115 protein-coding genes and 1 pseudogene (1 of these 116 cut by a window edge) are annotated in these 115,343 nt (G+C 45.5%); 115 read left to right on the top strand and 1 reads right to left on the bottom strand.

Annotation, left to right across the window (positions count from 1 at the left end; translation table 11 throughout):
- The first annotated feature begins 20 nt into the window (after nt 1-20).
- The 16 genes and pseudogenes from rpsP to ACXHJ1_RS22160 all read left to right on the top strand — a co-directional run bounded on the left by rpsP (nt 21) and on the right by ACXHJ1_RS22160 (nt 12,517).
- On the top strand, nt 21-293 hold the full coding sequence (gene rpsP / locus ACXHJ1_RS22235) for a 30S ribosomal protein S16 (protein ID WP_013370647.1): 273 nt from the start codon (nt 21-23) through the stop codon (nt 291-293).
- A 23-nt stretch (nt 294-316) separates the two neighbouring features.
- Entirely contained in the window at nt 317-547 is a 231-nt protein-coding gene (locus ACXHJ1_RS22230; RefSeq protein ID WP_013370648.1) for a KH domain-containing protein, read from the top strand.
- A gap of 97 nt (nt 548-644) precedes the next feature.
- A complete protein-coding gene (rimM, locus tag ACXHJ1_RS22225; protein ID WP_045243861.1) occupies nt 645-1,160 on the top strand; it encodes a ribosome maturation factor RimM in 516 nt (171 codons plus the stop codon).
- Nucleotides 1,160-1,975 carry a tRNA (guanosine(37)-N1)-methyltransferase TrmD gene (trmD, locus tag ACXHJ1_RS22220; protein ID WP_025364640.1) on the top strand — a complete coding sequence of 272 codons (816 nt, stop codon included), beginning with the start codon at nt 1,160-1,162 and terminating at the stop codon, nt 1,973-1,975. Before rimM ends, trmD begins: the two co-directional genes overlap by 1 nt.
- Nucleotides 1,976-2,202: 227 nt before the next feature.
- Nucleotides 2,203-2,547 (top strand): 50S ribosomal protein L19, encoded by a 345-nt coding sequence (rplS, locus tag ACXHJ1_RS22215; RefSeq protein WP_007429998.1) that lies wholly within the window; start codon nt 2,203-2,205, stop codon nt 2,545-2,547.
- 101 nt (nt 2,548-2,648) lie between these two features.
- Nucleotides 2,649-3,275, top strand: a complete 627-nt coding sequence (gene lepB / locus ACXHJ1_RS22210) for a signal peptidase I (RefSeq protein ID WP_016819281.1) — start codon at nt 2,649-2,651, stop codon at nt 3,273-3,275.
- An 87-nt stretch (nt 3,276-3,362) separates the two neighbouring features.
- Entirely contained in the window at nt 3,363-4,223 is an 861-nt protein-coding gene (ylqF, locus tag ACXHJ1_RS22205; protein WP_044785701.1) for a ribosome biogenesis GTPase YlqF, read from the top strand.
- 208 nt (nt 4,224-4,431) lie between these two features.
- Nucleotides 4,432-5,079, top strand: coding sequence for a ribonuclease HII (locus ACXHJ1_RS22200; RefSeq protein WP_457906195.1), 648 nt, complete (start codon nt 4,432-4,434; stop codon nt 5,077-5,079).
- Nucleotides 5,080-5,169: 90 nt separating this feature from the next.
- Nucleotides 5,170-7,287: a DNA ligase gene (locus ACXHJ1_RS22195; RefSeq protein ID WP_457905227.1), complete on the top strand. Its 2,118-nt coding sequence runs from the start codon at nt 5,170-5,172 to the stop codon at nt 7,285-7,287.
- On the top strand, nt 7,284-7,583 hold the full coding sequence (locus ACXHJ1_RS22190; protein ID WP_016819285.1) for an EscU/YscU/HrcU family type III secretion system export apparatus switch protein: 300 nt from the start codon (nt 7,284-7,286) through the stop codon (nt 7,581-7,583). Before ACXHJ1_RS22195 ends, ACXHJ1_RS22190 begins: the two co-directional genes overlap by 4 nt.
- A complete protein-coding gene (locus tag ACXHJ1_RS22185) occupies nt 7,583-7,966 on the top strand; it encodes a YraN family protein (protein WP_017427917.1) in 384 nt (127 codons plus the stop codon). Before ACXHJ1_RS22190 ends, ACXHJ1_RS22185 begins: the two co-directional genes overlap by 1 nt.
- A gap of 155 nt (nt 7,967-8,121) precedes the next feature.
- The gene (locus ACXHJ1_RS22180; RefSeq protein ID WP_103042382.1) at nt 8,122-8,673 is read left to right on the top strand and encodes a nitroreductase family protein; all 552 of its coding nucleotides are present in this window, start codon (nt 8,122-8,124) and stop codon (nt 8,671-8,673) included.
- 163 nt (nt 8,674-8,836) lie between these two features.
- On the top strand, nt 8,837-9,079 hold the full coding sequence (locus ACXHJ1_RS22175; RefSeq protein WP_260846455.1) for a magnesium chelatase domain-containing protein: 243 nt from the start codon (nt 8,837-8,839) through the stop codon (nt 9,077-9,079).
- A gap of 40 nt (nt 9,080-9,119) precedes the next feature.
- Nucleotides 9,120-9,398, top strand: a complete 279-nt coding sequence (locus ACXHJ1_RS22170) for a hypothetical protein (RefSeq protein WP_260846456.1) — start codon at nt 9,120-9,122, stop codon at nt 9,396-9,398.
- A gap of 1,117 nt (nt 9,399-10,515) precedes the next feature.
- Nucleotides 10,516-10,678, top strand: a pseudogene (locus tag ACXHJ1_RS22165) (EscU/YscU/HrcU family type III secretion system export apparatus switch protein); the annotation flags it as partial.
- Nucleotides 10,679-10,897: 219 nt separating this feature from the next.
- Nucleotides 10,898-12,517: a YifB family Mg chelatase-like AAA ATPase gene (locus tag ACXHJ1_RS22160; RefSeq protein ID WP_457905226.1), complete on the top strand. Its 1,620-nt coding sequence runs from the start codon at nt 10,898-10,900 to the stop codon at nt 12,515-12,517.
- Nucleotides 12,518-12,795: 278 nt separating this feature from the next.
- Here the strand turns inward: ACXHJ1_RS22160 and ACXHJ1_RS22155 are convergent, their stop codons facing one another.
- A complete protein-coding gene (locus ACXHJ1_RS22155; RefSeq protein ID WP_457905225.1) occupies nt 12,796-13,224 on the bottom strand; it encodes an organic hydroperoxide resistance protein in 429 nt (142 codons plus the stop codon).
- Between the two features lie 147 nt (nt 13,225-13,371).
- On the opposite strand from ACXHJ1_RS22155, the gene ACXHJ1_RS22150 reads away from it, so the two are divergent.
- The 99 genes from ACXHJ1_RS22150 to miaB form a co-directional block, all read left to right on the top strand.
- Nucleotides 13,372-13,842 (top strand): MarR family winged helix-turn-helix transcriptional regulator, encoded by a 471-nt coding sequence (locus tag ACXHJ1_RS22150; protein WP_016820941.1) that lies wholly within the window; start codon nt 13,372-13,374, stop codon nt 13,840-13,842.
- Nucleotides 13,843-14,182: 340 nt separating this feature from the next.
- Nucleotides 14,183-15,343: an ADP-forming succinate--CoA ligase subunit beta gene (gene sucC / locus ACXHJ1_RS22145; protein ID WP_016820942.1), complete on the top strand. Its 1,161-nt coding sequence runs from the start codon at nt 14,183-14,185 to the stop codon at nt 15,341-15,343.
- A gap of 49 nt (nt 15,344-15,392) precedes the next feature.
- Nucleotides 15,393-16,322, top strand: coding sequence for a succinate--CoA ligase subunit alpha (sucD, locus tag ACXHJ1_RS22140; RefSeq protein WP_013370665.1), 930 nt, complete (start codon nt 15,393-15,395; stop codon nt 16,320-16,322).
- A gap of 228 nt (nt 16,323-16,550) precedes the next feature.
- Nucleotides 16,551-17,669: a DNA-processing protein DprA gene (dprA, locus tag ACXHJ1_RS22135; RefSeq protein ID WP_457905224.1), complete on the top strand. Its 1,119-nt coding sequence runs from the start codon at nt 16,551-16,553 to the stop codon at nt 17,667-17,669.
- Between the two features lie 215 nt (nt 17,670-17,884).
- Entirely contained in the window at nt 17,885-19,987 is a 2,103-nt protein-coding gene (gene topA, locus ACXHJ1_RS22130; RefSeq protein WP_016820944.1) for a type I DNA topoisomerase, read from the top strand.
- A gap of 27 nt (nt 19,988-20,014) precedes the next feature.
- Nucleotides 20,015-21,355: an FADH(2)-oxidizing methylenetetrahydrofolate--tRNA-(uracil(54)-C(5))-methyltransferase TrmFO gene (gene trmFO, locus ACXHJ1_RS22125; RefSeq protein WP_016820945.1), complete on the top strand. Its 1,341-nt coding sequence runs from the start codon at nt 20,015-20,017 to the stop codon at nt 21,353-21,355.
- 26 nt (nt 21,356-21,381) lie between these two features.
- Nucleotides 21,382-21,924, top strand: a complete 543-nt coding sequence (gene hslV / locus ACXHJ1_RS22120; RefSeq protein WP_013370669.1) for an ATP-dependent protease subunit HslV — start codon at nt 21,382-21,384, stop codon at nt 21,922-21,924.
- Nucleotides 21,925-21,960: 36 nt separating this feature from the next.
- Nucleotides 21,961-23,361 carry an ATP-dependent protease ATPase subunit HslU gene (gene hslU / locus ACXHJ1_RS22115; protein WP_457905223.1) on the top strand — a complete coding sequence of 467 codons (1,401 nt, stop codon included), beginning with the start codon at nt 21,961-21,963 and terminating at the stop codon, nt 23,359-23,361.
- 407 nt (nt 23,362-23,768) lie between these two features.
- Nucleotides 23,769-24,176, top strand: coding sequence for a flagellar basal body rod protein FlgB (gene flgB, locus ACXHJ1_RS22110; protein WP_017427923.1), 408 nt, complete (start codon nt 23,769-23,771; stop codon nt 24,174-24,176).
- Between the two features lie 6 nt (nt 24,177-24,182).
- On the top strand, nt 24,183-24,635 hold the full coding sequence (gene flgC / locus ACXHJ1_RS22105; RefSeq protein WP_013370672.1) for a flagellar basal body rod protein FlgC: 453 nt from the start codon (nt 24,183-24,185) through the stop codon (nt 24,633-24,635).
- 39 nt (nt 24,636-24,674) lie between these two features.
- The gene (fliE, locus tag ACXHJ1_RS22100; protein ID WP_007430020.1) at nt 24,675-24,989 is read left to right on the top strand and encodes a flagellar hook-basal body complex protein FliE; all 315 of its coding nucleotides are present in this window, start codon (nt 24,675-24,677) and stop codon (nt 24,987-24,989) included.
- 37 nt (nt 24,990-25,026) lie between these two features.
- Complete coding sequence (gene fliF / locus ACXHJ1_RS22095; RefSeq protein WP_016820948.1) at nt 25,027-26,610, top strand: flagellar basal-body MS-ring/collar protein FliF; 1,584 nt, start codon at nt 25,027-25,029, stop codon at nt 26,608-26,610.
- Nucleotides 26,611-26,684: 74 nt separating this feature from the next.
- Complete coding sequence (gene fliG / locus ACXHJ1_RS22090) at nt 26,685-27,638, top strand: flagellar motor switch protein FliG (protein WP_457906194.1); 954 nt, start codon at nt 26,685-26,687, stop codon at nt 27,636-27,638.
- Nucleotides 27,631-28,467 carry a FliH/SctL family protein gene (locus tag ACXHJ1_RS22085; RefSeq protein WP_107734244.1) on the top strand — a complete coding sequence of 279 codons (837 nt, stop codon included), beginning with the start codon at nt 27,631-27,633 and terminating at the stop codon, nt 28,465-28,467. Before fliG ends, ACXHJ1_RS22085 begins: the two co-directional genes overlap by 8 nt.
- Entirely contained in the window at nt 28,454-29,773 is a 1,320-nt protein-coding gene (gene fliI, locus ACXHJ1_RS22080) for a flagellar protein export ATPase FliI (RefSeq protein ID WP_016820950.1), read from the top strand. The genes ACXHJ1_RS22085 and fliI overlap by 14 nt, the downstream gene beginning before the upstream one ends.
- A gap of 10 nt (nt 29,774-29,783) precedes the next feature.
- Nucleotides 29,784-30,227 (top strand): flagellar export protein FliJ, encoded by a 444-nt coding sequence (gene fliJ, locus ACXHJ1_RS22075; RefSeq protein ID WP_013370677.1) that lies wholly within the window; start codon nt 29,784-29,786, stop codon nt 30,225-30,227.
- Nucleotides 30,228-30,274: 47 nt separating this feature from the next.
- A complete protein-coding gene (locus ACXHJ1_RS22070; RefSeq protein ID WP_107734243.1) occupies nt 30,275-31,276 on the top strand; it encodes a magnesium transporter MgtE N-terminal domain-containing protein in 1,002 nt (333 codons plus the stop codon).
- Between the two features lie 28 nt (nt 31,277-31,304).
- Entirely contained in the window at nt 31,305-32,759 is a 1,455-nt protein-coding gene (locus tag ACXHJ1_RS22065; protein ID WP_457905222.1) for a flagellar hook-length control protein FliK, read from the top strand.
- Nucleotides 32,760-32,778: 19 nt separating this feature from the next.
- On the top strand, nt 32,779-33,312 hold the full coding sequence (locus ACXHJ1_RS22060; RefSeq protein ID WP_017427927.1) for a flagellar hook capping FlgD N-terminal domain-containing protein: 534 nt from the start codon (nt 32,779-32,781) through the stop codon (nt 33,310-33,312).
- Nucleotides 33,309-33,689 carry a TIGR02530 family flagellar biosynthesis protein gene (locus tag ACXHJ1_RS22055; RefSeq protein ID WP_019686990.1) on the top strand — a complete coding sequence of 127 codons (381 nt, stop codon included), beginning with the start codon at nt 33,309-33,311 and terminating at the stop codon, nt 33,687-33,689. Before ACXHJ1_RS22060 ends, ACXHJ1_RS22055 begins: the two co-directional genes overlap by 4 nt.
- Before the next feature lie 93 nt (nt 33,690-33,782).
- Nucleotides 33,783-34,592 carry a flagellar basal-body rod protein FlgF gene (gene flgF / locus ACXHJ1_RS22050; protein ID WP_016820955.1) on the top strand — a complete coding sequence of 270 codons (810 nt, stop codon included), beginning with the start codon at nt 33,783-33,785 and terminating at the stop codon, nt 34,590-34,592.
- A 60-nt stretch (nt 34,593-34,652) separates the two neighbouring features.
- Nucleotides 34,653-34,877: a flagellar FlbD family protein gene (locus ACXHJ1_RS22045; protein ID WP_013370683.1), complete on the top strand. Its 225-nt coding sequence runs from the start codon at nt 34,653-34,655 to the stop codon at nt 34,875-34,877.
- Complete coding sequence (locus ACXHJ1_RS22040) at nt 34,874-35,347, top strand: flagellar basal body-associated FliL family protein (RefSeq protein WP_013370684.1); 474 nt, start codon at nt 34,874-34,876, stop codon at nt 35,345-35,347. Before ACXHJ1_RS22045 ends, ACXHJ1_RS22040 begins: the two co-directional genes overlap by 4 nt.
- A gap of 43 nt (nt 35,348-35,390) precedes the next feature.
- The gene (gene fliM / locus ACXHJ1_RS22035; protein WP_016820956.1) at nt 35,391-36,389 is read left to right on the top strand and encodes a flagellar motor switch protein FliM; all 999 of its coding nucleotides are present in this window, start codon (nt 35,391-35,393) and stop codon (nt 36,387-36,389) included.
- A complete protein-coding gene (gene fliY / locus ACXHJ1_RS22030) occupies nt 36,379-37,692 on the top strand; it encodes a flagellar motor switch phosphatase FliY (RefSeq protein ID WP_457905221.1) in 1,314 nt (437 codons plus the stop codon). The genes fliM and fliY overlap by 11 nt, the downstream gene beginning before the upstream one ends.
- Nucleotides 37,693-37,721: 29 nt before the next feature.
- Complete coding sequence (locus tag ACXHJ1_RS22025; RefSeq protein WP_013370687.1) at nt 37,722-38,087, top strand: response regulator; 366 nt, start codon at nt 37,722-37,724, stop codon at nt 38,085-38,087.
- Nucleotides 38,088-38,099: 12 nt separating this feature from the next.
- Nucleotides 38,100-38,636: a flagellar biosynthetic protein FliO gene (locus ACXHJ1_RS22020; RefSeq protein ID WP_107734241.1), complete on the top strand. Its 537-nt coding sequence runs from the start codon at nt 38,100-38,102 to the stop codon at nt 38,634-38,636.
- Nucleotides 38,633-39,388 carry a flagellar type III secretion system pore protein FliP gene (fliP, locus tag ACXHJ1_RS22015; protein ID WP_013309901.1) on the top strand — a complete coding sequence of 252 codons (756 nt, stop codon included), beginning with the start codon at nt 38,633-38,635 and terminating at the stop codon, nt 39,386-39,388. The genes ACXHJ1_RS22020 and fliP overlap by 4 nt, the downstream gene beginning before the upstream one ends.
- Nucleotides 39,389-39,425: 37 nt before the next feature.
- The gene (fliQ, locus tag ACXHJ1_RS22010) at nt 39,426-39,695 is read left to right on the top strand and encodes a flagellar biosynthesis protein FliQ (protein WP_007430038.1); all 270 of its coding nucleotides are present in this window, start codon (nt 39,426-39,428) and stop codon (nt 39,693-39,695) included.
- A gap of 10 nt (nt 39,696-39,705) precedes the next feature.
- Nucleotides 39,706-40,491 carry a flagellar biosynthetic protein FliR gene (gene fliR / locus ACXHJ1_RS22005; RefSeq protein ID WP_029514992.1) on the top strand — a complete coding sequence of 262 codons (786 nt, stop codon included), beginning with the start codon at nt 39,706-39,708 and terminating at the stop codon, nt 40,489-40,491.
- A complete protein-coding gene (gene flhB, locus ACXHJ1_RS22000; protein WP_019686992.1) occupies nt 40,491-41,603 on the top strand; it encodes a flagellar biosynthesis protein FlhB in 1,113 nt (370 codons plus the stop codon). Before fliR ends, flhB begins: the two co-directional genes overlap by 1 nt.
- Nucleotides 41,604-41,626: 23 nt before the next feature.
- A complete protein-coding gene (gene flhA, locus ACXHJ1_RS21995) occupies nt 41,627-43,660 on the top strand; it encodes a flagellar biosynthesis protein FlhA (protein ID WP_016820963.1) in 2,034 nt (677 codons plus the stop codon).
- On the top strand, nt 43,657-45,102 hold the full coding sequence (flhF, locus tag ACXHJ1_RS21990) for a flagellar biosynthesis protein FlhF (protein ID WP_257126941.1): 1,446 nt from the start codon (nt 43,657-43,659) through the stop codon (nt 45,100-45,102). The genes flhA and flhF overlap by 4 nt, the downstream gene beginning before the upstream one ends.
- Entirely contained in the window at nt 45,099-45,986 is an 888-nt protein-coding gene (locus tag ACXHJ1_RS21985) for a MinD/ParA family protein (RefSeq protein ID WP_044785607.1), read from the top strand. Before flhF ends, ACXHJ1_RS21985 begins: the two co-directional genes overlap by 4 nt.
- A gap of 31 nt (nt 45,987-46,017) precedes the next feature.
- On the top strand, nt 46,018-47,562 hold the full coding sequence (locus tag ACXHJ1_RS21980; protein ID WP_457905220.1) for a chemotaxis protein CheB: 1,545 nt from the start codon (nt 46,018-46,020) through the stop codon (nt 47,560-47,562).
- A gap of 33 nt (nt 47,563-47,595) precedes the next feature.
- Nucleotides 47,596-49,692, top strand: a complete 2,097-nt coding sequence (locus ACXHJ1_RS21975) for a chemotaxis protein CheA (protein WP_016820967.1) — start codon at nt 47,596-47,598, stop codon at nt 49,690-49,692.
- A gap of 62 nt (nt 49,693-49,754) precedes the next feature.
- Nucleotides 49,755-50,216: a chemotaxis protein CheW gene (locus ACXHJ1_RS21970; protein WP_013370696.1), complete on the top strand. Its 462-nt coding sequence runs from the start codon at nt 49,755-49,757 to the stop codon at nt 50,214-50,216.
- Nucleotides 50,217-50,219: 3 nt separating this feature from the next.
- The gene (locus ACXHJ1_RS21965; protein ID WP_013309909.1) at nt 50,220-50,846 is read left to right on the top strand and encodes a chemotaxis protein CheC; all 627 of its coding nucleotides are present in this window, start codon (nt 50,220-50,222) and stop codon (nt 50,844-50,846) included.
- Nucleotides 50,839-51,336 carry a chemotaxis protein CheD gene (locus ACXHJ1_RS21960; protein WP_010346358.1) on the top strand — a complete coding sequence of 166 codons (498 nt, stop codon included), beginning with the start codon at nt 50,839-50,841 and terminating at the stop codon, nt 51,334-51,336. The genes ACXHJ1_RS21965 and ACXHJ1_RS21960 overlap by 8 nt, the downstream gene beginning before the upstream one ends.
- Before the next feature lie 2 nt (nt 51,337-51,338).
- The gene (locus ACXHJ1_RS21955) at nt 51,339-51,752 is read left to right on the top strand and encodes a hypothetical protein (protein ID WP_013370699.1); all 414 of its coding nucleotides are present in this window, start codon (nt 51,339-51,341) and stop codon (nt 51,750-51,752) included.
- 14 nt (nt 51,753-51,766) lie between these two features.
- On the top strand, nt 51,767-52,555 hold the full coding sequence (locus ACXHJ1_RS21950; RefSeq protein WP_016820968.1) for a FliA/WhiG family RNA polymerase sigma factor: 789 nt from the start codon (nt 51,767-51,769) through the stop codon (nt 52,553-52,555).
- A 44-nt stretch (nt 52,556-52,599) separates the two neighbouring features.
- Complete coding sequence (locus ACXHJ1_RS21945; RefSeq protein ID WP_107734236.1) at nt 52,600-54,009, top strand: DUF342 domain-containing protein; 1,410 nt, start codon at nt 52,600-52,602, stop codon at nt 54,007-54,009.
- An 81-nt stretch (nt 54,010-54,090) separates the two neighbouring features.
- A complete protein-coding gene (locus ACXHJ1_RS21940; protein WP_031463324.1) occupies nt 54,091-54,411 on the top strand; it encodes a hypothetical protein in 321 nt (106 codons plus the stop codon).
- Nucleotides 54,412-54,452: 41 nt separating this feature from the next.
- Complete coding sequence (locus tag ACXHJ1_RS21935) at nt 54,453-54,977, top strand: DUF6115 domain-containing protein (protein WP_107734235.1); 525 nt, start codon at nt 54,453-54,455, stop codon at nt 54,975-54,977.
- A complete protein-coding gene (locus ACXHJ1_RS21930) occupies nt 54,974-55,621 on the top strand; it encodes an endolytic transglycosylase MltG (RefSeq protein ID WP_107734234.1) in 648 nt (215 codons plus the stop codon). The genes ACXHJ1_RS21935 and ACXHJ1_RS21930 overlap by 4 nt, the downstream gene beginning before the upstream one ends.
- Before the next feature lie 432 nt (nt 55,622-56,053).
- Nucleotides 56,054-56,371 (top strand): MFS transporter, encoded by a 318-nt coding sequence (locus ACXHJ1_RS21925; protein WP_243236336.1) that lies wholly within the window; start codon nt 56,054-56,056, stop codon nt 56,369-56,371.
- Nucleotides 56,372-56,816: 445 nt separating this feature from the next.
- On the top strand, nt 56,817-57,515 hold the full coding sequence (gene rpsB / locus ACXHJ1_RS21920) for a 30S ribosomal protein S2 (RefSeq protein WP_013309916.1): 699 nt from the start codon (nt 56,817-56,819) through the stop codon (nt 57,513-57,515).
- A 131-nt stretch (nt 57,516-57,646) separates the two neighbouring features.
- Nucleotides 57,647-58,297, top strand: coding sequence for a translation elongation factor Ts (tsf, locus tag ACXHJ1_RS21915; RefSeq protein WP_013370709.1), 651 nt, complete (start codon nt 57,647-57,649; stop codon nt 58,295-58,297).
- 120 nt (nt 58,298-58,417) lie between these two features.
- Entirely contained in the window at nt 58,418-59,146 is a 729-nt protein-coding gene (gene pyrH, locus ACXHJ1_RS21910; protein WP_013309918.1) for a UMP kinase, read from the top strand.
- Complete coding sequence (gene frr, locus ACXHJ1_RS21905) at nt 59,146-59,700, top strand: ribosome recycling factor (RefSeq protein ID WP_014599669.1); 555 nt, start codon at nt 59,146-59,148, stop codon at nt 59,698-59,700. Before pyrH ends, frr begins: the two co-directional genes overlap by 1 nt.
- Nucleotides 59,701-59,785: 85 nt before the next feature.
- Entirely contained in the window at nt 59,786-60,553 is a 768-nt protein-coding gene (locus ACXHJ1_RS21900) for an isoprenyl transferase (protein WP_107734232.1), read from the top strand.
- A 17-nt stretch (nt 60,554-60,570) separates the two neighbouring features.
- A complete protein-coding gene (locus ACXHJ1_RS21895) occupies nt 60,571-61,362 on the top strand; it encodes a phosphatidate cytidylyltransferase (RefSeq protein ID WP_107734231.1) in 792 nt (263 codons plus the stop codon).
- A 145-nt stretch (nt 61,363-61,507) separates the two neighbouring features.
- Entirely contained in the window at nt 61,508-62,647 is a 1,140-nt protein-coding gene (locus tag ACXHJ1_RS21890) for a 1-deoxy-D-xylulose-5-phosphate reductoisomerase (RefSeq protein ID WP_107734230.1), read from the top strand.
- Between the two features lie 108 nt (nt 62,648-62,755).
- Nucleotides 62,756-64,027: an RIP metalloprotease RseP gene (gene rseP / locus ACXHJ1_RS21885; RefSeq protein ID WP_017427940.1), complete on the top strand. Its 1,272-nt coding sequence runs from the start codon at nt 62,756-62,758 to the stop codon at nt 64,025-64,027.
- Nucleotides 64,028-64,077: 50 nt separating this feature from the next.
- On the top strand, nt 64,078-65,526 hold the full coding sequence (gene proS / locus ACXHJ1_RS21880; RefSeq protein WP_016820978.1) for a proline--tRNA ligase: 1,449 nt from the start codon (nt 64,078-64,080) through the stop codon (nt 65,524-65,526).
- Nucleotides 65,527-65,723: 197 nt separating this feature from the next.
- Nucleotides 65,724-70,040 (top strand): PolC-type DNA polymerase III, encoded by a 4,317-nt coding sequence (locus ACXHJ1_RS21875; protein ID WP_025364654.1) that lies wholly within the window; start codon nt 65,724-65,726, stop codon nt 70,038-70,040.
- Between the two features lie 314 nt (nt 70,041-70,354).
- Nucleotides 70,355-70,816 carry a ribosome maturation factor RimP gene (rimP, locus tag ACXHJ1_RS21870; RefSeq protein WP_107734228.1) on the top strand — a complete coding sequence of 154 codons (462 nt, stop codon included), beginning with the start codon at nt 70,355-70,357 and terminating at the stop codon, nt 70,814-70,816.
- Nucleotides 70,817-70,917: 101 nt separating this feature from the next.
- Nucleotides 70,918-72,015: a transcription termination factor NusA gene (gene nusA / locus ACXHJ1_RS21865; protein ID WP_016820980.1), complete on the top strand. Its 1,098-nt coding sequence runs from the start codon at nt 70,918-70,920 to the stop codon at nt 72,013-72,015.
- Between the two features lie 23 nt (nt 72,016-72,038).
- The gene (gene rnpM, locus ACXHJ1_RS21860; protein ID WP_007430067.1) at nt 72,039-72,347 is read left to right on the top strand and encodes an RNase P modulator RnpM; all 309 of its coding nucleotides are present in this window, start codon (nt 72,039-72,041) and stop codon (nt 72,345-72,347) included.
- On the top strand, nt 72,340-72,663 hold the full coding sequence (locus tag ACXHJ1_RS21855; RefSeq protein ID WP_007430068.1) for a L7Ae/L30e/S12e/Gadd45 family ribosomal protein: 324 nt from the start codon (nt 72,340-72,342) through the stop codon (nt 72,661-72,663). Before rnpM ends, ACXHJ1_RS21855 begins: the two co-directional genes overlap by 8 nt.
- Nucleotides 72,656-75,184, top strand: a complete 2,529-nt coding sequence (gene infB, locus ACXHJ1_RS21850; protein WP_016820981.1) for a translation initiation factor IF-2 — start codon at nt 72,656-72,658, stop codon at nt 75,182-75,184. Before ACXHJ1_RS21855 ends, infB begins: the two co-directional genes overlap by 8 nt.
- Nucleotides 75,185-75,204: 20 nt before the next feature.
- Nucleotides 75,205-75,555 carry a 30S ribosome-binding factor RbfA gene (gene rbfA / locus ACXHJ1_RS21845; protein ID WP_013370723.1) on the top strand — a complete coding sequence of 117 codons (351 nt, stop codon included), beginning with the start codon at nt 75,205-75,207 and terminating at the stop codon, nt 75,553-75,555.
- Nucleotides 75,556-75,605: 50 nt separating this feature from the next.
- Nucleotides 75,606-76,583, top strand: coding sequence for a DHH family phosphoesterase (locus ACXHJ1_RS21840; RefSeq protein WP_016820982.1), 978 nt, complete (start codon nt 75,606-75,608; stop codon nt 76,581-76,583).
- Nucleotides 76,580-77,518, top strand: coding sequence for a tRNA pseudouridine(55) synthase TruB (truB, locus tag ACXHJ1_RS21835; protein ID WP_045243850.1), 939 nt, complete (start codon nt 76,580-76,582; stop codon nt 77,516-77,518). The genes ACXHJ1_RS21840 and truB overlap by 4 nt, the downstream gene beginning before the upstream one ends.
- A gap of 167 nt (nt 77,519-77,685) precedes the next feature.
- Entirely contained in the window at nt 77,686-78,624 is a 939-nt protein-coding gene (locus ACXHJ1_RS21830; protein ID WP_025364657.1) for a bifunctional riboflavin kinase/FAD synthetase, read from the top strand.
- Nucleotides 78,625-78,756: 132 nt separating this feature from the next.
- On the top strand, nt 78,757-79,026 hold the full coding sequence (rpsO, locus tag ACXHJ1_RS21825) for a 30S ribosomal protein S15 (protein ID WP_007430074.1): 270 nt from the start codon (nt 78,757-78,759) through the stop codon (nt 79,024-79,026).
- Nucleotides 79,027-79,240: 214 nt separating this feature from the next.
- On the top strand, nt 79,241-81,343 hold the full coding sequence (pnp, locus tag ACXHJ1_RS21820; RefSeq protein WP_016820985.1) for a polyribonucleotide nucleotidyltransferase: 2,103 nt from the start codon (nt 79,241-79,243) through the stop codon (nt 81,341-81,343).
- A gap of 224 nt (nt 81,344-81,567) precedes the next feature.
- A complete protein-coding gene (locus ACXHJ1_RS21815) occupies nt 81,568-82,575 on the top strand; it encodes a polysaccharide deacetylase family protein (protein WP_107734225.1) in 1,008 nt (335 codons plus the stop codon).
- Between the two features lie 66 nt (nt 82,576-82,641).
- Complete coding sequence (locus ACXHJ1_RS21810) at nt 82,642-83,901, top strand: M16 family metallopeptidase (RefSeq protein ID WP_107734224.1); 1,260 nt, start codon at nt 82,642-82,644, stop codon at nt 83,899-83,901.
- Nucleotides 83,885-84,331, top strand: coding sequence for a dUTP diphosphatase (gene dut, locus ACXHJ1_RS21805; RefSeq protein ID WP_016820988.1), 447 nt, complete (start codon nt 83,885-83,887; stop codon nt 84,329-84,331). The genes ACXHJ1_RS21810 and dut overlap by 17 nt, the downstream gene beginning before the upstream one ends.
- A gap of 192 nt (nt 84,332-84,523) precedes the next feature.
- Nucleotides 84,524-85,423 carry a dipicolinate synthase subunit DpsA gene (gene dpsA, locus ACXHJ1_RS21800; RefSeq protein WP_107734223.1) on the top strand — a complete coding sequence of 300 codons (900 nt, stop codon included), beginning with the start codon at nt 84,524-84,526 and terminating at the stop codon, nt 85,421-85,423.
- A complete protein-coding gene (locus ACXHJ1_RS21795) occupies nt 85,420-86,013 on the top strand; it encodes a dipicolinate synthase subunit B (protein WP_016820990.1) in 594 nt (197 codons plus the stop codon). The genes dpsA and ACXHJ1_RS21795 overlap by 4 nt, the downstream gene beginning before the upstream one ends.
- A gap of 134 nt (nt 86,014-86,147) precedes the next feature.
- Nucleotides 86,148-87,185: an aspartate-semialdehyde dehydrogenase gene (locus tag ACXHJ1_RS21790; RefSeq protein ID WP_016820991.1), complete on the top strand. Its 1,038-nt coding sequence runs from the start codon at nt 86,148-86,150 to the stop codon at nt 87,183-87,185.
- Between the two features lie 36 nt (nt 87,186-87,221).
- Nucleotides 87,222-88,439 carry an aspartate kinase gene (gene dapG, locus ACXHJ1_RS21785; protein WP_016820992.1) on the top strand — a complete coding sequence of 406 codons (1,218 nt, stop codon included), beginning with the start codon at nt 87,222-87,224 and terminating at the stop codon, nt 88,437-88,439.
- A 41-nt stretch (nt 88,440-88,480) separates the two neighbouring features.
- On the top strand, nt 88,481-89,362 hold the full coding sequence (gene dapA / locus ACXHJ1_RS21780; protein WP_016820993.1) for a 4-hydroxy-tetrahydrodipicolinate synthase: 882 nt from the start codon (nt 88,481-88,483) through the stop codon (nt 89,360-89,362).
- 345 nt (nt 89,363-89,707) lie between these two features.
- Entirely contained in the window at nt 89,708-91,387 is a 1,680-nt protein-coding gene (locus ACXHJ1_RS21775; protein ID WP_013370737.1) for a ribonuclease J, read from the top strand.
- Nucleotides 91,388-91,616: 229 nt separating this feature from the next.
- A complete protein-coding gene (locus ACXHJ1_RS21770; RefSeq protein ID WP_017427948.1) occupies nt 91,617-92,465 on the top strand; it encodes a ClpP family protease in 849 nt (282 codons plus the stop codon).
- Complete coding sequence (locus tag ACXHJ1_RS21765; protein WP_019687008.1) at nt 92,462-92,674, top strand: YlzJ-like family protein; 213 nt, start codon at nt 92,462-92,464, stop codon at nt 92,672-92,674. The genes ACXHJ1_RS21770 and ACXHJ1_RS21765 overlap by 4 nt, the downstream gene beginning before the upstream one ends.
- A gap of 103 nt (nt 92,675-92,777) precedes the next feature.
- The gene (locus tag ACXHJ1_RS21760) at nt 92,778-95,459 is read left to right on the top strand and encodes an FtsK/SpoIIIE family DNA translocase (RefSeq protein WP_167438448.1); all 2,682 of its coding nucleotides are present in this window, start codon (nt 92,778-92,780) and stop codon (nt 95,457-95,459) included.
- A 225-nt stretch (nt 95,460-95,684) separates the two neighbouring features.
- A complete protein-coding gene (sleB, locus tag ACXHJ1_RS21755; RefSeq protein WP_107734221.1) occupies nt 95,685-96,536 on the top strand; it encodes a spore cortex-lytic enzyme in 852 nt (283 codons plus the stop codon).
- A gap of 160 nt (nt 96,537-96,696) precedes the next feature.
- Nucleotides 96,697-97,977 (top strand): EF-P 5-aminopentanol modification-associated protein YfmF, encoded by a 1,281-nt coding sequence (gene yfmF / locus ACXHJ1_RS21750; protein WP_167438447.1) that lies wholly within the window; start codon nt 96,697-96,699, stop codon nt 97,975-97,977.
- Nucleotides 97,978-97,979: 2 nt separating this feature from the next.
- Complete coding sequence (gene yfmH, locus ACXHJ1_RS21745; protein ID WP_107734219.1) at nt 97,980-99,260, top strand: EF-P 5-aminopentanol modification-associated protein YfmH; 1,281 nt, start codon at nt 97,980-97,982, stop codon at nt 99,258-99,260.
- A gap of 20 nt (nt 99,261-99,280) precedes the next feature.
- A complete protein-coding gene (ymfI, locus tag ACXHJ1_RS21740; protein WP_016821000.1) occupies nt 99,281-100,048 on the top strand; it encodes an elongation factor P 5-aminopentanone reductase in 768 nt (255 codons plus the stop codon).
- Nucleotides 100,049-100,150: 102 nt separating this feature from the next.
- A complete protein-coding gene (locus ACXHJ1_RS21735; RefSeq protein WP_016821001.1) occupies nt 100,151-100,405 on the top strand; it encodes a DUF3243 domain-containing protein in 255 nt (84 codons plus the stop codon).
- Nucleotides 100,406-100,634: 229 nt separating this feature from the next.
- Nucleotides 100,635-101,408, top strand: a complete 774-nt coding sequence (locus tag ACXHJ1_RS21730; protein WP_013370747.1) for a DUF3388 domain-containing protein — start codon at nt 100,635-100,637, stop codon at nt 101,406-101,408.
- A gap of 30 nt (nt 101,409-101,438) precedes the next feature.
- Nucleotides 101,439-102,533, top strand: coding sequence for a helix-turn-helix domain-containing protein (locus ACXHJ1_RS21725; protein WP_107734218.1), 1,095 nt, complete (start codon nt 101,439-101,441; stop codon nt 102,531-102,533).
- An 84-nt stretch (nt 102,534-102,617) separates the two neighbouring features.
- The gene (locus ACXHJ1_RS21720) at nt 102,618-102,782 is read left to right on the top strand and encodes a hypothetical protein (protein ID WP_013370749.1); all 165 of its coding nucleotides are present in this window, start codon (nt 102,618-102,620) and stop codon (nt 102,780-102,782) included.
- 145 nt (nt 102,783-102,927) lie between these two features.
- Nucleotides 102,928-103,419: a YajQ family cyclic di-GMP-binding protein gene (locus ACXHJ1_RS21715; protein ID WP_013370750.1), complete on the top strand. Its 492-nt coding sequence runs from the start codon at nt 102,928-102,930 to the stop codon at nt 103,417-103,419.
- Nucleotides 103,420-103,628: 209 nt separating this feature from the next.
- Nucleotides 103,629-104,216, top strand: a complete 588-nt coding sequence (gene pgsA, locus ACXHJ1_RS21710; protein WP_016821003.1) for a CDP-diacylglycerol--glycerol-3-phosphate 3-phosphatidyltransferase — start codon at nt 103,629-103,631, stop codon at nt 104,214-104,216.
- Nucleotides 104,217-104,311: 95 nt separating this feature from the next.
- Complete coding sequence (locus tag ACXHJ1_RS21705; RefSeq protein WP_016821004.1) at nt 104,312-105,580, top strand: competence/damage-inducible protein A; 1,269 nt, start codon at nt 104,312-104,314, stop codon at nt 105,578-105,580.
- Nucleotides 105,581-105,805: 225 nt separating this feature from the next.
- Nucleotides 105,806-106,867 (top strand): recombinase RecA, encoded by a 1,062-nt coding sequence (recA, locus tag ACXHJ1_RS21700; RefSeq protein WP_025364668.1) that lies wholly within the window; start codon nt 105,806-105,808, stop codon nt 106,865-106,867.
- Between the two features lie 210 nt (nt 106,868-107,077).
- Complete coding sequence (locus ACXHJ1_RS21695; protein ID WP_107734217.1) at nt 107,078-107,827, top strand: regulatory protein RecX; 750 nt, start codon at nt 107,078-107,080, stop codon at nt 107,825-107,827.
- 361 nt (nt 107,828-108,188) lie between these two features.
- Nucleotides 108,189-109,733, top strand: coding sequence for a ribonuclease Y (gene rny, locus ACXHJ1_RS21690; RefSeq protein WP_013309958.1), 1,545 nt, complete (start codon nt 108,189-108,191; stop codon nt 109,731-109,733).
- Nucleotides 109,734-109,809: 76 nt separating this feature from the next.
- Nucleotides 109,810-110,604: a TIGR00282 family metallophosphoesterase gene (locus ACXHJ1_RS21685; protein ID WP_025364670.1), complete on the top strand. Its 795-nt coding sequence runs from the start codon at nt 109,810-109,812 to the stop codon at nt 110,602-110,604.
- Between the two features lie 129 nt (nt 110,605-110,733).
- Complete coding sequence (locus ACXHJ1_RS21680) at nt 110,734-110,994, top strand: stage V sporulation protein S (protein WP_007430104.1); 261 nt, start codon at nt 110,734-110,736, stop codon at nt 110,992-110,994.
- A gap of 117 nt (nt 110,995-111,111) precedes the next feature.
- Complete coding sequence (locus tag ACXHJ1_RS21675) at nt 111,112-112,179, top strand: dipeptidase (RefSeq protein ID WP_153794865.1); 1,068 nt, start codon at nt 111,112-111,114, stop codon at nt 112,177-112,179.
- Between the two features lie 187 nt (nt 112,180-112,366).
- Nucleotides 112,367-113,452 carry a low temperature requirement protein A gene (locus ACXHJ1_RS21670; protein ID WP_107734215.1) on the top strand — a complete coding sequence of 362 codons (1,086 nt, stop codon included), beginning with the start codon at nt 112,367-112,369 and terminating at the stop codon, nt 113,450-113,452.
- Between the two features lie 144 nt (nt 113,453-113,596).
- Nucleotides 113,597-114,169, top strand: coding sequence for a phosphate propanoyltransferase (gene pduL / locus ACXHJ1_RS21665; protein WP_016821010.1), 573 nt, complete (start codon nt 113,597-113,599; stop codon nt 114,167-114,169).
- 297 nt (nt 114,170-114,466) lie between these two features.
- Nucleotides 114,467-115,343, top strand: the 5' portion of a protein-coding gene (miaB, locus tag ACXHJ1_RS21660; protein ID WP_019687016.1) for a tRNA (N6-isopentenyl adenosine(37)-C2)-methylthiotransferase MiaB. It continues 677 nt past the right edge of the window; only the first 877 of its 1,554 coding nucleotides appear in the window; its start codon is at nt 114,467-114,469; its stop codon lies beyond the right edge, outside the window.

Here is a 115,343-nt window from a genome sequence, read left to right as displayed (position 1 = left end):
TTTGAAGGAGGTGAATTTTCGTGGCAGTTCGTATTCGTCTGAAACGTATGGGTGCACATAAAGCTCCTTTCTATCGCGTCGTGGTATCTGATTCTCGTTCCCCGCGTGACGGTCGTTTTATCGAAGAAATCGGTTACTACAACCCTATTACAGTACCAGCGGTTGTAAAAATTGATGAAGATAAAGCGCTGAAATGGTTGCAAGATGGTGCACAAGCATCCGACACTGTTCGCAACTTGCTTAGCAAAGCGGGCGTGTTGAAAAAGTTTCATGAGCTTAAAACACAGAAATAAGGTGCTGATACGGAGGGTCAACCATGGAAGAATTAGTGATAATCATTGCTAAGGCTTTAGTCGATCATCCGGATGATGTGACCGTGAAGACCTTGGAGAAGGATCGACTTGTAGTGTATGAGCTTAGTGTACATCCTGAGGATGTGGGCAAGATCATTGGCAAGCAGGGACGTATCGCCAAGGCGCTTCGCACTGTGGTTGCATCAGCAGCCGTTAAGATGGATAAACGGGTTACCGTAGACATCATATCTTAAAGATATACGAAAGTGGGTTAGGATGTATGTCCTAACCCTTTTTCGTACATGATGAAGATGATATGGAGCGGAACCGATCACATGCAGGAGGAACACGATGCAGCAAATGTTTAATGTCGGGAAAATTGTGAATACACATGGAATTCGCGGCGAGCTAAAAATACTAACGACAAGTGATTTTCTTGAGGATCGTTTTGCCAAGGGCAGCGAGCTATTGATTGTTCCTGCTGATGGTAAAGCACCGATTCCTGTAACTGTCGAAACAGCGCGTTTTCAAAAAAATATGGTTATCGTGAAATTTAAGGAATATCACAACATCAATGATGTTGAAAAATATAAAGGTACTTTGTTAAAGGTCTCTGCTGAGCGGCTAGGGGAATTGGAAGAAAACGAGTTCTATTTTCATGAAGTAGTTGGTATGGAAGTAGTAACGGAAGACGGAGCTGAGCTCGGTGTGGTAAAAGAAATTTTGACACCGGGAGCCAATGATGTATGGGTAGTCCAAATGCCTAAAGGTAAAGAACTGCTATTGCCGTATATAGAGGATGTTATTTTGGATGTAAATGTGCGTGAAAAACGGGTTACAGTACGGTTAATGGAAGGTCTGCTGTAATGCGGGTGGATGTATTGACCCTGTTTCCAGAGATGTTTGATGGAGTTTTTAATGCAAGCATTCTGGGAAAAGCAAGGGATAAGGGGATTGTATCACTGCAAGCGGTTAATTTTCGCCAGTATGCCGGTAACAAGCATGGGCAAGTGGATGATACCCCCTATGGTGGTGGGGGCGGCATGGTTTTGAAGCCTGACCCTATTTTTGCTGCCGTGGAAGAGCTGTTGGATAAATCAGAGCAAACCACATTTGAAACTGCCGTTGAAGGTATTCGACATGAAGATGCCGAACATAACGCAGACATAAAAACTCCGCGTATTATTTTGATGTGTCCACAAGGGGAGACTTTTACGCAAAAAAAAGCGGAAGAGCTGGCCAAAGAGGACCATCTTATTTTTATATGTGGACATTATGAGGGTTATGATGAGCGTATTCGAGAGCATTTGGTGACGGATGAGCTTTCGATCGGAGATTATGTATTGACTGGTGGCGAGTTGCCAGCCATGGTTGTCATCGATAGTGTGACACGGTTGTTACCAGGAGTACTAGGTAATGAAACGAGTGCGGTAACAGATTCGTTTAGTACAGGGCTGTTGGAATACCCCCATTATACTCGGCCTGCTGAGTTTCGGGGCTGGAAAGTGCCAGATGTACTCTTATCAGGGCATCATGTCAATATTGACTCTTGGAGACGACAAGAGGCGTTACGTCGGACGATGGAACGTCGACCGGACTTGCTGGAACAGGCTGAACTGACAAGCAAGGAGCGCGCGTGGATTGAGGAGCAGCACCAATCGGACCGTTCGGGGGACAAGTGATAAAGCACTATTAACATGAGTGGATTTGAAAGCAGGCGGTGACCTGTTTTATAATGAAGTCAATTAAATAATGTTTGGTCAAATCCCTTTTTGTTGTTGCAATGCGGTAACCTCCATGATACAATACATCTGTTGTGTGTAATACGGTGGTCCTCTGTGGATGATGAAGGAAACGGAAGAGTTTCCAGAAGAAACATGAACACCTGTACGGAAGGAGGGAGTCATAGATGAATATCGTCCAAGCGATTACTGAAGAACAACTGCGTAAAGATTTGCCTAACTTTCGTCCTGGTGACACTTTGAAAGTGCACGTGAAAGTTATCGAGGGAACTCGTGAGCGTATCCAGTTGTTTGAAGGTGTAGTAATTAAACGCCGTGGTGGTGGAATCAGTGAGACTTTTACAGTTCGTAAAATTTCTTACGGTGTAGGTGTGGAAAGAACTTTCCCGCTTCATTCCCCAAAAATCGATAAAATCGAAGTGGCTCGCCGTGGTAAAGTGCGTCGTGCGAAGCTTTATTATCTTCGTGAACTGCGCGGTAAAGCAGCGAGAATTAAAGAAATTCGTCGTTAATACAACGAATAACGAAAGGGGCTTGGTTACAAGCTCCTTTCGTTTTTTCTACGTACATAGGGAACTGTGGATTATTGACCGTAAAGAGAGGACAGTGAGCTATGGAACAAGAAGTAGGACAAGGAGCTGTACAGCAGCCAACTGATCAGGATGGTACGCCCAAGCGTAAACCAAAAAATGAGATTTTTGAGTGGCTCAAGGCCATCATTATTGCGTTAGTGCTTGTCTTTTTAATCCGCTGGCTTCTCTTTAAGCCTTTTATTGTGGATGGCCCGTCGATGCAGCCTAACTTTCATACCGGAGAACGCGTCATTGTAAATGAGATTTTGTATGATTTTCGTGCTCCTAAACCGGGTGAAGTAATTGTGTTCCATGTCCCGGAAGAAAAAAGAGACTTCATCAAGCGCGTCATCGCCGTTGCGGGTGATACGGTCAAAGTAGAAGGTGACACGATTACAGTAAATGGTAAGCCGATTCAAGAACCTTATCTCAAGACTTCTTTGGAAGAAGCACATCAAAATGGCGAGCTTTACAACAAGTTTACCAATTTTCCAAATGAGAAATTTAAGGATGGAAAAGTGCCAGAAGGGCATATTTTTGTTATGGGCGATAACCGTTCCAATAGTACAGATAGCCGGATGATTGGATACATTGATTTGAAGGAAGTCGTTGGCCGGGCTGATGTCATTTTTTGGCCGGTGAAAGATATGCAGTGGATTAACCACTAGAAATAACTAATAAGCAGCATAGCTGCCGTAACCATAACTAGGAGCCTAAGGGTAAATGTAGGGGTTACGCTCAATGGGGTGATGACGGTGACGATTCAATGGTTTCCTGGTCACATGACCAGAGCGCGCCGCCAAATTGAAGCAAAATTAAAGCTGATTGATTTGGTTATTGAGCTGATTGATGCTCGGTTGCCGCTTTCCAGCCGAAATCCGATGATTGATGATATTTTGCAAGGCAAGCCGCGAATGATTATTTTGAACAAGGCAGATTTGGCGGACCCTGTAGTATCACAGCAATGGATTGCCTACTTTAAGAAGCAGGGGCATGTAGCCTTTCCGGTGGATGCCACGACAGGGACGGGGCTTAAAGAAATTCCGGTTCAGGCCAAGCTGTTACTTAAGGAAAAAATAGACCGGCAGATTTCGAAGGGAATGAATCCGCGTCCTATACGTGCTTTGATTGTCGGAATTCCAAATGTCGGCAAATCGACATTGATCAACCGAATGGCAGGACGTAATATTGCAGCTACAGGCGATCGCCCAGGAGTAACGAAGGCACAACAGTGGATCAAGACCGGTGAAATTGAGTTGTTGGATACACCAGGTATTTTGTGGCCTAAATTTGAGGATCAGAACGTCGGCTATCGTCTGGCAGTTACAGGCGCGATCAAGGAAGAAATTCTAAATGTAGAGGACATTGCCTTTTTCGCGACAAAATATTTTGTCCAATATTATTGGGATACCATGGCAGAGCGTTTTGAGCTTACCGAACGTCCTGAGGATACAGAAAATCCAGATGATGTTGTGAGCGTTATGGAGGCTATCGGACGTAAACGTGGCTGTATTGTGAGTGGCGGGCGTGTAGATCTCGAAAAGGCGTCAAAAATTATTTTGCGTGAGCTGCGTGCAGGCAAGCTGGGACGATTCAGTTTAGAAGCACCATACTGATAATCCTAGTACACCCGATACAGAAGATTGCATTTTGTGGCAAGGAAGAACCTTCCTCATCTCTCCGGAGAGGAGGAAGGTTTTTTGGTATGTAAAGGTAGATAGAAAAGGGTTTTGAACGGTAGAGGTATGTGGTAAGCTGAATTCAATCGCTAGAGCTACGGCATGAGTGAAGCTTAAACTACGTAAAGATGGGCAGGTATTGAATATGGAAGCTAAAGAGAATGCAGTAAAGGACATGCTACACTATGAAAAAAAATGCTGGGAGCAATCTTGTGAGCGGATTGCAGGTATTGACGAGGTGGGGCGTGGATGTCTGTTTGGAGATGTTGTGGCGGCAGCAGTCATTCTGCCAGTAGGTGAGCTATTGGAGGGTGTAGACGATTCCAAAAAATTGACGGACAAGAAAAGAGAAGCCTACTACGAACTGATTATGGAGAAGGCAATCGCTGTAGGAATTGGTCATGTAGACGCGCGGATGATTGATGATATCAATATTAAACAAGCGGCTCGTTTAGCTATGAAAAAGGCTATTGAGGCTTTGCATGTGTCTCCCGATTATTTACTTGTGGATGCAGAAAAGGTAGATGTGCCTATTCCCCAGCTATCCATCATTAAGGGGGATGCGAACAGTCAGTCTATTGCAGCAGCTTCTATCATTGCCAAGGTGACCCGTGATCGGCTATGCAAAGGTGAATGGGATGCGAAATATCCGGAATATGGGATTGATATACATAAAGGTTATGCTACCAAGTTGCATAGAGAACAAATTTTGGCGCTAGGGCCTACAGAAATGCATAGACGCAGCTTTCTAGGCAATTTGTTAACCGAGCAACCGACGTTGTTTGATCTGTAGGTACTTATTATGAATCAGGACAATACCGATATAAAATATATCTAATATTACAGGCCCCTTTGATAGGGGAAGAGCGAGGGGAGGGGCGATATGAACATCGGATCTGTATTCCGTGGATTACTTGGAGATGTGAAGGCGGGAGAGGCGAAAAAACTTGATATGCAGCCAGGCCAGGTCGTAAGAGGAGTCGTATTAAAGGTGTCTGAGGACGGCGACGAGGCAGTGTTGCAAATACAGGGTTCTCAGGTTAGGGCAAAGCTGGAGACCCCTCTTCAACCTGGACAGACTGCAACGTTTCAGGTACAGCCGGCTTCTTCCAGTGGAATGACTGTGCTTAAGCCTCTGAATGATGCTGCCAATATGCCACAGCAAACCGTAGCGCTGACAGATGTATTGGAATCGGTGGGACTGCCGGATACAGCTCAGAACAGAGAGCTTATACAGGCAATGCAAAAGAATGGTGTGCCGTTGACATCTGAAAATGCGGCTTCTTTACAAGAAGCCTTGTCGAAGCAAAGCGGAAATGTGCAATTGGGCACATTTGTACAGGCAGCGGCAGTTGCCTTTCAGCGGGGACTCCCATTAACAGCCGAAAGCATAAATGGATTGCGCCAAACGATGTTTGGGCCTCCTTTAAATGATCTGTTGTCATCGTTGGAGCAAGAACTTGAAGCGGTGTTAAAGCAGCAAGGGCAGGGAACGCTCACTGACCGTTCAGTTGGGGAAGCAACAATAAAAAGCGCTGACCGAACGTCAGCTAGTCCAACAGGCACTTCTTCTGTGATGATTGCAGATGGACAGGAAGGCCAAACTCTTACATTGTCCAAGGAGCCCTCTGGCACTGCCGCTGCAAAACAGGCAGAAACGGGACAACAAGCCACAGGCGGCAAGAAATTGTTAAAAGGGACTCAGGCAGCCAATCTTGCTGCTACAGTGAGCGAAGCGAGTGTTTTGGCTACCGATTCGGGTACTCCGGCGGGATCTACTGCATTTGCAGCCAACGGGACTGCCTCAAAAGAGCCGGAAGCAGTTAACGGACGAGGAGCGACAGTGGTATTGGACGCTGGTGCAAATGCGCCTGAATCGGACGCTGCTGACGCATTAAACGGCTCCCGTACTAAAGTGGAGCAACCACAGCAAGCTACTGCGGCAGGTACGCAGCTTAAGGATGCCGATGGTGCTCCAACTCCGGCCACGGCAGAGCCTGCGGGGGCGAAGTCTGCCTTAAACGTAGTCATGGCAGACCGTCCTTCTGCACAGTCAGCAGCTGGCTCTGCGCCGCCCTCCGCGGCGGGCAGCGCTGCTACGCTAGAGGCTCCGATCCAGCGGCTGCGTCTCCTTCTGCAAGAGCTGCGTGCAGCAGTGCCACCCGAACTGAGCACGGCTGCGCCAGATCAGTCCAAGGGAGAGGTAGCGCAGCCAGCGGCTGGCGCTTCGCGTACGGCAGATGCTGCCGCTTCACAGCCTACGGCGACGAGCACGAAGATCAGCCCTATGGAGGATCCGTGGGTAGGCCGCGTGCTGAAGCTACTCGGTGCTGAGCACGAGCAGCAGGTACACCGCTCGACTGCACAGCTCGCGCAAGGGGCGGCGGCACGTACGGAGCCGCCCGAGGGAGTGCCGCAGACGCTGCCGGGATTAGCGGCAGACGACTCCGTGTCAGCGGCCGCAGACACCGTAAAAGGGGCACTACTCCAGCTAATGAGCAGTGACGACCTGCCGCCTGCTTTGAAAGAGGCGGCACAGCAGGTTGTACAGCACCTGACAGGCCAGCAGCTGCTGCTCAATACAGACCGAACGGCGCCTTTTGCACAAGTGCATATGTTTATACCGTTTATTGGACCGGACGGTCGTGAAACAGCTACAATCCAGATTCAGTCCCGCCGTGGCAAACGCGGAGAACTGGATGCCTCCAACTGTCGACTTTGGTTTGATTTGGACATGAAAGGGCTTGGTCCGACGCTGGTGGATGTGCAGGTTGTAGATCGGATTGTAAGTCTCAAGCTTCATAATGATCAGGATTGGGCGGCTTCGCTGCTAACCAGTGGACGTGAGTCCATTCGCACCGCGCTGGAGTCGCTAGGCTACCAACTTCTAACGTTGCGAACCGAGCCTATGCCCGTAAGGACTGAACAGAGTAGCCCTGCCTCTTCCGAGGTACAAAGCTATGTGCCTCAGCCGTACAAAGGAGTCGATCTTAAAATATGAAAGAGCCCTTGGAACCTCCTTCACCTTCCATGAAGAAGGCGGTCGCCCTTAAATATACGCCCGGTGAGAGCGAAGCGCCGATTGTCGTTGCCAAGGGGAGCGGCCGCATTGCGGACAGTATTTTAGAAAAAGCCAAAGAGCATGGCGTTCCTGTTCAGGAGGATGCTGCGCTGGTTGAAGTACTGTCCAAACTTGATTTGGACGAGCAAATCCCAGCTGAACTCTATCAGTTGGTAGCAGAGGTGCTAACCTATATTTATCAAATGGATCGGCTTGCTCCAAGAGATGACTGGTGATGGGGTATGACATGAAGACGAGAGGTAAGGATCAACGGAAAGCCAAAGGAGCAATGGGAGAAGAGGCTGCAGCTTTGTTTTTAGAAACCCTGGGTTATCGTATCCTAGACCGCAATTGGCGATGCCGCAGCGGGGAAATAGATCTGATTGCCAGGCAGGAGCATATACTCGTGTTTATTGAAGTACGTAGCCGAAGTAGCTCCAAATATGGAACACCAGCAGAATCAGTTACTCCGCGTAAAATCACCCAGGTTCGTCAAACAGCCGCAGTATACTTGCATATGAACGGAATTGGAGATGCTCCAATTCGTTTTGATATGATTTCTGTACGATTATCTGATGAAACGGCTGTGGTTACGGACCATTTTATAGATGCATTTTAAAAGAGTAAGAACTTTTACGAAGGTTGGAGCGCAGGACTGAATTCATATGTACAGGTTGACAGAAAGGAAAGCTGCAGGTATATTTTATTGAGAATAGTTATCATTTTCATTCTATAATGAATATCTAGTCGTTGTACCTGTGAAGGAGGATTTACGTGACAAAGCATACCTTTAGTGAACATGTCATAGATGTAATTCAGGAACGCCGGACGATTAAACGATTCAAATCTGACTCTATCCCGGTAGATACGATTAAAGAACTACTGGACGTCGCGGTATGGGCTCCTAATCATAAAATGCGTGAACCGTGGCGCTTTCTGTTGTTTGCTGGTGAGGGACGGAGAAAGCTTGCAGAGGCAATTGCCGCCGATATCGGTAAGGATAACAAGTTTGAAAATGGGATTCTACACAACCCGATACAGCTTTTAGTGGTGATGGAAGAAGACCCGCGTCAAGCGGTTTGGGATGAAGATTTTGCAGCGGTCAGCGCGCTTGTACAGAACTTTATGCTTGCTGCATGGAGCAAAGGAATCGGAACGTTTTGGGTGACAAAACCATTTTTGTATTCGCCTAAGTTCCGTGATTGCTTGGGAATTCAACCAGGTGAGAAGGTAATTGGAATGATATATGCAGGCTATCCTGATGTTATCCCGGAATCAAGATCCCGTACTCCAGTAGCTGATAAGTTAACCTTAATTGACAAATAATCTGTCGTCAGATAAGCTTAGTTGAGGATTTGAAATTAGGGTTGAGAGCTAAATTTAGAACATTATATTTTTTTCAATGAATGAAAATTTGGAAGCACCTTTTTTCATATAGGCAATGATTCCCCAGAGGAACATTTCAATATGATGAGAGGTGCTTTTTGATATGTTTGGAAAATTACATGGAGCGTGTCTATATGGGATAGATGGCGTTCTGATCGAAGTTGAGACTGATTTGTCCAATGGCTTGCCTCAAACCGCGATTATCGGATTGCCGGATTCAGCGATTCGAGAGGCAGTAGAGCGTGTGAGAGCAGCAATCAAAAACTGCGGATTCAAATATCCATCCCAGCGTATCACGATTAACTTAGCTCCTGCTGATTTGCGTAAGGAAAGGCTCATCTTTTGATCTTGCCATCGCTTTAGGCTTGTTGACAACCAGTGAGCAGGTGTTTTACCGGTGGGGGAACGAACGCTGTTTATTGGCGAGCTGGCGCTTGATGGCAGCATTCGCCCTGTGTGATAGGGTGTTGTCCATGGTTGATCTGGCCAAGCGAGAGGGATTCGATTCCGTGCTGCTTCCTCAAGAAAACGCAAGCGAGGCACGTCTAATTACGGATATACGTATTTACGCTATACACCATCTGGCGGATCTTATCCCAGTTAATGATCATGCACAAGGCACCCCAGACGGCCAAGTGATGGAGTTCCTTGATCTTCATTTGTAGCGTGGCAATCCGCTTGAGCAGCTCTCCGTCGTTTTTCGTTCGCTCACTTCAATCAAGTTTACGAGCATAGCCCTGACATCGCGGGGCTTTTTTTATTGCCTACTGATAAAGATGGTCATTTTTTCCAATCTGTTTGTCTGTTTCGATTCTATAAAAACTAGCATATTCTATATTATTACAAAAGAAGGGAAGTTGATTCGAATGGGAAAAGTAAATTCTTCTAGAAAAATTCTGAAACCTACGCGTCGCCTAAGAACTAAAGCAGGTACCGCATTCATTTTTAGTATCAACAATGTAGGTCCGAATTTGTTCCAAAGTCGCTTGAACCTGGCTGGGTTTGTTAATTCCTCAAGTAGGGTACTTGTCTCGATCACGGAAATTGGTATTTTTGGCGGTCAAGTTAAGCCGTTTCAAGGAGCTGCTACCATGACGATCCATAACGTCGTTCCGCATGACGACGGTATAGTAATTGTACGTGGGAATACTGGCTGGGGTAGTCCCCTCAATATACGACTTTCAGTCGTGGTTTTCTAATCGTTAGACCTGCTGAACGCACTTCTCACGGGTGAAAACTGAAAACTCCCGCCACTACGTGGAAATAAAATGTCGAATTCGCGGCAGCGCACAGAGCAAAAAGTCCTGACCTCTCAGGTTTTTTTGTTCCTTCAATTTCTCATCAGACTTATCTATCGGAGAACGCAGTTATCCATGATGATCCATCCTTTAGTTAGGGTAAAGAAAATCAATAAAGAATGGAAATCGCACTCCCGCGTACGGCAATAGGACACGCTCGTCAAGCCTTCGGCTTCTCCTCTTCGCGCCGACCCAAAGGTAGACGGCTTACTTGTCTTCTTTTTAGAGTTACATCATCGTGGAAAGTAAACTCGACAATACATCATCCCTGATAAATTTTAAATTAATAGTATTTATGAAATTATAAGAAAATCACAAATGTGTTTAATAGAGCCTAAAAGAAAAAAGCGATCTCCCACCGAAAGGAAAACCGCTTAGTATCGTCAAACCCTTGATATTACTTGGTTTTTCAATGCGTGAAAATGTATCATAATATCCTTCTTATGGGACGGCCGGGTGCTAGAAAAACGATGCTCATCCGCAGGTCGCCCTTAAATATACACCCGGTGAGAGCGAAGCGCCGATTGTCGTTGCCAAGGGGAGCGGTCGCATTGCGGATAGCATTTTAGAAAAAGCCAAAGGACGTGGTTCCTGTTCAGGAGGACTCTGCGCTGGTTGAAGTGCTGTTCAAACTTGGTTTGGACGAAACCCGGAATCAAGATCACGTACTCCAGCAGCCGATAAGCTAACCTTGATTGACAAATAATCTGTCGTCAGATAAGCTTAGTTGAGGGTTTGAAATTAGGATTGAGAGCTAAATGTAAAACATTATATTTGCAATGAATGAAAATTTGGAAGCACCTTTTTTCATATAGGCAATGATTCCCCAGAGGAACATTTCAATATGAGGAGAGGTGCTTTTTGATATGTATGGAAAATTACATGGAGCGTGTCTATATGGGATAGATGGCGTTCTGATCGAAGTTGAGACTGATTTGTCCAATGGCTTGCCTCAAACCGCGATAATCGGATTGCCGGATTCAGCGATTCGAGAGGCAGTAGAGCGTGTGAGAGCAGCAATCAAAAACTGCGGATTCAAATATCCATCCCAGCGTATCACGATTAACTTAGCTCCTGCTGATTTGCGTAAGGAAGGCTCATCTTTTGATCTTGCCATCGCTTTAGGCTTGCTGACAACCAGTGAACAGATTGTTTTGCCAGTGGGGGAACGAACGCTGTTTATTGGCGAACTGGCGCTGGATGGCAGCATTCGTTCTGTAAATGGGGTGTTGTCCATGGTTGATCTGGCCAAGCGAGAGGGATTCGATTCCGTGCTGCTTCCTCAGGAAAACGCAAGCGAGGCACGTCTAATTACGGATATACGTATTTACGCTATACACCATCTGGCGGATCTTATCCCAGTTAATGATCATGCACAAGGCATCCCAGACGGCCAAGTGATCGATCAAAATTGTACTGCCAGTAAGCAAGTTATAATCCATTCCTATGACCATTTACCTCAAGCAGAGCATATACCGTTGTGCGAGCAAGAAGAACTAGCCAGTAATATGGAGGATTACAGCGATGTGCTGGGTCAGCTACACGCCAAACGTGCATTAGTTATCGCTGCAGCAGGAATGCACAATATTCTTCTTATGGGACCACCGGGTGCTGGAAAAACGATGCTCATCCGCAGGTTGCCCTCTATCCTACCGCCTTTGACTGAAAAGGAGTCGCTAGAAGTGACCAAGGTATACAGCGCAGCAGGAAAATGGAAGGAGTCCTCGCCTCATCTCATGCATGTTCGTCCCTTCCGTGCACCTCATCATACAATCTCTGCTGCTGGATTGGTGGGCGGAGGAGGCATACCCAAACCAGGAGAAATCAGTCTTGCACACCGAGGGATTTTATTTCTAGATGAGTTGCCAGAGTTTAGCCGCCATGTGCTAGAAGTGCTGCGGCAGCCCCTGGAAGACCACCATGTGACAATCAGTCGTTCACGTGCTGTATTTAAGTATCCGGCGCATTTTTTACTTGCAGCTTCTTTGAATCCGTGTCACTGTGGCTTTTTCGGCAATAACACGGAACATCAGCGCTGTACCTGTTCACCTACAGCAGTAGCTCGATACCGTTCACGTATTTCCGGTCCATTGCTGGATCGAATTGATCTTCAGCTTGAGGTATCACAACCAAAGGACTGGCGGGAGGAAAAAGAATCCCTGTCGTCTGCTGACATGAGAAAGCAGGTGTTGGTTGCTCGAGCAATACAAATCCGCAGATACAGTAAGCTTCCTTTTTCATGGAATAGTGAGCTGTCCGGTCAGATGCTGCGTAAATATGCAGTATTAGATCAAAATGCAGCGGAGCTGCTTGATCAGACGATGGATGCACTTGGTTTAAGCATGCGTGCGTATGATCGAATTCTCAAGCTGTCCCGCACCATTGCAGACTTACATGAGTCAGAGAAAATTACGACTTCACATGTGGCTGAAGCTATTCAATACCGCCATATGGATAAAGCAAGCGCCAATTTATCCGAAATGTAAAAAGGCGATAAAATTAGCAGATACAGTACGATCATTTTTACGGAAAAGTTTTCCAAAGGATATGTGTACGAGAGAAAACGGAAAAAAGGACAAAAAAAGCTCCAGGCAAAAAGACCTGGAGAAGAAAAAAAGATTATGACAATAGTGATTATACTATGAGTATATCAATTTCGTATATACGATTATGCATCATCTCCCATGTTACTTGATGGAAAAACAACAAGCCCCTTGACCAATACGATTGAGGGGCTTGTTGTGAATTTCATTCTAACTCTAAGTTACAAAACGTTCAGTTTCACTTCAATATTACCGCGGGTAGCGCGGGAGTATGGGCATTGTTCATGTGCGCCTTTCACCAGTTTTACCGCAGTTTCATGATCTACGCCTTTGACCAGAACGTCGAGGTTTACTCCGATTCCGAAGCCGCCGTCTTCGACTTTGCCAAAATGGACCGTAGCTGTGACTTCGGTACCTTCATGTTTTACACGCTGCATGCGAGCCACCATATTTAAAGCACTGTCAAAGCAAGCAGAATAGCCTGCGGCGAACAGCTGCTCTGGATTTGTACCTGCGCCACCAGCGCCACCCATTTCTTTTGGAGTATCAATATCTAAACGAAGTTCAGGGGAAGAAGACTCGATATAACCGTTACGCCCACCAACTGCTTTTACTGTTGTTTCATACATTTTTTGTTGAATGGTCATCATAATCCAATCACTGCCTCTCGCTCAATTTATATTTTACACAATTTAATTTATCAAAATAATTATCGTTTGTAAAGTATTTTAGGCAATTAGAATGTATTTTGTTATATAATGTGCTAAAATAATGACGAAAGCAGGTGACTAGACAGCATGGAAAACAATTTTAATAAAGATGCAGCGTTGAAACTTGATAATCAGTTATGCTTTGCCATATATGCATGCTCCAGAGAGATTACAAAGCTGTACCAGCCTTATCTGGAAAAGCTTGGTGTAACGTACTCGCAATATTTGGTGCTCATCGTGCTTTGGGAGCGTGAAGAGTGTACAGTGAAGGAATTGGGTGAGGCGTTATATTTGGATTCTGGCACACTAACTCCACTATTAAAGAGGTTACAGAATGCCGGGTTGATCGATCGAAAGCGTTCCACTCAAGATGAGCGTAAGGTGCTGATTTCTTTGACGACAGAGGGAAGAGCGTTGCGGGATAAAGCCCTGTCTGTACCAGGATGTATACAGGAAAAAACAAGTATGACTCATGATCAATTTGGGTCGCTTTTGCTTCAGTTTAATGATCTGCTTGATCGTGTTCATCAAGCGAATGTACAGATTGAAAAATCATAATAGATACTTTCAGTTGCTCTTGCGAATTCTTACGACATGAGTTGTTGTTAACTGAAAGAAAAATGCCCTTAAATTCTAATGAAATAAAGTACCTCTCATTGCGGATTAGGTAATCCCATTTTGCGGAGGTGCTTTTTTTGTGTGAATTTGTATTAAAAAATAAAATCCAATAATATCCAAACATTCGATTTTGGGAATGATAATGATATCAAAATACTGTAATTCATGAGGTTAAATTATAAGGAAAGCGTTTTAAAAACATGTTACAATGATGTAGGTTTAGTATAGATTTCCTTGTGAACCGCCCTTGTTGCAGTCATGTTGATAGGAGGATTCCAGAATGAATATCCATGAATATCAGGGTAAAGAAGTATTAAAGCAGTACGGAGTGGCTGTACCGAACGGCAAGGTTGCCTACACGGTGGAAGAAGCCGTTGCTGCGGCAGAAACGCTTGGAAGCGCTGTTACGGTCGTAAAAGCACAAATTCATGCTGGTGGACGCGGTAAAGCGGGTGGCGTAAAAGTTGCCAAAGGTTTGGATGAGGTGCGTACTTTCGCTTCTGAAATTTTGGGTAAGGTGCTTGTGACACATCAGACCGGACCTGAAGGTAAAGAAGTCAAACGCCTTTTGATTGAGGAAGGCTGTGATATTCGCAAAGAATATTACGTAGGCGTTGTCGTGGATCGCGCGACTGGACGCATCGTATTGATGGCCTCCGAAGAAGGCGGTACGGAAATCGAAGAGGTGGCTGCGGCTACTCCGGAGAAGATTTTTAAAGCAGTTGTTGATCCAGCAATTGGGCTTCAGGTGTATCAAGCTCGTAAACTGGCGTATGAGATTAATATTCCCAATGAGCTGGTAAATAAAGCGGTTAAGTTTATGCTGGCGCTTTACGAAGCATTTGTGGACAAGGACTGTTCGATTGCAGAAATTAATCCCCTAGTCGTTACGGGTGATGGGAATGTAATGGCGCTGGATGCCAAATTGAATTTTGATTCCAATGCGTTGTTCCGTCATAAGGATATTCTGGAATTGCGTGATTTGGATGAAGAGGACGAGAAGGAAATTGAGGCATCTAAATATGATCTAAGCTATATCGCTCTGGACGGCAATATTGGCTGTATGGTCAATGGTGCAGGTTTGGCGATGGCCACGATGGATATTATCAAATATTACGGTGGCGATCCGGCCAATTTCCTGGACGTTGGAGGCGGTGCAACAACGGAAAAGGTAACCGAAGCGTTCAAAATCATTTTGTCCGATCCGAAGGTAGAAGGTATTTTCGTCAACATTTTCGGCGGGATTATGCAGTGTGACATCATTGCGAACGGCGTCGTGGAGGCTGCCAAGCAGTTGGGGCTGACTCGACCGCTTGTTGTCCGTCTTGAAGGAACGAATGTTGAGCTCGGCAAACAGATTTTAGCGGAATCCGGTTTGAATATTGTGGCAGCTGATTCCATGGCGGATGGTGCCCAAAAAATCGTTGAACTTGTTCAATAGCCTGTTTGCATTCCGATATGCCGAATAAACGATAGGGGATGTGAAGATCGTGAGTATTTTGGTCGATAAGCATACAAAGGTGATTACACAGGGGATTACGGGAAAAACGGCGTTGTTCCATGCCAAAGGTGCACTTGATTACGGTACACAGATGGTAGGTGGCACCTCTCCAGGTAAGGGAGGCACCGAGGTAGAAATTACACTGGAAAACGGGCAACAGGTCAAACTGCCAGTGTTTAATACAGTAAGCGAAGCCAAGGAAGCTACAGGCGCAACTGCTAGCGTCATTTACGTGCCGCCGGCTTTCGCAGCGGATTCCATTTTGGAGGCTGTGGATGCGGAACTGGACCTCGTGATTTGTATCACAGAGGGGATTCCGGTGCTTGATATGATCAAGGTCAAACGTTTTATGGAAGGCAAAAAGACCGTTCTGATTGGCCCTAACTGTCCGGGTGTTATTACGCCAGGAGAGTGTAAGATTGGTATCATGCCAGGTTACATTCATCTGCCAGGTCATGTAGGCGTTGTGTCACGTAGTGGTACTTTGACCTATGAGGCAGTGCATCAGTTAACCACTAGAGGTATAGGTCAATCTTCCGCGGTTGGTATTGGTGGTGACCCAGTTAAAGGTTCAGAATTTATTGATATTTTACATCGCTTTAATGAGGACCCCAACACTCATGCTGTCATTATGATCGGAGAAATCGGTGGTACAGCCGAGGAAGAGGCTGCCGAGTGGATCAGGGACAATATGACGAAGCCGGTGGTTGGCTTTATCGGTGGGGTGACTGCGCCTCCAGGCAAACGGATGGGGCATGCAGGCGCCATTATTTCTGGCGGAAAGGGAACGGCAAAAGAGAAGATTGCTACGCTTGAAGCCTGCGGGATCAAGGTGGCGCCGACTCCTTCCGAAATGGGCTCGACACTGGTAAGTGTGTTGGAAGCGCGTGGTATTTTGAATCTGTGTACGACACATTAAATCGTGTTTCTTCATTAATATACAGGCTGTAAATCAGCATCGAAATTTGCTGCTGGCTAGTGTATAATGAGAGAAAGGTAAGCAACCTTTTTATCTTCTAAAACAGGGGATGAAAAGGTTGCTTTTTTTTGCGTTAAGACAGGCTTGTCAGGGAAACGCTTGCAAAATGATTCATTGTGCCACAAAATAAGGAAGGGTTCACTCTTCCATGAATGGGGGAACCACAGTTTGGAAGAAAGATGGCTTTTATTAGGTCTACATGAGTTAGAAGGAATCGGAAGAAGAACAATTCAGCGTATTTGGTCGAGTGATTATCGATTGCATGAGCTACTGCATTTTAGCGAACAAAAGTGGATTGAGATAGGCTTAAGTCCCAACCAGGCACGCATTGCGGCACAGTGTTACGATGAAGAATGGGTACATGAACGATATCAGCGAATTCAATCGAGTGATATTGGTATGGTAACTTATGTGGACGAAGATTACCCCCTATTAATGAAGGAAACAGTTGACCCACCTTGGGTAATGTATACAAAAGGGGATAAATCACTTTTGCACACATGTTCTGTAGCCATGGTAGGAACCCGCGTTCCTACTGCGTATGGTCGAAGAGCAGCGGAGATACTAACAGAGGAATTATGTAATGCAGGGATTACAGTAGTGAGTGGATTAGCGAGGGGAATTGACAGTATTTGCCATGAAACGGCCCTACGCCGGGGAGGCAACACGATTGGTGTGCTTGGAACAGCGATTGATCAAATTTATCCTCCCCAAAATGCCTCTTTGTTTGCAGAGATGGTTAGTAAAGGTCTGATCGTATCGGAGTATCCTCCAGGTACGAGGTCGCATCCCGGGATGTTTCCACAACGTAATCGCATTATTGCCGGTTTAACGAAGGGGACACTCGTTGTCGAAGCATACGCTAGGAGCGGTTCCTTGATTACAGCGGATGCTGCGCTGGAGGCAAATCGAGATGTGTTTGCTGTTCCTGGGCCCATTACGTCACCGAAGAGTAGAGGCACGCTGAACTTGATTAAGCAAGGAGCCAAAACGGTCACTGAGGCTTCGGATATTATTGAGGAGTATGAAGCAGATTTGCGTACAAGGCAGGTTTCTTCATACAATAGAGAACAGAGTCTTAATCTTAAGAAGGTCTCCAAAGCATCGGAAAGTGAGACTTCTGAGGAAAATCGTGTGGTGGTGCTGCTGGAACAAGGAACCATGACACTGGATGAACTGCTTGATGCTACGGCATGGGATTTTGGACTTTTACACGCAGTTCTGTTATCGTTAATCATAAAAAAAAGGATCGCTCAGCTAGCGGGCACAAAATACAAGCTTATTTAGTAGTTGTTTTTGTCAAATCCTTAGTTAGTAAATGCGCAAAATTCAATTTTAAACATAGGTGGAGGGAAACATGGCGTTTATCCGCATTGCGGATACCTACTCCTTCCCCACTTCCTGAAATGTGTTGAATTTATAGCTCGTACTAACGAACTATACTCACCACATTTCAGGAAGTCTATCATATTCATGTGTGTAATTGAGAGGAGGAAGAGCCTATGGCGGATTCACTCGTCATCGTGGAATCGCCTTCCAAGGCGAAGACGATCGGCAAATACTTAGGCAGCAAATATATCGTCAAGGCTTCCATGGGTCATATCAGGGATTTACCTAAGAGCCAGATCGGCGTAGAGGTCGAAAATGATTTTAATCCCAAATATATTACCATTCGAGGCAAAGGCTCCATTCTAAAAGAGTTAAAGGATGCCCGAAAAAAAGTAAAAAAAGTATATCTGGCGGCTGACCCGGATCGCGAAGGTGAGGCTATTGCTTGGCATCTGGCGCATGCGCTGGAACTGGACGATACGGCGGATTGTCGTGTGGTGTTTAATGAAATTACGAAGCAGGCCGTCAAAGATGCTTTTAAAACCCCACGCAAGATCAATATGGATTTGGTCAATGCGCAGCAGGCACGACGGATATTGGATCGACTTGTCGGCTACAAAATTAGTCCATTGCTCTGGAAAAAGGTAAAAAAGGGTCTGTCAGCTGGGCGTGTACAGTCGGTTGCAGTGAAAATTATTTTGGACCGGGAAAACGAGATCAATGAGTTTGTACCGGAAGAATACTGGACGATAACAGCTAAACTAGCTATTAAGGACAGCACTTTTGAAGCGAAATTCCATAAGCTACGCGGCGAAAAGAAAGAGCTCTCTAGCGAAGCGGATGTACAAGAAGTGTTAGAAGCTATCGGAAAATCGTCTTACAAGGTGCGCGATGTGAAAGAGAAGGAGCGTTTACGCAATCCGTCTCCTCCATTCACAACAAGTTCCTTGCAGCAAGAGGCGGCTCGAAAGCTCAACTTCCGGGCATCTAAAACCATGTCTGTAGCGCAGCAGCTGTATGAAGGTGTGGATTTAGGTAAAGAAGGGACTGTGGGTCTGATTACGTATATGCGTACGGATTCCACACGGATCGCTACTTCGGCTCAAGAGGAAGCGAAAGAGGTCATTATTCAAAAATATGGCGAAGATTTTGTGCCTGAAAGTCCTCGTCAGTATTCAAAAAAATCGGCTAATGCTCAGGATGCGCATGAAGCGATTCGTCCAACCTCCGCCTTGCGTGATCCGGAAACCGTTAAGCCTTTTATGAGTAGAGACCAGTTCCGATTGTACAAACTGATATGGGAACGTTTTATGGCGAGTCAGATGGCTTCCGCTATTATGGATACTTTGTCCGTTGATATTGAAGCAGGCGAGACGATATTCCGGGCAGCCGGTTCGAAGGTTCGCTTTCCAGGCTTCATGAAAGTGTATGTAGAGGGGAATGACGACGGTAAAACCGAAGAAGATAAGCTGTTGCCGCCACTTCAGCCGGGCGATAAGCTGAAAAAGGAATCGGTTGAACCGAAGCAGCATTTTACACAACCGCCTCCTCGTTATACGGAAGCACGACTGGTGAAGACACTGGAGGAATTGGGTATAGGACGCCCGAGTACGTATGCACCGACCCTGGAAACCATTCAGAAGCGCGGTTACGTCGCTATTGAGGAAAAGAAGTTCTTCCCAACCGAGCTGGGAGAGTTGGTCATTGAGCAGATGGAAGAATTTTTTCCAGAGATTCTGAATGTAGAATTTACTGCGAATATGGAAGGTGATCTTGACCACGTCGAAGAGGGCGAAGGTGATTGGGTCAAGGTGTTGAGCGACTTCTATGAGTCATTCGAAAAGCGCCTGGAAGTGGCTGAAGAAGAAATGAAAGAAATTGAGATCAAGGATGAAGTATCCGACGTTATCTGTGACAAGTGTGGCAGTCAAATGGTATATAAGCTAGGCCGCTTTGGTAAATTTCTGGCCTGCTCTGCCTTCCCGGATTGCCGTAACACCAAGCCAATTGTCAAGGATATCGGGATGAATTGTCCTACATGCGGTGAGGGACATGTCGTCGAACGACGAAGTAAAAAAGGACGTGTCTTTTACGGATGTGACCGCTACCCAGAATGTGATTTTGTATCCTGGGATAAACCGTCCATTAAGCCTTGTCCAAGTTGCAGTGGCCTAATGGTCGAAAAACGTACTAAACAGGGGACGAAGCTCAACTGCACCGTCTGCGATCACAGCGAAATGCTGGAAGAGAGCGATGAGAGTGTAGAGACTTCTTAAGAACAAAGATAGCAGGGGGATTTAAAAGTGAGTGAACTACAAAAGGTAACGGTCATCGGAGCAGGTTTGGCGGGCAGCGAAGCTGCCTGGCAAATTGCAAGCCGTGGAGTGCCAGTTAAATTATATGAAATGAGACCGGTTGTAAAAACACCCGCACATCATACAGATAAATTTGCCGAACTTGTATGTAGTAATTCCTTGCGCGCGAACGGTCTGACGAATGCAGTAGGCGTATTGAAGGAAGAAATGAGAATACTAAACTCTTTGGTTCTGAGTGCGGCAGATCTCCATGCTGTTCCAGCTGGTGGGGCATTGGCAGTGGATCGTGATGGATTTTCCGGTCATATTACAGATACGCTTCATCAACATCCTTTGATCGAGGTCGTTAATGAAGAACTTCAGGAACTCCCAGAGGACGGTATTGTGGTCGTTGCAACGGGACCATTAACTTCTCCAGCTTTGTCAGAACAGATCAAAACGCTGATGGGAGAGGAGTATTTTTATTTCTACGATGCGGCGGCTCCGATTGTAGAGAAGGACTCCATCGATATGAGCAAGGTCTATCTGGCTTCCCGTTATGATAAAGGAGAAGCAGCTTACTTAAATTGTCCGATGAACGAAGCGGAATTTGATGCTTTCTATGAGGCTTTAATTACTGCTGAGGTGGCACAAGTCAAGGAGTTCGAAAAAGAAATCTACTTCGAAGGCTGTATGCCTATCGAAGTGATGATGCAGCGCGGGAAACAAACGGCATTGTTCGGACCGATGAAACCTGTAGGTCTTGTAAATCCACATACAGGGGAACTACCCTATGCAGTTGTTCAGCTTCGACAAGACAACGCTGCAGGTACGCTATATAATCTGGTTGGTTTCCAGACTCACCTCAAATGGGGGGAGCAAAAGCGTGTGTTTTCAATGATTCCGGGACTCGAAGAGGCAGAGTTTGTACGTTACGGTGTGATGCATCGCAATACCTTTATTAATTCTCCACAACAGCTTCACCCAACTTATCAGTTCAAGGGAAGAAGTAATCTGTTCTTTGCCGGACAAATGACAGGTGTAGAGGGTTATGTGGAGTCGGCGGCCTCAGGTTTGCTGGCTGGTATAAATGCAGCACGAGCAGCACGTGGACAGGAAATGTTCGTATTTCCTGCGGAAACGACACTAGGCAGTATGGCACGATATATTACAACTGCTGACTTCAAACATTTCCAACCGATGAATGCAAACTTTGGTCTTCTTCCAAAGCTGGAGACACGCATTCGTAACAAAAAGGAAAAGAATGAAGCTCTCGCAAATCGCGCGTTGGAAAGTTTGCGCGGTTATATCAACCAAACGGGAGTTATGTCAACAGAAGTACAGGCATAAGGATGAAGGAAAAGGAGGAGCGCGTTATGGATATGTCCTTTCATGCTACCACCATCTGTGCTGTACGCCATAATGGCAAAGGAGCTATTGCGGGTGATGGGCAGGTAACGTTCGGCAACAGTGTTGTGATGAAGCAGACGGCTAAAAAAGTACGTAGATTGTATCGTGGTCAGGTCGTTGCGGGATTTGCGGGTTCGGTGGCCGATGCTATCACATTGTTTGAAAAGTTTGAAAATAAGCTGGAGGAACATCACGGCAATCTTCAAAGGGCTGCTGTAGAACTGGCTAAGGACTGGCGGCAGGATCGTGTACTACGCAAGTTGGAAGCGTTAATGATTGTGATGGACTCGTCCGGGATGCTGCTCATCTCTGGAGGCGGAGAAATTATTGAACCTGACGATGATGTGTTGGCCATTGGCTCAGGTGGTAATTTTGCATTGGCAGCTGCCCGTGCTTTCAAACGTCATGGCTCTGGTATGGAAGCAAAGGACATGGCACGGGAAGCGTTAGAGGTTGCTTCGGAAATATGCGTGTATACGAACAGTCAGATTATCGTGGAAGAATTGTAAATCGGCTCTGAGTATTCAAGGGTGGAGGAATGCAAAATGAATAATCAATCGTTGACGCCCAGACAAGTGGTATCCGAGCTGGATAAGTATATTGTCGGACAAAAGGAAGCTAAAAAATCTGTTGCTGTTGCCTTGCGCAACCGTTATCGGCGTAGTAAACTGCCGGATGATATTCGGGATGAAATTGTGCCCAAAAATATTTTGATGATCGGACCGACAGGTGTGGGTAAAACTGAAATTGCACGTAGACTTGCGCGGCTAGTGGGGGCTCCTTTTGTCAAGGTAGAGGCAACCAAATTTACAGAAGTGGGTTACGTCGGTCGTGATGTGGAATCCATGGTGCGGGATCTGATGGAAACCTCTATCCGTATCGTCAAGTCGGAACGAACAGAGAATGTGAAAGACAAAGCAGAGGACATGGCAAATGAACGGATTGTCAATATCCTTGTACCTGCAGAAAAGTCAAATAAATCGCAACGAAACCCTTTTGAAATGCTGTTTGGCAATAACACAGGGACTTCGGTAGAAGAAGAACCGCCACAACAGGACGGAACCTTAGCAGAGAAGCGACGTAAGGTTAAATTTGATCTGTTGTCCGGTAAGCTTGAGAATGATGTCATAGAGATTGATGTGGAGGATACCGCACCCAATATGCTCGATATGTTTGCTGGGCAAGGGAATGAACAAATGGGAATGAATATGCAGGAGATGTTTGGAAGTTTCCTGCCTAAGCGGACGAAGAAGCGCAAGCTACCAATCAAAGAAGCCCGCAAGGTACTGATTCAAGATGAAGCAGCTAAGTTGATCGATATGGATGATGTGATTCAGGAATCTGTGAAGCGTGCTGAGCAATCGGGTATTATTTTTATTGATGAAATAGATAAGATTGCCAGCCAAGGCAAGGGAAGTGGCCCAGATGTGTCGAGAGAAGGAGTCCAGCGCGATATTTTACCTATTGTCGAGGGCTCTACCATTATGACCAAATACGGCCCGGTAAGAACAGATTACATTCTGTTTATTGCTGCAGGGGCTTTTCATGTGGCTAAACCATCAGACCTGATCCCAGAGCTTCAAGGTCGTTTCCCCATCCGGGTGGAGCTAAGTAGCCTGACCTTGGATGAGTTTGTGTCGATATTGACGGAGCCTAAAAATGCGCTGACCAAGCAATACACTGAACTGCTCCGCACCGAGGATATAAAAGTCGAATTTTCTGCGGAAGCGATCCGTGAGATCGCTAGTATTGCCGAGTCCGTTAATCGCAACACCGAAAATATCGGCGCACGGCGTTTGCATACCATCCTAGAGAAGCTGCTGGAGGATCTGTCATTTGAAGCACCAGAGCTTACATTGGATCGTATGATTATCACCCCGGAATATGTGCGTGAGAAGCTGGGAGATATTGCCCAAAACAGGGACCTTAGTCAGTATATTTTGTGAACTGAGTCTCTAAAAATAGGGTGTGTGGTCCAGAATAACACTATCTTGCACCGTCGTTTAGTCCTAGACACAGGTTAAGTTGATGATTTTTCTGTCTATTCCAAAAGTAGGACGTATAATCTTTTACAGGTGTAAAGTGCTAAGAAAACATTCATTTTCTTGAAAAAAACCTGAAAAATTTAACATTTTATGCATCTAAAGCCCTCTTTTTTAAAAAAGATAGGGCTTTTTTCTTATTGTAATTAGGTCCCAACTCTACGAAACTTAGAATATATGACAGAAAGTTAAGATTTTCTACTTAAGACCTAAAAGAAATGTATAATTATGAAATTTTATTGTCGAAAAAAAGTGAAAAATCTTGTTTTATTGAATCTTACTTTGGAGTAGACGCTGGAGGGAGGAGCTAAATGAATCTGCTGGGTGATATAAGCTTTCAAAAGCTTCAGGCAGGTGTACAGGCGGCCAATACGAGACAACGTGTGATGGCCGATAATATTTCCAATGCGGATACCCCGTATTTTAAGCGTTCGGAGGTTTCATTTGAAGAACTGCTTCAGCAGCAAATGGACGGTGATGTCACGCCATTGCGTGGAAAAGTAACCAATTCAAGACATTTTCAAATAGGACCTGTGAACTCCATTCCTGATGCCACGGTCACCAAAGATGGGTACTCAGTCATGAATAACAACATGAACAACGTAGATATAGACAGAGAAATGAGTCTTATGGCTGAAAATCAACTAAGATATAATACCTACATCCAAGAAATTAATGAGCGCATCAAAATGATGAGAACAGCGGTAGAAGGGAGATAGGACGAGGTGAAGATTAACAACGGCTTTGATATTAGTGCATCTGCTCTTACGGCCCAGCGGTTGCGGATGGACGTTATATCGAGCAACATTGCCAACGCAGAGACAACTCGGGCGAAGGTAGAGAATGGACAAGCAATTCCATATCGGAGAAAAACGGTTGTTTTGGAGCCGAACCAATCTGGCTTTGCCGATGTTTTGAAGGCTCAAATGGAAGGAAGTAGTACAAGCGCCGCTGGCGTTAAGGTTTCGCAAATTCAGGAAGATCAGTCACCTTTGAAGCCAGTGTACAATCCGGGTCATCCGGACGCTGATAAAGATGGCTATGTATATATGCCTAATGTAGACATAATGAAAGAAATGGTCGACATGATTTCCGCAACACGCTCATACGAAGCCAATGTAACAGCTCTGAATGCTTCAAAGGCGATGGTTTCCAAAGCGCTTGAAATCGGCCGCTAAGTTCCAGGACTACTAACTACTTAATAGGGAGAGTAAAACATGATTCAGAACGCCATGTTTAACGTACAGACACCGGTAATACAGCAGATTCAATCGCCTAACAATGAGTTGACGAAAGCGACGCCTTCCGAATCCTTGAAGGATTTTGGGTCCTTCCTAAAGGATGCTCTCAATGAAGTAGGGCAGCAGGAAGCCGCTACACACCAGATGTCCGACCAATTCATGGCAGGCAAAGTTGATGTAGATCAAGTCATGATCACTTCACAACAAGCGCTGCTTTCCCTGCAGCTTACTACACAGGTCCGAAACAAAGCGATCGAAGCCTATCAGGAGATCATGCGTACACAGATGTAAAGTGAGGGTTTAGCAAAGTTTCGGATGGGGTGACGGAGTGAACGAGAGAATCGCCCAATACCGGGATAGGATTTCCGGGTATTGGAATAATTTCAGCAAAAAACAGAAGATATTACTTGTTTCGACATTAGCATTCATCATTATCGCCATTGTAGTGCTAACGATGCAGTTTACCAAAACCGAATATGAAGTGGCCTTCCGGGATTTAAATGCAAATGATGCCGCTGGGGTCATTAAATATCTCGATTCTGCGGGTATACCGTATCAGCTTAATGCTGGTGGGACACAAATTTCAGTCCCAACCGCTAGTGCAGATAAGGCGAAGGTAGATGTTGGGTCCCAAGGGCTGATACAGAAGGGGTCAATCGGCATGAGCGCCTTTGACCAGTCCTCCTCGGCCATTGGCATGACGGAGAACGAGTTCAATGTGAAGTACAATAACGCATTGAACGGCGAAGTACAGCAACTGTTGGAACGGATGGACGGTGTCCAAAGCTCCAAAGCTGTCATTAATATGCCAAAGGAAAACATCTTTGCCGGACTTGAAGAAAAGGACAAAGCCTCTGCTTCGGTTCAAATGGAATTCGAACCTGGTTTTACTCCCAATCAACAAGCGATCGACGGATATTTTAACCTGGTAAAAACGGCTGTACCGAATTTGCCAGTAGAAAACATTACGATCACCAATAAGGAGTATGAGTTAATTCCAACGGCCAAGGGCGGCCAAGGCGGACTCACGAGTGGTGTTCAGGAAAACATGGCTCTACAGAAGAAGTTTGAGAGCGATGTAAGGAATAATGTCCAACAATTTTTGTCGAAAATTGTTGGAGACGACAAGGTAAACGTGCTGGTTATGTCCCAGCTAAATTTCGACAAAGTAACATCAAAGGAACAAATGGTCACACCTGTTGACCAAACGAAAATGAAGGGTATTGAAATCAGTGCCCAACAAATTCAGGAAAGTTATACGGGCAGTAGTGGACAGACTGGAGGAGTTGCAGGGACAGGAACGCAGGATGTCCCGGGTTACCCTGGAGGAGCCAATTCCGGCAATACCAGTTCGGATAAGAGCTCAAGTACGATTAACTACGAAGTTAACCGAATTGCAAGGGATATTATCCAAAGCCCGTACACTGTAAAAGATTTAACCATTAATGTAGCAGTTGAACCACCAACAGGTCAGCAAACGTTGGATACTGCAACTCAGACAGCAATTCAAAACATTTTGGTTAATATTGTAAGAGCGTCGCTTGCGAATTCCGGTACTACTTTTACAGACGCTGATTTGGCTAAAAAGGTTTCAGTGTTCTCGCAAGCTGCTCCGGCGCCTACGAGTACCAATACATTCTTCTCAGCTTCCAACCCGTGGATGTGGGGCATCGGAGCTGCAGTTCTGGCACTGTTGGCGGGTGTAATCTTCTTCATCGTACGCAGTCGTCGTAATCAGGAAGAAGAGTTGGATGAAGAATTGCAACTCATGCCAACGCCGACGGAATTCCCGTCCATTACGATGGAAAGTGTGACAAATGAAAGTCAAGTGCGTAAACAGCTTGAAAGTCTGGCGAAAAAGAAACCCGACGAATTCGTCAATCTGCTTCGTACATGGCTGGCTGACGAATAGAGGTGAGTTCATTGGCAAAGGCAAGCAGTCAAGGTTTAACGGGAAGACAGAAAGCAGCTATTCTTTTGATCACAATGGGGCCAGAAGTATCTGCTCAAATATTCAAGCATTTGCGTGATGAAGAGATCGAGCAACTTACATTGGAAATTGCCAATGTACGGAAGGTCGATGCCATTGAAAAGGACTCCATTATGGCCGAGTTTCATCAAATTTGCCTGGCTCAGGAGTACATTTCCCAAGGCGGTATTAATTACGCCAAAGAAATATTGGAAAAAGCGCTCGGATCACAAAAAGCTGTTGAGGTCATTAACCGTTTGACAGCGACATTACAGGTGAGACCTTTCGATTTTGCTCGTAAGGCGGATCCGAACCAGATATTGAATTTTATACAAAATGAGAATCCGCAAACCATTGCTCTCGTGCTTTCATACTTGCAGTTCGAGCAAGCGGCGGCAATTCTATCGTCCCTGCCACAGGAAAAGCAGGCAGAAGTGGCCCGGCGTGTTGCTGTCATGGACAGTACATCTCCAGAAGTCATCTCTCAAGTGGAGAGAGTATTGGAGCAAAAGCTCTCGGCAACTGCGACGCAGGATTACACGAATGCAGGCGGTATCGAGTCTATCGTTCAGATTTTGAATGGCGTAGACCGCGGAACCGAGCGTACAATTCTCGACTCGCTTGAAATTCAAGACCCTGAACTGGCTGAGGAAATCAAGAAAAGAATGTTTGTTTTCGAGGATATCGTCAATGTGGACAACCGGTCCATTCAACGCATTATCCGCGATATCGACAATGCAGACTTGCAATTGGCGCTTAAAGTGTCCAGTGAAGAAGTACGCGATGTGATTTTCCGAAATATGTCGAAACGTATGGCAGAAACCTTCAAAGAGGAAATGGAGTACATGGGACCGGTGCGGCTGCGTGATGTGGAAGAAGCACAAACACGTATCGTATCAACGATCCGCAGATTGGAAGAGGCCGGTGAGATTATAATCGCACGCGGCGGAGGAGATGACATCATTGTCTAACTTGATTAAATCTTTCCAATATGTGCCTGTAGAGGCTTTGAAAACGATTGATGTGGCACATACGTACGTGTCAGAAACGACGGATGAAGAAATCACAACCGAATATACGGAGCCGGAGCCTCAGCGAGATTATGAGGCAGAACGGCTCCGAGATGAAATGCTGAATGATGCTAAGGACTTTGCCGAACGTCAGGTGCGCGAGGCGGCTGAAGAAGCGGAACGAATGCTTCAGGAAGCACAGCAGCAGATTGAAGATTGGTGGCAGGAACGACGCGAACATGACGATCAGTTGATTCAGTCGATAAAAGCAGATGGATTTCAGCAAGGATATGAAGAAGGCCAGAAGCTGGCCGAGGCTGAGCTTCAGACGAAATCGGAGCAGATGATGGAAGAAGCACAAGATATTCTGCGTCAGGCCTATGAGATTAAGGAACAACTGATTCAGGAAGCCGAGCCTTTTCTGGTTGAACTGAGTAATGCGATTGCCGAGAAGGTGATTGAAAAACAGCTTAGTCTTGAACCGGAATATACGATTGAGTTAATTCGCAAAAATTTGGCTCGTAAGCGAGAAAAAGGAATCATTACATTGTGTGTGTCGCCTCAGCATTTCGCATTTGTGCAAGGTGCGCGGGAAGAATTGTCATTAACTGTCGATTCGCAGGCAGAACTGCAAATTATTCCTGATGGTACCGTAAGGGATCGCGGTTGCGTCATTCGTTCTTCCTTTGGAAGTGTGGACGCCCGGATCGATACGCAATTAGCTGAGATTAAAAAGGAACTACTGCGTCTGGCACATGAAAATGAGGAGCGAAGACATGAAGGGGCTTAATGCGCAGCGCTACATGGATCATTTGCGACAGCTGGACCCAGTTCGGGTGAATGGCAAGGTTACACAGGTTATCGGCTTGATGGTTGAATCGGAAGGTCCAGACGCTAGTATCGGGGATGTTTGTTATATTTATCCGGGCAAAGCGGCAAAGCCATTGCAGGCAGAGGTTGTTGGCTTCAGAGACAATAAAGTGCTTCTGATGCCACTTGGAGAACTACAATCCATTGGTCCTGGTTGTGATGTCGTAGGAACAGGGAAGCCGCTGAACGTGCAGGTTGGATCGGAGCTGTTAGGCAAGGTGCTGGATGGTTTGGGTCAGCCTTTGGACGGATCACTGATTCCCTCGCGAATGGCGAGATATTCAACCTTCAATATACCGTCCAATCCGCTGAATCGTCCGCGTGTGCAGGAACCCATTAGTATCGGAGTACGTGCAATTGACGGGTTGCTTACGATTGGTAAAGGACAACGGGTTGGTATTTTTGCGGGTTCGGGTGTAGGTAAGAGTACTTTGATGGGGATGATTGCCCGTAATACGGAAGCAGATGTGAACGTAATTGCCCTGATCGGAGAACGTGGACGCGAGGTGCTGGACTTTATTGAACGGGATTTGGGCCCAGAGGGACTAGAACGCTCTGTAGTCATTGTGGCAACTTCCGACCAACCTGCGTTGATCCGCATTAAGGGTGCACTTATTGCAACGACGATAGCGGAGTATTTTCGGGATCGCGGGTTGAATGTCATGCTAATGATGGATTCAGTTACCCGGTATGCGATGGCCCAGCGTGAAGTCGGTCTAGCAGTAGGGGAACCACCAGCAATGAGAGGATACACTCCATCTGTGTTCGCTAGTCTGCCTAAGCTGCTGGAACGCGCAGGGACAGGACCTACTGGCTCTATAACCGCCTTTTATACGGTGTTGGTTGATGGTGACGACATGAACGAGCCCATCGCGGATGCGGTGCGTGGGATATTGGATGGACACATTGTCTTGAATCGCGGGATTGCGAACAAAGGACATTTTCCTGCAATTGATGTGTTAGCAAGTATTAGCCGGGTCATGAAGGACATTGCACCACGAGATCAGATAGATGCTGCCGAAAACATTAAGCGCTTGATGGCCATTTACAAAGATTCAGAGGACCTGATTAACATTGGGGCTTATCAACAGGGTTCGAATGCAGAAATTGACGAATCTATGGAGCGCATACGGGATATATGGGATTTTACAAGACAAAGAACGGATGAAAAGGCTGAACTGGACGAAGTACGAGAACGTTTGATTTCTGAATTTACGAGGAGATGAAGGTTGAACGATGAGATTTCAGTATTCCTTTCAAAAAGTTGTAGACTTGAAAACGAACGAAAAGTCACAGGCCGAATGGCTGCTTTCCAGTGCTGTTGGACAATTGCAGGTTGAGGAGCAGACATTAACACAGCTTATAGGCGAAAGGAATCGGGTCATATCCGCCATTCAAAAGGCTGCCGAAGATTGCGCGCCACTCTCTAGCATTCAGGAATTACAAGCTTATGTCAATCATCTGGACCAATGTATTACACGCAAGCATAGGGATGTTCAATATGCGCAGCAAAATGTGCAAAGCAAACAAACCGTTTTGACCGATAAAATGCTGGATGAACAAGTTTGGCTGAAAGCGAGAGAGAAGGCCAACGTGAAATTCCAACAGGAAATGCTCCTGCGCGAGCAGAATGAGCTGGATGAAATGGCTTCCGTGCGATTTGCCATGAAAGCCCGGTAAGCGGAACGTCATAGGATACGCATATCAGCTGCCTGAGGAGGAAGACGATGGCACAGAAGTTAGCAGAAAATGAACTGGATATGGATTTAGGGAAGGAATCAGGCGGGGGATTTGAACGGTTTATGTTTTTCCTGATTCCGATTGTCTTCACAATTGTTCTGGTCGGGGTCTTGCTCACACTGTTCAATATGGACTTCAGAAGCGAAATGATCTCATTAGGGAACAAAATACCAATTGTTAAAAATTGGATTCCTGAACCGAAGGATAAGGCAACCCAGACAAAAGAGGCAGATCAGAAGGCACAGTCTGAAAGCTCTGAAGCAACCATTCAGCAGTTAAAAGCGGATTTAGCCAAGCAGACGGAAGAACTCAAAAAGGCTACGGCTGCTAAAACGACACAAGATAAAAAGGTTACTGAACTTCAAAATCAGGTCAATACACTGCAAACGCAACAGGAACAACAGTCGCAGACGGGTCAACAGGGACAGGTTGGGCAGCAGGGACAAGCAGGTACGCAAACTACAGACGGAACATCAAATGAAGATCCTTATGTAAAACAGACCAGAGAACTTGCCAGCATGTATGAAGGAATGACGGCAAGTAAAGCTGCACCGATTATGGAGAATCTGACTACGGAAGAGACCGTGCAGCTGTTAAGTTATATGGACCCTGCCAACAGTGCGAAGATTTTGCAAAAGATGGACGCTAAAAAAGCAGCGGATATTACGATGGCTCTGAAAAACGTAACGCCATCTACGGATTTATCGGTAGCGGCGTTGCAGTCCCGTTTGAAAAAGGATCAGGGTAGTACAGCTGGAACGACGAGTAAAAGTCTGCAAAGTACTCAAATCAGCAGCACATTTGCTTCCATGGACAAGAAAAGTGGTGCCGAACTTATTTTACAAACTTACAAAATCAGTCCAGATAAGGCATTAAACATATTAAATACAGTAGATGATTCGACACGTGCTTCTTTACTGCAAAATATGTCTGCGAAGGATGCAGGTCAGACCGCGAAAATTTTGAATAAGCTGATGGGCAGTAAGTAATTTAAAATTGAAGGGAGGTGAAAAATATATGACCCTTATTTCTCAAAGTGTATCTCTTAGCTCTAGCCCAACAGCTAGCAGTACGACAGCGTCAGCAACAAGTACAACCACGGCTGCTGGAGCAACCACGGGTGCCTTTAATCAAACACTAACGCAAATGATGACAGGCGGGCAAACAGGCTCGGCTGGAACAGATGCGAATGGTTCTCCATTAGTTATGGTACTACCGCTTATTGCAAACGGAGAATCTGCGGAAGCTCCAACCGAGCCGCTTGTTGAAACATTGGCTCCTTTGCTGCAAAATCTCGAAAAGTTGGATGATCAGGTAGTTGCCGATCCTGCGCTGCTTGCAGCTTTACAATCATGGATTCAGCAAGTACAACAGTTTTTGCAAGGCAATGGAACCAATCAACAGGCAGACGGCGGGGAAACGGCAGAGGCTACAGGCTTAACAGCCTTGGCAGCTAATCCGGCAACTCTTCGGTTTGCATTACAGGACGCTTTGTCACAACTTGCCAATGTAGCAGAGCAGGCTTCGGGCGACCAAAAGGCTAAGGTGACACAGTTACTACAATCGCTTCAAAGCGCAACAGCTGGGACTGGAGCTATTTCCGATGAACAGTGGAATGGAGTATTGAAAGCTGTGGAACTTGCTGATAGTGGAGATTCACAAGTGGTTCAGCCTTCTGCACAACGGGCAAACGGTGCTCAGACATTAACTGCAGCATCTACAAACAAACAGGTTACTCCTCAGCAGCAAGCAAGTCAGGGTGAAACTAGCCAGCAAGGCTCAGAAGGACAACGTTCATCAACGAATCTTCTCGTTCAGTCCGCAGTTAAAACGACTGTAACGGATGAAGCGGGTACATTCGTAGATGCAGCTGAGCAAGCGGATCCGTCGGCAACTGATAATCAGACTCCGGTGATCACGACTGCGGGGCAGCTTTCGGTACAAACGCAGGGAACAACACCTTCGGCTCCGGCTCAACCAGTCGTACATGTACGACAATTTGCCAAGGAGATGACTGAGTTTGTAGTGCAGAAACTTGATATTGTAAAGCACACTGGTTTGACAGAAGCGACCATCATGCTTCGTCCAGATCATCTGGGCCAGCTGGAGGTTAAGCTGACGATGCAAAACGGCCATCTGGTTGCCCAGTTTATGACTGAGCATAGCGGGGCGAAGGATCTGCTGGAACAGCAAATGTCTCAGTTGCGTACGAGTCTTCAGAGTCAAGGTATTCAAGTGGATAAAGTAGAAGTAACGCACAATGAGTCGCTATCCTCCCATATGTATCAGGATGGACGCGGTTCTGGAGCTAATCAGCAGCAGCAATCTAACCAACGTTCTAAAGCTCGAGGTAGAGAAGAGAGCGAGGATGCTTTGAAAGTAGCTGAAATGACAGAAGAGCTTCGTAACTGGACAGCAGAACATCGCGCAGATGACATGAATCGGACAGGCTCCTTTACAGCACAAGCGTAATGATGGAGGTGAGAACACAATGACGACTACAGACAACAATGTATCCACCAGTAACGTCTGGCCGAATTACAATGTGAATAATGTCAAAACAGCAAGCGCCAAGGATACTAAGACGATGGGTAAAGATCAATTTTTAAAGATATTGATCACTCAGCTACAAAATCAGGATCCAATGCAGCCTTTGGAGGATAAAGAATTTGTCGCTCAAATGGCACAGTTTTCCTCGGTGGAACAACTGATGAACATATCTACGCAGTTGACTGCATTGGGACAGTCTTTGGGTACAGCTTCTGGTTTGATAGGAAAAGAAGTTAGCTGGATTGAGCCGGGTAAAAAGGATTCCATTACAGGTGAAGCAGGCGCAGGTACAGTGAAAAGTGGAATCGTAGATTCCATCGTTATTCGCGACGGTGTGCAGTATGCCAAAATGGGAGCGGCTGAGGTGGCATTAAAAGATGTAACATCAGTAAGCCAGGCTAACACAACGGCTCCTGTTACTGATACGTCAGATACTACATCTTCTTCCTCTACTGGAAGCGGTGAGAACTCATGAATGACAGGATAACGGTCGGACGCCTTTTTCCTACCAACGTTCCTCCGGCAGCGATTTCTCAAAACCGAGTAAATTCGGTAATTAAGGACACCAAGCCGTTTGGTCAGGTGTTGCAGGAACAGGTGCTCAAGCTCAGCAACCATGCAGCCAAGCGACTGGAGCAGCGAGGAATAGAGTTGAGAAGTGACCAAATGGCGAAAATCAACTCTGCTGTGGATAAGGCTGCTGCCAAGGGCGCTAAAGAATCTTTGATTTTAATGCAAGATATGGCTTTGATTGTTAGTGTGCCTAATCGAACAGTTGTTACTGCGATGGACAAGCAGTCCATGGAGGATAACGTATTTACGCAGATAGATAGTGCTGTAATTATTTCATAAAAAGTGGCTGGCCCGAATAGGAAAGCCATGAAAAAGCCGCGGATCGACTGATGCGGCCAACTAAGCAACCAATCAGAGGAGGATTTATACTCAATGTTGAGATCAATGTATTCAGGTGTATCGGGCATGAAGGGCTTTCAAACAAAGCTGGACGTTATCGGTAACAACATTGCAAACGTAAATACTACAGGCTTCAAGTCCAGCCGAGTGATGTTCAAGGATATTTTGAGCCAAACCAGCTCGGGCGCAAGTGCACCTGATGCTACGACAACTGCAGGTCAAAATGCCAAGCAGGTAGGTTTGGGGGTCTCGGTTAGCTCAATTGATACACTGCATCTTCCAGGTAGTGCGATGACCACGAATAACCCAACGGATTTGCGGATTAATGGTGACGGATTTTTCCTGGTCAAAATGAATGATGCACAGGAAGTTCCCTATCTGACTCGTGCGGGTGATTTCCACATAGATGCAAACCGGAATCTGGTGACTTCCGATGGATTTTTTGTGGGAAATTTGGATGGAGATCCAATCACACTTGAAGACAATGTTACGGCAGTCTCTATCTCACAGGATGGCACGATTGTACAGCAATTAGATGATGGTACAGTGAATAATGGCACGCAAATTGGTATAGCCAGAGTTACTAACCCGGAAGGTTTGGAGAAAATTGGAGGCAGCCTGTATCGTACAACGGTCAACTCCAACATTGATGAACTTGAGCCTGGAGCAGCCAACTCAGAGGGGCGTGGAGCTATCATCGCGGGTCAGCTGGAAATGTCCAACGTTGACCTGACAGGCGAATTTACCGAAATGATCGTAGCTCAGCGTGGATTCCAAGCGAACTCACGTATCATTACGACTTCGGATGAAGTGCTTCAGGAAGTTGTAAACTTGAAACGATAATCTCATTTAAACGCGGAGGAGTAGAGGCTCCTCCGCACCTATCAGGAGGTTGGTGTTACGATGATCCCGTTAACGCGGCTGAACGGCTCGCCTATGTGGCTTAATGCGCTGCTCATTGAGACTGTGGAGGAAACACCGGATACATACGTCACTTTGGTGACGGGGAAACGGTTGATTGTATTGGAAAAAGCGGCAGATGTCGTCTCCTTGATCAAGAGTTACAGCCGTGAAATCGGCATGCATGCCGCCACGATAAAAGTGCAACAAATGGAGGAAGACGAATGAAGAAGATGCTGCCATGGCTCATTACAATTTTACTCGCGATTACTTTGATTGCAGGCGCGGCCTTTGTACTTATACCAGCGCTTAGCGGGAAGAAGTCGGAAGTCATACCGAATGCGCAAGCCGCTCAAGCAGAACAACTTCCAAGATTGTCAGCAGATGAATTGGTGGAAGTAAGCTCTGAAATTACCGGTATCAAAACGAATTTGGCAGACGCAGATTACATTGTGCAGATGAATCTTGCTTTTCAATTGAATGATGCCAAAGCAAAAGAAGCTTTTGAAAAAATTAAGGACATCAGTATTAAGCCCATCGTTATTCAATTACTTGCAGACACCAAACCTGATGAGCTCAGAACGGCTAAAGGCCGGGATCAGTTCAGTGACAAGCTGACGGATCTCATCAACAAGTCGCTCCCTGAAGGTCACCTGGGGAACGCCAAAATTACAGACTTTTTGCTGGCAGCCATTTGATTCCAGGTGATCTTGTCAGGAACACGTAAGGGGGTGAATAACATTGGTGGATGTACTGTCACAAGGGGAAATTGATGCCCTTTTAGCAGCTCTCTCGTCCGGTGAAATGGATGCGGAAGAACTCAAAAAGGAAGAAACCCAAAAGAAAGTTCGCGCTTATGATTTCAAGAGAGCGCTTAGGTTTTCCAAGGACCATATACGAAGTCTGACGCGGATACACGAGAACTTTGCCCGGTATCTGACCACTTATTTTTCAGCACAGCTTCGTACTTTTGTCCAAATTAATGTCGTTCAGGTGGAGCAGCTTCCATATGATGAATTCATTCGCTCCATTCCGAAAATGACCATTCTAAACATTTTTGAAGCTGAACCACTGGAAGGCCGAATGGTGCTTGAGGTTCACCCGAACGTAGCTTATGCCATGCTGGACAGGCTTCTCGGAGGAACAGGTTCGGCACCAACTAAGGTTACCGCATTGACCGAAATCGAGACGACGATCATGGAGCGAATTTTCAGCCGTACCTTTGATAGCCTGCAAGAGGCTTGGAAAACGGTACTGGACATTGAACCACGTCTAGAGGCTATGGAAACAAATCCGCAGTTCATGCAGATTGTTTCGCCGAATGAGACGATTGCTCTGATTTCGCTTAGCACCAAAATTGGTGATACCACAGGGATGATTAACCTCTGTATCCCGCACGTGGTATTGGAACCTATTATGGCCAGACTGTCCACGCACCAGTGGTTTACATCCGAAAAGAAATCAAGGGCGCCTGAAGAGATAGACGCCTTGAGATTACGGGTCACCAAAGCAGAGCTTCCTATTATTGCGGAGTTGGGTGAATCCCGGATAAATGTAGCTGAGTTTTTGGGCCTTTCGGTAGGGGATGTCATTTCATTGAACAAGCCAGTCAAAGAAGGACTATCCATCCGGGTAGGCGAGAGATTGAAGTTTATGGGAAGTCCCGGCATGGTAAGAGATCGTGTTGCCGTACAAATTGATGAAATTGTCAACGAAGGAGTTGAAGAAATTGACGAGTAAAGACTATTTGTCCCAGGAGGAAATTGATGCCTTGCTGAAACAGTCTGAAGCGGGGACGGATTCTACTCCCGCAGGCAAGACCGTTGACGATTTTCTGACTTCCCTGGAGCAAGATGCTCTCGGGGAAATCGGTAATATAACGTTCGGCAGCGCAGCTACGGCTCTTTCCACACTGCTCGGTCAAAAGGTGGATATTACGACACCTAAAGTTTCAATTATTACACGTTCTGAATTTGAAACTGCATTTCCAAAGCCGCACGTAGCCGTACATGTAAATTATGTCGATGGATTTGAAGGCATTAACTCGCTCGTAATTAAAAAGCGTGATGCGCAGGTTATAGCGGATTTAATGCTTGGTGGTGGAGGAAATCCGGCAGATGAAGAATTGAATGAAATTCACATCAGTGCTGTGCAGGAAGCGATGAACCAGATGATGGGATCGTCTGCGACCTCTATGTCTACCATGTTTAATCGTTTTGTTAATATCTCTCCACCAGGGATTGATATTTTGGATCCTCTGCACGGTGATGGAGTATCCAGCCTGCCAGATGAAGAGACGCTGATTACAGTATCCTTCCGGTTATTGATTGGAGATCTGATTGACTCTACACTGATGCAACTGTTACCTGTTAATTTCGCCAAAAAGATGGTGAGCATCTTAATGAATGGCGGAGAGGATGACGAGCAACCGCAAGCGTCCGCACAGCAGGCAGCTGCAACAGCTGCTCCCGAAGCGCCGACACAAGCTAGCACTCCGCAACCGCCGTCTGCACCAGCCTACCAACAGCCGCCTGCAGCCGCGCAGGTGCCGCAAGATGCAGGCTATGGGCAACAACCGCCGATGTATCCTCAAGACCCGGGATATGGGCAGCAGGGCGCTCCAGGGTATGGAACGCCGGGTTATGGAATGCCAGCAGGTGTACCGCCGCAAGTGCCTTATGGAACGCCTCATCATTACGGAGCCGTACCGTCAGGGCGCAATGTAAATGTGCAGCCTGTACAATTTTCTAACTTGCAGTCCGGTGGATTTCCGCAAGTGGATGAAAACAATTTAAATTTATTGATGGACATTCCCCTTAGAGTCACCGTAGAATTAGGAAGGACCCAAAAGCAAATTAAAGATATTCTGGAGCTCTCACAAGGTTCAATTATTGAACTGGACAAGCTTGCCGGGGAGCCGGTGGACATTATGGTTAACAACAAACTGATTGCCAAGGGCGAGGTTGTCGTAATCGACGAGAACTTTGGCGTGCGTGTAACGGATATTGTAAGCCAATGGGACCGAATTCAAAAATTACAATAAAAGCATAATTTAGGGAGGATTTATTTCAGATGGCAAACCGTATTTTGATCGTGGACGATGCTGCATTTATGAGAATGATGATTCGGGACATCCTGTCCAAAAATGGATTTGAAGTAGTAGGAGAGGCCCAGGATGGATCACAGGCCATTGAAAAATTCAAGGAGCTTCGTCCGGACCTGATTACGATGGATATCACGATGCCTGAGATGGACGGCATTGCCGCTCTGAAGGAAATCAAACAAATTGACCCGAATGCAAAGGTTATCATGTGTTCCGCGATGGGGCAGCAAGCTATGGTAATTGATGCCATTCAAGCTGGTGCAAAAGATTTTATCGTTAAGCCATTCCAATCGGATCGGGTTATCGAAGCCATCAACAAAACACTGGGTGTGTAAGGCGCATCCAGTATGGATACACAACAGGGTGCCTCTGACGCTTTGAGTACATCCAGCAATATAGGAAACATTGCTTGGGTCCTTTTCGTGCTAATCTTTATCATCGTACTGATCGTGTACTTGATACGGTTTTTGAGTAAAAGAAATCAGAGCTGGTTCAGCAACCGCTCCGTTCGCATACTGGGAGGCGTGGGGCTTGGCCCCAATAAATCCCTTCAGCTTGTTGAAGTTGGTAGCAGTGTGTACCTCATTGGTGTGGGAGAAGATATCCGGCTTATTGACAAAGTATCCGATCCTGAAGAAGTGGAGCAAATTTTGGCCGCACTGGAGCAGGAAGCTTCTCTGCAGCGCGGCCCGATTGCCCCGCTATTCGCTAAAATTGCGGATAAGCTTCGCCGGAACAACGCGGCACAGCAGCAGCAGTCTGAAGAGGAGACGTCTTTTCATGAGATGTTTGAATCCAAGCTCCGGCAGATGCCGAATCGCAAGGATAAACTTGAAAAGCTGCGCAATGAGGAGAATACTACAGATCGGTCGGGAGATTCATGAGAAAAAAGATTATACTAGCATGTTTGCTGCTTGTCTTATTCAGCTTCATTTCGGTGACGGCGGCCTCTGCGGAACCGATTCCGAACATTGATATTCAAGTCGGCAATTCGGACAAAGGACAGCCCGGTGCCACCTCGCTGTCTATTATTTTACTTATTACTGTCATTAGTGTAGCGCCCGCGTTGCTTGTACTTATGACAAGTTTTACGCGTATCGTGATTGTACTTGGCTTTGTGCGAACTTCACTGGGAACTCAGCAGATGCCGCCCAATCAGGTGCTTGTCGGACTGGCCTTGTTTCTCACTTTATTTATTATGGCACCGACCTTCTCCGCTATGAACGAAACTGCGCTTCAGCCGTATCTCAAGGGGGATATAACACAGTCTCAGGCACTGGATAAGGCATCGGTACCCATTAAGACCTTTATGTTCTCTCATACACGTGAGAAGGATCTACTGCTCTTTATGAAATACACCAAGATGGAAAAACCAAAGAATTATCAAGATATTCCACTAACGGTGATGGTTCCGGCTTATGCAATCAGTGAGTTGAAAACGGCATTTCAGATGGGCTTTATGATTTTCATACCCTTTTTAGTTATAGACATTGTAGTGTCCAGTACACTCATGGCTATGGGGATGATGATGCTACCACCAGTAATGATCTCGCTTCCTTTTAAAATACTGCTCTTCGTACTTGTAGATGGTTGGTATTTGGTCGTCAAATCATTACTTCTGAGTTTTAATACATGAATACTTTCTGCAAGGACAGCAATCAAGGAGGACGGCAATGACTTCGGAGTTTATTATTTCCCTGGCTGGGCAAGCGGTGTACATTGTACTCAAGGTGAGTGCTCCGATGCTGATTTTGGGGCTAGTCGTGGGTTTGATCATTAGTATTTTTCAAGCGACAACTCAAATTCAGGAGCAGACACTGGCCTTTGTTCCGAAGATTGTCGCCGTATTGCTGGCATTGCTTTTGTTCGGGCCCTGGATATTGACCACATTAGTGGACTTTACGTATAACATTCTGGACAATCTGTACAAATATATAGGTTAGGCTGAAAGTGATGAACATATTGTTGCAGAGTTTTCCTGTTTTTTTGCTGATTTTTTGTCGGATTACCTCGTTTTTTGTAGTAGCGCCTATTTTTTCAACCCGAGGGGTACCTAATATCTTTAAGGTCGGAATTTCAGGATTTCTAGCTTTGGTCGTGTATCTTACATATGGTACGCATCAACAGGTGCCGACCGATGTAGCATATGTGCTGTTAGTAGGGCGTGAGGTGCTGATTGGGTTGTTGCTGGGATTTACTGCATATTTGTTCATGACAGCGATCCAAACTGCAGGTTCATTTATAGACCTACAGGTGGGATTCGGAATGGCCAGTGTATTTGATCCCATGACAGGGGCTTCAACGCCTCTTACGGGTAATTTCAAGTTCGCCATAGCTGTATTGTTCTTTTTGAGCATAAACGGGCACCATCATCTGCTAAACGCTATTTTATACAGTTATGATTGGGTACCGCTGACAAATGATTTTTTTATAAAGCTGTATGGTGGCAGTGTAACTGAATTCCTGGTACGTTCTTTTGCGGAATCGTTTATGCTGGCCTTTCAAATTGCTGCTCCCATTGTAGTAGCTACCTTTTTAACGGATGTGGGACTCGGTTTTTTAGCTAAAACAGCACCGCAATTTAATATTTTTGTCATTGGCGTGCCGCTAAAAATAATTGTGGGATTGTTCATGTTACTGCTTCTTATGCCAGGTTTTGCTTTTATATTCGAAAGATTGTTTTCTGTGATGTTCGAATCCATGCGCAACTTGTTGGATGTTATGGGTAATCGTCCTTAATGTCTGGTCTGGAGGAACGTAGTTTGTCATTTAAATATGCTATGAACCTGCAGTTGTTCTCAGGGGAAAAAACGGAAAAAGCTACACCCAAGAAGAAACAGGATGCAAGACAAAAAGGGCAGGTTGCCAAGAGCATGGAGTTGCCCGCTGCTGGTGTCCTGCTAGTTACGTTTTTTTGCCTCATGATTTTCGGCGGGTATTTTAAGGATCATGCGGTCCGCTTGTTTCGGGATATTTTTGTGAATCGGCTGTCTATGGAAGTAACACCGAATACAACGCTACTGATGATGGGTGAGTATGGTGTGCAAATCTTGATTATGCTGGCTCCTATTTTTGTGGGTGCCATTGTCATCGGGATCGCAGCGAATTACATGCAGATCGGTTTTTTATTAACCGGAGAGGGCATTACACCCAAGTTTAGCAAGATTGACCCGATTAAAGGATTCAAAAATATTTTTTCCATGAGGTCATTAGTTGAATTCCTGAAATCTGTTTTAAAAATGACCGTAATTGGTTATCTGGTGTACAGCGTACTTTGGAAAACAAAGGCTGACCTACCCAAACTGGCTGAGATGTCCGGCGACCAGATGTTGAGTTTTACGGCTTCATTAACAATGGAACTGGGACTCAAAATTGGTGTGGTGCTGTTCATTTTAGCAATATTGGATTATATGTATCAACGTTATGAGCATGAGAAAAATCTGAAAATGTCCAAACAGGACATCAAAGATGAGTACAAGAAAATGGAGGGTGACCCGCTGATCAAAGGGAAAATTCGCGAGCGGCAGCGCCGTATGGCTATGCAGCGCATGATGCAGGAGGTTCCTAATGCAGATGTCATCATCACCAACCCTACGCACTTTGCTGTGGCTTTGAAATATGACGGTTCGGAGATGGAGGCGCCGCAGATTATTGCGAAAGGACAAGATTATGTCGCGCTCCGAATTAAGGAAATTGCCAAGCAAAACGGCGTTATAACGATGGAAAACAAGCCGCTGGCGCGGGCGCTGTTTCAAAGAGCCGAAATCGGGGATGCGATACCAGCTGATCTTTTTCAGGCCGTTGCTGAAGTGCTGGCGTATGTATATAAATTAAAAGGTAAAGTGAAATAAAGGGATCGGAGGCCAAGAGACCCGTGAAAATAAAAGAAATAACCGTCCTTGCAGGCGTCATCGGTATCGTTCTTATGATGATTCTCCCGATCCCTTCATGGCTGCTGGATATTCTGCTCGTCATTAATATTTCTATTGCTTTGATGATTCTACTTGTTTCAATGAACACGAAGGAAGCTTTACAGTTCTCTATCTTTCCTTCATTGCTGCTCATTACAACGTTGTTTCGTTTGGCGCTCAACATTTCTACGACCAAACTTATTTTAGGTGAGGGTCATGCCGGCGAAGTAGTTGCTACGTTTGGTAGCTGGATTGCAGGCGGCCAAATTGCCGTCGGCTTTGTTGTCTTCCTCATTCTTGTGGTCGTACAGTTCATTGTTATTACCAAAGGATCGGAGCGGGTAGCAGAGGTGGGCGCCCGGTTTACATTGGATGCGATGCCAGGTAAACAAATGAGTATTGATGCTGATTTGAATGCAGGTCTAATTAATGAGCAGCAAGCCCGTGAACGACGCAGTAAAATCGAACGGGAAGCGGATTTTTACGGAGCTATGGATGGTGCGAGTAAATTCGTTAAAGGCGATGCGATCGCCAGTATTATCATTTTGATCATTAACCTGGTGGGCGGCTTTATTATCGGTATGGCCGTTCAGGGAAAAGGATTTCAAGAAGCGCTGTCAACGTATTCTGTTCTCACGATCGGTGATGGATTGGTCAGCCAGATTCCCGCGCTGCTCATATCCACGGCTTCAGGCTTGATTGTTACGCGGGCTACGTCGGATGGCAACTTGGCAGAAGATTTAACCGGACAGCTCTTTTCATATCCAAAATTGATCTACATAGTGGCTGCCACCATTGCATTATTGGGCCTTTTCACACCTATTCATATTATTACAACTCTTCCACTTGCGATTCTATTGTTTTTTGCAGCCCGAAGAATGCAGGGCAATATGGAACGCAAGCAAATTGCTGATGAACAGCTGGAGGAGGAGCAACAAATCGAAGAGGTGCGTAGTCCGGAAAGTGTCATTAATTTGCTTCAAGTAGATCCGATTGAATTTGAGTTTGGGTACGGGTTGATTCCGTTGGCGGATACACAGCAAGGCGGTGATCTACTGGATCGGATTATTATGATTCGCCGTCAATGCGCCTTGGAGCTGGGGTTGGTTGTACCGGTTATTCGTATTCGGGATAACATTCAGCTCAAGCCTAACGAATATGTAATTAAAATTAAAGGCAATACAGTAGGCGGTGGAGAACTGTTGTTGAATCATTATCTGGCTATGAGTCCGGGATACGACGACGACTCCATTACAGGGATTGAAACGACAGAACCGGCCTTCGGATTGCCTGCGCTCTGGATTGACGAGAACACGAAGGATGTTGCTGAACTGTCAGGTTATACAGTGGTTGATCCACCTTCAGTTGTAGCTACTCATCTAACAGAGACGATCAAGAAGCATGCCCATGAGTTGCTTGGCAGACAGGAAACACGTTCGCTGGTTGACAATCTCAAGGAGAATTATCCAGTGCTGGTGGACGACCTTATTCCTTCTGTGCTTGCGATTGGGGACGTACAAAAAGTGCTGGCCAAGCTGTTGAAAGAAAAAATCTCTATTCGCGATATGGTGACTATATTCGAGACGCTGGCTGACTATGGTACTTATACAAAAGATCCAGACGTGCTGACTGAATATGTTCGTCAAGCGTTATCACGTCAGATTACGCAGCAATTTGCACAGCAGGGAGAAACGTTGCGTGTTATTACCGTGGGACCAGGATTGGAGAAGAAAATTGCTGAGAGCGTGCAGCAGTCGGAGCAAGGTAGCTATTTGGCTCTTGATCCGGTGTCAACGCAAACGGTGTATCAAAGGATGATGGAGCAAATCAACCGTCTTATTCAATCGGGACAGCAGCCTATTGTGTTAACGTCACCGACAATACGTATGTATTTGCGGCAAGTGATGGAGCGGACGATGCAGGATGTCCCGGTGCTGTCGTACAGTGAGCTGGAGCCGAACGTTGAAATTCAAAGTGTCGGGGTGGTGAACTTATGAGAGTGAAACGATATCTAGTGGATACCATGCCAGAAGCCATGCTGCAAATCAGGGGTGACTTAGGAACAGATGCCGTCATTTTAAGTACCAAGGAAGTGAAGGTCGGCGGTTTTATGGGGATGTTCAGTAAAAAGAAAATTGAAGTGGTTGCTGCAGTTGAGGAGCAGCAACCTCAAAAGCCTCGGCGGACTGAACGCTCGTCACACCAGCTTGCCCGGGCTGCTTCGCCTCTAATGAACACCCCTGAGAAGCTGGAAAAACCATCAGTACCTGTAGTCCCCAGACAAGCAGCTCCAGAAGCTTATCGGCGGGTTACACAACAGATAACCGGTAGTTCCAAAGAAGAACAAGCTGATTTAACGGTTAATACAGAACAAGTTGCATCAGCAACGGAGCATTTGTCGCCAAGGTCTGCTAATAACCTAGAGACTCTATCTCAGGCATTTGATCAAGAAGTATTGCTTTCGAACCTGAAATCATCCAGTGAGCTGCATAAACGGCCAATCGAAGCAAGTGTTCCAGACAAGAGTGGAGCTGAGGAAAATCAGGCATTGCTTAATGAATTGCGGGAAATGAAAGCGATGATGACTCGATTCTCCAGAAACTCTTCAATGGAAAGTACTTGGCCTGAGGCGCTACATGAGATCTGTGAGCATGTGTTGGAACAGGAAGTGGAACGTGATTTACTGGAATACTGGATCGAACAGGTACATGTGCGTCGAAGTGAGCACCCTTTTGCGCCTGAAACTTTTGATTGGGAACAAGCCTTTCGTGAGGAAGTGACCAGTTTTATACAGACAAGACTGGATAAAGGGATCTCCCAAGATACCAAAATTGTGTATGTTGCAGGACCTACCGGAGTAGGAAAAACGACAACCATTGCGAAGTTGGCAGCGGAACAGTTGTTCAAACATCATCGCAAAGTTGGATTTATTACTTCTGACACGTACCGGATTTCAGCCGTCGAGCAACTGCGTACATATGCTACGATTTTGAATGTACCGCTTGAAGTTGTGCAATCTCCCGGTGACGTCCAAAGGGCTATTCAACGTCTGGAGCATTGTGACTTGATCCTCATGGATACTGCAGGGCGAAATTATCGTAATGAACTGCTTGTATCAGAACTGCAAAGTCTGCTCTCACCTATTAATGAAAGTGAGACGTATCTGGTACTCAGCCTGACATCCAAAAGCAGGGATATGCTCAATATAACTGGACATTTCAGTAAGTTTGGTCTTGGGAAGGTTGTATTTACCAAGATGGATGAGACGGGCAGTTGTGGCGGAATGTTCAATCTTTTGCACCAGTTTCCGATGCAGTTGGCCTATATTACGAATGGACAAAATGTTCCTGACGACCTGCTTCATCCCGATGCAGAAATGGTGACAAATATGCTGCTTGGAGCCAAAGTATCGTCAGGAGTTAACGGAGATTCCATATGAGTGATCAAGCCCAGTCACTTAGACAAATGGCTTCATCCTTGGATAAGTATCGATTACCCCCACGTAATCGTCACGCAAAAATTATAACGATCACCAGTGGTAAAGGCGGGGTGGGCAAATCCAATTTTACGCTGAACTTTGCATTGGCCCTGCAATCTCTTGGTCGAAAGGTACTTGTGTTTGATGCTGACATCGGTATGGCTAATATTGATGTGTTGATGGGGGCCCATTCACAATACAATCTTCTTCACTTGTTAAAACGTGAAAGATCAATTGATGAGATTATTCAAACGGGTATAGGTGGTTTGCCTTATATTGCTGGAGGCTCAGGCTTAAGCGAACTGTTTGCGTTATCAGATGAGAATCTGAATTATTTTGCCGAAGAAGTAGAAAAAATGGCAGCAGACATGGATTATATTCTTTTTGATACAGGTGCAGGTTTATCCAAAGAAAATCTTAAATTCATCACTTCAGCTGACGAATGTATGGTAGTAACCACCCCAGAACCGACGTCTTTAACAGATGCGTATGCACTAATTAAAGTCGTCAACGGGTTGCAGAAAGATACGGTATTCAAAATTATAGTCAATCGTGCCGATAACGATAATGAGGCCCGTCAAGTTGCCGATAAGATCGCACTTGTTGCGAAACGCTTTTTGGAGATCGAAATCCCGCTGCTTGGACATATCAGTGATGATACTCATGTCATGCAGGCAGTCAAAAGACAAGTACCTTTTATGGTTGCTTTTCCGGGATGCGCGGCTTCAAAAGATGTACTGAATCTGGCACACCGTTTTGCAGCAATGCCACAGGTTCCACAACCAGGTGCATTGAGTGGAATCAAAGGATTTATGCAAAAATGGTTGCGGCGTTCTATGCATTGATTTTTGATGAGAGGAAACAGGGGTGTTTAACATGTGTGCTTACCGGGTGCTGGTTGTAGATGATTCGGCCTTTATGCGCAAAATTATTACAGATCTTATTGTAAGGGATGAGTCGTTCAACATCGTAGGTACAGCCGCCAATGGCAGAGAGGCTGTAGAGAAAGTGAAAGAATTGCAGCCTGATTTGGTCACCATGGATGTCGAAATGCCTGAAATGAATGGTCTTGAAGCGTTGCCACTGATTATGGCAGCCCATCCGCTACCTGTCATTATGTTGTCAGGCATTAATGAACAAGGCATGAAGGAGACCATCATGGCTCTGGAGGCAGGAGCTTTCGATTTTATAAGAAAGCCTTCCATTGCTCATGCGCAAGATATTGAGCAGGTGAGCAAGGCGTTGCTCGAACAGATGCATACTGCTATGCAAGCAGTACGCAGCCGCTTGGAGCGCAAGGAAGCGAATGAGCGCAAAGCTGCAATGGAACAAGCGAAAAAAACGCCAATGGAAAAGCCACTTGGACAGGCTGCGGCTGAGAAACGAGCTGGAAGTCAAGCTTCGGCAGACAAGCCTCCTGTTGTTCCGCTTGCTCCTCCACCTGCTGCATCGGCTCAACCCAAGAAAGATGCTGGGAAGTCCGTCCCAACAGCTGCCAAGCAGGAAACTAAAAAGCAGCAGTCTGGAACATCTGCTACAGGTGGCCGCATAGACAAGTCAGCTGTTCAGCCAAGGAAACCAGTGCAAGCACCTCATGTGCAGAAAAAAGAAGACTTGTCCGTGAGTACGGGAATAACGTCGGGACAGCTGAAGAGCTCTGATCCGGCTGCTGGCAAATCAATACAGAGTAAGGATAAAGCAGGGCTAGTCAAGCCAGAGTCACGGAAGACGGTAACTTCATCAGCTTCTTCCGCTCCTGCGGCTGCAACGCCTCCAGTAACAGCACCTACAAGTCCAGCTGCACCACAGGGATTGTCACTTAAAAAAGGTGTGCATACGTCCAGCTTTCGAAAACTGGTGGCGGTCGGATGTTCTACTGGCGGACCACGGGCTCTTAAGACCCTGTTGGAGCGCATTCCTGGGGATTTTCCAGCTCCAATCGTTATCGTTCAGCATATGCCACCAAACTTTACTCGTTCGCTAGCACAACGTTTGAACACGTTGAGTCCACTACGCGTTGTGGAGGCTGAGCAGGGGATGACGCTAGAGACGGGAACAGCCTACATCGCACCAGGGGGATATCAGCTAAGAATTGTGCCTGGAGCCGGTGGTAAATACACGGTGTCACTGAAGATGGAGGAGGCTCGCAATGGTCACCGTCCTTCTGTAGATACGATGTTCGAATCGCTGCTCTCTTTAACCGCGCTGGAAAGACATCTAGTATTGCTTACTGGAATGGGTAGCGACGGGGCTAAAATGATGAAAAAGCTTTATGACGCTGGGGTTCAATCCACATTTGCTGAAAATGAGGAGACTTGTGTAGTGTACGGAATGCCCCGCTCAGCAGTTGAATTAAAATGTGTGCGCCACCTTCTGCCAATGCAGGAGATCGCCCCCAAGCTTGTACAAGTTGTGAAATAATCGGAGTGTAACTCATGGAGGAGGTGTCTCACAATGGACATGAACCAATATTTAAACATGTTTATTGATGAGTCGAATGATCATCTGCAATCTCTTAACGAAAATATGCTTCAACTGGAAAGCAACCCAACCGATCTAGGCATCGTTCAGGTGATTTTCCGTTCTGCCCATACCCTCAAAGGAATGGCTGCTACGATGGGGTTTGAAGACCTGGCATCGCTCACTCACCAAATGGAAAACGTTCTTGATCTGGTACGTAACAACAAGCTGGCGATGCATGAATTTATATTCGATACCTTATTTAAAGGTTTGGATGCCCTGGAATCCATGGTGCAGCACATTACAGAGGGAGGCGATGGAAAAGCGGATGTCTCCTCTATTGTATCTTCATTGCAATCTATCGTGAGCGGGGATTTCCTAAAGTCCGGCTCAAATGCTGCCACTGAAGAGTCTCCTTCTACAAAAGCAGGCACTAACGATAGTGCTGGATTGGTTTTGGACCAATTCCAGTATTCTGTACTGGAGCAATCGATTTCTGAAGGGCATCGTGTTCACTATATACAGGTAACAATCAGTTCAGAGAGCCAGCTGAAGGCGGCACGTGCCTTTATGGTATTCAACACACTGGAAAACTCTGGTGAAATCGTCAAGGCCTATCCGTCCGTACAGGATATCGAGCAGGAAAAATTCGAACAAAGCTTCTCGTTATATTACATAACGCAGAAAGAAGTTGGGGAGCTGGAAAAGGAAATCACGGGTATCTCTGAAATTGACACGGTCTCAGTGGTACAACTGGATCAGGAATCGCTTAAACAAATGAGCGAAGTTACTGCTGGACTCGCTGAGACAGCGGCGGTACAGGAAGCAGCTGTTGCCGTGCAGCCACCCGCTCCATCTCAGCCGCAGTCTCCAGCTGCGGCCTCTGTTGCCAAGCCAGCTGCAGGTAAAGCGCCAGCAGCCAAGGCGGCTGCTCCTACGCACAACCGTACGATTCGCGTAGATATTGAACGTCTGGATGTACTTATGAATTTATTCAGCGAGTTGCTCATTGACCGTGTGCGCTTAGAACAGTTAGCCAGTGAGGCTTCCAATCCAGCACTGACGGAAACAGTTGAGCATATGAGTCGTGTGAGCAGTGATTTGCAAAATGTTGTTCTCAAATTGCGGATGGTACCTGTAGATACTGTTTTCAACCGTTTCCCGCGTATGGTTCGCGATCTGGCCAAGTCGCTGGATAAAAAACTGGAATTGGTTATTACTGGAGCTGAGACTGAAATGGATCGGACGGTTATCGACGAGATTGGTGATCCTCTGGTGCATTTGCTACGTAATTCCGTGGATCATGGCATCGAGTCGGTAGCCGACCGGATTGCAGCTGGTAAACCAGAAACTGGAACCGTTCAACTGCGTGCTTTTCATAGCGGTAATAACGTATTTATCGAGATTGAGGATGATGGGAACGGGATTAACCGTGAAAAGGTACTAAACAGTGCTATTTCCAAAGGGATTTTGACAGCAGAACAAGCAGCTTCCATGACCGACGAGGAAGCTTATCAAGTATTGTTTGCTCCGGGCTTTAGTACAGCTGCAGTCATTTCAGACGTATCAGGACGCGGTGTCGGTCTGGATGTTGTTAAATCTAAAATTACCGCTTTGGGTGGTAATGTTACGGTTCACTCCACATTGGGCCAGGGCACTAATTTCTCTGTACAATTACCGTTGACTCTATCCATTATTGCAGCCATGATGATACAGATCGGTTCTGAAAAATATGCGATTCCTTTGTCTTCCATTGTGGAAACTGCGATCGTCAAGCGTAAGCAAATCCGTTCTGTGCATGGCAATAAGATGATTGCTTTCCGCGATTCTCATATCCCGCTTATCTCCTTGAGTCAGCTGTTTGAGGTACCGGACTTCAACGAAGATGAAGAAGAAGAGACAGAGGTCGTGGTCATCCGTAAGGGAGACCGTCTGGCAGCTCTTTCCGTACAGGACTTTTTGGGACAAAGTGAAATCGTCCTTAAAAATCTGGGCAAGTATCTTCCAAACATCCAAGGAATTTCAGGTGCCACGATTCTGGGTGACGGTCAGGTTGCTTTGATCATTGACCCGAATGTTTTCATTAAATAATGTCTTCATTAAAAATGAAAGAAATATGAGATTGCGGACATCAATAAGGAGGGTTTTTAAACATGGGAGAAGAAATTAAAGTTATCGTATTTAAGCTTGGTGAAGAGGAATACGGTGTTGAAGTAGAAAAAGTCCAATCTATTGAACGCATGGTGCCGATTACACGGGTTCCGAGAACTTACGATTTTGTTAAAGGTGTATTCAACATGAGAGGAGTGGTTATTCCGGTTATTGATCTTCGTGGCCGTTTTGGATTACCAGAAGCTGAATATACCGATCAAACACGTATTATTATCGTTGCTGTGGGCGAGATGCAAGTCGGCTTTATCGTGGATTCAGCGAATGATGTTATTGACCTGAATACTGACAACATTGAGACACCACCGGAAGTGGTTGGCGGTGTTAAGGCTAAATATCTTCGCGGAGTTGCTAAAATTGGTGAAGAACGTCTGTTGATTATGCTGAACTTGTCCGAAGTTTTGAACCGTAGCGAAATGAACCAACTGGAAGGTTTAGAGGATTAATATATGGAGAATCTGGGAAATCTCGAAGACTTCAAGTTGGATGTATTGAAAGAAGTCGGCAACATTGGCTCGGGGAACGCTGCTACAGCGCTCTCCCGGCTTCTCAATAAACCAGTCGATATGGGTGTGCCCAAAGTGCAAATGCTGCCCTTTGAGGAAATTGCGGACAAAGTCGGCGGAAATGAACAACTTGTTGTTGCAATATTTTTTAGAGTCGAAGGGGAAGCCCCTGGTAATCTATTCTTCATATTGCAACCTCAGGCGGCGAAAAGCTTACTTTCCCGTTTGGCGAATATTCCTTCGGATGACGAGGATAGCTTTAACGAAATGGAGCATTCAGCTCTGTCGGAGATCGGTAACATTTTAGCAGGCTCCTACCTTTCTTCGTTGGCGGATTTCACACGTTTATCCATGTATCCAACAGTCCCTGCGCTGGCACTGGATATGGCAGGAGCTATTCTCAGCTACGGACTGCTGCAGTTTGGGCAGATGGGGGATGCTGCTTTATTGATTGACACATCGTTTCTGGAAGGGCAGAATCAGATTGAGGGTCAATTTTTCCTGATTCCTGATCCAGAATCGTTCGGGAAAATCTTTAGGTCGTTAGGAGTCCCGATGAACGATGATTGAGGATAAAAGCATCATTAAAGTCGGCATGGCAGATTTAAATGTTACCAGCAACCCGAACTCGATTCGCACGACAGGGCTTGGCTCCTGCGTCGGATTGACCCTCTATGATCCTCATTTGAAACTGGCAGGCATGGCACATGTGATGTTACCGTCCTCGGATATTGCGCGTGAAGGGCAGTTGAATATTGCCAAATATGCGGATACAGCACTGCCAGAGTTATTTGAACGAATGTTGAAACTGGGTGCTGAACGGCGCAGACTGATTGCCAAAATGGCAGGAGGAGCGCAGATGTTTGCCTTTGCAGGTAGTGGAGACACCATGCGGATTGGCCCGCGCAATGTAGAATCGTGCAAGGAAATGCTTGTAGATCTGGGCATTCCTTTAATTGCGGAAGATACGGGTGGCAATTATGGACGAACGATTGAGTTGGACTCTGAAACTGGCGTTTTGAATATTCGAAGCGTACAAAAAGGTGTAAAGGAATTATAAACATGTTATTTGGTAGCTTACGCATTAATCTTTGGTCTGGAGTAGTCGGATTTATTCTGACTTTTGTGTTGTCCGTTGGCAGCAATCTGCTGACCACGAGCTTAATTCGTGGCTTAATCGCCTTCGTTTTTTGGTTCCTACTTGCATTTGTGCTGCGCTGGACACTGGGTGTGGTAGCGCGGCCAGATCTGGGTAATGCCCAAGACCGGGCAAGCTCTCAGGTAGATGGCGTAGGGGGAAATCTGGACCTGACGACACCAGACGAAAATGAAAACCTGAATGAATTGCTGAAACCGAAACCAGAGCAGACGGACGAGGGGAATAATGGTTTTGCACCTTTAAACCCACCCAAGCTGGTTTCCAACAAGGACCCTGAAGAATTGGCCAAGGCCGTTCGTCACCTGACAGACAAATAAGGAGGGTGAAGCCGATGAACGAGCGAAAAGCCGCTCATTTGAACCATTCCGAGCTGTGGGAGCAATGGAAAGAACACGGTGACAAGGAAGCAAAAAAGCAGTTAATTGAAAAGTATCTCCATATTGTGGAATATGTGTCGGGTCGTCTTGCAGTAGGCTTACCTAAAAATGTATCCAAGGATGATCTGGCGAGCAACGGTGTTATGGGTTTGATTGATGCTTTAGAGAAATTTGATTATGAGCGTGGTTTGCAGTTTGAGACTTATGCTTCTTGGCGTGTTCGCGGAGCAATTTTGGATGGTCTTCGTCAAGGAGATTGGGTTCCTCGTTCAGTTAGGGAAAAAGCGAAAAAAATCGAAGACGCCTACCAGCATTTAGAACAAAGGTATTTACGCACAGTAAGCGACGAAGAGATGAGTCATTATTTGGACGTCTCCGAGAAAGAGTTTCAAAGTATGATCCAAGAGGTCGCTGTAATGTCGATTGTCTCACTAGAGGACCCGATCCGCGAAGAAGAGTCGGAAACACGGCTTTCCCTGTTGGTAGATGAAAAGGCGAAAAATCCAGATCATAAGGTCAATGAATTCACACTGCGTGATGCCTTGGCACAAGGCATTGATAAATTAACTGAAAAAGAGCGTATCGTTGTTTCTTTATTGTATTACGAGGATTTGTCACTCAGCGAAATTGCTGAGGTCATGTCACTTTCTCCTTCGCGAATTTCTCAGTTGCATTCCAAAGCAATATTACGTCTGAGAGCGACACTGGACAAACAACGGGATTTGCTAATGCGTAAAGATTAACGTACGGGAGGTTACAGTAACAGTTAGACGGAAGGAGCACCCATGTGGAGAAGCAGTATGCTTTGGATCAGTTTTTAAAAGTGGTTGTCTCACCTGACAAACAATCCGCCTACTTGGAGTTTGCCAAACGTGAAGAAGGCTTTGCCTGTTCTGTGCAAGAATTAGAACGTTTTCTAAGCAACCAAAAAATATCCTACGGTGTAATTACCGATGCAATCCGCACATTTGCTGCAAATCCGGAAGATCATTTCTTCGGGAAATTACTGATTGCTCAGGGAAAGCAGCCGATCCACGGTACAGACGGAAAAATTAATCTGGCCGATATTGTGACTGGTGAAGATGCACATAAGCCACTTGAAACTGTGGATGGACGGGTAGATTATAAAGAATTAACTCGTTTAAGAAATGTAAAACGTGGACAACTGATTGCCGAACGAGTGGATCCTCTGCCAGGTGTACCAGGGATTGCTGTAACCGGAGAGGAAATCCCTTTTCTTCCAGGTAGAGAGGCACGCTTTAAAGTTGGAAAAAATGTAGTGATCCATCCGGAAGGCGTTGCGATGTATGCGGCTATTGATGGTTTAGTGACTACAACTGAAAAGGGCAAGCTTAATGTGTTCCCTGTGTATGAAGTGAATGGGGATGTCGATTATAGCGTCGGTAACATTGATTTTGTTGGAACCGTCGTCATTCGCGGGAATGTCTTGACCGGTTTTCGCGTTCGGGCGGCTGGTGACATTCGTGTCATTGGCGGTGTGGAAGGCGCTGAAATTGAGGCAGATGGTTCAGTGGAAATCAGCGGCGGTATTATCGGATACCATAAAGGATTTGTGAAAGCTGCACAAAATGTGAAATGCTCGTTTATACAAGATGGTAACGTGATTGCGGGAGCCGATGTGCTTGTATCCCAGAGCATCATGCATTCCCAGATCAAAGCGAGTAATAATGTAATCTGCGAAGGCACAAAAGGGCTTATCGTAGGTGGCAGTGTACAAGCTGGTAAAAAGGTAGTGGCTCGTACCGTCGGTAATACGATGTCCACAGCTACTAATATTGAAGTGGGTGTGCTTCCCGAACTGCGTGATGAACTGACAGAACTTCGCGCACGGTTGAAGCAACAGACAGACAGCCAGGATAAAACGAACAAGGCTCTCACAATATTGGATCAGCTAGCGGCTGCTGGACAGCTTGCACCTGACAGAATGGCTATGCGAATCAAGCTGACATCTACTAAAAAATCTAATGAACAGGAACTTTTGGAAACTAAGTCCAGAATGCTTGAAATAGAACGAACATTAGAAGATACGAGCCGCGCCCGGGTAGAAGTGAAAAATGTGATTTACGGTGGCTCTAAGATAGTTATCGGCAGATATACAAAATTTATTAAAGATTCTGTGGAAAGAATGGCGTTTTATTATCATGAGGGAGATATCAGCATGTCCTCCTACATGTAATTCATTACACTGATAATAATTCAATTTATTATATTTCTCGGTAGTCTGATACGGATGCCCAATCGGAAAGGGTGTGGTCCCATGAGCTTGAAGGCTGTTGAATTGCAAATTGCTGTACCTCGCACCAGTGAAGCAGGCAAATACCATAGTGAGTCCCAGCAGCGGCCAATGAATGACCAGGCATTACTTGGACAAAAGACTGCGCTGGAGACAGAGAACATGCGTCAGCGAAGCAGTGCCATAGATCAGTCTGCGGAAACATTCGTCGGTGAGAGGCAAACAGGTGGGCAGAGCAGAGATTCTTCCCAGCAGAGCCGCTCTCGCTCAGATGAGACTGAGCTACCTAAGGAGCATCCGGCAGAGCATCCGTATAAGGGACATCATATTGATTTTTCGCTCTGATCCAATGGGTGGAGAAGCGTTATAAAAGGAGACGATGGGCAGTGGATCAACCATGGATTTATATTGTTCTGCTGGGAGCCGCAGCTGTTGTCTACGCCTGGCTTCTGCCAAAGCGCCAGCCAAGCCGGGGAACAGAAGAGGCCGTCGTTCAAAAGGTTGAGGCTACATTGGAGCAATATATGGCCGATATTGAAAACGATAATGACGAGCTGATTGAACTCGTATCTGGTATGAAGCAGGAGCATGCGGTTAAGCAGGCAGCATTACAGGAGCAAGTAGCTGAGCTTCGGAATCGTATTGTGGAGCTTGAGCGTCAGGCAATGCTTGCTACCGTCTCTATGCCAATCTCAGATTCAGAAGTTTCTTTTGTAACTTTAGAGGAGCAAACGGCATTGCAAGAGCCTAAAACTGAGCAGGAACAAGAGTCCATCCGAGATCGTTATCAAGAGTTGTTCGCGATGCATGAGCAAGGCAAGTCGGTGGATTATATAGCCAAGCAATCAGGCATCCAGCGGGGCGAAGTACAGCTCATATTACAACTCGCGGAACGGGAGGATGTGATATGATCAAAAACCGCTCATTTATGTTAGGCATGGGTACTGGTCTTATCATGGGGGCATTGCTGCTGCAGCTGGCAATAATTGGTCAGGGGCAGTCGCAGCAATCTTCGGCAGACCCGAAAAACATGACGCGAGAACAACTAGAAAAGGCAGCAGCCGAGTTAAATCTTCAGATCAGTGACAGTTCTGATCCGAAAATGACAGAAGAGGAATGGCGTAATAAGCTGATCAAGGAAGGCAACAAGACTCCAGTTGCACCTCAAAAGGCTAAACCAGCTCAAACGCCTTCAACACCTAAGGTACCTGCAAACAGCACATCCTCGGCTGCTTCTAAGCCTTCGACCAGCACGTCAGTACCACAAAGTCCGAACAAGCCGGAAACTCAAAGAGCTGGCACTACAACTACTCCCAATATTCCCAAGCAGCCTGCCACTCCACAAGTGCAATATAGCATTGCATCAGGGAGCAATTTAAGAAGTGTGGCATCTGGATTGGAACGGGCAGGAGTCGTATCGGATGCTAGTGCATTTGAGGCAGCAGCTAAGGCTCAAAAAATCAATACCAAAATTCGTACAGGCACCTATCAGTTTGCTAAAGGTGAGGATTTCAGTTCTATTATTACTAAAATAACGAAAAAGCCGTCCAACTGACCTAATCGGGAAGAGGACGGCTTTTTATTTTTTTCGATGCGAACGAAAGTGATTTTTTATTGTTTAGTTCAAAGTGGGTATGAAGCGCCCACAATAGCTTACAGCATAGCCTATTGCAATTCAGAGCTAGTTGGACATAAAAAGACCCCTGAAGGATTCAAAGGTCATCTCCTAGCGGATTACACCACGGTGTATTGTTAAAACTATCCTCAATTTGGATCAATATTCAGATATATCGGAGAGGGATATAAAATAAATTGAACACAAATTAACGCTATGAAATAATCGATAGCGGCATTGATGAATAAAAAAACAATAAAACAATTCTATTCCTAATTTTCTCTATTCATCTTGTCCCGTATATCTGTGGATTCTCCGCTCTGGGTTATTATCCTATGCATCTGCACCATGGGTCTCGGAATGGGTTTCTCCATGATGCCGCTCAACACGCATGTTCTGAACTCTGCGCCTCGCCGCCTGGTGAGCCGAGACACACCATTGACAACAGCGGCTCAGCAAGTTGTCCTCTCGTTCGCGGTCGCAGGCCTGACGGGTTATCTGACGTCGCAAATCGCTTCCCACACCGCAAATGCGGGAGCGGACGCGAATCCGTTGAATGCTGTCGTCGCGGGTTACGGCGATACGTTCTTCCTGTCCGCGTGCCTAACGACTGCGGGTGTAGCTCTGTCGCTCCTTCTGCGTAAACCGCAGCAGCAGGAAGAAGAAGGTACCGTCGGCGGGGACAGCTAGGACCCAGCGATGATGGGGCACTAATCGGGAATTGGTACCAATTTCGATCGTGTGTAAAAAGCCTTGGCCGTTAGTCGGTCATGGCTTTTTACTGTACGCCCAGCATGGCGCCATCTATATAAGAAAGACTTGAACAGATGCGGCTAACAGGGCACATATTCGAACTATCTGTCCGTTCAATGCAATGCGAGAGTCTAATGCTTTATTGTCACAAACATTTTGCTAAGAAGCCAGGCAGATGGAATTGTACAGGCCGCTTTTTACACAGTTTCAATTATTGTCGAAAAGCTGGTTGCAACGCTGCAAGTGTTATGGTATATTAATTGACGGTGTTAAAAACGCACGTCGGTTAATTTTATAAAGGGTGCTTCCAATAGGAAGTCTTTATAAAAAATGATGTCGGCGGAGGACACACAAAAAAACCAAACTTAGGAGGTGCGTGAAGATGGCAGTAATCTCCATGAAACAGCTTTTGGAAGCTGGGGTTCACTTTGGTCACCAAACACGTCGCTGGAACCCGAAAATGGATCGTTATATCTTCACTGAAAGAAACGGTATTTACATCATTGACTTGCAAAAGACAGTGAAAAAGGTTGAGGAAGCTTACAACTTCGTAAAAAGCATTGCAGCTGAGAATGGTACAATTCTGTTCGTAGGCACGAAGAAACAAGCGCAAGATTCCGTTAAAGAAGAAGCAGCACGCGCTGGTCAATTCTACATCAACCAACGTTGGTTGGGTGGTACACTGACTAACTTCCAAACCATTCAAAAACGTATTGATCGTTTGAAACAATTGGAAGCTTGGGAAGAAGATGGTACATTTGCTGTTCTTCCTAAAAAAGAAGTTATCATTCTTCGCAAAGAAAAAGATCGTCTTGAAAAATTCTTGGGCGGTATCAAGAACATGAAGGGCCTTCCAAGTGCTCTGTTTATCATTGATCCGCGCAAAGAGCGTATCGCAGTTGCTGAAGCTCGCAAATTGGGTATCCCAATCGTAGGTATCGTTGATACAAACTGCGATCCAGACGAAATCGACTATGTTATCCCAGGTAATGATGACGCGATCCGCGCTGTTAAATTGCTGACAGGTAAAATGGCTGATGCAGTTATGGAAGCTAACCAAGGCGAAGAAACTACAGCATAATATTTCCAATCGGAAATACCTATACGAATTAAATGAAAAGGGTGGTTGGTAGGTGGAAAACCTCTCACTACCCTTTTTTTAAGGAATAAAGTCGCATATACCACTGAAAATCAAATTTGGAGGGAAATAATATGGCAGTTAATGCTAGCGCAGTAAAAGAGCTTCGTGAAAAAACAGGCGCAGGAATGCTGGATTGTAAAAAAGCGCTTGAAGAAGCAAATGGTGATTTGACAAAAGCGGTTGAAGTTCTACGTGAAAAAGGACTTGCAGCTGCAGCCAACAAAGCAGGCCGTATTGCTACTGAAGGCGTTGTTGAATCCTACATCCATGCTGGCGGCCGTATCGGCGTACTGGTAGAAGTAAACTGCGAAACAGACTTCGTGGCGAAAACTGACCAGTTCAAAGATTTTGTTCGTGACATTGCAATGCATATCGCTGCATCGAACCCTCGTTATGTTCGTCGCGAAGAAGTGCCTCAGGAAGAGATTGAAAAAGAAAAAGAAATCCTGAAAGCCCAAGCTTTGAACGAAGGTAAACCAGAAAAAATCGTTGAAAAAATGGTTGAAGGCCGCATCGGTAAATTCTATGAAGAATTCTGCTTGCTGGAGCAATCTTTCATTAAAGATCCAGACAAAACGATTTCCACACTGATCAACGAGAAAATCAGTACGATTGGTGAAAACATCTCCGTACGTCGCTTTGTTCGTTTCGAACTGGGTGAAGGTCTGGAGAAAAAAGAAGACAACTTCTACGAAGAAGTTATGTCTCAAGTGAAACAATAATTACCAACGATCGGTAATTGCATATGAATAAACAGAAATGGAACACATCGGTGTTCCTTTTCTTGCAACAGGACACCTATCCTGTTACATAAAGAATATATGAAATTGGAGGGTGATCATTTGGAAAAACCTGTGTTTAAACGTGTTGTTCTGAAAGTTAGTGGGGAGTCGCTGTCAGGTCCTAACGGTTATGGTATTGATGCGGATACAATTGCGTCGATTGCTGAGCAAGTCAAGGACGTGGTGGAACTAGGAGTAGAAGTTGCTATTGTGTGCGGAGGCGGTAATATTTGGCGCGGTATTGCTGGAAGTGCCAATGGCATTGACCGGGCAACGGCAGATTACATGGGTATGCTCGCAACCGTGATGAACTCACTGGCTTTACAGGATGCTTTGGAACAAATTGAAGTGCCTACGCGTGTACAAACATCCATCGCGATGCAACAGATTGCAGAACCTTACATCCGCCGTAGAGCTATCCGTCACTTGGAAAAAGGTCGGGTCGTAATTTTTGCTGCAGGTACGGGTAATCCGTTCTTCTCGACTGATACTACAGCTGCTCTACGTGCCGCTGAGATTGAAGCAGAAGTGATTCTGATGGCTAAAAATAAAGTAGATGGTGTGTACTCCGCCGATCCGTTTAAAGATAGCACAGCTGAAAAATATGAGCAGCTTACGTATTTAGATGTGCTTAACAAAAATCTCGGTGTCATGGATTCTACAGCTTCCTCGCTGTGCATGGATAACAATATTCCGTTGATTGTCTTTGCTATTACAGAGCAAGGTAACATTAAACGTGTCGTACTGGGTGAAAAAATTGGTACGATCGTCAAAGGGAGTGTAAATTAATGCCACAATCTGTGAAAAAGAGCGCTGAAGAGCGCATGCAAAAAGCAATCCAGGCATTGCAACGTGATCTTGCATCTTTGCGTGCAGGACGGGCAACACCAGCATTACTGGACCGTGTGCAGGTTGAATATTACGGCGCAATGACTCCAGTCAATCAGCTGGCGAATATCAATACACCTGACAGTCGGACCTTGATGATTCAGCCTTGGGACAAATCTTCTTTGGCTGATATCGAGCGTGCTATCCAAAAATCCGATTTAGGTTTGACGCCTTCGAATGATGGTAACACCATTCGTCTGAGTATTCCTGCTTTAACGGAGGAGCGCAGAACTGATTTGGTGAAGCTGACGAAAAAGAGCGGTGAAGAAGCAAAAATCGCTATTCGTAACATTCGTCGTGATGCAAATGATGATATCAAAAAAATGGAGAAAAGTGATATTTCCGAGGACGAATCTCGTAAGCATCAGGAAGATATCCAGAAGACGACTGACAAGTTTATCGCTGAAGTAGATAAAGTTTTAGCTGCAAAAGAAAAAGAAATTATGGAAGTTTAAAAAGATTGGCAGCCCCTCCCTTACGGTGGGGTTTGTCTCTTTTCAAGCCTGAGGCACATTTTCAGAGAATGCTGGAGGAACTGGAATGATCAAACGGGTTCGGTCTTGGTGGAACGGGGAACAAAAACAGCAAACACCGGCCATTTCAAAAGACAATATTCCGCAGCATGTTGCTGTCATCATGGATGGGAACGGCAGATGGGCCAAACGGATTGGAATGCCGCGGATTGTAGGGCATCAAAATGGAATGAAGGCAGTGAAACGCACAGCAATTGCAGCGGATGAACTGGGTATTAAGTATTTAACTTTATTTGCTTTTTCAACTGAGAATTGGACACGTCCAAAGGACGAAGTTGATTTTCTAATGAAACTGCCTCAAGAATTTTTGGCAATTGAGCTGGATGAGCTAGTTGAAAAAAATGTGCAAGTGCGTATGATGGGAAACAAGGAGCATTTACCTTCTCATACCGTTGAAGCGCTGACTGAAGCGACTCGACGTACCGAAAATAATACCGGACTTGTACTTAATTTTGCATTAAATTATGGCAGTCGGTTGGAGATCACAGAATGCATGCAAACATTGGGCCGTCAAATTGAGGATGGAAAGCTGAAGCCGGAAGATATAACATCTGAGCTAATTGGCAACACGTTGCTTTCTACGGGTATGCCAGATCCTGATTTATTGATTCGAACAAGCGGGGAGCTTAGACTCAGTAATTTTATGCTTTGGCAGCTTGCTTATAGTGAACTGTGGTTTACTGATATTTATTGGCCCGAGTTTAAGAAAGAGCACTTATACGAAGCAGTGATCGAATATCAGAAAAGATCACGACGGTATGGCGGACTGAAGTAAATGGAGGATGAAAGCCGTTGAGACAGAGATTAATTACCGGTATTCTGGCAGGCATATTCTTTTTCGCAATGGTCCTGTGGGGCGGCTTGGCCTACCATTTGCTTATATTGGTGATGGCCCTAATCGGATTTTATGAGTTCGCTCGAATGACGCAGGTATCTCCTTTTGGAGGTACAGCAATACTTGGCTACGTAAGCATATTAGCATTTGTATTCCCATATCAACCTTTGGGTTTGCATTCACCGCTACCCTTTGCTAGTTTGCTCTGGTTGGTAATGATAGTGTTTATGATGATCACGGTAGGAACGAAAAATAAAATCCCGATTCAAACGGTAGCTATACTATTTCTTGGTACTGTATATATAGGATTTGGATTTTCGTATATTGCGGAATCACGTCATATGGAACATGGACTGTTATGGACTTTTTTGTTGTTGTCTTGTATTTGGGCAAGTGATGCAGGGGCATATTTTGTAGGCAAAATGGCAGGGAAGACGAAGCTATGGCCTGCGATTAGTCCAAATAAAACGGTCGAAGGGTCCATTGGCGGAGTTGTTTTAGCGCTGGTTATAGCTCTGGTATTCGCTGGTTTGTCAGGTGGACTGTTACCCTGGGGCAAAGCCTTCGGCATCGGTTTGTCATGTGCTGTTGTGGGACAACTGGGTGATTTGGTACAATCTGCATACAAACGAGTGTACGGCATCAAAGATTCTGGTAATCTGCTGCCAGGACACGGTGGTATACTAGACCGCTGCGACAGCTGGATTGTCGTTTTTCCATTTGTACATATGCTGATGCTGCTTCCATGAGCCTGGTGATTACAACTTATGCTGAGGATCAACCTTTATACTGTTAGCCTTGCGCTATTAGAAGGATAGAATCAGCTGCATAGTTGCCTGGATAACAAACAATGAGCTCCTGATAAAAGTGATTTTCAGGATAGGAAGGTGCATCATGAAAAGAATTACGGTACTTGGTTCAACCGGATCTATTGGAACTCAAACGCTGGATGTGGTGTCCATGCACCCAGATCAGTTCACTGTTGAGGCTTTAGCAGGTGGCTCCAATATAAAGTTGCTTGCTGAGCAAGCGCGTCTCTATCATCCCAAAAAAGTGTCTGTCGGTACTCAGCAGTTAGCGGATGAAATTCGTCCTTTACTGCCTTCTGGAATCGAACTACACTGGGGAAATGAAGGACTCGTTGAGCTGGCCGCGAACACAGAGGCGGATATGGTTGTGACGGCTGTAATGGGCAGTGTCGGATTGCACTCCACGCTGGCCGCGATTGAGGCTGGAAAACAGATCGGTTTAGCCAATAAGGAAACACTAGTTACGGCTGGTCATCTGGTCACAGCGCGAGCTCGGGCGAAAGGAGTGCCGTTGCTGCCGATTGACAGTGAGCATTCAGCTATTTTCCAATGCTTGAATGGTGAGCGTATGAAAGATGTGGCACATATTACCCTCACAGCATCAGGCGGTTCTTTTCGAGATTTGACAAGAGAACAGCTGCGTGAAGTTACCGTGAAAGATGCACTTAAGCATCCTAATTGGTCAATGGGGGCCAAAATTACAATTGATTCAGCAACGATGGTAAACAAAGGGCTGGAAGTCATCGAGGCACATTGGTTGTTTGGGCTTAGCTATGAGCAGATCCATGTGCTGCTTCATCCGGAAAGCATTATTCACTCCTACGTCGAGTTTCAAGATACAAGCATTGTGGCTCAACTTGGGAACCCTGACATGAGAGTACCCATTCAATATGCATTAACTTATCCTGAGCGGATGAAGTCTCCGGCAAAGCCTCTGTCATTGGCTGAAGTGGGCAAACTCCACTTTAAGGAAATGGATTTTAATCGTTTTCCTTGTTTAAGGCTTGCCTTCGAATGTGGTAAAATGGGGGGTACAGCACCGACCGCTTTTAATGCTGCTAATGAGATTGCTGTTGCTCGTTTCTTACGTGGAGAAATTTCTTTTCTGCATATTGAAGCGATTATTGAACAGGTGCTAGAACAGCATGTCAATATGGCTGATCCTGATTTGTCTGCGATTGAAACTTGTGACCGCGAGACTCGTAGTAAAGCTTCGAAGTTGTAGGTTAATGTTGGGGTCAAGAAACGAATTGTGATTCTCTTGTGCGGGTTCGGAGAATAATGATAATCTAGGAAGACAAACTCGATCTCATTGAAAGGGGAACGGAAACGATTGGAAACGATTCAAATAGTGTTGATGACGGTGCTCATGTTTTTCGTCATAGTGACGGTGCATGAATGGGGGCATTATTATTTTGCCAAACGCGCCGGGATTCTGGTACGGGAGTTTGCGATCGGTTTCGGTCCGAAACTGTTCTCTTATAAAAGAAACGAGACACGATTTACGCTACGGTTGCTGCCGTTCGGTGGTTTTGCACGTATGGCGGGAGAAGATCCGGAGGTCAATGAAATTGAAACCGGACAAACGATTGCTGTGCGCGTGACAGATGGCGTCGTTAAGACCATCTATTTGGACCAACTGGATAACCGCAAGAATGTAGTGCGCGGTGAAGTGTTGGAGATTGATCTGGAACAAGCGTTAACTGTAAAATTGGATGTGGATGGCGAAGATCAGCAATACACTGTACACCCACAAGCGATGATGGTAACCAAAGGACAATCCATTCAAATTGCACCGAAGGATCGACAGTATGGGAGTAAAACAGTAGGACAGCGTGCGATGGCTATATTTGCTGGACCCCTGATGAATTTTATTCTTGCCTTTATTCTGTTTGGTTTGCACATCCAGATGGTCGGCATACAAGTGGACAACCCGACGTATGTCCAAATTAGTGAAATTACAGCAGGTATGCCAGCTGCTGAAGCTGATTTGCATAAGGGAGATATCATCGAATCGGTGAACGGAGTTGCAATTGGTGCGAATGTTGAAAACATGATCAAACTGATTGCGGATTCCCAAGACAAGCCGATGAAGTGGACAGTTCGCCGTGATGATAAAACCTTTGATCTTACGATTACACCTCGTGCAATGGAAGGACAAAAGGGTGGCAAGGTGGGCATTGTGCCTGAACTTCCAAAACGCCAAGCTGGTGTAGGGGAAACATTCAAATTTGCCGGACAATCCATGGTCAGAACGACAGATATTATTTTTCAAGGATTTAGCCAGCTTATCCAACGTTTTTCTATCAATGACCTGGGAGGCCCTGTACGTACTTTTGAAGTGACGGGACAAATCGCTAAGCAAGGCATTGAGCAGTTGACATATTGGACTGCGATCATGAGTCTTTATTTGGGGATATTCAATCTACTGCCTATTCCGGCGTTGGATGGAAGTAGACTTGTTTTCCTTGGTGTTGAGGCGGTAAGAGGACGTCCTGTTGATCCGAGCAGGGAAGGAATGGTCCATTTCGTTGGTTTTGCTATGCTATTCCTGCTAATGATTGCGGTCACGTATAACGATATTTTACGCTTAATTAATGGTTAATTAGAGACGGTCATTATAAAAATGGTCTGTATGGGAGGACATGCATTTCTATGTCGAACGATAAACAGTTTGTCGAGGAAATCACGCCGCAGAGCGAAGATTTTTCCCGATGGTATATTGATGTTATTAAAAAAGCAGAGCTGATGGATTACTCGCCAGTTCGCGGGTGTATTGTATTCCGTCCCGATGGTTTTGAGATTTGGGAGCACATTAAGGAAGCTATGGATGTGCGTTTCAGAGAAACGGGACATCGCAATGCTTATTTTCCAATGTTTATCCCAGAAAGCTTTTTCCAAAAAGAAAAAGAGCATGTGGAGGGATTTAATCCTGAACTGCCATGGGTGACTGAGGCTGGTGGAGAAAAGCTGGAAGAGCGTCTTGCAATCCGTCCAACTTCAGAAACGATGATCGGTCATATGTACTCGAAATGGATTCAATCCTATCGTGATCTGCCTGTGCTAATTAACCAATGGGCTAACGTGGTGCGTTGGGAAAAACGTACGCTGCCTTTCTTGCGAACAAGTGAATTTTTGTGGCAAGAAGGTCACACAGCACATGAAACAGAAGAAGAAGCACGTGAAGAAACGATGAAAATGCTGGAAGTTTATCGTGAGGTCATTGAGGAAGTTCTAGCTATTCCGGTTATTACTGGACAGAAAACACCTTCTGAAAAGTTTGCAGGTGCGAAGGATACATTTTCACTGGAAGCGATGATGAAAGATGGACGAGCGGTACAAGCTGGAACGTCCCACTACATGGGAACTAACTTTGCCGTTGCGTTTGACATTAAATATTTGAGCCGTGAAAACAACCTGGAATTCGCGCATACGACTTCATGGGGAACAAGTACACGTTTGATCGGTGCATTGATTATGGTCCATGGAGATGACCGTGGTCTTGCACTGCCTCCTAAGGTGGCACCTACGCAGGTTATTATGGTTCCTATTGGACCACCTAAGAAACGTGATGCAGTTATCGCTCGTGCAGATGAATTGTTTGCCGAGTTGAAACAAGCGGGTGTCCGTGTTAAAATGGACGACCGCAGTGATGTAAGTCCAGGCTGGAAGTTTAATGAATATGAAATGCGTGGTGTACCGGTTCGTCTGGAAATCGGCCCTCGTGATATGGAAAACGGTGTCTGTGTGCTCGTATCCCGTATCAGCGGCGAGAAAAAGATTGTCCAACAGGACAATCTGCTTGAAGAAGTACACGCGATGCTCGCACAGGTACAACAAGAGATGTTTGACCGTGCAAAGAACTTCATGGAAGAAAACTTCTATTCCGTCGATACATTGGATGAGATGAAGACTCTCATGGAAGAGAAACGTGGCTTTACTTTGGCTGGTTGGTGCGGATCTGAAGAATGTGAAGACAAAGTTAAAGAAGTGACAGGCGCTACAAGCCGTAACATACCGTTTAAAACAACCGAGCAAAAGACAACATGTTTGTGCTGTGGCAAACCAGCCAAGCATACAGTAGTGTTCGCACGGGCGTATTAATTAAGAAGAGCAATACCCTATACTCACTTCATTCTCTTCGCCAACAGGAATAGCTGTTACGGATTAATATTCCGGACATCTATATTATTGTGATGAGGTTGAAGAAGGCTACGAAAAGCTTTTGCGGTCGGAGATGTTTTAGACGCAGAAGCTTTTCATGTTTTCAGAAAGGTAGATTGGAAATCGGGGGGAGAGCCATGGGCGGAGCTGAAGAAAAGAGAAAGCGGCTGGAGCTGCTAATGAAGCAGGTTGTAATGCCGGCGGGAGTGGTGGATCCTTATTTTTTGGACGGTTGGATCGATCAGGTTGAGATTAGCCGTACCAACAAGGATTGGAATATCACTATTGCCAAGGAGACACTGGTCCCCGCTCAGGTGTATCGTACGTTCTGTATTCAAGTACAGGAAAAAATGAGTCATATCGCTAAAATCACATTCCGCTTTCAGTACAGTGAGCAGGTTCAACCTGGTGATATTATCGGTGAATACTGGAAGCTTTTTTTAGAGTGGGTGCACCGTGAAATTCCATCTGTTAACGGTTGGATGAACCGGGCTGTGCATGAGTGGGAAGACGGTCTATTATTACTAACAATGAGCGATAGTATGTCATTGGAACTAGCGCGTAAAAAGCAGATAGATCAAGCTATTATTAAGTTTTACGATAAATATTTCGGGCTCTCTATGCGTATTAAAGTTCAGGTGGGTGAAAGTAACCAGGAGGCATTACAGGAATTTCAGGAAAAGAAAATGCAGGAAGAACGCGAAGTCATTCAGCAGATGATGGAAAGTATGGAAGCTGAAATGCCACCTTTGGAAGAAGAAGAAGGAGACGTGCGGCTTCAATTTGGTTATGACATCAAAGAACCGGCTATTCCGATGCAAGAGATTCAGGACGAAGAGAAGAAAGTCACCCTACAAGGAACAATCTTCGGTTTGGACAGTAAAGAATTGCGCAATGGCAGTACGTTGTTTACGTATTATTTGACAGACTTTAGTGATTCCTTGCAAATGAAAATGTTTGCTAAAACTAAAGAAGATCTAAAAATTCTCAGTCTGTTGGCTAACGGTAAATGGGTCAAAGTGCGGGGACGAGTTGAATATGACCGTTTTATGCAAATTCCTGAGCTGGTTATGATTCCTTCCGATCTAGTTGAAGTACAGGCTCCACCCGGACGTAAGGATAATGCAGCGGAAAAACGGGTTGAGTTTCATCTACACACAAAGATGAGCGCCATGGATGCTGTCGCCTCGATTGATCAATATGTCAAAACAGCCGCCAAATGGGGGCACAAAGCGATTGCGGTCACAGATCATGGCGGTGTGCAATGCTACCCTGATGCTGCTAAGGCTGCAAAGAAGAACGGCATTAAAATGATCTACGGCATTGAGGCCAATGTAGTTAATGATGCTGTCGAGGTTGTAATGCAGGCACAGCCTTTAAATTTGAAAACAGCGACTTATGTCGTTTTTGATATTGAAACCACGGGTTTGTCAGTTACACAAAATAAAATCATTGAGATTGCTGCTGTTAAAATGCATGAGGGTAAGGAAATTGATCGTTATGCAACCTTTGTCAATCCGCATGAACGTATACCCTACAACATTCAGCAACTGACCAACATTAATGATGAAATGGTCAAGGATGCGCCGGATGTCGAACCTGTTATGAAGGAGTTCGTAGCTTTTGCTGGTGATGCTGTATTGGTTGCCCATAATGCGCGGTTTGATGTCGGCTTTATCCAGGCCACTCTTCGAAAGATGGGTTTGCCCGAAATGACCAATCCGGTGCTGGATACGCTGGAACTGGCTCGTTTGCTGTTTCCTACGTTGAAAAATCACCGTCTGAACACACTGACTACTAAATATAAAGTCGCGTTGGAAAGCCATCACCGGGCTATTGATGATACAGTTGCGTTGGCAGAAGTGTTAAACGGACTACTAAACGATGCAGAGCAAATTAAGGGTTTTAAAATGCTCGACCGCTTGAATGATTATGTGGGAAAGGACCTATCGACTGTTCGTCCTTTCCACTGCTGCATTTATGCTCTCAATCCGGTTGGTAAAAAAAATCTGTACAAGCTGGTTTCTATGTCTCATACCGAATATTTCAAGCGTGTGCCTTGTATTCCTAAATCGAAATTGTCTGAGATGAGAGACGGATTGCTTATTATTTCTGGCTGCGAAAAAGGAGAATTCTTCGAGGCCGTGTTGAACAAGTCCGAGGAAGAAGCCGAGGAGATTGCACAGTTTTATGATGTGTTGGAAATTCAACCTTTGACGATGTATATGCATCTGGTGGAAAAGCAACTGGTAAGCGGGCCTGATGCACTAAAAACGGCCATACGTAAAGTATGCGAAATAGGAAAACGTCTTGATAAGCCCGTGATTGCTACAGGCAATGTTCACTATTTGGAAACTCGCGATAAGCTGTACCGTGATATTACCATTCACGGCATTACTGGATTTAGCCCGCTAAAGGATATCCGAAAGCCAGATGCTCATTTACGTACAACGGATGAAATGCTGGCAGAGTTCGAGTTTTTGGGCGAGGAAAAAGCGTATGAAGTTGTTGTGACAAATACTAGCGAGCTGGCAGAGCGTTTTGAAGAACTGGAACTGTTCCCTGACAAGCTTTTTACGCCATTACTGGACGGAGCAGATGAGGAAATACGCAATACATGCTATGAGACGGCTCGATCCATTTATGGTGAATCCTTACCTGAGGTTGTTGTAGCTCGCCTTGAAAAAGAATTGGAACCTATTATTAAATACGGTTTCTCCGCTAACTATCTCATTTCTGAACGTCTGGTTAAAAAATCTAACCAGGATGGATACTTAGTAGGTTCACGGGGGTCTGTTGGTTCTTCTGTAGTTGCTACTTTTCTCGGTATTTCTGAGGTAAATCCGCTGCCCGCCCATTATATTTGCGGTAATTCTGACTGTAAACACAGCGAATGGTTTTTGGATGGAAGTGTTCCAAGCGGTTTTGACTTGCCAGATAAAAACTGTCCAAATTGCGGTGGCAAGCTTAAGGGTGAGGGGCAGGATATACCTTTTGAAACGTTCCTCGGTTTTAAAGGAGATAAAGTTCCCGATATTGACTTGAACTTCTCTGGTGAATATCAACCTGTTGCCCATAATTATACGAAAGTATTGTTTGGTGAAAAAAGCGTTTTCCGTGCAGGAACTATTGGTACAGTAGCTGAGAAAACGGCGTTTGGATTTGCCAAAAAATATGAAGAGGCACATCATAAAAAATGGCGCGGAGCCGAGCTGAACAGGCTGGCTTCTGGTTGTACGGGTGTAAAACGTAGTACCGGACAGCATCCGGGCGGGATCGTTGTTGTTCCTGATTATATTGAGGTCGAGGACATTACACCAGTACAGTATCCGGCTGATGATACGAGCTCGGAATGGAAAACGACGCATTTTGATTATCACGCTTTTGATGCGAACTTACTCAAGCTCGATATTCTGGGCCATGATGATCCGACCATGATGAGAATGCTTCAGGATTTGACCGGGGTTGACCCTACGACCATTCCAATGAATGATCCCAAGGTGATGAGCATGTTCAACTCCACGGAGGCACTCGGTGTAACACCGCAGCAAATCCGCACACCTGTCGCCACCTATGGTGTACCAGAGATGGGGACCAAATTTGTACGCCAGATGCTGGTAGAGTCGCAGCCGAGTTCTTTTGCCGATTTACTGCAAATATCCGGTTTGTCTCACGGTACGGGTGTATGGCTGGGGAACGCACAAGAGTTGATTAAAAATAATACATGTAACATCAAGACCGTAATTGGTTGTCGGGATGATATTATGCTGTTTTTGATTTACAAGGCGGGGATGGATGCAGGTCTGGCCTTTAAAATTACGGAGAGCGTACGTAAAGGTAAAGGGCTTAGTGCCGAATGGATTGAAGAAATGAAAAAATGCAAGGTGCCGCAGTGGTACATTGATTCCTGTCTTAAAATCCAGTACATGTTTCCGAAGGCGCATGCTGCAGCCTATGTTATTTCAGCAGTGCGTACAGCGTATTTCAAGCTGTATCATCCGATCGAGTATTATGCAACTTACTTCTCAGTACGTGCAGCCGATTTTGATATTGATCTGTGCTGTCAAGGGTATGATGCGATTGCACGGAAGATTGTCGAAATTGAGCAGCTTGGTTTTCAGGCTCCACCTAAAGAAAAAGGGATGCTTCCAATTCTGGAGATGGCTTTGGAAATGACGGCTCGCGGGTTTAGTTTTAAATCTATTGATTTGTACCGTTCCGAAGCTACTCGTTTCAAAGTGGACGGGGACTCGCTCATTCCTCCGTTCGGAGCTCTTCAGGGTATTGGAGATAATGCAGCACGTAACATCGCAGCGGCCCGTGAACAGGGTGAATTTTTGTCCGTTGAGGATTTTCAACAGAAATCGAAGGCTAGTAAAACCATTGTCGAAATGCTGTCCCAAATGGGTTGCTTTCGAGGTCTGCCAGAGAGTAATCAGCTGTCTCTGTTTTAATCTGAACCACAGTAGTCAAGCTCTGGCACTTGTCACATAACTACGGTTATGTTATAATTTTTTTGGTAATCATGGAGATAAAACCGTTGCTAAAAGAGTGGGGAAACCCACTCTTTACTGTTTGATATACAGGTACAACGTGAAAAAAGGTTATTTTTGGGCAGGCAACCGGTACGCCGGTTTATTTGCAGTGAGCCCAAAATGAACATTACATCAAATGAAAATGAAAATGCCGGTGATGGAGAAGCATTGCCCACAGTAAGAGGGTATCTCTTTTTCACCACAGGAAAGTTCACTTTTGGAGGTTATAATCTTTGAGCACACCAAAGATCAAATCAGTAGTAGAAGAAATGGCCCAACCTTACCTCGATGAGCATGGTTTTGAACTGGTCGATGTCGAGTATGTCAAAGAGGGTAGCAATTGGTTTCTTCGCGTTTTTGTAGATAAAGACGGAGGAATTGATCTGGACGACTGTAGTATGATCAGTGAATATTTGGGTCAAAAGCTGGATGAAAATGACCCTGTTTCTACAGCATATTTTCTGGAAGTGTCTTCACCAGGCGCCGAAAGACCGCTGAAAAAAGCGGAGGATGTCACTAAAGCGGTAGGCAAAAACGTATTCGTTACTACATACGAGCCGATTAACGGTCTGAAGGAATTCGAAGGCCGTTTGCTTTCTTTTGAAGATGGGGAACTTACCGTCCAAAGCGGACAAAAGAAGCATACCTTACCTTATGACAAGGTAGCTGGTGCAAGGCTCGCGATCATATTTTAATTCAGATTTGATTGTTGCTGTTTGACATGTACTACATGTTTTTTGCCTCGTGTGCCGACCAGTACGCAGGTGCCATCATTTGAAAGGGGGAGCAGTAATCCATGAGTATGGATTTTATTGAAGCAATGAACGAGTTGGAAAGAGAAAAGGGGATCAGTAAGGACGTGCTGTTTGAGGCCATTGAAGCAGCCCTGATTTCCAGCTACAAACGGAATTTCAATACCGCACAAAACGTGCGTGTTGATATGAACCGCAACTCGGGAGTCATTAAGGTATATGCCCGCAAGCTGATTGTTGAGGAGGTATTGGACCCTCGCACCGAGATTTCGTTGCCAGCAGCCCGTGAGATCAACCCACATTTTCAGTTGGAGGATATCGCTGAAATTGAAGTCACACCACGTGATTTTGGACGGATTGCTGCACAAACAGCGAAGCAGGTTGTGACTCAGCGCATTCGCGAAGCGGAACGGGGATTGATCTACAACAAGTTTGTGGACAAGGAAGAGGATATTGTAACAGGAACTGTACAGCGCCAAGACCCACGTAATATTTATATTGATCTTGGCAAGGTGGAAGCAGTTCTTCCGTTGAGCGAGCTGATGCCTAATGAGAAATTCAACCATTTGGATCGGATTAAGGCTTATATTACCAAGGTGGAGAACACAACCAAAGGACCGCAAATTATGCTGTCCCGATCACATCCGGGTCTGCTTAAGCGTTTGTTCGAACTCGAAGTACCTGAAATTTTTGACGGTGTTGTAGAGATTCGTTCCGTAGCGCGTGAAGCAGGCTTCCGTTCTAAGATCGCAGTTCATTCTCGTAACGCCGAGGTTGATCCGGTAGGTTCTTGTGTGGGACCAAGAGGAACGCGGGTGCAGACCATTGTAAACGAGCTGCGTGGTGAAAAAATCGACATTGTACGCTATTCTGATAATGTTGATGAATACGTGGCTAATGCTTTGAGTCCGTCCAAGGTGCTTGAAGTACAGGTATTTGAAGAAGAGAAAATGGCTCGCGTTATAGTACCTGATTATCAACTTTCTCTAGCTATTGGTATCAAAGGGCAAAATGCTCGCCTTGCTGCTAAGCTTACTGGCTGGAAAATTGATATTAAGAGTGAAACACAGGCGGAGGAAGAGCTCGGCAGACCGAGAACATCCACCGATGAAATGCATCAGGATTCCGTTTCTGTAGATTAAGCGGAGTGTAGGGGGGTTAATGCATGAAACAGAGAAAGATACCTTTGCGCAAATGTGTCGCCTGTCATGAAATGATGCCAAAGAAACAGTTAATCCGTGTCGTCAAAACCCCTGAAGACGAAGTGTTGATTGACTTGACTGGCAAAAAGTCGGGACGCGGCGCTTACTTGTGCGGCAAAGCCGCCTGCTTCAAGCTGGCTCAAAAGAGCAAGGCACTGGATCGAGCATTGAAGCACTCGGTCCATCCTGATATTTATGAGCAGCTAAGTCGTGATTTTGCTGCCGTCGAGGAAGAATTCCTGGCGGCACAAGGCAGCGTGCAGGATGAATAAGGCGCTGTCTGGATTGGGGCTTGCCATGAGAGCTGGCAAGCTGCTAACAGGTGATGAGATCGTTTATAAAGCGATCAGGTCTTCAGAAGCCAAGCTGGTCATTCTTGCGAAAGATGCTTCAATGAATACTCAAAAGAAATTCCGCGACAAATGCGGGACGTACAAAATCCCCTTATTGATAGGATTTGACCGGGAAAGCTTGGGAAGCAGCATCGGCAAACCTGAACGGGTCGTGCTGGCTGTGACGGATCAAGGATTCGCGAAATTGATCATGAAACATGCGGGGATAATGTCGGAGGTGGAGTATATTGAGTAAACAAGAAAGCAAAGACAAAGTGCGGGTATACGAATACGCCAAATCGTTGAACATGAGCAGCAAAGAAATTATCACCATTCTTAAACGGCTGGATATTCCCGTAAACAACCATATGAGCGTCATGGAACATGATGCCGTAGGTAAAGTGGAAAACTTTTTTAAGAATATTAAATCCAATGCTGCGGTCAAGCAAGGCGAAGCAGGCACGGCGCAAGTAAGCTCGAATCAGACCGGTTCAAGCCAGAATAGTAATCATTCAACGGAGCAAACCAAAAATCAACAGGAAAAGCAGGTAAGTATGAATAGGACAAACAACAACCAAAACAGTAACCGAAGTAGCGCTCCAAAAGCGCAAAGCAGTCAGCAGGGCGGTCAAAACCGCAGTCAACAAGGTTCTAGTAGACCAAGCGGCCAGCAAGGCACTCAGAACCGCAGTAATGGTCAACAGCAGGGAGGACAACAGCGTACCGGTAGCAATAACACAGGTTCGCGTCCTCAGGGAAGCAGCCAGGGTGGTGCGGCAGTAAGAACTTCTTCTTCCGCAGGAAGCAACAATTCCAACCGCAGTGGTGGCAACCGTACAGGTGGTAACTCCAACAACAGCGGTAACCGTTTCGGTCAAGGACGTTTTGACGATAACCGTCAAGGCGGAGGACGGGGTGGTAACGGTGGCCGTGGAGGCAACAACCGCGGTGGAAACAATCGTGGCGGCAAATTCAACAACCGTGGTAAAGGTCAACAACAGGAGCGTCGCGAGAAAATCGACAACACGCCTAAGAAAATTATTGTGCGTGGTGAGATGACTGTAGGTGAAACAGCCAAGCTTCTTCATAAGGATGCGTCAGAAGTCATCAAGAAGCTGATTATGCTCGGAACAATGGCGACCATCAACCAAGAACTGGATATGGATACCATTCTCTTGCTTGCTGGTGACTTTGGCGTCGAGGTAGAAGTGAAAATCCCAGTGGAAGAAGATCGTTTTGAAACTGTGGAAGAAAATGATGATCCAGCGGATTTGAGAACACGTCCACCGGTTGTAACCATTATGGGTCACGTCGATCATGGTAAAACAACTTTGCTGGATGCCATTCGCTCCACGAATGTAACAGGTGGCGAAGCTGGTGGTATTACACAGCACATTGGTGCATACCAAGTTGAAATTAACAGCAAAAAAATCACTTTCTTAGATACACCGGGTCACGAAGCCTTTACCGCTATGCGTGCACGTGGTGCTCAAGTAACAGATATGACGATTATTGTGGTTGCAGCTGATGACGGTGTTATGCCACAAACGGTTGAAGCCATTAGCCATGCAAAAGCAGCAGGTCTACCAATAATCGTAGCTGTAAACAAGATCGACAAACCGGATGCCAACCCGGACAAAGTAAAGCAGGAACTTACAGAATATGAATTGGTGCCCGAAGAGTGGGGCGGCGATACAATTTTCGTCAACGTTTCCGCTAAACAAAGAATGGGTCTGGAAGACTTGCTCGAAATGATCCTGCTCGTAGCTGAAGTGAATGAGTACAAAGCGAACCCTGATAAACGGGCACGTGGTACTATTATTGAGGCTGAGCTGGATAAAGGTCGCGGTTCTGTAGCCCGTATTCTCGTTCAAAACGGGACACTGAAAGTCGGCGACGCATTCGTAGCAGGTAACTGCTTCGGACGTGTACGTGCCATGGTCAACGATAAAGGCCGTCGTCTTAAGGAAGCAGGTCCTTCTACACCAGTTGAAATTACTGGTTTGACAGAAGTTCCACTTGCAGGCGATCCGTTCATGGTGTTCGAGGATGAGCGTAAAGCTCGTGCTATCGCTGATAAACGTGCGATTACACAACGTCAATCCGATCTGGGCAGTAATACCCGCGTAACGCTGGATGACCTGTTCCAACACATCAAGGATGGCGAGATGAAGGATCTGAATGTCATTATTAAGGGTGACGTACAAGGTTCTGTCGAAGCGCTGAAAGGCTCCTTGAACAAGATTGAAGTTGAAGGTGTACGCGTCAAAATCCTTCACAGTGGTGCAGGTGCAATCACCGAATCCGATATTATTTTGGCTGCGGCATCCAATGCCATTGTTATTGGCTTTAACGTTCGTCCTGATAATCAGGCGAAGTCTACAGCAGAAGCTGAAAAAGTGGACATTCGTCTACATCGCGTCATTTACAATGTCATTGAAGAAATCGAGCAGGCTATGAAAGGCATGCTGGACCCTGAATATAAAGAAAATGTGATTGGTCACGCTGAAGTTCGTAACGTGTTTAAAGTTACTAAAGTCGGTACGATTGCTGGTTGTATGGTAACGTCTGGTAAAATTACTCGTTCAGCAGAAGCACGTCTGATCCGTGACGGTATCGTTATTTTTGAAGGTAAAATCGACTCACTGAAACGCTTTAAGGACGACGCAAAAGAAGTTGCCCAAGGTTACGAATGTGGTATCACCCTTGATGGTTATAATGATGTTAAGGAATCCGACATTATTGAAGCGTTCGTCATGGAAACAGTGGAGCGCTAACGGCAGAGAGGTGAGCACCCATGGCTAAAATACGTACAGGTCGAGTTGGCGAACAGATTAAGAAAGAACTAAGCCTACTCATACAGACCGAATTAAAAGACCCACGTATCGGTTTTATTACGGTGACTGGTGTCGATGTCACAAACGATTTGTCCCAAGCGAAAGTATACTTGAGCGTACTTGGAGATGAAGAACAAAAAACTTCTTCTCTGAAGGCGCTGGACAAAGCGAACGGTTATCTTCGTTCTGAACTTGGCAAACGGATACGGCTTCGCCATATTCCTGAGCTGATTTTCAAAATTGACGAATCTATTGCTTATGGCAGCCGAATTGAAAAGCTGTTGAGTGATATCGACAAGGATGAGAAATAGGGATTTTTGTTAGTCTGAAGAACCATGAACTGAATGTAAAGGAGACGGCAATGCATACCTATGAACAGGCGCTTCAACAAGCGAAGGAATTTATTCTGGAGCATGATGATTACCTGATCGTATCGCATGTACAGCCGGACGGAGACGCAGTCAGCTCCACCGTAACGGTGGGCTGGCTTCTCTCATGTCTGGGGAAGAAATTTACCATGCTGAATGAGGGACCTATTCCTAAACGCATGGATTTTTTATGGCATGCCGATGAGATTATGGATATGAGTCAACAACCGCCAGAACGGAAATACAACCGAATCATTTGTGTAGATTGTGCGGATTACCGTCGTGTTGGTTTGACAGAGCAGTTTTTTACGGAAGATGCCATTATTCTGAATATTGATCATCATCCAACGAACGACGCTTATGGTGCAATTAATGTGATTAAGTCAGATGCTGCGGCAACAGCGGAAATTCTTTTTGATTTATTGGAAAAGTTTGCAGTAACTTGGGATGTAGAAGTAGCAACAGCTGTATATACAGGGTTGTTAACGGATACGGGAGGCTTCCGCTACTCCAACACTTCACCGAAAGTGATGTCTACGGTATCGCAACTACTTGCTTATGGTGTTGATGGCCCATTTTTGTCCGAGAAATTGCTCGAGGAAATGACATTTCCCCAAATGAAAGTGCTGACCAAAGCATTGCAAACGCTCACGATGTCAGAGGATGGTAAAGTTGCTTGGGTCGTTGTAACACCTGATGATATGACGGAATGCGGTGCTGTAAATGAGGACTTGGAAGGTATCGTGAATTATCCAAGAAATATTCGTGGGGTTGAAGTAGGCATTTTCTTTAAAGTTATTAATGATCAAGCGACCAAGGCAAGTTTGAGATCGGCAGGGAATGTTGATGTAGCTGCGCTCGCTCAATCGTTCGGGGGCGGTGGTCATGTACGTGCGGCTGGCTGTCGGCTAGAGGGTAAGCTGGAAGATATCATTGAGACCGTTGTAGGGCGGGTGAAGTCTGAGCTATGAACCCAATAAAGAAGGGACAGGCAACTTGGGAAGGTGTGCTACCTGTCTATAAACCTGCTGGATTTACCTCTCACGATGTCGTGGCCAAGGCTCGCCGTTTATTGGGGATGAAGCGAATCGGACATACTGGGACGCTAGATCCGCAGGTAACTGGTGTTCTGCCCTTGTGTCTGGGACGCGCCACCCGAGTGGTGGAGTACATGCAAGAGCGGCCCAAGGAATACCGGGCTACACTGCGCTTAGGCATTGCCACTGATACTGAAGACCTGACTGGGACAATTACAGAAGAGAGCGAACGTCCGGTTGAGGTTACCGAAATGGAAGCCAAAGCGGTTCTGGAACGTTTCGTTGGTACGATCTCCCAAGTCCCACCCATGTACTCTGCTCTCAAAATAGATGGAAAACGTCTATACGAGCTGGCTCGAGAAGGCAAAACTGTGGAGCGTAAAAGCCGTGAAGTGAGCATTTATGAGCTGGAAATGACAGGATTTGCGAAGATGGGGCCGCATGTGGATATTTCTTTTCGTGCTTTGTGCTCCAAAGGTACTTATATCCGTACACTATGTGTTGATATTGGCCGTGAATTGGGATATCCTTCAACAATGGTTAAGCTGGAGCGAACGATGTCTGCGGGAATTTCTGCGGAACATTGTTTAACATTTGAAGAAATTGAGCGCTATGTAGCCGATGGTAGCCTGGGTGAGCGGCTTATCGCCACCGATAAAGCGATTGACTATATGTCTGAGCATACAGTGGCTGAAGCTAAGGCAGCTGCAGCTCTGCAAGGCCAACGCCTGTCGCTGAGTATGATTACACCACCAGTGACAGACAACCAACCTTTCCGATTATATAAAGAGGATAAAACGTTTTTAGGCATATATGGACGGGATGAATCAGGTGCAATCGCCCCAATTAAAGTTTTTTTAAGTTTATAGAATTTATAAAATTACAGCGGTGCTGAACCATACTATAAACGCCAGAAATCTTCCCCAAGGCACGGCTTGGCTTCCGTGAAATTATGCTGATAGACGTTTTTCACCTTGAATTGTGCTATAATTTTTGACGAAGTTAGTCAAATGATGTGAAATGCAGGTGAATGAATATGATTACCGTATCGTTATCTTATCCTTTGAGTGATGAGTTATTGCAGCAATGGGGACGTCCACAAGTCACGGCGATCGGCCAGTTCGACGGCCTTCATCTGGGACATGCAAGCGTAATACGTAAGGCTGTCGCGCTCGCTCATGAACAGAATGTGCCAGTATCTGTCATGACATTTCACCCTCATCCGAAGGAAGTCATGAAAAAAGGCGATTATGAAGGTTATTTAACACCGCTTGCGGATAAGCAGACTATTCTGTCCGATATGGGTGTGGATGTACTTTATATTTTAAGTTTTAACGAAGAGTTTTCCAAGGTTAGCCCGGAGGCTTTTATAACAGACGTGCTGCTTCCATTACAAATTCGAACGGCGGTAGTAGGTTTTGATTTTAGGTTTGGCCACCGGGGAGCCGGGCATGAGGATACACTTCGGAAGCTGGGAGGGGAGCTGATGTCTGTTTACACTGTACCACCGTTCGAACTGGATGGGGATAAGGTAAGCAGCTCCGGCATTCGCCGTGCTTTACAGACGGGGGATTTAGCACATGCGTCGCGCTGGTTGGGACGCCCTTATCGTATCCAGGGTACTGTGATGGATGGAGAGAAGCGCGGACGCACAATTGGTTTTCCGACAGCTAATCTCAAGCTGAATGATTCATATGTCATTCCAGTTAAGGGTGTGTACGCTGTACGGGCGCTCGTGGGTGATCATTGGATAAATGGTGTAATGAATGTAGGAGTTAAGCCTACGTTTCATGAAGGTGTGCTGAATCCGTCGTTTGAGGTACATCTTTTTGATTTTAATCAACAAATTTATGGGGAGCCTGTGCTTGTTGAGCTTCACCATTACATCCGTCCTGAACGCAAATTCTCTTCAGTGGATGAGTTGATCAGCCAAATTGGCAATGACGCACAAACGGCTAAAAAGCTGTTGGGCTAATTTATTTACATAAGACAGGCGCTGTGTTATACTGACTTATGTTGTGTAAACAACGATGAACCTTAGCTTGGTTGTCCGCATTCACCGGCGGTTACGAGGCTAATGGCGATTATAATGAAGGAGGTGAACAGGATGGCATTGACTCAAGAGCGTAAACAGCAATTGATCGAGGAGTACAAAACTCATGAATCCGATACAGGATCACCTGAGGTACAAATCGCTATCCTTACTGAAAACATCGTCAACTTGCAAAGTCACTTTCGTTCGCACAAGAAAGACCATCACTCCCGCCGCGGGTTGTTGAAAATGGTCGGTCAGCGTCGTAAACTTTTGGCTTACCTGAAGAAGACTGATGTTAAACGTTACAGTGCGTTGATCGAGCGTCTCGGACTGCGTCGTTAATTTTCAGACATGTAATGAGAAAAGAAGCCTGGTTGTTCACCGCTTGTCCCTGCTAAGGCGACGGCGGACAGCAGCCGGGTTCTTTTTTGAAATGAGGAATCTTTTTTTGAATTACATATCCTATTTTGTCTGTGAGCTTCTTATGAATAAGACCTGCGCAGGAAATACTGGATGTGTATAGAACTTTTACAATGAAATGAAATGGAGGGATACCATGGAGCAACGCGTAGAAATGCAACTCGGCGGAAGAAAGCTGGTGCTTGAAACAGGACGTCTTGCAAAACAAGCCAATGCGGCAGTTAAGGTGAGTTACGGAGAAACAGTTGTGCTGTGTACTGTGACCGCTTCCCGTGAACCGAAAGATTTGGACTTTTTTCCGCTGACCGTGAACTATGAGGAAAGATTGTATGCTGTGGGGAAAATTCCTGGCGGATTTATTAAGCGTGAAGGACGCCCGAGTCAAAAGGCGATTTTATCCAGTCGTTTGACAGACCGTCCAATTCGCCCATTGTTCCCTGAAGGTTTCCGTAATGATGTGCAGGTGTTAAACCTAGTCATGAGTGTTGATCAGGATTGTGAACCTGAAATTGCAGCCATGATTGGAACCTCGGCAGCACTCAGTATTTCGGATGTTCCTTTTAACGGTCCAATTGGCGGGGTTGCTGTAGGTCGTGTAAACGGACAATTTGTGATTAATCCAGATATTGCACAGCAGAACGCAAGCGATCTGTATCTCGTTGTAGCTGGAACAAAAGATGCCATTATGATGGTGGAAGCAGAAGGCGATGAGATTCCAGAGGAAGTTATGCTCGAAGCTATTATGTTCGGACATGATGAGATTAAGAACATTGTGGCAGTTATTGAACAATTGGTGCAAGTAGCAGGTAAAGAGAAAATGCAGGTTAAGCTGCACGCTGTTGATGAAAAAGTGAACAGTGAAGTACGTGCTTATGCAGCTGATCGTTTGGTGGAAGCTGTTAAAATTGCAGAAAAACATGCCCGTCAAGAGGCGATTGATGCCGTTAATGAAGAGACTGTTGCCCATTTTGAAGCACAATACATAGAGACACCTGAGCTTTTGAGTGATGTGAGCGAAGTTCTCTATGATATCGTTAAGGAAGAAGTCCGTCGTCTGATTACGCATGATAAAGTGCGTCCTGATGGTCGTAAGCTTGACGAAATTCGTCCAATTGAAAGTGACACTAGCATTTTGCCGCGTACGCACGGTTCAGGCTTATTTACACGCGGGCAAACGCAGGCGCTTAGCGTTTGTACTCTTGGTGCTCTAGGGGATGTACAAATTCTAGACGGTATTGATCTGGAAGAAACCAAACGCTTCATGCATCATTACAATTTCCCTCCATTCAGCGTAGGTGAGGCTCGTCCTTTGCGCGCGCCAGGTCGTCGTGAAATCGGACATGGTGCTCTTGGTGAGCGTGCGCTTTCCAAAGTAATTCCTTCCGAAACTGAATTTCCGTACACGATCCGTCTGGTTTCCGAAGTACTGGAATCGAATGGATCGACCTCACAAGCTAGTATTTGTGCAAGCACACTGGCTATGATGGATGCAGGTGTACCGATTAAAGCTCCAGTTGCAGGTGTGGCCATGGGATTGATTAAGGATGGAGATCATGTTTCCGTACTGACAGATATCCAAGGTATGGAAGATCATCTGGGCGATATGGACTTTAAAGTTGCTGGTACAGCGGAAGGCGTAACTGCCATTCAAATGGATATTAAAATTGACGGTATTGACCGCAATATTTTACAGGATGCGCTCAAGCAAGCCAGAGAAGGACGTTTGTTCATTCTTGGCAAAATGATGGAAGCGATCCAGAAGCCACGTGAGCAATTGTCTCCGTACGCTCCAAAAATTATGACAATGCACATTAACCCGGACAAAATCCGTGATGTTATTGGAGCTGGTGGTAAAATCATCAACAAGATCATCGAAGAAACCGGCGTGAAAATCGATATTGAACAAGATGGTCGTGTGTTCATCGCTTCTACAAATCAAGAGATGAATGAGAAGGCGCGTTCCATTATTGAAGGTATCGTAAAAGAAGTCGTGGTCGGCGAGATTTACATCGGTACAGTCAAACGAATTGAGAAATTCGGCGCATTTGTTGAAATTTTACCGGGTAAAGATGGTCTGGTTCATATTTCTCAACTGTCTACTGAGCGTGTAGCCAAAGTTGAAGATGTCATTGCTATTGGTGATACGATTACGGTGAAAGTAACTGAAATCGATCAGCAAGGTCGCGTCAATTTGTCCCGTAAGGCAGTACTGACGGCTGAAGCTCCTGCTAAGTCCTAGGTTGTGAGACCGCGAACTACTGTAATAGGGAGTCTATACGTTTGTACAGAATAAGGGATTTGAATAGCATAAATTAAGCTTTTGGAAAGAGGCAGAGCTACGTTTCTGGCTCTTTTTTCATACATATGCACAAGCTGCACCCAAGTGGGCTTCTATAGCTTACTACGTCATAGATCTTGTCCTCCCCGCATACAATGTGGACAAACGAGCGGGAGGATGAAGGAATGATGAGTAGGGTGAAACGAGCAGTGTGGGTGGTAGCCACTTTAGCCATCACACTGGTAATCGGGCAGTTTAGCGGGGTTCGTGACTACGCTAGTCAATTACGTAATGGAAACGCTACAGGAGTCGAAGAGCTTGAAGCTACACCCACGATGGCGGTGGCAGCTTTACCTGATAATGCGCTTATGCAGCGACTAAGGACAGAAGCAGCACGTCAGCGGAGAGAACCAGTTGATGCCAAGGTCGACAGGGTATGGAAGGCTATTCCAGGTTATAACGGACTGGAAGTCGATTTGGATGCTACCTATCGCAAAGCCATTGCAGCTCCAGATCGGCCTATTCAATATGTATATCGCCAATTGGCACCCAAAATACATTTAAATCAACTGGGGAATGTCCCCATTTACAGGGGCAATCCTGAAAAACCGATGGTATCCTTCATGATCAATGTAGCATGGGGGAATGAGTTTATCGTGCCTATATTGAATACATTGGATCAGGAGAAGGTTAAGGCTACATTTTTTCTTGATGGAAGTTGGTTGAAGAAAAATCCTGAACTCGCCAAGGAAATTCAAAGAAGAGGGCATGAGCTTTCGAATCATGCTTATTCTCATCCCAATATGAGTCGTTTGAGCCGAGCCAGAGCCGTACAAGAAATCGAAAAGACGGAAATGCTTCTTCAAGAAACTTTGGGTGTCAAAAATAATTGGTTTGCCCCTCCATCGGGGGATTTTAATCAACAAACAGTGGATATAGCCGCAGAGCATGGACTCAAAACTGTGTTGTGGACATTGGACACCGTAGATTGGAAACATCCGTCACCGGAATCGGTGGTTCATAAAATCAACAGCAAGGTTGAGTCAGGCTCCCTGATATTGATGCACCCAACAGAATCCTCGGCTGCTGCTCTCAAAGGTATGATTCATGCCATTCGTAGTAAAGGACTTGTGCTTGGAACTGTCAGTCAGACGCTTTCCCCTGATCGGCAGCTACCAGCTCCGGTTGAGTGAACGTCTTTTTTCTGTTAGGATTGAACATTATGGCAAAGTATGCAATTCAGTTTAGGAGGGCCAAGCGTGGAAAGAATTCAACTCAAAAACGGCCTAAGAGTGGTCATCGAAAAAATTCCAACCGTGCGTTCTGTTTCTTTCGGCATCTGGGTTAAAACCGGTTCGCGGAACGAAACACCTGACAATAGCGGTATTTCTCATTTTATTGAACACATGCTTTTCAAAGGAACAGAGCGTTTTAGTGCTAAGGAAATCGCTGAGCAATTCGATGCCATCGGAGGAAATGTTAATGCTTTCACTTCGAAGGAATATACGTGCTATTATGCGAAAGTGCTAGATGAGCATCTACCGATCGCAGTCGATGTACTGTCTGATATGTTCTTTAATTCCAAATTGGATCAGGAAGAGCTCGCAAGAGAGAAAAATGTGATTTTGGAGGAAATCTCCATGTACGAGGACACACCGGATGATATGGTGCACGATCTTGTATCTCGGGCGGCCTATGGCGAACACCCACTGGCTTATCCGATTCTCGGAACCGAAGATCACCTGCTAGCTATGGATAGCTCACATCTCAGCCATTATATGAAGGAGCACTATACAATCGACAATACAGTTATCAGTGTAGCTGGTAATGTTGACGATCGTCTTGTAGAATTGCTGGAGCAACATTTTGGGCATTTCGATAATCACGGAACCGTTACGCCACTGACAGTACCTGCGTTTAACGGTCAGCTCTTGTACCATGAGAAAGCAACGGAGCAGAATCATATTTGTCTATCTCTGCCTGGATTTGCAATAGGCGACGATCTCCAGTATGCTATGGTTTTGCTGAATAACGCGATCGGCGGGGGCATGAGCTCACGTTTATTTCAGGAAATTCGTGAAAAACGCGGACTGGCTTATTCGGTCTATTCCTATCATAGCTCCCATGCCGATAGTGGAATGTTCACAATCTATGCAGGTACCGCTCCTAAGCAAACAAAGGATGTGCTCGATTTGACGCTGGAGCTGTTACGAGATGTGGCTATCAATGGTTTGGACGCTAATGAGCTTCGTAAAGGCAAGGAGCAGCTAAAAGGAAGTCTGATCTTAAGCCTTGAGAGTACGGGTAGCCGAATGAACCGTCTTGGAAAAAATGAGTTAATGTTGGGTCAGCATTATACGCTGGATCAAATGATCGAACACATCGAACAAGTGACGGCTGATGATGTGAACAAAGTGCTGGATCGGATGTTTTCGGAGCCGTTTGCTCTGTCAATGGTCGGAGCGAGCGATTCAGCGGTTAAGGATATGAGGAGGGACTATTTTGTTAACTTACGTTGAAATTAACAGACTCGGGGGCAATGAAGATATTGAGCTCCCCCGCAAAATGTCAGAGCTTGCATCGGGATTTGACTTGTATGCAGCAGTACAGGAGGATTTGGTTCTGGAACCTGGCAAACGTTGTCTCATTCCAACTGGATTTGCAATAGCTATGCCAGCAGGATTAGAGGCACAAATCCGTCCGCGTAGTGGACTGGCTCTCAAGCATGGTATTACTTGTCTTAACACGCCTGGAACGATTGATGCAGATTATCGTGGAGAGATTAAGGTGCTTCTTATCAATTTAGGCGAGGAACCGTTCACCATTACGCGCAATGAGCGAATTGCACAAATGGTATTTCAGGTTGTGCCTGAGGTGGAGTTAAAACAAGTAGACCATTTGTCTGAAACTGTACGCGGTGCTGGAGGCTTTGGTCATACAGGACGCTGAGTCTACGGTTCACTTGCATGCAGTGTAATACAATTGTCCATTTTGTAGGAAGCTTCAATATTACTCGCTTAAGAGTAAGCATACACATAAAAGTCGTTCCGTAGAGGGGCGGCTTTTTTTGTGTTTTTTCACCCCTTCCCGGGCATCTGCATAGAATAAAAGCATATCGTGTCTCGGAAAGGAGTGATCCGGATGCTAACAGGAATGCGCATCGTTGTTTTGGGTGGCGATGCGAGGCAGCTTGAGGTAATCCGCAAATGTGTCGACATGGATGCTACTGTCACTGTGGTCGGCTTTGACAAGCTCGAAGTACCACTCAAAGGAGTCACATTAGAGCCATTGTCTGTCAAGCTGCTGGAATCGTCAGACGCACTGATTCTGCCAGTGGTGGGATGCGATGAGGAAGGCAACGTGAATGCACTTTTCGGAGCACAAAAGCTCCAGTTTCTGAATGAGCATGCTGCTGCTCTTCCACCGCATTGCGTTGTATATACAGGAATGGCGCGAGCGTACTTAAAAGAAATTTGTACCAGGCATGAATTGAAGCTGGTTGAGCTGCTGGAGAGAGATGATGTGGCCATATACAATTCTATACCTACGGCTGAAGGCGCACTGATGATGGCAATTCAGCATACTGATTTTACGATCCATGGTGCAGATTGTATGGTTCTAGGCATGGGACGGACTGGATTTACCATGGCAAAGGCACTACAGGGGTTGGGAGCCAAAGTGAAAGTTGGAGTACGGCGGGCGGAGGATGCAGCGAGAGCCGTGGAGATGGGTTGGAAGCCTTTTATGACAAGGGATTTAGCGAATGAGACAAAGGGAGTTGACTTGATTTTTAATACGATACCCTCTATGATTATCACAGCGCAAATTCTGTCTAAATTGCCACTGAGTACCGTGATTATAGATCTTGCTTCCGCCCCAGGCGGTTGTGATTTCCGGTATGCGGAAAAGCGTGGAATTACGGCTATGCTTGCCCCCGGTCTTCCCGGTATTGTTGCTCCCAAAACTGCTGGTACCATTATAGCGAATACGCTGGTGCAGTTGTTAATGGAAGATAATCCTGATCGGGGGGATGCACAATGAGTTGGCAAGGGAAAACGGTAGGTTATGCTATTACAGGCTCACATTGCACATTTGAAGAGGTAATGCCTGTTATACAGCGCTTTGTTGATGAGGGTGCGAAGGTCGTTCCCATTATATCCAATACCGTACTAACAACGGATACTCGCTTCGGTACTTCGCAAAGTTGGCAAAAACAGTTGAAAGATATAACAGGGAATGATATCATTTCTACAATTGTGGAGGCTGAGCCACTGGGACCCTCCCAAATGCTCGATGTGCTGGTGATTGCACCTTTGACGGGGAATTCGATGAGCAAGTTAGCGAATGCGATGACGGACAGTCCGGTTTTGATGGCTGCCAAGGCGCAATTACGCAACGGCCGTCCACTTCTTTTAGCCATATCTACTAATGATGGACTTGGTCTAAATGCTGCCAATATCGCCAAGTTACTAGTAGCCAAGAACATCTTTTTTGTGCCGTTCGGACAGGATAATCCAGTTAAAAAGCCGAACTCGCTTGTAGCCAATATGGAATTGATTCCCGAGGCTGCCTATGAAGCATTGCAGGGCAGGCAGATTCAGCCGATGATTGTGGAACGCAAGACCCCATGAAGTACTATAATTAACTGCTGAGCATCCCTCGCCTAGAAGATGATTCGATAATCCATCGGGTCTAATTTCTTGTTGGCGGTGGATGCTTTCAGAATAAAAAATGGTTTTTTAGTCGAGAAGGGGAGATACACCAGATGAGCAATAGAAAGTTTAATGTAGCTGTCGTTGGAGCGACAGGCGCTGTAGGGGAACAGATCGTAAATCTGCTGGAAAAACGCGATTTTCCTGTGGACAAAATCAAATTTCTTTCTTCGCCTCGTTCTGCCGGCACGTTAATTAGCTTTAAAGGCCAGCAGATTCCAGTAGAGATTGCTACCCCCGACAGCTTTGAAGGAATCGACATTGCTTTGTTTAGTGCAGGCGGAGACGTGAGTAAGGAACTGGCGCCGCATGCTGTTCGTCATGGGGCAGTTTGCATTGACAACACCAACGCATTCCGAATGGAACCGACAGCTCCTCTTGTAGTACCTGAGGTGAACAGCGACAAAATTGCCGAGCATCAGGGAATTATCGCGAACCCGAACTGCTCCACCATTCAGATGGTAGCTGCTTTGAAACCATTATATGATCAGTATGGCATTTCTCGTATCATAGTATCCACGTACCAGGCCGTTTCCGGCGCTGGAAGCCGTGCTATTGATGAATTGAATCGTCAAAGCGCAGCCATTCTTAACGGTGATGAAGTTCAGCCAGATTTGCTGCCGGTAGGTTCGTTGCCAGTAAAGCATCAGATTGCTTTCAATGCTATTCCGCAAATTGATAAATTCCAGGATAATGGTTATACACTGGAAGAAATGAAAATGGTACGCGAAACGAAAAAAATACTAGGTGACGATTCTGTAGACGTAACGGCAACGTGCGTTCGTATTCCTGTTGTATATGGTCACTCGGAATCTGTCTATGTAGAGCTTAAAAATGATTATGATCTAGAAGAAGTTCGTAATCTGCTGGCTTCCGCACCTGGAGTAACGCTGGTAGACGATCCTACTGCCCAGCTTTATCCGTTGGCATCCGAAGCTGCAGGAAAACCTGACGTATTCGTAGGGCGTGTACGTCGTGATTTGGGCAATAGCCGTGGATTGAATTTGTGGGTCGTATCCGACAATCTGCTCAAGGGAGCGGCATGGAACGCGGTGCAAATCGCGGAAATTATTGCTGCAAAGGCGGAGTAACGTTCCTAAAGCAGGGAGTAATATGGGGGAAAAATAATGGGTATTTTGGTGCAAAAATTTGGGGGAACCTCGCTGTCCACACCTGAAGCGCGTCAACTTGTGCTGGCACATGTGAAGCGGGAGCTGGAGCAAAATCTTCGATTGGTTGTTGTTGTGTCGGCCATGGGGAGAAAAGGAGAGCCCTATGCAACGGACACGCTGCTGGATTGGGCGGCTTCTAACGGTGACAGTCTTCCTAAGCGCGAGCGGGATTTACTGCTGTGCTGTGGTGAAATCATTTCTGCCGCTACGTTATGCAGCCTGATGGAGAAGGAAGGTATTCCTGCTACGGTGCTGACTGGAGCACAGGCAGGCTTTATTACGGATGATCAATATGGCAATGCTCGCATTTTGGATATCAAGCCAGACCGGATTGTGGAAGAGCTGAACCAAGGCAGAGTTGTCATTGTGACAGGTTTTCAGGGACAAACTGCTGATGGTGATATGACTACCCTTGGTCGGGGAGGCAGCGATACGTCAGCTACGGCGCTGGGGGCTGCTCTACATGCAGATATGGTGGATATTTATACAGATGTGAATGGTATATTAACCGCTGATCCGCGTATTGTGGAAAATGCGAAGCCGCTTGCACATGTTAGCTATACAGAAATTTGTAATATGGCTCATCAGGGAGCCAAGGTGATCCATCCTCGTGCTGTTGAAATCGCCATGCAGGCGAATATTCCGGTACGGGTTCGCTCAACCTTCTCCGAAGGAGAGGGGACGTTGGTTACCCACCCAGAAGGCTTTAAAGACGTGCAGGCAGATATCGTAGACCGTTTCGTGACCGGTATTGCGTATGTCGGCAATGTTACTCAAATTACTGTTGAATTAAAGTCAGGTTTGGAGCACTTGCAATTACAAGTGTTCAAATCTATGGCTGAACATGGAATCAGCGTTGATTTTATTAACGTAACTCCATCAGGGGCGGTTTATACCGTATTTGATAATGATGGAAGCAAAGCGGTTGAAGTACTTAACGGTTTAGGACTAGAGCCTAAGATACTGGCCGGATGTGCTAAAGTTTCGGTCATAGGCGGTGGTATCAACGGGGTACCAGGTATTATGGCGACAATTGTGGAGGCATTGACAGAATCAGACGTACAGATCCTTCAATCGGCAGATTCCAACACCACGATCTGGGTACTTGTTAAAAAGGAAGATATGGTGCAGGCTGTACGCGCATTGCATAATAAATTTGAACTCCATCAATAGGCGCATTGTCCGTGCTCGGACTTGCAAAAAAAGGAGGCAGCATGGTGAACTTCGGCAGATTGATTACCGCAATGGTGACACCTTTTGATCAGCAAGGAGAGATTGACTGGACTGCATTGTCCTCGTTGATTGATTACTTAATAGAAGAACAGCATTCAGAGTCACTTGTTGTATCTGGAACAACAGGGGAGTCTCCTACCCTGAGCGATGATGAAAAAATTAAGTTGTTTGCATTTGTTGTAGAAAAAGCAGCTGGGCGATGTAAAATTATTGCCGGGACGGGAAGCAATAATACACGTCATTCCATCCATCTCACCCGTGCTGCGGAGCAGGCGGGAGCAGACGGTGTGCTGCTGGTAGTGCCATATTATAATAAACCGAATCAGGAAGGGATGTATCAGCATTTCAAAAGTATTGCAAACTCCACATCCCTTCCAGCTATACTGTATAATGTTCCAAGCCGTACCGGAGCCAGCCTAACAGCTGAAACGACACTGCGACTTGCACAAATTCCGAACATTGTAGGAACCAAAGAATGTGCATCACTTGCACAGGTCACACAGATTGCAGCGTCAGCACCAGAAGGCTTTCTGGTTTATTCCGGGGATGATGCATCCGGACTGCCAGCCATGGCTGTAGGTGCTTATGGCATTATCAGCGTAGCGAGCCACGTGGTAGGTGCAGAAATGAAGCGGATGTTGGATTCATTTGTAGGGGGACGCGCGCAGGAGGCAGCCAAACTGCATCAGCAGTTGTTCCCAATTTTTAAGGGCATGTTCGGCTGTCCTCATCCTCTACCTAATCCGGTGGCTGTAAAGTATGCATTAGAATTACGAGGGATTAAGGTAGGTTCAGTTCGGTTGCCGCTTATTCCTCCTACCGAAGATGAAGCGAAGTTTATTAAGAATTTATTTACCCGCTAAAAAGAAATAGCTGTAAGATGTTTATAAATATAAGGAGTACCCTTGTTAAGGGCAGTCGGTAGGTGCAACACCGACTCGGTTATTGTCTGACAAGGTCCTCTGGCATGAAGGGCGTTCTTATAGAACGTCCTTTTTGCTATGCTGTTAATCAGGTATGTAGATAAAATGACACTTACTTATGGTTTGGGAAGGCAATGGGAAACCTAGCGTAACGAACAGGATGACTTGTTTTTTCGTATTTTAATCATGTATAATGGGGTCAAGTGACTGGGTGCGGTATTTTTTTGAAAATTAAATAACAAATCAAGGTACGACGTCCAACTACCATAGGAGGTTTAGATTCATTTGTCTAAAAAAACAAACAACGATAAATTGATGATTTTCGCTTTGGGCGGCGTCGGTGAAATCGGGAAAAATATGTATGTCGTTCAATACGGCAATGACATTGTCGTGGTGGATTCCGGTCTGAAATTTCCGGAAGAGGACATGCTTGGCATCGATATCGTTATTCCTGATATTTCCTACCTTACAGAGAACCGCGACAAAGTAAGAGGCATTGTGCTGACTCATGGTCACGAGGACCATATTGGCGGTTTGCCTTACGTGCTGAAACATTTGAATGTACCTGTATATGGTACCAAATTGACGCTGGGACTGGTGGAAAACAAGCTGAAGGAAGCGAATCTGCTTGGTGAAACCAAACGTATTTTGATCAATGCTGATTCCGAAATCAAACTGGGCTCCACATTGAAAGTAACATTCTTCAAAACCAACCATAGTATTCCTGATTCAGTAGGTGTTTGCATTGATACTCCTGAAGGCGCTGTTGTTCATACAGGAGACTTCAAATTTGATCATACTCCGGTGAACGGACAATATGCAGATTTGCAGCGTATGGCTGAGATTGGCACACGTGGCGTATTGGCTCTATTGTCAGACAGTACCAATGCCGAAAAACCGGGCTTTACACCTTCGGAAAAGAGCGTTGGCATTGTGTTGGAAGATATTTTCCGCAAGTCGAGACAGCGTGTGGTCGTAGCCACTTTTGCTTCGAACGTACATCGCATTCAGCAGGTCATTAATGCTGCTGAGGCAACCGGACGCAAAGTAACGGTGATTGGTCGCAGTATGGTTAATGTCGTAGGTATTGCTTCTGATTTGGGCTACTTGGAAATTCCAGATGGAATGCTGATTGAGCCTGAAGAAGTTGGTAAAATGTCAGCGGATCGCGTAGTTATTCTCTGCACAGGTAGTCAAGGTGAACCGATGTCCGCTTTGACAAGAATGGCTCGTTCTACGCATCGTAAGGTAGATATTCTTCCAGGGGACTCAGTGATCATCGCAGCTACTCCGGTACCAGGTAATGAAAAATATGTTGGACGCACTATTGATGAGCTGTTCCGTCTGGGTGCCAATGTATACTACAGCGCAGCTAATCCTGGTATCCACGTTTCTGGACACGGCAGCCAGGAAGAACTCAAGCTGATGCTGAATCTGATGAAACCAAAATTCTTCTTGCCAATTCACGGCGAGTTCAGAATGCAACGTCGTCACGCTCTTCTGGCTGAAGGAGTAGGTATCGAGCCTGAAAATATCTTTATCACGGATATCGGTGAAGTCATTGAAATTCAGAATGGCGGAGCACGCAGAGCTGGTAAAGTTACAGCAGGTAACGTACTGATCGATGGACTAGGTGTAGGAGATGTAGGAAATATCGTGTTGCGCGACCGCAAATTGTTGTCACAGGACGGTATTTTGGTAGTGGTTGTCACACTGAGCAAGCAAGATGGGACGATTAAGTCAGGCCCAGATATCATTTCCCGTGGTTTCGTGTATGTTCGTGAATCAGAAGGTTTGCTAGATGAAGCAAATCGTATTGTTTCAAGTACACTGCATAAGCTCATGAGTGAAAATGTAAATGAATGGGCTTCCCTGAAGACAAATGTCAAGGATGCACTGGGTCGCTTCTTGTATGAGCAAACTCGTCGCAGACCGATGATTCTGCCAATTATAATGGAAGTGTGATTCGATTGAAATATGTTCAAAAACTTGAATTAAAAACTTAAGTCACAGGCACACAGTCGCCTCTCTTCCCGCAGGAAATATTGGACGGTTTCCGCGGAAAGAGAGGCTTTTTTTGATTTTAGGGTCGAGGAAAGGCATGGAGGTGGGTATAAAATATTCCATTTCCATCCCATACTATAGGGTGAAGACGGGGCACATAGATGCGTATAGCGAAAGGAAGATCACCCATATGGAACATTACAGCAATTTATCTTCTGGCAACGAGGAAACGGAAGCGCCAGAACAACCAGAGGTTGGACAAAGACCCGTTTTACCTGCTATGGAGGCTTTACAGCAGCTGGGTCAAACCTCCATGCCCGGAAGCGAGTCCAATATTTTTTGTATGACGATTATCGGTCAGATTGAAGGACACCTCATCTTACCGCCTCAAAACAAAACAACAAAATATGAGCATATTATTCCGCAGTTGGTAGCGGCAGAGCAAAACCCACGTATCGAAGGATTAATGATTTTGCTGAATACAGTTGGTGGTGATGTAGAGGCAGGACTGGCTATTGCAGAAATGATCGCATCGATGAGTAAACCAACAGTGACCATTGTTATAGGAGGTGGACATAGCATCGGTGTGCCGATTGCTGTATCTTCTACGTATTCTTATATTGCCGAGAGTGCGACGATGACCATTCATCCAATTCGTATGAGCGGCCTGGTCATCGGAGTCCCACAGACTTTTGAATATATGGAAAAAATGCAGGAGCGTGTCGTCCGCTTCGTCGTTTCTCATTCTCGCATTACAGAAGAGCGGTTTAAGGAACTGATGTTCAAAACTGGTGAATTAAACCGCGACATTGGTACAGCGGTCGGAGGAATTGATGCAGTAAAATACGGTTTGATGGATGCGGTTGGTGGTATAGGAGAGGCGCTGAAACAGTTGAATACCATCATTGAGACGCGCCGTCAGCAGAACGGCATGACAGGGACTCCACAGCAGCCCCCTTATGCACCTTTTTCGCCCAATGCCACAGGCACCCCTACAGGAACCCTTTCAAGTGAGCACAGCAAGGAGCTGCCCCAATGACACTATATACTGTAATGCCAATGGAATTGGTGTGGGAAGGTATGTGGAAGGAGGCAGAGGAGCTTGTAGAGGTCCGGGTAGATGGTCTGCTTATGCAGGTACAGCCGCTTGAAAGTCGTAGGGGGATCATAGTAAGGCTCTTGGACTGTCCATTGGATGCCTACCTCAATCCTCGTTATGGACCAGGTCAGATCATTGAGTGGTCATAGAAGCTGTCGAATAGTACAGAAATAGGTCAATTGCTGCTGAAAAAGAACATATGTGCGGATAGCGAGTGACGTGGTATAATATTCTTCTGGGGGGTGACCTTGTATGTCCAGAAGAAGAAAAAGAAAAAAGAAAGCCATATTTGGCGGAGTTTTAAAATATGAAATTTACGGCATTGTGCTGATTACATTGGCGGTCATTGCGTTATCGGGTGAAGCGGCAGTTGGTCGGTCGCTATCCAAGATGTTTGGGCTTGTACTGGGGAAATTCTATTTTGTGATTCCCCTGATTGGCATTTATTATGGTCTGATGGTGATGATTCACCGCAAGTGGCCGAACCAGTGGAACTCACGGAAGACGGGTTTGCTGTTGTTGGTATTTGCCTTTACACTTATGAGTTCTATTTCATCTATGGAGCAGCGTTTGGGACCGATTAACGCGCTTCAGCCGGGCGGAGTGATGAGCCAGATACATATAGATATGCGTGAGCAGTTGCTGTCGCCTGATCAGCAAGGCCATACCTCGATGCTGAATAAGGATATTAGCGGGGGCTACGTTGGCGCATTACAGCTTACCGTTCTGTTGTGGCTGTTTGGTCTCACAGGAGCTAAGCTGATCATGATTGTCATGTTCGTCATTTGTTTTATGCTGATGACCCAGCTGTCTTATGTGGATTTAGTGCGGATTGTAAAGACCAAGCTACTGACAGCCGGGGGAAGCGTGCGGAAAAAATGGACTGGTAAAGCCACTCCGCTTTCTGCATCTAGCAAAGGCAGTGGAAATAGAAAACCCAAATCTGAGCCTATTCCTGCCTATGAAGAGGATATGGATGATGATTTTGATGAAATGCAGCCTCCAGCACGCAAGCAGCCAATTTTCTTTCAGTTGTTTGGCCTTAAAAATACAGATAAGGCGGACAAGGAAGAGCAAACTGCACATGCGGATGAAGATGAACATGATCTTCTATATGAGGCTGGTGACGTGCAGCCTCAGTGGAGAAATGGCAATCAGGGAGAAGAGCTGTCTGACGTAATCGAACACGTTGAGCAGGAAGCCTCAATTCCGGTAAAAAGATCGCCAATCATTAGGGACTTCTTCGAACAAGTGAAAAATGAGGAAAAAAGATCAGAGGCTGAACTTGAAGACTCCCTGACAGGTGGAGTGCGGAACGATTCCATTGATGAACCTCTGGATAGTAATTTTATGGATGCCGATGCGAATACGAATATAAATATAAATGATTCGGCAACGATCCATGGGACATCAGAAGAAGCTCAGGAGCTGGCTCAGACGATTGCTAATGGATTGACAGGCGAAGAAGCTGAAGGAAACAATGTAGCTATTCCAGCTCCACCACCGCCTAAGCCGTACAAGCTTCCATCGTTCCGTTTGCTTGCCAAACCGCAAAATGCAGGCAAAGGTATGGGACAAAAGGATTACATGCAAACAGCACGCAAGCTGGAGGCCACGCTGGAAAGCTTCGGTGTTCGGGCGAAAGTGCTGGAGGTTGTACGTGGTCCAGCCGTCACACGTTATGAAATCCAGCCGGACATTGGCGTGAAGGTTAGCCGGATTGTAAGTCTGACGGATGACATTGCACTTGCGCTTGCTGCAAAGGATATCCGTATGGAGGCACCTATTCCCGGCAAGTCCGCCATAGGAATAGAAGTTCCGAATAATGAAGTTTCTATCGTAACCATGCGTGAGGTAATGGAAACGACAGTTTTCCAGGAATCAGTTTCCAATTTGTCGATTGCATTTGGCCGTGATATTGCAGGACAAACGATTGTTGGTAATTTAGCTAAGATGCCCCATCTGCTTGTAGCTGGAGCTACGGGTTCGGGTAAATCGGTGTGTATCAATGGGATTATCACGAGTATTTTGTACAAAGCGAAGCCAGATGAGGTGAAATTTCTGATGGTTGATCCCAAGATGGTGGAGTTGAACGTGTATAACGGAATCCCCCATTTATTGGCTCCGGTCGTGACTGATCCCAAGCGTGCCTCACTGGCATTGAAGAAAATCGTAGTTGAAATGGAAAAAAGATATGAGCTGTTTTCCAAATCAGGCACCCGTAATATTGAGGGCTACAACAATTTGATGAAGGATAACCCGGATGCATTTCTGCCTTACATTGTCGTTATTGTGGACGAGCTGGCAGATTTAATGATGGTTGCTGCAGGAGATGTGGAGGATGCGATTGCGCGACTTGCCCAAATGGCGCGTGCAGCAGGCATCCATCTGATTATTGCAACACAAAGACCTTCGGTTGATGTAATTACAGGGGTTATTAAAGCCAATATTCCTTCACGTATTGCTTTCGGCGTTTCTTCGCAGGTGGATTCCCGCACCATACTGGATATGGGCGGTGCTGAGAAACTGCTTGGACGTGGTGACATGCTGTTCATGCCGATGGGGGCTTCCAAACCAGTCCGCGTTCAGGGAGCGTTTATGAGTGATCAGGAAGTGGAAAACATTGTTAACTATGTGCGTGAACAGGGTGAAGCTCAGTATGATGAAACGCTTGTGCCTGAGGTGGAAGAGGTATCCACTGATGCGGATGAAATGCTGGATGAGCTGTATGATCAGGCTGTCAACATCATTTTGGAGGCTAAACAAGCTTCCGTTTCGCTCCTTCAGCGCCGTATGCGGATCGGTTATACACGTGCTGCCCGACTGATTGACTCCATGGAAGCCCGCGGTGTCATCGGTCCTTACGAGGGAAGTAAGCCCCGTGAGGTACTTATCTCAATGGAACAATATCAGCAAAATAAAGTTAGCTCCTGAGCATTATCTTTTATCAGCATTCCATTTAAACGCTGTTTGTACGCATGATGAGTTGTTAAATATGACAACTCCATGCACGCAAATAGCGTTTTTTTGTGATGTTTTTTTGAGGTGTGGAACTGCCTGCTCAAAGAAGATTAAAAGGGTGAATAGCTTCTAGCGGAGCTTGTCATAATAAACGTAGCCATCCTGTTAATCCCACAAAAGAAAGGTAGAGCGCAGCATATGAAAAAAACAATGGTCTGGATTTGCACGGGTATCCTCGCAGCCTCGGCTATTACGTACACAGGACTTTTTAAAAACGACTCTGTACAGCAGCGAGTAGAGTCGCCAAGCACGCAGCAGAAAGTAACAGCGGCGCAGCCTGTTCAGCCGACATTCAGTTCAGAAGCGGTTGATTTTGGCACTTATGGCCAGGATGTATATGAACTGCAATCACGATTGAAGCTGCTGGGTTTTTTTGGCGGAAAAGTGGACAGCCATTTTGGCAGCAGTACACTAAAGGCTGTAAAGGGTTTTCAAAAGGAGTTTGGTATCAGACCCGATGGAGTGGTAGGTGCGAAAACCAAATTAAAGCTGGTGAATGCTACTCCACACTGGAAGCCGACGGAAACGCCTATGCATCGTAATAATCAAGGTTCTGATCAGGGACAGGCAGCGAACAAAAACGATAAATCTGATCAAAATGAGGAAACGATGGGATCAGCCAACACCATGGGACTGTCTGAAAACGATCTTAAAATCATGGCCAATGCGGTCTATGGTGAATCCCGCGGTGAGCCGTTTGAAGGACAAGTTGCCGTGGCGGCTGTTATTTTGAACAGGGTCAAGTCGCCAAGTTTTCCGAATACACCGTCTGGGGTAATCTTTCAGCCGGGGGCTTTCACTGCTGTAGCAGACGGCCAAATCTGGCTCACGCCGAATGAGACTGCACAAAAGGCGGTACGTCAAGCCCTGAACGGCTGGGACCCAAGCGGAGGATGTCTATATTATTTTAACCCTAAAACAGCTACCTCCAAATGGATTTGGAGCCGTCCGCAGGTGAAAACCATCGGGGAACATATTTTCTGCATGTAAAACGCCGAAGCAGCCGGGAGCTTGTCTCCGGTTGCTTCTTGGCTTTTGCATGGTTAGAATATAGATTGGTACACTTTACCTCTTTACAGGAAAAAGATGTACAGTAGCTATTGCTAATCAAAGGCTAGACGCAAATTGACGTCACAAAGGAGTTTTGGACTTGAACAAAACAGGTTTCGAGCGTGGCACACGCAGACAACTAAGGATTCATGTACTGCCCACCAAGCGCTTTAAGACGTTCGCCATATCGTTGTATGTAGGTACTCCGCTACGTGAGGAAACTGTAACTCGTGTGGGACTGGTACCTTTCGTTCTGCGACGGGGTACAGAATCGTATCCGCAGACTACACAATTTAGAGAGCAGTTAGAACAATTGTATGGTGCGGGTTTTGGATTCGATGTATATAAACGTGGAGATTATCAGATCGTGCAATTTCGCATGGATACAATTAATGACAACTTTGTAAGCAGTCCGGATAGTTTGCTGGATCGTTCGTTTTCTTTCCTTGGAGAGGTTCTGACGAAGCCTGCATTGGAAAACGGTGCATTTCAAACGGGATATGTACAGCAGGAACGAGAAAATGTTCGTAAGAAGCTGGAATCTATAGTTAACGATAAAATACGTTATGCTGGGGAGCGTTGTATGGAGGAGATGTGCAAAGATGAGCCTTATCGTCTGCATCCTCTTGGTCAACGATCAGATCTAGACAGCATAAATGCACAAAATTTGTATGAGGCTTATGGAGACTGGCTGAATAATGCCAGCATGGATTTATACGTCGTGGGAGATACCACGCTGGAAGAAGTTGAAAAGTTTGTGGATCGCTATTTTCAATTAAACCGCTCGACGGAAACGGGATATGTACCTGAACAGCCCAAATCGGTAGAACGTGATGTTCAAACTATAGTAGAGCGTCTTGATGTAAACCAAGGCAAGCTCAACATGGGGCTACGAACCTCTATTACGTATGGCGATGAACGTTATGCTTCTGCATTAATGTACAATGGCGTTCTGGGTGGGTATCCGCATTCAAAGCTGTTTGTCAATGTGAGGGAGAAGGAGAGTTTGGCGTATTATGCTTCGTCACGCTATGACGGGCATAAAGGCATTGGCACAATACAATCCGGTATCGAAATTCCTAATTATGAAAAAGCGGTTACTATTATCCGCAAGCAACTGGAAGATACACAAAATGGAGCAATTACCGAGCTGGAAATGACCCAAACGCAGGCAATGATACGCAACTTGCTAAAGGAAATGCAGGACTCCGCTTTTGAGATGATTGCCTATGATTTTAACAGACAGCTTTCCGGCAAAGAGCGGACGGTCGAGGAGCTGCTGAGCCAGGTGGAGGCAGTCAAGGTGCAGGATGTTCAGGATGCCGCCCGGACGTTCCGACTGGACACTATTTATTTCTTGAGAGACCAGAAGGGGGAATAGCGTTGGAGCATATATCGTATGAGCACTTGCAGGAGACGCTGTACTATGAAGTAATGGATAATGGCTTGCACGTTTATGTGTTGCCCAAACCGGGCTTTCAGAAGACGTATGCCACATTTGCAACTAAATATGGCTCGGTTGATAATCATTTCCGGGTAGAAGGTCAACAGTCCGTCAAGGTGCCGGATGGCATAGCTCATTTTTTGGAGCATAAAATGTTTGAAGAGCCCGAAGGCGATATTTTTGCTACCTTTTCCTCTAATGGAGCATCGGCGAACGCATTTACGAGCTTTGATCAGACCGTATATCTGTTTTCGGCAACCGAACGCATTCAAGAGAATTTGACCACACTAGTCAATTTTGTTCAGCATCCTTACTTTACAGATGAAAATGTGGAGAAGGAAAAAGGCATTATAGGCCAGGAAATCAATATGTATGAAGATAACCCCGACTGGCGGAGTTACTTTGGTCTGATTGAGGCATTGTACAAGGTCCATCCGGTGCATATTGATATAGCAGGTACTATTCAATCCATCAGTACGATTACGAAGGAAACGTTGTACAGTTGCTATGAAGCTTTTTACCATCCAAGTAATATGATTCTTTTTGTAGTAGGTGGAGTGGATCCAGCCGAAATAACCGAATTGGTACGTAATAATCAGGCGAAAAAGGACTATAAGCCGCAGGGGGAGATCGAGCGGATTTTCGATGATGAACCCACAACGGTTGCAGAGCCGCGTCATGAGGTAAAGCTGGCTGTTTCTTTGCCAAAGTTGCTGTTTGGATTCAAGGAGGCTGAAGTAGGTCTAACGGGAGAAGCTTTGCTACGTCATGATCTGGAAACCAAGCTGATGCTTGATCTCTTGTTTGGTTCCAGTACACAGCTATATCAGAAGCTCTACGATGAGGACCTGATTTCGGACAGTTTTGGCCATGAGTACAATAGTACGCAACGGTATGCATTTTCTGCGATCGGCGGGGATACCAAAGACCCTGATCGGCTGTTGGCTAGGATACGAGAAGAGGTAGAGTCTATTCAGAAGCAGGGGTTTGCAGCAGAACATTTTGAACGAGCGCGCAAAAAGAAGATCGGCGGTTATCTACGCACTCTCAATTCTCCCGAAAATATTGCGCATGAGTTTACAAGACATCGCTTCCGCGACAGTGATTTTTTTCAATTGCTTCCGGTTTATGAAAGTATCACGCTTGAGGATGTAAACCGTCGTCTGAAAGATCATATAAAGTGGGATCAAATGGCAATATCGCTGGTGGTGAGTCCGTAATGTCCAGGGAGAGGGAACCGATGACCACCGAGGGCGGAGAGTTAAAGGCTATTGGCGATACGACTGTGCTGATTACAGGAGCAAGTGGTGGAATTGGTGCGGCTATTGCTGAACGTTTTGCAGCAGTAGGGATGAATGTGGTCATTCACTACATGAAGTCCCATGAAAAAGCAAATGAAGTTGCTCGTCGTTGCATGACTTATTCAGGCAAGGTAATGACTGTTTCAGCCGATCTGCGGAGTAAGGAGCAGATTGAACGTATGCGGGAAAAGCTGGATAATCACGGAATGAAGCCAGATATTCTAGTGAATAATGCTGGATTATCTCATTATGGGCTGCTTTCAGATGTATCGGAAGAGGAATGGGACGAAGTGATGGCCGTGAATGTTAAGGGAACTTTTTTGTGTACGCAGGTTTTTATGCCGCATATGATTTCCCAACGCTATGGCCGTATTGTGAATGTTTCGTCTGTGTGGGGCATATGTGGAGCTTCGTGCGAGGTATTGTACTCCACTACCAAGGGAGGCATTAACGCTTTCACTAAAGCACTGGCTCAAGAGGTTGCGCCTTCTGGCGTAACAGTGAATGCTGTGGCTCCAGGGGCGGTAGATACGTCGATGTTGGATCATTTGGATGCAGGCGAAATTAACAGTTTGGAAGAAGAAATCCCTGCTGGACGATTGGCACGGCCTGATGAAATATCGTCCCTAGTTTATTTTCTTGCGCTTCCTGAGTCAGGTTATATTAATGGCCAGGTCATAAGTCCTAACGGAGGATGGGTGACGTAAGGAAAACAGCGCTTGGAGGAATCCACCAGTATAGTAAGCGTCTGTGAAGAGCATATTACAACTGTTGATTTTAAATCTGAATCATCTAAGGAGGATTTAAGTATGTCAACAGTTGTTCAGAATTTTGATGTTTGGAAAAAGTTCCTTGGTCAGCGTGTAGAGCAAGCAGAGAAGCTGGGAATCAGTCAAGATACCATTGCGGAGCTTGCTTACGAAATCGGTGATTTTCTGGATGAGAAGGTCGATCCAGCTAACCATTCCAACCGCGCACTGAAAGAACTGTGGGGAGTTGCCGATGAGGACGAACGTCACACCATCGCCCGGCTAATGGTTAAATTAGCTAAGAGCAACGCATAAGTAGGAACCAACATGAAAAGCTCCCTTTTGGGGGGCTTTTCTGTAATGGTTACAGAGCTGTTCTTGTAATTCCATTGTAATTTATATATCATAAACGTGATTGAGGCTTACAACACACTGTAGCCTATCGAATTTCAATAATTGGGTTTTGTCGAATGATGCTATCTTATGATACAATAAGGCTTTGATTTGGCATTGTTGACGGTTTGAATGTGAATGAGGTGCTAACGTGACGGAAGAGACAAAACAGTGGTACATGGAATACAAGATACATAAAAATCGACCCGGACTGCTGGGGGACATTGCTTCCATGCTTGGTATTCTGGGGGTTAATATACTGACGATTAACGGTGTTGAAGGCGAAAGACGGGGGATGCTTCTCGAAACAGACGATGACGAGAAAATACGCATTCTCGGAGATACGTTGAAAAAAGCCAGCAACATTACAGTCACGGCCTTACGTGCTCCGAGACTGGTCGATATATTGGCAGTAAGACACGGCCGTTACATCGATCGGGATTCGGATGATCGTAAAACTTTCCGTTTTACACGTGATGAGCTTGGGTTGCTGGTCGATTTTTTGGGTGAAGTATTAAAGAGGGATGGCAATCAGGTAATCGGTCTTCGCGGAATGCCGCGTGTTGGTAAAACGGAATCCATTATTGCCAGTAGTGTATGTGCAATGAAGCGTTGGACTTTTGTGTCGTCGACGTTATTACGACAGACGGTACGCAGTCAGCTTTCTGAGGAAGAAATGAATCCCAACAATGTGTTTATTATTGACGGCATTGTGAGTACCATTCGATCCAATGAAAGACATTATCACCTGCTTCAGGAAATTATGAGCATGCCAAGTACCAAAGTGATTGAGCATCCTGATGTATTTGTGCGTGAATCGGGATACAGCTTTGACGATTTCAATATCATTATTGAACTTCGCAATAATCCGGCTGAGGAAATTATTTATGATACCTTTACAGCCAGTTATACAGAAGATCTTTAAATAAGTGTAATTACACAAGGAGATGATGACATGTCAGAACTGGGTCAGCAATTAAAGGAGGCCCGGCTGCAAAAAGGATTGAGCCTTGACGATGTTCAGGAAATGACGAAGATACGCAAACGTTATCTGGAAGCCATTGAGACGGGCGATTACAAAGTGCTGCCGGGAAGCTTTTATGTCAGAGCTTTTATTAAAACATACGCCGAAACGGTTGGGTTGAATCCCGATGAGCTTCTGGAAGGGCACCAAAGCAATGTGCCTGAACCTGAACCGGAAGCAGTCATGGAGCCTGTTACACAAAAACGCTCCAGCCGTCCCGCGACGATTGGGAATCTTAAATGGTTGCCTACAGCGTTAATGTGGCTTTTTCTAGTTCTCATTGTTGGGGTTATTTATGCTTATTGGGTGAGTAACAACCATTCCACTCCAAAAACAGCAGAAAATACAACGCCGATTACAACACCAAGTACACCAAGTACAACACCTAACACAACGCCAAGTACGACACCAAACACGTCTACTCCAAATACAACTACGACACCGAATAATGGTCAGACAACGGCACCAAATGGTGCTGGCGGGCAGACCCCTGATACGGGAAAAAACGGGGAAACCCAGCCAGGTGGTACGGGAACTACAGATGCGACTACTCCAAATCCTGGTCAGCAGCCGGATACGACTACGCCAGCGCAGGGAGTAACTGTGGCTCAGGATGGTAAGCAAGGCAAGACGACGATCTTCAAAGTCTCCAGTGCAACGGGGGCCACGGTCAAGGTTGATATTAAAGCAACGGGCGAAAGCTGGCTTGAGGTGTACAAGGGACAAAATTCCCGTGGAGAAAAGCTGAGCTATGGTATGACTAAAAGTGGAGATGCCATGTCTTTCGATATCGGTCCAGAAGGCTTATATATCAAATCAGGACGGTCTTCTGCCACGGATATTTCCGTCGCCGGCCAACCGATAACCGATAATAAATCGACGACTCGGGTGTTGATACAGCAAGGGGAAGCTTCTTCCACTGGAGCGAGTACTGGGGTGACGGGTTCAACGGATACGACGACAAATGGTAGTACGGATACTACACAAAGTGGGACAGATTCTAGTACAACTACTGATGGTGAATAAATGCCTTGTTGCGGGGAAATACTAATGACTGTAATTCTTGGAAAGTCAGTCATTTCATTTTCCGCAAAGTGAGGTGTATACGTTATGACCGTCAGCTGGATTGTGACTGGGCTCGGGATTATTGTCAGTTTACTGGGCTATTATCTAACACCGAATGCATGGGGCTATGGCATATTAGGCTTTGGTCTTGCTCACATTGTGCTTGGAATTTTGGATATGTTTAGAAATCCAACACGAAGTCACTATTAGAAATGTTAAACTGTAATTGTAAATAAAGGCGTTTTTGTCGGGGAACTGGCAAGAACGCCTTTTTAGTGAACGGATTATTGGATTTTTATAAATGACTAGCCTATAATTAGATATTGAACTTTGTTGTGGAAAGGAAAGTGAAACGATGGCTTCAGAAAATTCATTTGATATCGTCTCCAAAATGGATATGCAGGAGTTAACAAATGCGGTTCATCAGACGGAGCGTGAAATTGAAACAAGATTTGATTTCAAGGGGAGCAAAAGTAGCCTCAAGCTTGAGAAAGATGCTCTTACGATTGCATCGGAAGATGAATACAAGCTTAATGCGGTGATTGATATTTTGCAATCTAAAATGGTCAAACGAGGTTTATCCCTTAAAAATGTGGAATTTGGAAAATTAGAACCAGCCTCTTTAGGTTCAGTGCGTCAGCGTCTTTCTCTTAAGCAGGGAATTGATCAGGATAACGCCAAAAAAATTAATATCCTTATTCGGGATTCCAAGCTAAAAGTGAAAAGTCAGATTCAAGGTGATCAAATTCGAGTAACTGGAAAAAATAGGGATGACCTACAGGCCATTATTCAATTGCTGCGGAAAGCTGATCTGCCGTTGGAGCTTCAATTTACAAACATGAAATAAGCCGTTTTCTCTCATAGATTTTGTAGGACTAAACGTTGCTTGATGTGCAGCAGGTTATTTTGACATGCGTTTTGCGCCATATTATACTTGTAACGAAAATGCAGACATTAAGGTGTATAACGCTCGTCGAAAGCGATTTTACATAGGATTGATTTCAATCCGAAAGCTGCCATTTGTAATCAAGTACGATAATCAGGGGAGAGTGTGTTGTGAATTTACCCAACAGAATTACAATAACGCGGATTTGCCTTATCCCGGTGATGATGCTGGCTTTGCTGGTGGATTTTGATTTTTATCCGCCACCGATTGAGATCGGTGCTTTCAAGCTGCCGTATAATCAGCTGATTGCGGCTATTATTTTCCTTGTAGCAGCCAGCACAGACGGCCTTGACGGATATTTGGCTCGTAAAAATAATATGGTCACCAATTTGGGCAAGCTGTTGGACCCCCTTGCTGATAAGCTGTTGGTAACTGCTATTTTGGTTTCTTTGGTAGAAATGGGAAAAATCGATTCATGGGTTGTTGTTGTGATTGTCAGTCGTGAGTTTGCGGTTACGGGTCTAAGACAGATCGCTTTATTGGATGGCTCTGTGGTTGCTGCAAGCAATTGGGGGAAATTAAAGACGATCATCCAGATCGTTGCTATTGTAGCACTGCTCATTAATAATTTCCCGTTTGTTTTTCTGGGTATTCCGTTTGATTTAATAGCGATATGGGCAGCTGTGTTAATCACCATTTATTCGGGTATTGATTACTTTGTAAAGAATATCCATTTGCTGAGCTCCTCTAAAGTGTAACAGGATAAATCTTATGGAAACAGCAATAGGGACTTAACTTATTGCTGTTTCTTTACATAATTCCCACAATATACGCATCATAGGAGGACGAATTGATGAAAGCTGAAATTATTGCAGTAGGAACAGAGTTATTACTTGGACAAATAGTAAATACAAATGCCCAATATTTATCACAAGAGCTAGCTACAATCGGCATTGATGTATATTTTCAGACTGTAGTTGGCGATAACATGGATCGACTTCAGGAAGCGGTACGACTTGCTCAGAAGCGTGCGGATATTATTTTGTTTTCTGGTGGGCTGGGACCAACTCAGGACGATTTGACAAAAGATGCGATAGCGGCTGTATTGGGGCGGAAATTGCAGATAGATCGTCTTGCCATGGACAAGCTTGATCAGTTTTTCCGGAACCGCGGGGTCGAAATGACCGAGAATAACCGCCGGCAGGCGCTTTCTATTGAAGGAGCCACTCCGCTTGAAAATGAGACAGGTTTAGCTATAGGGGATGCGATTGCACAGGACGGTAAATTTTATGTGGTTTTGCCCGGACCGCCTAAGGAGCTTAAACCTATGTTTGCAAATCATGCTAAACCATGGTTGCTTCAGCAGGCATTGAGCGGTGAGGAGATGCCAATTTATTCGAAAATGCTAAAATTTGCAGGGATCGGTGAGTCAGCTCTTGAAACTCGCTTGCTAGATCTGATCCAATCCCAGACGGACCCCACGATTGCTCCTTATGCCAAGGAAGGGGAAGTTACGATCCGTATATCCACCAAGGCGGCCAGTGAGAGTGAAGCTTTAATTAAGCTAACGGCTACGGAAGTACAAATTCAGCAACGTCTTTCCGAATATATGTATGCAAGTGAAGATGTTACGCTGGAGAAGGTGATTGTAGATTTAATGGCCAAACGCGGACTCACTGTGAGTGCGGCGGAAAGCTGTACAGGCGGTATGCTGATGGAACACATCACTTCTATACCTGGCAGTGCTGTTATGTTTCAAGGTGGCATCGTGTGTTATTCCAATGAAATGAAGATGAAATTGCTCAATGTGCCCTATGATTATTTGGAAGGCGATCATGCGCCAGGCGCAGTGAGTAAGGAAGTAGCCCTTGTGCTTGCAGAGCAGGCAAGAATGATTATGGACAGTGATTTCGGACTTTCCGTTACTGGTGTAGCTGGGCCCGGATATTCCGAGCGGAAGCCAGTCGGTCTGGTGTATATTGGTATTGCTCAGCGTGACAAGGAAACGGAGGTATATGAGCTAAATTTAAGCGGTAACCGTGAGACCATTCGCTTGCGATCCGTCAAAGCTATCTTGTACAGATTGTGGCGTCGATTGGTAGAGAACGAGAAACTCTCTTAATTATCGATGAGTTGTTTTAGATAGATATTCATGATATAATCTCCTTATCGGAAGAACCGTTGCAAAGCTTTTTGCCAGCGGTTCTTTTTTCGTTTTATGAGAAAGGTTTAATTATAGAAGAGAGTTGTGGGAAATAAAAAAACGAATGTATGTTCGAAAAAATGCTTGGCAAGCGTGTCAAAACAAGGTATTATTAAAGTACAAACAATGAAGGATGTGAGTTTATTGTCAGATCGTCGTGCTGCGCTGGATATGGCGCTCCGTCAAATAGAAAAGCAATTTGGTAAAGGTTCCATTATGAAGTTGGGTGAGTCTACCCACATGCAAGTGGAAACAATCCCCAGTGGTTCGATTGCTTTGGATATTGCGTTAGGAACGGGCGGCTTTCCAAGAGGCCGGATTATTGAAGTATATGGACCGGAATCATCCGGTAAAACGACAGTAGCTCTTCATGCTATCGCAGAGGTGCAAAAAACAGGCGGACAAGCCGCCTTTATCGATGCCGAGCATGCGCTTGATCCGTCGTATGCGAGCAAGCTGGGTGTCAATATTGATGAGTTGTTACTATCGCAACCAGATACAGGTGAGCAGGCATTGGAGATTGCCGAAGCTCTTGTGCGTAGTGGGGCAGTGGATATTATCGTCATAGACTCTGTAGCGGCACTTGTACCGAAGGCAGAGATTGAAGGCGAAATGGGAGATTCCCATGTCGGTCTTCAAGCGCGTTTGATGTCACAGGCATTACGTAAGCTGTCTGGAGCCATTAATAAATCGAAAACCATTGCTATCTTTATCAACCAGCTCCGTGAAAAAGTAGGTGTTATGTTCGGTAACCCTGAAACTACACCAGGTGGACGTGCTTTGAAGTTTTACTCTACGGTACGTTTGGATGTTCGTCGTATCGAAAGCTTGAAAATGGGTAACGACATCGTGGGTAACCGCACACGTATTAAAGTCGTGAAGAACAAAGTTGCGCCTCCTTTCCGTCAGGCCGAAGTGGATATTATGTACGGTGAGGGTATTTCCAAAGAAGGAAGCTTGATTGACATCGGCACGGAGCATGACATTGTCGACAAGAGCGGAGCTTGGTATTCCTACGAAGGCGAGCGCCTTGGTCAGGGACGTGAGAATGCAAAGCAATTTTTGAAGGAAAATCCGAACATTGCTAGTACGATCGAGCAAAAAATCCGGGTGGCCAGTAATTTGATTACAACAATTGCTCCACCGACAGAAGAAGAGTTAGCGCAGGAGGCCAAGGAAGAACAGGAATTGCTGGAGCTTGAATAAGCTTGCCTGAGACTTCGCTTTTGATCTGTCATGTGAACTGTAGCCTAGGGATTATGGTACAGTCCGTTTGAATAGCATAATTCTGATGCCCTGCACAGTTGTGCAGGGCATTTTTGCATCAAATACAGTCTGCTTTGTCAGCAGAATCTAACTTTTGCGTAGCAGGTGATCATAGGCTGCTTTCGTGAATTTCAAAGTGAGGGAAACATAGTGCAGTTGGACGATAAAGATGAATACACTTCGGAAGAAGATAAACAGCAAGGGATTTCTCTTTTTCCAGATCATGAGGAATTGATGATTACTAGAGTGGAGCAGGGGCAGAGACGCAACCGTGGAAGATACATCATTCATTTTGGTCCATATTCACTGTCTGTATTGGAAGATGTAATGATCAAGTACAACATGTTCAAAGGAACGTCATTCGTCAAAAAAGAACTAGAAGATATCGTTCTGGCAGATGAAAAACAACAGGCTTATGTACATGCGCTGCGCTATTTGGGGCAAAAGCCTCGTACACGTCAGGAAATTGCCCAGCGTTTAGCGCAAAAGGAAGTGGATCAGACTGTTATTGATGAGATATTGGTGCGATTGCAACGGGAGAAGCTTGTAGATGATGATTTATACGCCCGTCAGTGGGCAAGACAGCGTATAACAAGCCGACGTAAGGGTAAGATGTGGATCAGACAAGAACTTCGTCAGAAGGGCATCTCTAAAGCCTCTATCGGGGAAGCATTAGGTGAGATCACTGACAATGAGGAGTGGGAGAGTGCATTGTCGATTGGACGTAAAAAATGGAATCAGGTACGTGGTGATATAATGGATAAAAAAAGGAAAACATTTCCGTTTCTTATGAGACGCGGATATTCGGGGGATATGACACGCCGCGTGGTCAATCATCTCAGTGCGGCTGAGCAAGACGGAGCTTTCGATGACGAGGAATTACTGCATTGGGAGGAATAAGTTGCAAAACGGTAGCTGAACTTCTGGCTAGATGAGCTAATTATGATATGGACAGCTGCACGGTAGTCTACTAATGTTTGCATTCCCTTGACAATGCCATTTGTCAAATAATAAAATATATATGAAACGATATTTGTGGAGTGCCCTTTTTCCTTCCAAAAAAGCGGAATCCACGGTAAAGTTCTCATCGCCAAATAACAAGTGATGCCGCTATGCCAGGCGGAATTGTACGTGTGAAAGCATGTGCATATGAAATGAAGCGACCTTGAGTCGTTATCTTAGTTTGACGATCAAAGTAAATGTGACAATTTCAAAAAGTCCCAAGGAATGCCTTGGAGGAACCAACGGGGAGGTGAACAGTATGATGACTGCGATCTGGTTCGTTCTCGTTGCTGTAGCCGCGTTATTCTTTGGGTTCGGGATTGGTTATTTTATTCGCAAATCTATTGCAGAAGCTAAGATCTCCAGTGCGGAAGAAGCTGCCGCGCAAATCGTGGAGAACGCGAAAAAAGAGGCAGAAGCGCTGAAGAAGGAAACGGTATTGGAAGCAAAAGATGAAATTCATCGCATCCGTGCCGAAGCTGAAAAAGAAACTCGTGAACGTCGTAATGAAATTCAACGACAGGAACGAAGATTGCTGCAAAAAGAAGAATCGCTGGATAAAAAATTGGAATCGCTGGAACGCAAAGAAGAACAAGTGGCCAACAAAGAGAAACGAATCGATGAAACCCAGCAGCAAATTGATTTGATTTACAAGAGCCAGGTAACTGAGTTGGAGCGTATTTCTAATCTTACGATGGAGGATGCAAGAAGTATTATTCTGACCAACGTAGAGCAGGAAGTTCGTCATGAAACAGCTCAGATGATTAAGGAAATTGAACAGCAGGCCAAAGAAGAAGCGGACAAAAAGTCCCGCGAAATCATCACACTGGCCATCCAACGCTGTGCGGCAGATCATGTAGCAGAAACGACGGTTTCTGTTGTGACATTGCCGAACGAAGAAATGAAAGGCCGGATTATCGGACGCGAAGGCCGTAACATTCGTGCACTTGAAACCCTTACTGGAATCGACCTCATTATTGATGATACGCCGGAAGCTGTTATATTGTCCGGATTTGATCCGATTCGTAGAGAGATTGCGCGTACTGCTCTTGAGAAGCTCGTAGCGGACGGACGGATACATCCGGCTCGTATTGAAGAGATGGTGGAAAAATCCCGTAAAGAGGTGGACGAACGAATCCGTGAGTATGGTGAACAGGCTACCTTTGAAGTGGGTGTGCATAGCTTGCATCCGGATTTGATCAAGATCTTGGGACGTCTTAAGTTCCGTACGAGTTACGGACAGAACGTATTGAAGCACTCGATGGAAGTTGCATACTTGACAGGTCTAATGGCCGGGGAACTGGGCGAGGACGTTGTACTGGCAAGACGGGCAGGATTGCTGCATGACATCGGGAAGGCGCTGGATCACGAAGTGGAAGGATCACACGTTGAAATTGGCGTGGAACTGGCGAAGAAGTACAAGGAACACCCGGTCGTTATCAACAGCATTGCTTCACATCACGGCGACTGCGAAGCGACTTCAGTGATCGCCATGCTGGTTGGAGCGGCAGATGCTCTGTCAGCAGCAAGACCGGGAGCGCGGCGTGAAACGCTAGAGACGTACATCCGTCGTCTAGAGAAGCTCGAACGCATCTCCGAATCTTTTGAAGGCGTTGAGAAATCATACGCAATTCAAGCCGGACGCGAAGTTCGTGTCATGGTACAGCCAGAGAAAATTGATGATGCGGAAGCATTCCGATTGGCCCGCGATATTACGAAAACGATTGAGAATGAACTGGATTATCCAGGGCATATTAAGGTTACCGTTATTCGCGAGACCCGTGCGGTAGAATACGCAAAATAAAAGCATTTCAATGAAAAGTGGCCGCTGCTTGTAGGGCCACTTTTCATTATGTAAGGCAGACTAGGGAGGGTTTTCTATCAACGTATTATTTATTGGAGACATCGTCGGCAGTGTAGGCAGAAAGGCACTGAGGGAGAATCTCCCTTCGCTAAAATCAAAATACAACCCGCATGTTATTATTGTGAACGGAGAAAATGCAGCTTCGGGAAGAGGAATTACTCAAGCCATCGCCAGAGAGTTTTTTGATTGGGGCGTTCATGGGATTACGATGGGCAATCATACATGGGACAATAAGGAGATATTTGATTTTATAGATGATGAGCCGCGGATCATCCGTCCGGCTAACTTTCCACCAGGGACACCAGGTCGGGGTTATACTGTTGTAAAAGGTGGAGGTAAGGAACTAGCCATTGTTAACCTGCAAGGTAGAACCTTTTTGCCAGCTATTGACTGTCCATTTCGGGCAGCAGATGAAATTGTAGACGAGCTACGCAAAAAACATAAACATATTCTAGTAGATTTTCACGCTGAAGCCACTTCCGAAAAAATTGCTATGGGCTGGCATCTGGATGGACGCGCATCAATCGTGGTAGGAACGCATACACACGTACAAAGTAATGATGATACGATTTTGCCACAAGGAACTGCGTATCAGACAGATGCGGGAATGGTAGGTCCTTATGAGGGCGTGCTTGGTATGCAGAAAGAGGCTGTATTACAGAAATTTCAGACCCAGCTTCCGGTACGCTTTCAAGTGGACATGGGCAAATGGCACTTTCATGCCATCAGCGTAGAGCTCAATGATGACGATGGGAAAGCCCGGAAAATTCAGAAAATCAGGCTTAAAGAAGACGAATGGCGGATGGATTAACTTTGTTGTGAGCTACTTAAGGAAAGAATAAGGAAAACTGTCACCAAAAAGCAGGAATTTTTTGCTGACCCTCGAATAACATCTAATAGTGGAATCAAACCATCATCATTCCCAGGGGAGGTACTTACTATGGATGTATTAAAAGTATCAGCAAAATCCAATCCCAATTCAGTTGCAGGCGCACTCGCAGGAGTACTGCGTGAACGCGGAAATGCAGAATTACAGGCGATTGGAGCGGGTGCACTAAACCAAGCCATTAAAGCGGTAGCCATTGCCCGGGGATTTGTCGCACCAAGCGGAGTGGATTTGATTTGTATTCCTGCTTTTACAGACATTGTTATTGATGGAGAAGATCGGACTGCGATCAAATTGATTGTAGAGCCAAGATAATAAATAGAAGTTGCCTGAGCCTGTTTACGTTTTGTAAACGGGCTTTTTTGCTTTGTGGTTAGCTCCTATGGTTTTCAAAATAAATTTGTGGGCTTTAATCCAATGGGGGTATAGTGCATGAATGATAAGTTTGAAGCGAATTGGCCAGTTGTTGATCTTCACTGCGACGTGTTATGTAAAATGCAACTCGATTCGCAGGTAGATTTCAGTCATTCATCGCTTGATGTCACAAAAGAGCGTTTGCTAGAAGGCAACGTAAAGTTGCAAACGTTCGCTATATATATTTCACAGGTATTGGGTACGCCAAAATTTGAGCATGTGGTTCGTCAAATTGAACTGTTCAGGCAGCATGTGACTTCTACCTCAGGCGGGTTAAAACCTTTGCTATGGAGAGAGGAATTGGCAGCACTTAAAAATATGTCCGCTGCACGTCAAATGGAGCAAGTACACCAGACAGACGTAGAGAAGCAAGCTGGAAAGATAACGAATTGGGATAGTAATGGAACGAATCATACAGAGTCACCTTGGGCGTTACTCTCACTCGAAGGGGTAGATGCGCTGGAAGGAAATCCGTTTTATGCGGATGTGTGCTATGCATTGGGAATACGGTTGATCGGGCTGACGTGGAATTATGCAAATTGGGCGGCTGACGGCATTATGGAGCTTAGAGGTGGGGGTCTAACCCGCAAGGGACATGATTTGGTCAATCGCTGTAATAGTCTGGGACTGCTGCTAGATGTATCACACTTGTCTGTACAAGGCTTTTGGGAAGTGATGGAGGAGGCGGCCTTACCGCCCATCGCCTCGCATTCGAACGCCTTTGCGAGATGTGCTCATCCCCGTAACTTGCGGGACGAACAGATTGGGGCGCTGATCGCCCGCAACGGACGAATTGGGTTGACCTTTGTCACGATGTTTCTGAAAGAGCAGGGTACAGTACACGCTGAGGATCTGTTACCGCACATTGAGCACATTTGTTCATTGGGTGGCGAAAGACATTTGATGTTCGGCTCTGATTTTGACGGTATCGAGGCCCATGTGCGAGGACTGGAGCACGCGGGGAAATATCCGGCTTTTGCAGAACTACTGCTGAAGCATTACTCTGAGGAGCTGGTCAAGGGATGGCTTGGAGAACATGCACTGGACTATTTAAGAACAAATCTGCCATCTAAAATGTTGTCCTAAATAGCTTAATATCGCAGTTGTTTTCGGCTGAGCATTTTCTTGACAAAGCGAGAACGATTACGAAATAATTGGAGCATCCGAGGATTGCATGGTGCTAAAATAACGCTTTCCGAAATTGGGCATACGTAGAAGCGAGCCTGAAAGCACCATGCTATACCGCCATACTAGAGGGGAGCTCCGTTACATCATGCTGATAAAAAAGGTTACCTGGCTTGAACTCTTTTATGATTTATTGTTTGTAGCAGCTGTGTCCAAGGCAACTCATGTTTTACTACATGTTGAGCATGGTAGTGTTGGTTGGCATAATTTAGAGAAGTTTATTTTGATTTTTATTCCGATCTGGTGGGCATGGGTGGGGCAAACAGTCTATAACAATCGTTTTGGTCAAGACAGTATAACGCATCGGATTTTTATGATTTTGCAATTATTTTTTGTGTTAATCATGACTGCTAGCCTGAATATAGATTTTGATGCGTATTATGTATCTTTTTTTGTTGGCTATATTGGCTTAAGAGGTTTGACTGTCGTTCAATATTTGCTTTTGGCCCCCAAGGAAACGGCTCATAAACAGGAAACAGCTCGTTTTTTTGGAACCTATCTTTGGGTTGGGATCGTTATCTCTAGCTTCTCCCTTTTCTTCGACTCGTGGGTTCGATATTTGATTTTGTATACTGGCATTGCGGTTGATATCCTCGTTCCATTAATCGGTCGTAAAAAATTGGTGATCACACCTATCCATACAGAGCATCTTTTGGAGCGTTTTGCACAGTTCACCTTAATCCTGCTTGGAGAATCAGTGATAAGTATACTTTCTGTTTTACAATCCGATCATTTCACGATCTCTTCCATTGGTTTTGCTGCTTTGACATTTGTATTGGTCATCGCAATCTGGTGGCAATATTTTGAGAATATAGAGAAGCGCGTAGACAAATCCAAACAAACAGCAGGACAGACTATTATCTATGGTCATTTGTTTATTTATCTTTCTCTTAGCATGCTTGCGGCTTCCATACAGCTCTTGTTTTTAGGGCAAGCAGCCTATACTTTTGTGCTTTGCTTTACTTTTGCTTCTGTTTTTATTTATTTTTTGTCAGTTTTGCTGGTATTCCATCAGTACAGATTGAGTCATCTTAAACCTCGTCTCAGAGTCATTCTTTTCTTAACTGGAATCCTCTGTGCGCTGTTTATTCTGAATATATTTATTGTAGTTCCTCATCTCATCGTAGCTGAGATCATGCTTTTCTTTCTTCTGTTTGCAAAAATGACGGTTTGATCCCAGTTTTATATGGACGATATGTATGGCTGGTTAGGGCGAAAAAGGGAACTTTATGCGCTATCCTTTTCTTTCTTGTCGAAATAGGAGTATAATAACATAGATGTGTAAAGTATTGTATAGAGAAAAAGGAGTGACCACACGATGACTAAAATCGTACCTGTCGGCGTTTCCGCCCGTCATATTCACCTGACTCAAGAGCATATTGAAATCTTGTTCGGAGCAGGCTATCAATTGACTGAATTTAAACCTTTGTCCCAACCAGGACAATTTGCCGCAAATGAAACGGTAGCTGTAATTGGTCCTAAAGGCCAATTTGATAAGGTTCGCATTTTGGGACCAGCTCGTCCAGCTTCCCAACTGGAAATCTCTCGCACAGATTCCTTTGCTATTGGTGTAAAGGCACCTGTACGCGAATCCGGTAGCATTGATGGTACACCAGGAATTACAGTGAAAGGACCAGCCGGAGAAGTGGAACTGCAAGAAGGCGTTATCGTAGCAGCCCGCCATATCCATTTCCATACATCCGATGCAGCTAAATGGGACATTAAGGACAAGCAGTTGCTGAAAGTACGTGTTGGCGGCGAACGTGGCCTTGTATTTGAAAATGTTCTTGCACGTGTGTCCGATTCTTTTGCTTTGGATATGCATATTGACACGGATGAAGCGAACGGAGCCGGTGTGAAAAACGGTGACACTGCTGAAATCGTAGACTAATACACGTATTGAATACACAAGTTGTAAAAGTCCGATTCTTGCAAAAGAGTCGGGCTTTTTTTATATACTATAAATACACCAATGCTCACCTTATACATAAAAAACTTTGTGCATCACACTGCATCTGATTCGTATCCGGGGATGATCTATGGCTATGACCTATAAATCATGCTATAATTTAGTGTAATGCCTTTTTCAAAGGTTTTTTGGAGCATAAAATAAAATAACCAACTGCCTAAAGATACAGTAAATCACAAATTAGCTCGTGAAATAGATGGTGTAAGGAGTGACCAGCGAATGGCTAAGGAAACAAAAGATTACTCCAAATATTTTGATTTCTCGGATGCGAAGATTATTTCTGAAGATGAGCATAGCAAAAAGATTCGTATTCGCGGACGTGAAATCAACATTATGGCGGAGCCGAACCATAGAAAAGAAAAGCAGCGTGGTAAAGAGGACGTACAGGTATTGTATGATAACGCAGTCCCGGATGAGCTAAAGCATATCGGTGAGGGCAAGCATTATATCGTATATACATTCGGTTGCCAGATGAATGAGCATGATTCCGAAACAATCAAAGGTTTGCTGGAGCAAATGGGCTACCAGGCAACCGAGGATCGGAAGGAAGCAGACATCATTTTACTGAACACCTGCGCTATCCGTGAAAATGCGGAAGATAAAGTGTTTGGTGAGCTGGGTCACCTCAAGCATCTCAAAACAGAAAAGCCAGGACTTTTGCTCGGAGTGTGTGGCTGCATGTCGCAGGAAGAGAATGTCGTGAACCGCATTATGCAAAAACATGGTTTTGTCGATATGATCTTTGGTACCCATAATATTCACCGTTTGCCTCAGCTCGTTAAGGAAGCACTCTTTAGCAAAGAAATGGTGGTCGAAGTGTGGTCCAAGGAGGGCGACATTATCGAAAACCTGCCGAAGAAGCGCGAGGGTATGCGGGCTTGGGTAAACATCATGTACGGCTGTGATAAGTTTTGCACCTATTGCATCGTTCCCTTCACACGTGGTAAGGAAAGAAGTCGCCGACCAGAGGATGTTATTGCTGAGGTACGGGATTTGGCCCGTCAAGGATTTAAAGAGATTACCTTGTTGGGTCAGAATGTCAATGCCTATGGCAAGGATTTGAAGGATATGAATTACAGATTCGGAGATCTGATGG

This window comes from Paenibacillus sp. ALE2, from assembly GCF_054113385.1.
This window is presented reverse-complemented; position numbering and strand designations above follow the sequence as displayed.

Excerpts from the sequence above, each read along its gene's own strand:
- ACXHJ1_RS22230 (WP_013370648.1), top strand. The coding sequence starts at position 317 with ATGGAAGAATTAGTGATAATCATTGCTAAGGCTTTAGTCGATCATCCG.
- rimM (WP_045243861.1), top strand. The coding sequence starts at position 645 with ATGCAGCAAATGTTTAATGTCGGGAAAATTGTGAATACACATGGAATT.
- trmD (WP_025364640.1), top strand. The coding sequence starts at position 1,160 with ATGCGGGTGGATGTATTGACCCTGTTTCCAGAGATGTTTGATGGAGTT.
- rplS (WP_007429998.1), top strand. The coding sequence starts at position 2,203 with ATGAATATCGTCCAAGCGATTACTGAAGAACAACTGCGTAAAGATTTG.
- lepB (WP_016819281.1), top strand. The coding sequence starts at position 2,649 with ATGGAACAAGAAGTAGGACAAGGAGCTGTACAGCAGCCAACTGATCAG.
- ACXHJ1_RS22200 (WP_457906195.1), top strand. The coding sequence starts at position 4,432 with ATGGAAGCTAAAGAGAATGCAGTAAAGGACATGCTACACTATGAAAAA.
- ACXHJ1_RS22195 (WP_457905227.1), top strand. The coding sequence starts at position 5,170 with ATGAACATCGGATCTGTATTCCGTGGATTACTTGGAGATGTGAAGGCG.
- ACXHJ1_RS22190 (WP_016819285.1), top strand. The coding sequence starts at position 7,284 with ATGAAAGAGCCCTTGGAACCTCCTTCACCTTCCATGAAGAAGGCGGTC.
- ACXHJ1_RS22185 (WP_017427917.1), top strand. The coding sequence starts at position 7,583 with ATGGGGTATGACATGAAGACGAGAGGTAAGGATCAACGGAAAGCCAAA.
- ACXHJ1_RS22175 (WP_260846455.1), top strand. The coding sequence starts at position 8,837 with ATGTTTGGAAAATTACATGGAGCGTGTCTATATGGGATAGATGGCGTT.
- ACXHJ1_RS22160 (WP_457905226.1), top strand. The coding sequence starts at position 10,898 with ATGTATGGAAAATTACATGGAGCGTGTCTATATGGGATAGATGGCGTT.
- ACXHJ1_RS22155 (WP_457905225.1), bottom strand. The coding sequence starts at position 13,224 with ATGATGACCATTCAACAAAAAATGTATGAAACAACAGTAAAAGCAGTT.
- ACXHJ1_RS22150 (WP_016820941.1), top strand. The coding sequence starts at position 13,372 with ATGGAAAACAATTTTAATAAAGATGCAGCGTTGAAACTTGATAATCAG.
- sucC (WP_016820942.1), top strand. The coding sequence starts at position 14,183 with ATGAATATCCATGAATATCAGGGTAAAGAAGTATTAAAGCAGTACGGA.
- topA (WP_016820944.1), top strand. The coding sequence starts at position 17,885 with ATGGCGGATTCACTCGTCATCGTGGAATCGCCTTCCAAGGCGAAGACG.
- hslV (WP_013370669.1), top strand. The coding sequence starts at position 21,382 with ATGGATATGTCCTTTCATGCTACCACCATCTGTGCTGTACGCCATAAT.
- hslU (WP_457905223.1), top strand. The coding sequence starts at position 21,961 with ATGAATAATCAATCGTTGACGCCCAGACAAGTGGTATCCGAGCTGGAT.
- flgB (WP_017427923.1), top strand. The coding sequence starts at position 23,769 with ATGAATCTGCTGGGTGATATAAGCTTTCAAAAGCTTCAGGCAGGTGTA.
- fliE (WP_007430020.1), top strand. The coding sequence starts at position 24,675 with ATGATTCAGAACGCCATGTTTAACGTACAGACACCGGTAATACAGCAG.
- fliG (WP_457906194.1), top strand. The coding sequence starts at position 26,685 with ATGGGGCCAGAAGTATCTGCTCAAATATTCAAGCATTTGCGTGATGAA.
- fliI (WP_016820950.1), top strand. The coding sequence starts at position 28,454 with ATGAAGGGGCTTAATGCGCAGCGCTACATGGATCATTTGCGACAGCTG.
- fliJ (WP_013370677.1), top strand. The coding sequence starts at position 29,784 with ATGAGATTTCAGTATTCCTTTCAAAAAGTTGTAGACTTGAAAACGAAC.
- ACXHJ1_RS22070 (WP_107734243.1), top strand. The coding sequence starts at position 30,275 with ATGGCACAGAAGTTAGCAGAAAATGAACTGGATATGGATTTAGGGAAG.
- ACXHJ1_RS22065 (WP_457905222.1), top strand. The coding sequence starts at position 31,305 with ATGACCCTTATTTCTCAAAGTGTATCTCTTAGCTCTAGCCCAACAGCT.
- ACXHJ1_RS22060 (WP_017427927.1), top strand. The coding sequence starts at position 32,779 with ATGACGACTACAGACAACAATGTATCCACCAGTAACGTCTGGCCGAAT.
- ACXHJ1_RS22055 (WP_019686990.1), top strand. The coding sequence starts at position 33,309 with ATGAATGACAGGATAACGGTCGGACGCCTTTTTCCTACCAACGTTCCT.
- flgF (WP_016820955.1), top strand. The coding sequence starts at position 33,783 with ATGTTGAGATCAATGTATTCAGGTGTATCGGGCATGAAGGGCTTTCAA.
- ACXHJ1_RS22045 (WP_013370683.1), top strand. The coding sequence starts at position 34,653 with ATGATCCCGTTAACGCGGCTGAACGGCTCGCCTATGTGGCTTAATGCG.
- ACXHJ1_RS22040 (WP_013370684.1), top strand. The coding sequence starts at position 34,874 with ATGAAGAAGATGCTGCCATGGCTCATTACAATTTTACTCGCGATTACT.
- ACXHJ1_RS22025 (WP_013370687.1), top strand. The coding sequence starts at position 37,722 with ATGGCAAACCGTATTTTGATCGTGGACGATGCTGCATTTATGAGAATG.
- ACXHJ1_RS22020 (WP_107734241.1), top strand. The coding sequence starts at position 38,100 with ATGGATACACAACAGGGTGCCTCTGACGCTTTGAGTACATCCAGCAAT.
- fliP (WP_013309901.1), top strand. The coding sequence starts at position 38,633 with ATGAGAAAAAAGATTATACTAGCATGTTTGCTGCTTGTCTTATTCAGC.
- fliQ (WP_007430038.1), top strand. The coding sequence starts at position 39,426 with ATGACTTCGGAGTTTATTATTTCCCTGGCTGGGCAAGCGGTGTACATT.
- fliR (WP_029514992.1), top strand. The coding sequence starts at position 39,706 with ATGAACATATTGTTGCAGAGTTTTCCTGTTTTTTTGCTGATTTTTTGT.
- flhB (WP_019686992.1), top strand. The coding sequence starts at position 40,491 with ATGTCTGGTCTGGAGGAACGTAGTTTGTCATTTAAATATGCTATGAAC.
- flhF (WP_257126941.1), top strand. The coding sequence starts at position 43,657 with ATGAGAGTGAAACGATATCTAGTGGATACCATGCCAGAAGCCATGCTG.
- ACXHJ1_RS21985 (WP_044785607.1), top strand. The coding sequence starts at position 45,099 with ATGAGTGATCAAGCCCAGTCACTTAGACAAATGGCTTCATCCTTGGAT.
- ACXHJ1_RS21980 (WP_457905220.1), top strand. The coding sequence starts at position 46,018 with ATGTGTGCTTACCGGGTGCTGGTTGTAGATGATTCGGCCTTTATGCGC.
- ACXHJ1_RS21975 (WP_016820967.1), top strand. The coding sequence starts at position 47,596 with ATGGACATGAACCAATATTTAAACATGTTTATTGATGAGTCGAATGAT.
- ACXHJ1_RS21970 (WP_013370696.1), top strand. The coding sequence starts at position 49,755 with ATGGGAGAAGAAATTAAAGTTATCGTATTTAAGCTTGGTGAAGAGGAA.
- ACXHJ1_RS21965 (WP_013309909.1), top strand. The coding sequence starts at position 50,220 with ATGGAGAATCTGGGAAATCTCGAAGACTTCAAGTTGGATGTATTGAAA.
- ACXHJ1_RS21960 (WP_010346358.1), top strand. The coding sequence starts at position 50,839 with ATGATTGAGGATAAAAGCATCATTAAAGTCGGCATGGCAGATTTAAAT.
- ACXHJ1_RS21955 (WP_013370699.1), top strand. The coding sequence starts at position 51,339 with ATGTTATTTGGTAGCTTACGCATTAATCTTTGGTCTGGAGTAGTCGGA.
- ACXHJ1_RS21950 (WP_016820968.1), top strand. The coding sequence starts at position 51,767 with ATGAACGAGCGAAAAGCCGCTCATTTGAACCATTCCGAGCTGTGGGAG.
- ACXHJ1_RS21940 (WP_031463324.1), top strand. The coding sequence starts at position 54,091 with ATGAGCTTGAAGGCTGTTGAATTGCAAATTGCTGTACCTCGCACCAGT.
- ACXHJ1_RS21930 (WP_107734234.1), top strand. The coding sequence starts at position 54,974 with ATGATCAAAAACCGCTCATTTATGTTAGGCATGGGTACTGGTCTTATC.
- ACXHJ1_RS21925 (WP_243236336.1), top strand. The coding sequence starts at position 56,054 with ATGATGCCGCTCAACACGCATGTTCTGAACTCTGCGCCTCGCCGCCTG.
- rpsB (WP_013309916.1), top strand. The coding sequence starts at position 56,817 with ATGGCAGTAATCTCCATGAAACAGCTTTTGGAAGCTGGGGTTCACTTT.
- tsf (WP_013370709.1), top strand. The coding sequence starts at position 57,647 with ATGGCAGTTAATGCTAGCGCAGTAAAAGAGCTTCGTGAAAAAACAGGC.
- frr (WP_014599669.1), top strand. The coding sequence starts at position 59,146 with ATGCCACAATCTGTGAAAAAGAGCGCTGAAGAGCGCATGCAAAAAGCA.
- ACXHJ1_RS21900 (WP_107734232.1), top strand. The coding sequence starts at position 59,786 with ATGATCAAACGGGTTCGGTCTTGGTGGAACGGGGAACAAAAACAGCAA.
- ACXHJ1_RS21890 (WP_107734230.1), top strand. The coding sequence starts at position 61,508 with ATGAAAAGAATTACGGTACTTGGTTCAACCGGATCTATTGGAACTCAA.
- proS (WP_016820978.1), top strand. The coding sequence starts at position 64,078 with ATGTCGAACGATAAACAGTTTGTCGAGGAAATCACGCCGCAGAGCGAA.
- ACXHJ1_RS21875 (WP_025364654.1), top strand. The coding sequence starts at position 65,724 with ATGGGCGGAGCTGAAGAAAAGAGAAAGCGGCTGGAGCTGCTAATGAAG.
- nusA (WP_016820980.1), top strand. The coding sequence starts at position 70,918 with ATGAGTATGGATTTTATTGAAGCAATGAACGAGTTGGAAAGAGAAAAG.
- rnpM (WP_007430067.1), top strand. The coding sequence starts at position 72,039 with ATGAAACAGAGAAAGATACCTTTGCGCAAATGTGTCGCCTGTCATGAA.
- ACXHJ1_RS21855 (WP_007430068.1), top strand. The coding sequence starts at position 72,340 with ATGAATAAGGCGCTGTCTGGATTGGGGCTTGCCATGAGAGCTGGCAAG.
- rbfA (WP_013370723.1), top strand. The coding sequence starts at position 75,205 with ATGGCTAAAATACGTACAGGTCGAGTTGGCGAACAGATTAAGAAAGAA.
- ACXHJ1_RS21840 (WP_016820982.1), top strand. The coding sequence starts at position 75,606 with ATGCATACCTATGAACAGGCGCTTCAACAAGCGAAGGAATTTATTCTG.
- truB (WP_045243850.1), top strand. The coding sequence starts at position 76,580 with ATGAACCCAATAAAGAAGGGACAGGCAACTTGGGAAGGTGTGCTACCT.
- ACXHJ1_RS21830 (WP_025364657.1), top strand. The coding sequence starts at position 77,686 with ATGATTACCGTATCGTTATCTTATCCTTTGAGTGATGAGTTATTGCAG.
- rpsO (WP_007430074.1), top strand. The coding sequence starts at position 78,757 with ATGGCATTGACTCAAGAGCGTAAACAGCAATTGATCGAGGAGTACAAA.
- pnp (WP_016820985.1), top strand. The coding sequence starts at position 79,241 with ATGGAGCAACGCGTAGAAATGCAACTCGGCGGAAGAAAGCTGGTGCTT.
- ACXHJ1_RS21815 (WP_107734225.1), top strand. The coding sequence starts at position 81,568 with ATGATGAGTAGGGTGAAACGAGCAGTGTGGGTGGTAGCCACTTTAGCC.
- dpsA (WP_107734223.1), top strand. The coding sequence starts at position 84,524 with ATGCTAACAGGAATGCGCATCGTTGTTTTGGGTGGCGATGCGAGGCAG.
- ACXHJ1_RS21795 (WP_016820990.1), top strand. The coding sequence starts at position 85,420 with ATGAGTTGGCAAGGGAAAACGGTAGGTTATGCTATTACAGGCTCACAT.
- ACXHJ1_RS21790 (WP_016820991.1), top strand. The coding sequence starts at position 86,148 with ATGAGCAATAGAAAGTTTAATGTAGCTGTCGTTGGAGCGACAGGCGCT.
- dapG (WP_016820992.1), top strand. The coding sequence starts at position 87,222 with ATGGGTATTTTGGTGCAAAAATTTGGGGGAACCTCGCTGTCCACACCT.
- dapA (WP_016820993.1), top strand. The coding sequence starts at position 88,481 with ATGGTGAACTTCGGCAGATTGATTACCGCAATGGTGACACCTTTTGAT.
- ACXHJ1_RS21770 (WP_017427948.1), top strand. The coding sequence starts at position 91,617 with ATGGAACATTACAGCAATTTATCTTCTGGCAACGAGGAAACGGAAGCG.
- ACXHJ1_RS21765 (WP_019687008.1), top strand. The coding sequence starts at position 92,462 with ATGACACTATATACTGTAATGCCAATGGAATTGGTGTGGGAAGGTATG.
- ACXHJ1_RS21760 (WP_167438448.1), top strand. The coding sequence starts at position 92,778 with ATGTCCAGAAGAAGAAAAAGAAAAAAGAAAGCCATATTTGGCGGAGTT.
- sleB (WP_107734221.1), top strand. The coding sequence starts at position 95,685 with ATGAAAAAAACAATGGTCTGGATTTGCACGGGTATCCTCGCAGCCTCG.
- ymfI (WP_016821000.1), top strand. The coding sequence starts at position 99,281 with ATGACCACCGAGGGCGGAGAGTTAAAGGCTATTGGCGATACGACTGTG.
- ACXHJ1_RS21735 (WP_016821001.1), top strand. The coding sequence starts at position 100,151 with ATGTCAACAGTTGTTCAGAATTTTGATGTTTGGAAAAAGTTCCTTGGT.
- ACXHJ1_RS21725 (WP_107734218.1), top strand. The coding sequence starts at position 101,439 with ATGTCAGAACTGGGTCAGCAATTAAAGGAGGCCCGGCTGCAAAAAGGA.
- ACXHJ1_RS21720 (WP_013370749.1), top strand. The coding sequence starts at position 102,618 with ATGACCGTCAGCTGGATTGTGACTGGGCTCGGGATTATTGTCAGTTTA.
- ACXHJ1_RS21715 (WP_013370750.1), top strand. The coding sequence starts at position 102,928 with ATGGCTTCAGAAAATTCATTTGATATCGTCTCCAAAATGGATATGCAG.
- ACXHJ1_RS21705 (WP_016821004.1), top strand. The coding sequence starts at position 104,312 with ATGAAAGCTGAAATTATTGCAGTAGGAACAGAGTTATTACTTGGACAA.
- rny (WP_013309958.1), top strand. The coding sequence starts at position 108,189 with ATGATGACTGCGATCTGGTTCGTTCTCGTTGCTGTAGCCGCGTTATTC.
- ACXHJ1_RS21680 (WP_007430104.1), top strand. The coding sequence starts at position 110,734 with ATGGATGTATTAAAAGTATCAGCAAAATCCAATCCCAATTCAGTTGCA.
- ACXHJ1_RS21675 (WP_153794865.1), top strand. The coding sequence starts at position 111,112 with ATGAATGATAAGTTTGAAGCGAATTGGCCAGTTGTTGATCTTCACTGC.
- ACXHJ1_RS21670 (WP_107734215.1), top strand. The coding sequence starts at position 112,367 with ATGCTGATAAAAAAGGTTACCTGGCTTGAACTCTTTTATGATTTATTG.
- pduL (WP_016821010.1), top strand. The coding sequence starts at position 113,597 with ATGACTAAAATCGTACCTGTCGGCGTTTCCGCCCGTCATATTCACCTG.